Source organism: Roseomonas sp. CAU 1739, from assembly GCF_039839775.1.
Classification (GTDB): domain Bacteria; phylum Pseudomonadota; class Alphaproteobacteria; order Acetobacterales; family Acetobacteraceae; genus Neoroseomonas.
Window position 1 is genome coordinate 1 of the sequence record NZ_JBDOQQ010000012.1, and the last position, 110,151, is coordinate 110,151.

General features: G+C 69.9%; 110 protein-coding genes and 1 pseudogene. 64 read left to right on the forward strand and 47 right to left on the reverse strand.

Annotation, left to right across the window (positions count from 1 at the left end):
• A pseudogene (locus tag AAFN86_RS18560) lies at positions 1-104 on the forward strand (IS5/IS1182 family transposase); the annotation flags it as partial.
• A gap of 382 nt (positions 105-486) precedes the next feature.
• A complete protein-coding gene (locus tag AAFN86_RS18565) occupies positions 487-1,479 on the forward strand; it encodes a tripartite tricarboxylate transporter substrate binding protein (RefSeq protein WP_347544944.1) in 993 nt (330 codons plus the stop codon).
• Positions 1,480-1,783: 304 nt separating this feature from the next.
• On the opposite strand, the gene AAFN86_RS18570 is transcribed toward AAFN86_RS18565, so the two are convergent.
• The 3 genes from AAFN86_RS18570 to AAFN86_RS18580 are packed head-to-tail and all read right to left on the reverse strand — an operon-like array spanning position 1,784 to position 4,393.
• Positions 1,784-2,464 (reverse strand): RraA family protein, encoded by a 681-nt coding sequence (locus tag AAFN86_RS18570; protein ID WP_347544946.1) that lies wholly within the window; start codon positions 2,462-2,464, stop codon positions 1,784-1,786.
• An 11-nt stretch (positions 2,465-2,475) separates the two neighbouring features.
• Positions 2,476-3,432: a tripartite tricarboxylate transporter substrate binding protein gene (locus tag AAFN86_RS18575; RefSeq protein WP_347544947.1), complete on the reverse strand. Its 957-nt coding sequence runs from the start codon at positions 3,430-3,432 to the stop codon at positions 2,476-2,478.
• Between the two features lie 55 nt (positions 3,433-3,487).
• A complete protein-coding gene (locus AAFN86_RS18580; RefSeq protein WP_347544949.1) occupies positions 3,488-4,393 on the reverse strand; it encodes a polysaccharide deacetylase in 906 nt (301 codons plus the stop codon).
• A gap of 101 nt (positions 4,394-4,494) precedes the next feature.
• Here AAFN86_RS18580 and rutA point away from each other — a divergent pair, with 101 nt between their 5' ends.
• Genes rutA through AAFN86_RS18605 form a run of 5 tightly spaced genes read left to right on the forward strand, consistent with a single transcriptional unit; the run spans position 4,495 to position 9,248 of the window.
• Positions 4,495-5,580: a pyrimidine utilization protein A gene (rutA, locus tag AAFN86_RS18585; RefSeq protein WP_347544950.1), complete on the forward strand. Its 1,086-nt coding sequence runs from the start codon at positions 4,495-4,497 to the stop codon at positions 5,578-5,580.
• Between the two features lie 48 nt (positions 5,581-5,628).
• Positions 5,629-7,041 (forward strand): amidase, encoded by a 1,413-nt coding sequence (locus AAFN86_RS18590; protein WP_347544952.1) that lies wholly within the window; start codon positions 5,629-5,631, stop codon positions 7,039-7,041.
• A 1-nt stretch (position 7,042) separates the two neighbouring features.
• Positions 7,043-7,351 (forward strand): alkylphosphonate utilization protein, encoded by a 309-nt coding sequence (locus AAFN86_RS18595; RefSeq protein WP_347544953.1) that lies wholly within the window; start codon positions 7,043-7,045, stop codon positions 7,349-7,351.
• A gap of 16 nt (positions 7,352-7,367) precedes the next feature.
• The gene (locus AAFN86_RS18600; RefSeq protein WP_347544954.1) at positions 7,368-8,237 is read left to right on the forward strand and encodes a fumarylacetoacetate hydrolase family protein; all 870 of its coding nucleotides are present in this window, start codon (positions 7,368-7,370) and stop codon (positions 8,235-8,237) included.
• Positions 8,238-8,276: 39 nt separating this feature from the next.
• Positions 8,277-9,248: a tripartite tricarboxylate transporter substrate binding protein gene (locus AAFN86_RS18605; protein ID WP_347544955.1), complete on the forward strand. Its 972-nt coding sequence runs from the start codon at positions 8,277-8,279 to the stop codon at positions 9,246-9,248.
• Positions 9,249-9,366: 118 nt separating this feature from the next.
• On the opposite strand, the gene AAFN86_RS18610 is transcribed toward AAFN86_RS18605, so the two are convergent.
• The gene (locus tag AAFN86_RS18610) at positions 9,367-10,365 is read right to left on the reverse strand and encodes a tripartite tricarboxylate transporter substrate binding protein (protein ID WP_347544957.1); all 999 of its coding nucleotides are present in this window, start codon (positions 10,363-10,365) and stop codon (positions 9,367-9,369) included.
• 123 nt (positions 10,366-10,488) lie between these two features.
• Here AAFN86_RS18610 and AAFN86_RS18615 point away from each other — a divergent pair, with 123 nt between their 5' ends.
• From AAFN86_RS18615 to AAFN86_RS18630, 4 genes are all read left to right on the forward strand, one after another.
• Positions 10,489-12,060, forward strand: a complete 1,572-nt coding sequence (locus tag AAFN86_RS18615; protein ID WP_347544958.1) for an ABC transporter substrate-binding protein — start codon at positions 10,489-10,491, stop codon at positions 12,058-12,060.
• A gap of 16 nt (positions 12,061-12,076) precedes the next feature.
• The gene (locus AAFN86_RS18620) at positions 12,077-13,450 is read left to right on the forward strand and encodes an amidase (RefSeq protein ID WP_347544959.1); all 1,374 of its coding nucleotides are present in this window, start codon (positions 12,077-12,079) and stop codon (positions 13,448-13,450) included.
• Positions 13,451-13,582: 132 nt separating this feature from the next.
• A complete protein-coding gene (locus AAFN86_RS18625) occupies positions 13,583-14,761 on the forward strand; it encodes a M20 family metallopeptidase (protein WP_347544960.1) in 1,179 nt (392 codons plus the stop codon).
• Between the two features lie 4 nt (positions 14,762-14,765).
• Positions 14,766-15,212 carry a thioesterase family protein gene (locus AAFN86_RS18630; protein ID WP_347544962.1) on the forward strand — a complete coding sequence of 149 codons (447 nt, stop codon included), beginning with the start codon at positions 14,766-14,768 and terminating at the stop codon, positions 15,210-15,212.
• Between the two features lies 1 nt (position 15,213).
• On the opposite strand, the gene AAFN86_RS18635 is transcribed toward AAFN86_RS18630, so the two are convergent.
• Positions 15,214-15,717 carry a YqhA family protein gene (locus AAFN86_RS18635; protein ID WP_347544964.1) on the reverse strand — a complete coding sequence of 168 codons (504 nt, stop codon included), beginning with the start codon at positions 15,715-15,717 and terminating at the stop codon, positions 15,214-15,216.
• A gap of 3 nt (positions 15,718-15,720) precedes the next feature.
• Positions 15,721-16,704, reverse strand: coding sequence for a D-erythronate dehydrogenase (denD, locus tag AAFN86_RS18640; protein ID WP_347544965.1), 984 nt, complete (start codon positions 16,702-16,704; stop codon positions 15,721-15,723).
• 64 nt (positions 16,705-16,768) lie between these two features.
• On the opposite strand from denD, the gene AAFN86_RS18645 reads away from it, so the two are divergent.
• The 7 genes from AAFN86_RS18645 (at position 16,769) to AAFN86_RS18675 (ending at position 24,344) form a co-directional block, all read left to right on the forward strand.
• On the forward strand, positions 16,769-17,953 hold the full coding sequence (locus AAFN86_RS18645; RefSeq protein ID WP_347544966.1) for a diaminopropionate ammonia-lyase: 1,185 nt from the start codon (positions 16,769-16,771) through the stop codon (positions 17,951-17,953).
• Between the two features lie 75 nt (positions 17,954-18,028).
• Complete coding sequence (gene ugpB / locus AAFN86_RS18650; RefSeq protein ID WP_347544967.1) at positions 18,029-19,375, forward strand: sn-glycerol-3-phosphate ABC transporter substrate-binding protein UgpB; 1,347 nt, start codon at positions 18,029-18,031, stop codon at positions 19,373-19,375.
• A 28-nt stretch (positions 19,376-19,403) separates the two neighbouring features.
• The gene (ugpA, locus tag AAFN86_RS18655; protein ID WP_347544968.1) at positions 19,404-20,285 is read left to right on the forward strand and encodes a sn-glycerol-3-phosphate ABC transporter permease UgpA; all 882 of its coding nucleotides are present in this window, start codon (positions 19,404-19,406) and stop codon (positions 20,283-20,285) included.
• Entirely contained in the window at positions 20,285-21,181 is an 897-nt protein-coding gene (gene ugpE / locus AAFN86_RS18660; RefSeq protein ID WP_347544969.1) for a sn-glycerol-3-phosphate ABC transporter permease UgpE, read from the forward strand. Before ugpA ends, ugpE begins: the two co-directional genes overlap by 1 nt.
• A gap of 4 nt (positions 21,182-21,185) precedes the next feature.
• The gene (gene ugpC / locus AAFN86_RS18665; protein ID WP_347544970.1) at positions 21,186-22,253 is read left to right on the forward strand and encodes a sn-glycerol-3-phosphate ABC transporter ATP-binding protein UgpC; all 1,068 of its coding nucleotides are present in this window, start codon (positions 21,186-21,188) and stop codon (positions 22,251-22,253) included.
• A 65-nt stretch (positions 22,254-22,318) separates the two neighbouring features.
• Entirely contained in the window at positions 22,319-23,299 is a 981-nt protein-coding gene (locus AAFN86_RS18670) for a tripartite tricarboxylate transporter substrate binding protein (protein WP_347544972.1), read from the forward strand.
• A gap of 76 nt (positions 23,300-23,375) precedes the next feature.
• Positions 23,376-24,344, forward strand: a complete 969-nt coding sequence (locus tag AAFN86_RS18675; protein ID WP_347544973.1) for a tripartite tricarboxylate transporter substrate binding protein — start codon at positions 23,376-23,378, stop codon at positions 24,342-24,344.
• Positions 24,345-24,386: 42 nt separating this feature from the next.
• Here the strand turns inward: AAFN86_RS18675 and AAFN86_RS18680 are convergent, their stop codons facing one another.
• Positions 24,387-25,130, reverse strand: a complete 744-nt coding sequence (locus AAFN86_RS18680; RefSeq protein ID WP_347544974.1) for an SDR family oxidoreductase — start codon at positions 25,128-25,130, stop codon at positions 24,387-24,389.
• 84 nt (positions 25,131-25,214) lie between these two features.
• Positions 25,215-26,444, reverse strand: a complete 1,230-nt coding sequence (locus AAFN86_RS18685; RefSeq protein WP_347544976.1) for an ABC transporter substrate-binding protein — start codon at positions 26,442-26,444, stop codon at positions 25,215-25,217.
• Positions 26,445-26,574: 130 nt separating this feature from the next.
• Between AAFN86_RS18685 and AAFN86_RS18690 the strand changes: the two genes are divergently transcribed.
• The 5 genes from AAFN86_RS18690 to AAFN86_RS18710 all read left to right on the forward strand — a co-directional run bounded on the left by AAFN86_RS18690 (position 26,575) and on the right by AAFN86_RS18710 (position 30,309).
• Positions 26,575-27,582 (forward strand): NAD(P)H-quinone oxidoreductase, encoded by a 1,008-nt coding sequence (locus tag AAFN86_RS18690; protein WP_347544977.1) that lies wholly within the window; start codon positions 26,575-26,577, stop codon positions 27,580-27,582.
• 16 nt (positions 27,583-27,598) lie between these two features.
• The gene (locus AAFN86_RS18695) at positions 27,599-28,339 is read left to right on the forward strand and encodes an SDR family NAD(P)-dependent oxidoreductase (RefSeq protein WP_347544978.1); all 741 of its coding nucleotides are present in this window, start codon (positions 27,599-27,601) and stop codon (positions 28,337-28,339) included.
• A 4-nt stretch (positions 28,340-28,343) separates the two neighbouring features.
• Positions 28,344-28,529, forward strand: coding sequence for a hypothetical protein (locus tag AAFN86_RS18700; protein WP_347544979.1), 186 nt, complete (start codon positions 28,344-28,346; stop codon positions 28,527-28,529).
• A gap of 161 nt (positions 28,530-28,690) precedes the next feature.
• Positions 28,691-29,548, forward strand: coding sequence for a DMT family transporter (locus AAFN86_RS18705; RefSeq protein ID WP_347544980.1), 858 nt, complete (start codon positions 28,691-28,693; stop codon positions 29,546-29,548).
• Positions 29,545-30,309 (forward strand): alpha/beta fold hydrolase, encoded by a 765-nt coding sequence (locus AAFN86_RS18710; protein ID WP_347544982.1) that lies wholly within the window; start codon positions 29,545-29,547, stop codon positions 30,307-30,309. The genes AAFN86_RS18705 and AAFN86_RS18710 overlap by 4 nt, the downstream gene beginning before the upstream one ends.
• A gap of 85 nt (positions 30,310-30,394) precedes the next feature.
• Here the strand turns inward: AAFN86_RS18710 and AAFN86_RS18715 are convergent, their stop codons facing one another.
• The 5 genes from AAFN86_RS18715 to AAFN86_RS18735 are packed head-to-tail and all read right to left on the reverse strand — an operon-like array spanning position 30,395 to position 36,231.
• Entirely contained in the window at positions 30,395-30,835 is a 441-nt protein-coding gene (locus AAFN86_RS18715; protein ID WP_347544984.1) for a MaoC family dehydratase, read from the reverse strand.
• Positions 30,832-32,367, reverse strand: a complete 1,536-nt coding sequence (locus AAFN86_RS18720) for a CoA-transferase (RefSeq protein WP_347544986.1) — start codon at positions 32,365-32,367, stop codon at positions 30,832-30,834. The genes AAFN86_RS18715 and AAFN86_RS18720 overlap by 4 nt, the downstream gene beginning before the upstream one ends.
• The gene (locus AAFN86_RS18725) at positions 32,364-34,373 is read right to left on the reverse strand and encodes an ABC transporter ATP-binding protein (protein ID WP_347544987.1); all 2,010 of its coding nucleotides are present in this window, start codon (positions 34,371-34,373) and stop codon (positions 32,364-32,366) included. The genes AAFN86_RS18720 and AAFN86_RS18725 overlap by 4 nt, the downstream gene beginning before the upstream one ends.
• The gene (locus tag AAFN86_RS18730) at positions 34,370-35,224 is read right to left on the reverse strand and encodes an ABC transporter permease (protein ID WP_347544989.1); all 855 of its coding nucleotides are present in this window, start codon (positions 35,222-35,224) and stop codon (positions 34,370-34,372) included. Before AAFN86_RS18730 ends, AAFN86_RS18725 begins: the two co-directional genes overlap by 4 nt.
• Complete coding sequence (locus AAFN86_RS18735; protein ID WP_347544990.1) at positions 35,221-36,231, reverse strand: ABC transporter permease; 1,011 nt, start codon at positions 36,229-36,231, stop codon at positions 35,221-35,223. Before AAFN86_RS18735 ends, AAFN86_RS18730 begins: the two co-directional genes overlap by 4 nt.
• 70 nt (positions 36,232-36,301) lie before the next feature.
• Between AAFN86_RS18735 and AAFN86_RS18740 the strand changes: the two genes are divergently transcribed.
• Complete coding sequence (locus tag AAFN86_RS18740; protein ID WP_347544992.1) at positions 36,302-37,075, forward strand: enoyl-CoA hydratase/isomerase family protein; 774 nt, start codon at positions 36,302-36,304, stop codon at positions 37,073-37,075.
• A 100-nt stretch (positions 37,076-37,175) separates the two neighbouring features.
• On the opposite strand, the gene AAFN86_RS18745 is transcribed toward AAFN86_RS18740, so the two are convergent.
• On the reverse strand, positions 37,176-38,786 hold the full coding sequence (locus tag AAFN86_RS18745) for an ABC transporter substrate-binding protein (RefSeq protein ID WP_347544993.1): 1,611 nt from the start codon (positions 38,784-38,786) through the stop codon (positions 37,176-37,178).
• A 106-nt stretch (positions 38,787-38,892) separates the two neighbouring features.
• Between AAFN86_RS18745 and AAFN86_RS18750 the strand changes: the two genes are divergently transcribed.
• The 3 genes from AAFN86_RS18750 to AAFN86_RS18760 are packed head-to-tail and all read left to right on the forward strand — an operon-like array spanning position 38,893 to position 41,158.
• Entirely contained in the window at positions 38,893-39,894 is a 1,002-nt protein-coding gene (locus AAFN86_RS18750) for a Gfo/Idh/MocA family oxidoreductase (RefSeq protein WP_347544995.1), read from the forward strand.
• Entirely contained in the window at positions 39,891-40,688 is a 798-nt protein-coding gene (locus tag AAFN86_RS18755) for a shikimate dehydrogenase (protein ID WP_347544996.1), read from the forward strand. The genes AAFN86_RS18750 and AAFN86_RS18755 overlap by 4 nt, the downstream gene beginning before the upstream one ends.
• Positions 40,689-40,690: 2 nt before the next feature.
• Positions 40,691-41,158, forward strand: a complete 468-nt coding sequence (locus tag AAFN86_RS18760; RefSeq protein ID WP_347545215.1) for a MaoC/PaaZ C-terminal domain-containing protein — start codon at positions 40,691-40,693, stop codon at positions 41,156-41,158.
• Here the strand turns inward: AAFN86_RS18760 and AAFN86_RS18765 are convergent.
• The 11 genes from AAFN86_RS18765 to AAFN86_RS18815 form a co-directional block, all read right to left on the reverse strand.
• Positions 41,133-42,287: an acyl-CoA dehydrogenase family protein gene (locus AAFN86_RS18765; RefSeq protein WP_347544997.1), complete on the reverse strand. Its 1,155-nt coding sequence runs from the start codon at positions 42,285-42,287 to the stop codon at positions 41,133-41,135. The genes AAFN86_RS18760 and AAFN86_RS18765 overlap by 26 nt on opposite strands.
• Before the next feature lie 59 nt (positions 42,288-42,346).
• The gene (locus AAFN86_RS18770) at positions 42,347-43,219 is read right to left on the reverse strand and encodes a metallophosphoesterase (protein WP_347544999.1); all 873 of its coding nucleotides are present in this window, start codon (positions 43,217-43,219) and stop codon (positions 42,347-42,349) included.
• Positions 43,220-43,298: 79 nt separating this feature from the next.
• Positions 43,299-43,949: a DNA-3-methyladenine glycosylase family protein gene (locus tag AAFN86_RS18775; protein ID WP_408906613.1), complete on the reverse strand. Its 651-nt coding sequence runs from the start codon at positions 43,947-43,949 to the stop codon at positions 43,299-43,301.
• Positions 43,946-45,223 carry a TRAP transporter large permease gene (locus AAFN86_RS18780; protein ID WP_347545001.1) on the reverse strand — a complete coding sequence of 426 codons (1,278 nt, stop codon included), beginning with the start codon at positions 45,221-45,223 and terminating at the stop codon, positions 43,946-43,948. Before AAFN86_RS18780 ends, AAFN86_RS18775 begins: the two co-directional genes overlap by 4 nt.
• A gap of 151 nt (positions 45,224-45,374) precedes the next feature.
• On the reverse strand, positions 45,375-45,971 hold the full coding sequence (locus tag AAFN86_RS18785; RefSeq protein WP_347545003.1) for a TRAP transporter small permease subunit: 597 nt from the start codon (positions 45,969-45,971) through the stop codon (positions 45,375-45,377).
• 65 nt (positions 45,972-46,036) lie between these two features.
• The gene (locus AAFN86_RS18790; protein WP_347545005.1) at positions 46,037-47,011 is read right to left on the reverse strand and encodes a DctP family TRAP transporter solute-binding subunit; all 975 of its coding nucleotides are present in this window, start codon (positions 47,009-47,011) and stop codon (positions 46,037-46,039) included.
• Positions 47,012-47,356: 345 nt separating this feature from the next.
• Entirely contained in the window at positions 47,357-48,331 is a 975-nt protein-coding gene (gene dctP / locus AAFN86_RS18795) for a TRAP transporter substrate-binding protein DctP (RefSeq protein ID WP_347545007.1), read from the reverse strand.
• Positions 48,332-48,458: 127 nt separating this feature from the next.
• Entirely contained in the window at positions 48,459-49,097 is a 639-nt protein-coding gene (locus AAFN86_RS18800) for a YjbE family putative metal transport protein (RefSeq protein WP_347545008.1), read from the reverse strand.
• A gap of 117 nt (positions 49,098-49,214) precedes the next feature.
• A complete protein-coding gene (locus tag AAFN86_RS18805) occupies positions 49,215-50,192 on the reverse strand; it encodes a tripartite tricarboxylate transporter substrate-binding protein (RefSeq protein ID WP_347545010.1) in 978 nt (325 codons plus the stop codon).
• A 240-nt stretch (positions 50,193-50,432) separates the two neighbouring features.
• Complete coding sequence (locus AAFN86_RS18810; RefSeq protein ID WP_347545011.1) at positions 50,433-51,836, reverse strand: L-lactate permease; 1,404 nt, start codon at positions 51,834-51,836, stop codon at positions 50,433-50,435.
• Complete coding sequence (locus AAFN86_RS18815) at positions 51,833-52,816, reverse strand: MBL fold metallo-hydrolase (RefSeq protein ID WP_347545013.1); 984 nt, start codon at positions 52,814-52,816, stop codon at positions 51,833-51,835. The genes AAFN86_RS18810 and AAFN86_RS18815 overlap by 4 nt, the downstream gene beginning before the upstream one ends.
• Here AAFN86_RS18815 and AAFN86_RS18820 point away from each other — a divergent pair.
• Entirely contained in the window at positions 52,815-53,237 is a 423-nt protein-coding gene (locus tag AAFN86_RS18820; protein ID WP_347545015.1) for a gamma-glutamylcyclotransferase family protein, read from the forward strand. The two genes, AAFN86_RS18815 and AAFN86_RS18820, sit on opposite strands and share 2 nt — an antisense overlap.
• Before the next feature lie 251 nt (positions 53,238-53,488).
• Here AAFN86_RS18820 and AAFN86_RS18825 read toward each other — a convergent pair whose 3' ends face one another.
• Positions 53,489-54,343: a DMT family transporter gene (locus AAFN86_RS18825; protein WP_347545016.1), complete on the reverse strand. Its 855-nt coding sequence runs from the start codon at positions 54,341-54,343 to the stop codon at positions 53,489-53,491.
• 89 nt (positions 54,344-54,432) lie between these two features.
• On the opposite strand from AAFN86_RS18825, the gene AAFN86_RS18830 reads away from it, so the two are divergent.
• The 4 genes from AAFN86_RS18830 to AAFN86_RS18845 all read left to right on the forward strand — a co-directional run bounded on the left by AAFN86_RS18830 (position 54,433) and on the right by AAFN86_RS18845 (position 59,033).
• Positions 54,433-55,491, forward strand: a complete 1,059-nt coding sequence (locus tag AAFN86_RS18830) for a 2-dehydropantoate 2-reductase N-terminal domain-containing protein (protein ID WP_347545018.1) — start codon at positions 54,433-54,435, stop codon at positions 55,489-55,491.
• On the forward strand, positions 55,488-56,249 hold the full coding sequence (locus AAFN86_RS18835) for an SDR family NAD(P)-dependent oxidoreductase (RefSeq protein WP_347545020.1): 762 nt from the start codon (positions 55,488-55,490) through the stop codon (positions 56,247-56,249). The genes AAFN86_RS18830 and AAFN86_RS18835 overlap by 4 nt, the downstream gene beginning before the upstream one ends.
• A 138-nt stretch (positions 56,250-56,387) precedes the next feature.
• Entirely contained in the window at positions 56,388-57,629 is a 1,242-nt protein-coding gene (locus AAFN86_RS18840; RefSeq protein WP_347545021.1) for an MFS transporter, read from the forward strand.
• A 180-nt stretch (positions 57,630-57,809) separates the two neighbouring features.
• On the forward strand, positions 57,810-59,033 hold the full coding sequence (locus tag AAFN86_RS18845; protein WP_347545023.1) for an NAD(P)-binding domain-containing protein: 1,224 nt from the start codon (positions 57,810-57,812) through the stop codon (positions 59,031-59,033).
• Positions 59,034-59,046: 13 nt separating this feature from the next.
• Here the strand turns inward: AAFN86_RS18845 and AAFN86_RS18850 are convergent, their stop codons facing one another.
• Positions 59,047-60,189 carry a M20/M25/M40 family metallo-hydrolase gene (locus AAFN86_RS18850; protein WP_347545024.1) on the reverse strand — a complete coding sequence of 381 codons (1,143 nt, stop codon included), beginning with the start codon at positions 60,187-60,189 and terminating at the stop codon, positions 59,047-59,049.
• A 120-nt stretch (positions 60,190-60,309) separates the two neighbouring features.
• Here AAFN86_RS18850 and AAFN86_RS18855 point away from each other — a divergent pair, with 120 nt between their 5' ends.
• From AAFN86_RS18855 to AAFN86_RS18865, 3 genes are read left to right on the forward strand one after another with little or no spacing between them, the layout of a single operon-like run.
• Positions 60,310-61,230, forward strand: a complete 921-nt coding sequence (locus AAFN86_RS18855) for a TauD/TfdA family dioxygenase (protein ID WP_347545025.1) — start codon at positions 60,310-60,312, stop codon at positions 61,228-61,230.
• The gene (locus AAFN86_RS18860; RefSeq protein WP_347545027.1) at positions 61,230-61,967 is read left to right on the forward strand and encodes an aspartate/glutamate racemase family protein; all 738 of its coding nucleotides are present in this window, start codon (positions 61,230-61,232) and stop codon (positions 61,965-61,967) included. The genes AAFN86_RS18855 and AAFN86_RS18860 overlap by 1 nt, the downstream gene beginning before the upstream one ends.
• A gap of 12 nt (positions 61,968-61,979) precedes the next feature.
• Positions 61,980-62,828 carry a neutral zinc metallopeptidase gene (locus AAFN86_RS18865; protein ID WP_347545028.1) on the forward strand — a complete coding sequence of 283 codons (849 nt, stop codon included), beginning with the start codon at positions 61,980-61,982 and terminating at the stop codon, positions 62,826-62,828.
• A 72-nt stretch (positions 62,829-62,900) separates the two neighbouring features.
• On the opposite strand, the gene AAFN86_RS18870 is transcribed toward AAFN86_RS18865, so the two are convergent.
• Positions 62,901-63,836: a TAXI family TRAP transporter solute-binding subunit gene (locus tag AAFN86_RS18870; RefSeq protein ID WP_347545029.1), complete on the reverse strand. Its 936-nt coding sequence runs from the start codon at positions 63,834-63,836 to the stop codon at positions 62,901-62,903.
• 132 nt (positions 63,837-63,968) lie between these two features.
• Between AAFN86_RS18870 and AAFN86_RS18875 the strand changes: the two genes are divergently transcribed.
• Positions 63,969-65,033, forward strand: coding sequence for a TauD/TfdA family dioxygenase (locus AAFN86_RS18875; RefSeq protein ID WP_347545031.1), 1,065 nt, complete (start codon positions 63,969-63,971; stop codon positions 65,031-65,033).
• 143 nt (positions 65,034-65,176) lie between these two features.
• Positions 65,177-66,628 carry a M81 family metallopeptidase gene (locus tag AAFN86_RS18880; protein WP_347545033.1) on the forward strand — a complete coding sequence of 484 codons (1,452 nt, stop codon included), beginning with the start codon at positions 65,177-65,179 and terminating at the stop codon, positions 66,626-66,628.
• Between the two features lie 99 nt (positions 66,629-66,727).
• Here the strand turns inward: AAFN86_RS18880 and AAFN86_RS18885 are convergent, their stop codons facing one another.
• On the reverse strand, positions 66,728-67,351 hold the full coding sequence (locus AAFN86_RS18885; protein ID WP_347545035.1) for a TetR/AcrR family transcriptional regulator: 624 nt from the start codon (positions 67,349-67,351) through the stop codon (positions 66,728-66,730).
• A 108-nt stretch (positions 67,352-67,459) separates the two neighbouring features.
• Here AAFN86_RS18885 and AAFN86_RS18890 point away from each other — a divergent pair, with 108 nt between their 5' ends.
• A complete protein-coding gene (locus tag AAFN86_RS18890) occupies positions 67,460-68,293 on the forward strand; it encodes a sterol desaturase family protein (RefSeq protein WP_347545036.1) in 834 nt (277 codons plus the stop codon).
• 1 nt (position 68,294) lies between these two features.
• Here the strand turns inward: AAFN86_RS18890 and AAFN86_RS18895 are convergent, their stop codons facing one another.
• Together AAFN86_RS18895 and AAFN86_RS18900 are read right to left on the reverse strand one after the other, a co-directional pair.
• Entirely contained in the window at positions 68,295-68,933 is a 639-nt protein-coding gene (locus AAFN86_RS18895) for a glutathione S-transferase N-terminal domain-containing protein (RefSeq protein WP_347545037.1), read from the reverse strand.
• A 4-nt stretch (positions 68,934-68,937) separates the two neighbouring features.
• Positions 68,938-69,927: a tripartite tricarboxylate transporter substrate binding protein gene (locus AAFN86_RS18900; protein ID WP_347545039.1), complete on the reverse strand. Its 990-nt coding sequence runs from the start codon at positions 69,925-69,927 to the stop codon at positions 68,938-68,940.
• Here AAFN86_RS18900 and AAFN86_RS18905 point away from each other — a divergent pair, their 5' ends adjacent.
• Both AAFN86_RS18905 and AAFN86_RS18910 read left to right on the forward strand, forming a co-directional pair.
• Positions 69,928-70,290 (forward strand): hypothetical protein, encoded by a 363-nt coding sequence (locus AAFN86_RS18905; RefSeq protein ID WP_347545041.1) that lies wholly within the window; start codon positions 69,928-69,930, stop codon positions 70,288-70,290.
• A gap of 33 nt (positions 70,291-70,323) precedes the next feature.
• Positions 70,324-70,575, forward strand: coding sequence for a hypothetical protein (locus tag AAFN86_RS18910; protein ID WP_347545043.1), 252 nt, complete (start codon positions 70,324-70,326; stop codon positions 70,573-70,575).
• A gap of 359 nt (positions 70,576-70,934) precedes the next feature.
• On the opposite strand, the gene AAFN86_RS18915 is transcribed toward AAFN86_RS18910, so the two are convergent.
• On the reverse strand, positions 70,935-71,921 hold the full coding sequence (locus tag AAFN86_RS18915) for a tripartite tricarboxylate transporter substrate binding protein (RefSeq protein WP_347545045.1): 987 nt from the start codon (positions 71,919-71,921) through the stop codon (positions 70,935-70,937).
• 311 nt (positions 71,922-72,232) lie between these two features.
• Here AAFN86_RS18915 and AAFN86_RS18920 point away from each other — a divergent pair, with 311 nt between their 5' ends.
• The gene (locus AAFN86_RS18920; RefSeq protein WP_347545046.1) at positions 72,233-73,057 is read left to right on the forward strand and encodes a class I SAM-dependent methyltransferase; all 825 of its coding nucleotides are present in this window, start codon (positions 72,233-72,235) and stop codon (positions 73,055-73,057) included.
• A gap of 43 nt (positions 73,058-73,100) precedes the next feature.
• On the opposite strand, the gene AAFN86_RS18925 is transcribed toward AAFN86_RS18920, so the two are convergent.
• On the reverse strand, positions 73,101-74,090 hold the full coding sequence (locus tag AAFN86_RS18925) for a tripartite tricarboxylate transporter substrate binding protein (RefSeq protein ID WP_347545048.1): 990 nt from the start codon (positions 74,088-74,090) through the stop codon (positions 73,101-73,103).
• Positions 74,091-74,261: 171 nt separating this feature from the next.
• Here AAFN86_RS18925 and AAFN86_RS18930 point away from each other — a divergent pair, with 171 nt between their 5' ends.
• The 6 genes from AAFN86_RS18930 to AAFN86_RS18955 all read left to right on the forward strand — a co-directional run bounded on the left by AAFN86_RS18930 (position 74,262) and on the right by AAFN86_RS18955 (position 78,628).
• On the forward strand, positions 74,262-76,031 hold the full coding sequence (locus AAFN86_RS18930; protein WP_347545049.1) for a glucan ABC transporter ATP-binding protein/ permease: 1,770 nt from the start codon (positions 74,262-74,264) through the stop codon (positions 76,029-76,031).
• Entirely contained in the window at positions 76,028-76,288 is a 261-nt protein-coding gene (locus AAFN86_RS18935; RefSeq protein ID WP_347545050.1) for a hypothetical protein, read from the forward strand. The genes AAFN86_RS18930 and AAFN86_RS18935 overlap by 4 nt, the downstream gene beginning before the upstream one ends.
• Positions 76,289-76,458: 170 nt before the next feature.
• Positions 76,459-76,890, forward strand: a complete 432-nt coding sequence (locus AAFN86_RS18940; protein WP_347545051.1) for a CBS domain-containing protein — start codon at positions 76,459-76,461, stop codon at positions 76,888-76,890.
• A 248-nt stretch (positions 76,891-77,138) separates the two neighbouring features.
• Complete coding sequence (locus AAFN86_RS18945; protein WP_347545053.1) at positions 77,139-77,891, forward strand: SDR family oxidoreductase; 753 nt, start codon at positions 77,139-77,141, stop codon at positions 77,889-77,891.
• A 60-nt stretch (positions 77,892-77,951) separates the two neighbouring features.
• Positions 77,952-78,461 (forward strand): DUF1003 domain-containing protein, encoded by a 510-nt coding sequence (locus AAFN86_RS18950; protein WP_347545054.1) that lies wholly within the window; start codon positions 77,952-77,954, stop codon positions 78,459-78,461.
• A complete protein-coding gene (locus tag AAFN86_RS18955) occupies positions 78,458-78,628 on the forward strand; it encodes a hypothetical protein (protein WP_347545056.1) in 171 nt (56 codons plus the stop codon). The genes AAFN86_RS18950 and AAFN86_RS18955 overlap by 4 nt, the downstream gene beginning before the upstream one ends.
• A 9-nt stretch (positions 78,629-78,637) precedes the next feature.
• Here the strand turns inward: AAFN86_RS18955 and AAFN86_RS18960 are convergent, their stop codons facing one another.
• Complete coding sequence (locus AAFN86_RS18960; protein ID WP_347545057.1) at positions 78,638-79,597, reverse strand: trypsin-like peptidase domain-containing protein; 960 nt, start codon at positions 79,595-79,597, stop codon at positions 78,638-78,640.
• 79 nt (positions 79,598-79,676) lie between these two features.
• Between AAFN86_RS18960 and AAFN86_RS18965 the strand changes: the two genes are divergently transcribed.
• The 4 genes from AAFN86_RS18965 (at position 79,677) to AAFN86_RS18980 (ending at position 88,423) form a co-directional block, all read left to right on the forward strand.
• A complete protein-coding gene (locus AAFN86_RS18965) occupies positions 79,677-81,245 on the forward strand; it encodes a Na+/H+ antiporter (RefSeq protein WP_347545059.1) in 1,569 nt (522 codons plus the stop codon).
• A 186-nt stretch (positions 81,246-81,431) separates the two neighbouring features.
• Positions 81,432-85,997 carry a DUF4011 domain-containing protein gene (locus AAFN86_RS18970; RefSeq protein ID WP_347545060.1) on the forward strand — a complete coding sequence of 1,522 codons (4,566 nt, stop codon included), beginning with the start codon at positions 81,432-81,434 and terminating at the stop codon, positions 85,995-85,997.
• A gap of 5 nt (positions 85,998-86,002) precedes the next feature.
• The gene (locus tag AAFN86_RS18975; RefSeq protein WP_347545061.1) at positions 86,003-87,073 is read left to right on the forward strand and encodes a hypothetical protein; all 1,071 of its coding nucleotides are present in this window, start codon (positions 86,003-86,005) and stop codon (positions 87,071-87,073) included.
• A gap of 402 nt (positions 87,074-87,475) precedes the next feature.
• On the forward strand, positions 87,476-88,423 hold the full coding sequence (locus AAFN86_RS18980) for an IS110 family transposase (protein WP_347545217.1): 948 nt from the start codon (positions 87,476-87,478) through the stop codon (positions 88,421-88,423).
• Between the two features lie 228 nt (positions 88,424-88,651).
• Here AAFN86_RS18980 and AAFN86_RS18985 read toward each other — a convergent pair whose 3' ends face one another.
• Both AAFN86_RS18985 and AAFN86_RS18990 read right to left on the reverse strand, forming a co-directional pair.
• A complete protein-coding gene (locus tag AAFN86_RS18985; protein ID WP_347545063.1) occupies positions 88,652-89,185 on the reverse strand; it encodes a lipocalin family protein in 534 nt (177 codons plus the stop codon).
• A 1-nt stretch (position 89,186) separates the two neighbouring features.
• Complete coding sequence (locus AAFN86_RS18990) at positions 89,187-90,080, reverse strand: polysaccharide deacetylase family protein (protein ID WP_347545064.1); 894 nt, start codon at positions 90,078-90,080, stop codon at positions 89,187-89,189.
• A gap of 64 nt (positions 90,081-90,144) precedes the next feature.
• Here AAFN86_RS18990 and cydD point away from each other — a divergent pair, with 64 nt between their 5' ends.
• The 6 genes from cydD to AAFN86_RS19020 all read left to right on the forward strand — a co-directional run bounded on the left by cydD (position 90,145) and on the right by AAFN86_RS19020 (position 97,785).
• Positions 90,145-91,863: a thiol reductant ABC exporter subunit CydD gene (cydD, locus tag AAFN86_RS18995; protein ID WP_347545066.1), complete on the forward strand. Its 1,719-nt coding sequence runs from the start codon at positions 90,145-90,147 to the stop codon at positions 91,861-91,863.
• The gene (gene cydC, locus AAFN86_RS19000) at positions 91,863-93,533 is read left to right on the forward strand and encodes a thiol reductant ABC exporter subunit CydC (protein ID WP_347545218.1); all 1,671 of its coding nucleotides are present in this window, start codon (positions 91,863-91,865) and stop codon (positions 93,531-93,533) included. The genes cydD and cydC overlap by 1 nt, the downstream gene beginning before the upstream one ends.
• Before the next feature lie 390 nt (positions 93,534-93,923).
• Positions 93,924-94,871 carry a radical SAM protein gene (locus AAFN86_RS19005; RefSeq protein ID WP_347545067.1) on the forward strand — a complete coding sequence of 316 codons (948 nt, stop codon included), beginning with the start codon at positions 93,924-93,926 and terminating at the stop codon, positions 94,869-94,871.
• 86 nt (positions 94,872-94,957) lie between these two features.
• The gene (locus tag AAFN86_RS19010; RefSeq protein ID WP_347545068.1) at positions 94,958-95,341 is read left to right on the forward strand and encodes an OmpA family protein; all 384 of its coding nucleotides are present in this window, start codon (positions 94,958-94,960) and stop codon (positions 95,339-95,341) included.
• A complete protein-coding gene (recQ, locus tag AAFN86_RS19015; RefSeq protein WP_347545070.1) occupies positions 95,341-97,140 on the forward strand; it encodes a DNA helicase RecQ in 1,800 nt (599 codons plus the stop codon). The genes AAFN86_RS19010 and recQ overlap by 1 nt, the downstream gene beginning before the upstream one ends.
• Before the next feature lie 78 nt (positions 97,141-97,218).
• Entirely contained in the window at positions 97,219-97,785 is a 567-nt protein-coding gene (locus AAFN86_RS19020) for a hypothetical protein (RefSeq protein WP_347545071.1), read from the forward strand.
• A 72-nt stretch (positions 97,786-97,857) separates the two neighbouring features.
• Here the strand turns inward: AAFN86_RS19020 and grxD are convergent, their stop codons facing one another.
• Genes grxD through AAFN86_RS19040 form a run of 4 tightly spaced genes read right to left on the reverse strand, consistent with a single transcriptional unit; the run spans position 97,858 to position 101,291 of the window.
• The gene (grxD, locus tag AAFN86_RS19025) at positions 97,858-98,196 is read right to left on the reverse strand and encodes a Grx4 family monothiol glutaredoxin (RefSeq protein ID WP_347545073.1); all 339 of its coding nucleotides are present in this window, start codon (positions 98,194-98,196) and stop codon (positions 97,858-97,860) included.
• Between the two features lie 12 nt (positions 98,197-98,208).
• Entirely contained in the window at positions 98,209-98,442 is a 234-nt protein-coding gene (locus tag AAFN86_RS19030) for a BolA family protein (RefSeq protein WP_188967395.1), read from the reverse strand.
• Positions 98,442-100,667: a phosphoribosylformylglycinamidine synthase subunit PurL gene (gene purL, locus AAFN86_RS19035; protein WP_347545075.1), complete on the reverse strand. Its 2,226-nt coding sequence runs from the start codon at positions 100,665-100,667 to the stop codon at positions 98,442-98,444. Before purL ends, AAFN86_RS19030 begins: the two co-directional genes overlap by 1 nt.
• A gap of 57 nt (positions 100,668-100,724) precedes the next feature.
• Positions 100,725-101,291, reverse strand: a complete 567-nt coding sequence (locus tag AAFN86_RS19040) for a transposase (protein WP_347545076.1) — start codon at positions 101,289-101,291, stop codon at positions 100,725-100,727.
• A gap of 433 nt (positions 101,292-101,724) precedes the next feature.
• Here AAFN86_RS19040 and AAFN86_RS19045 point away from each other — a divergent pair, with 433 nt between their 5' ends.
• The gene (locus tag AAFN86_RS19045) at positions 101,725-102,549 is read left to right on the forward strand and encodes a hypothetical protein (RefSeq protein WP_347545078.1); all 825 of its coding nucleotides are present in this window, start codon (positions 101,725-101,727) and stop codon (positions 102,547-102,549) included.
• A gap of 7 nt (positions 102,550-102,556) precedes the next feature.
• Here AAFN86_RS19045 and AAFN86_RS19050 read toward each other — a convergent pair whose 3' ends face one another.
• The gene (locus AAFN86_RS19050) at positions 102,557-103,333 is read right to left on the reverse strand and encodes a class II aldolase/adducin family protein (protein ID WP_347545080.1); all 777 of its coding nucleotides are present in this window, start codon (positions 103,331-103,333) and stop codon (positions 102,557-102,559) included.
• A 330-nt stretch (positions 103,334-103,663) separates the two neighbouring features.
• On the opposite strand from AAFN86_RS19050, the gene AAFN86_RS19055 reads away from it, so the two are divergent.
• From AAFN86_RS19055 to AAFN86_RS19080, 6 genes are all read left to right on the forward strand, one after another.
• Positions 103,664-103,966, forward strand: coding sequence for a metalloregulator ArsR/SmtB family transcription factor (locus AAFN86_RS19055; protein ID WP_347545081.1), 303 nt, complete (start codon positions 103,664-103,666; stop codon positions 103,964-103,966).
• Positions 103,963-104,403 carry an SRPBCC domain-containing protein gene (locus tag AAFN86_RS19060; protein ID WP_347545083.1) on the forward strand — a complete coding sequence of 147 codons (441 nt, stop codon included), beginning with the start codon at positions 103,963-103,965 and terminating at the stop codon, positions 104,401-104,403. The genes AAFN86_RS19055 and AAFN86_RS19060 overlap by 4 nt, the downstream gene beginning before the upstream one ends.
• 14 nt (positions 104,404-104,417) lie before the next feature.
• Complete coding sequence (locus AAFN86_RS19065; RefSeq protein WP_347545085.1) at positions 104,418-105,503, forward strand: exo-alpha-sialidase; 1,086 nt, start codon at positions 104,418-104,420, stop codon at positions 105,501-105,503.
• Positions 105,496-105,768: a MoaD/ThiS family protein gene (locus AAFN86_RS19070; RefSeq protein WP_347545087.1), complete on the forward strand. Its 273-nt coding sequence runs from the start codon at positions 105,496-105,498 to the stop codon at positions 105,766-105,768. The genes AAFN86_RS19065 and AAFN86_RS19070 overlap by 8 nt, the downstream gene beginning before the upstream one ends.
• A 59-nt stretch (positions 105,769-105,827) precedes the next feature.
• Positions 105,828-106,400, forward strand: a complete 573-nt coding sequence (locus AAFN86_RS19075) for a peptidoglycan-binding domain-containing protein (protein WP_347545088.1) — start codon at positions 105,828-105,830, stop codon at positions 106,398-106,400.
• A gap of 103 nt (positions 106,401-106,503) precedes the next feature.
• Positions 106,504-107,055 carry a hypothetical protein gene (locus AAFN86_RS19080; RefSeq protein WP_347545090.1) on the forward strand — a complete coding sequence of 184 codons (552 nt, stop codon included), beginning with the start codon at positions 106,504-106,506 and terminating at the stop codon, positions 107,053-107,055.
• 7 nt (positions 107,056-107,062) lie between these two features.
• Here AAFN86_RS19080 and purQ read toward each other — a convergent pair whose 3' ends face one another.
• From purQ to AAFN86_RS19110, 6 genes are all read right to left on the reverse strand, one after another.
• Entirely contained in the window at positions 107,063-107,758 is a 696-nt protein-coding gene (purQ, locus tag AAFN86_RS19085) for a phosphoribosylformylglycinamidine synthase subunit PurQ (protein WP_347545092.1), read from the reverse strand.
• Positions 107,759-107,772: 14 nt separating this feature from the next.
• Positions 107,773-108,018, reverse strand: coding sequence for a hypothetical protein (locus AAFN86_RS19090; RefSeq protein ID WP_347545094.1), 246 nt, complete (start codon positions 108,016-108,018; stop codon positions 107,773-107,775).
• A gap of 7 nt (positions 108,019-108,025) precedes the next feature.
• Positions 108,026-108,253 carry a hypothetical protein gene (locus tag AAFN86_RS19095; RefSeq protein ID WP_347545096.1) on the reverse strand — a complete coding sequence of 76 codons (228 nt, stop codon included), beginning with the start codon at positions 108,251-108,253 and terminating at the stop codon, positions 108,026-108,028.
• Position 108,254: 1 nt separating this feature from the next.
• Positions 108,255-108,494, reverse strand: a complete 240-nt coding sequence (purS, locus tag AAFN86_RS19100; protein ID WP_347545097.1) for a phosphoribosylformylglycinamidine synthase subunit PurS — start codon at positions 108,492-108,494, stop codon at positions 108,255-108,257.
• Complete coding sequence (purC, locus tag AAFN86_RS19105) at positions 108,491-109,255, reverse strand: phosphoribosylaminoimidazolesuccinocarboxamide synthase (RefSeq protein ID WP_347545098.1); 765 nt, start codon at positions 109,253-109,255, stop codon at positions 108,491-108,493. The genes purS and purC overlap by 4 nt, the downstream gene beginning before the upstream one ends.
• Before the next feature lie 111 nt (positions 109,256-109,366).
• Complete coding sequence (locus AAFN86_RS19110; RefSeq protein WP_347545099.1) at positions 109,367-110,116, reverse strand: NRDE family protein; 750 nt, start codon at positions 110,114-110,116, stop codon at positions 109,367-109,369.
• Positions 110,117-110,151 lie beyond the last annotated feature (35 nt).

Consider the following 110,151-nt stretch of genomic DNA (forward strand, 5'->3'; position numbering starts at 1 on the left):
CCAAGCTCAAGCAGTTCCGCCGCGTCGCCACACGCTACGAAAAGACCGCCCGCAACTTCCTCGCCGTCGTCACCATCGCCGCCACCATCCTTTGGCTCAGGTAACTGTCCACGGAACCTAGCGCGGCGCGCGTTCGGCTGCGCTTACGCACATCGCTCCATTTTCGCGAACACATTCCTCGGTCGCCCGAGACGTTCCATTCCGTCGGGGTCCGTTCTGGCGGGCTCTCGGCAAGCTGGGCCGGCCCCGCGGTCATCGGTGCCGCGCAGGCCGTGTAGCCCGACGCGTGCGGCTGGTGGCACCTCCACGGTTCCCCCTCCGCGCCAGCCTCAACGACGGCGCATTGCCCTGGCGCAAGCCGACCAATGCACGCGGCACGATGCTTGCCATCCCCTGCACCACGACGGATGCCCGGCCGGGAGCGGCGCTGAAATGCCCATTTCACGGTCATCTGTTGCCACAAGCGCCTGAACAGGGAGCAATTTCATGAATCGTCGCGCAATTCTTGGGCTGGCCGTGGGTGGCACTTTCGGTGGGCTCGCCGCTCCACGCTTCGCCGCCGCTCAATCTGGCGCCTGGCCGACCCGCGGCTCGCTCCGGCTGGTCGCCCAGTTCCCCCCGGGCGGCTTGGTGGACACCGTCAGCCGCCTGATGGCGCCGATGCTGTCCCAGTCCCTCGGCCAGACGGTCGTGGTTGAAAACCGCGCCGGCGCGGGCGGCGTCATAGGCACGGACTTCGTCGCCAAGCAGCCGGCCGATGGCTACACGCTGCTGGTCAGCCATGCCTCGGTGCATGTCTTCTCGGCCGCCACCATGCCGACGCTGCCGTTCCACCCGGTGACCGACTTCACGCATATGGGGATGCTGGTCGAGGCCTCGAACGTGCTGCTGGTGAAGGCGGATTCACCCTATCAGACGCTCGACCAGTACATCGCGGCGGCACGCACGCGGCCGGTCCGCTACGGCTCCTCGGGCATCGGCTCGGCACCGCACCTGCTGGGCGCGATGCTGACGGGCGAGACGGGCGCGATCAACCTCGACCACGTGCCGTATCGCGGTTCCGCGCCGGCCATGCAGGACCTGATGGCGAACCAGATCGAGTCGATGATCGACCCGATCACCACCAATGTGCAACTGATGAAGGACGGCGTGCTGCGCGCGCTGGCCGTTTCCACGCCGCAGCGCCTGGCGGCCTTCCCCAATGTGCCGACCTTCGCCGAACTCGGCTTCGCCAAGCTGACCTCGGCGCAATGGCTCGGCCTGTCGGCGCCGAAGGGCCTGCCTGCCCCGATCGCCGAACGGCTGACAACGCTGATCCCGCAACTGGTCGCGCGGCCCGAGCTGATGGCGCGCTTCGAGGAGTTGCAGACACTGCCGCGCAACCCGCCACCGCTGGGCGCGGATTTCACGACGATCATCAATCAGCAGATCGGCGAATGGACCGCGGTGGCGCGGCAGTTCAACATCGTCGTGACGTGATGCTGGTGCGGCGGAGAGGTGCGTTGCCCCTCTCCCCACCAAAGGCCAGTGGGCCTTTGGAAACCGCTATGTGGCGTCGGGTGCCGCGGGTAGCATCAGCGCCGGGATTCAGCTCTGCGCCCCAAGGCAACCGCGATGTTCGGGACCGGCCATCGTGCCCGGCACCAAGTCGAGGTTTCCAAAGGCCTTAAGCCTTTGGTGGGGGTGGTCCGGAGGGGGCAAAGCCCTCTCCGGTTCCGCCTTGTCCTGATGCGCGCGGTGCATCGCGCCTCCATGCCGCGCCGGAAGCCCTCGTACCGCGCGATCAATGTGAGCCTTGCCACATCCGGATCAGCGCCTCGGCATCGAAGCCGGGCGCGCGCGCGCCGTCGATCATCTGCCGCTCCTGGACCAGCAATGCCGCGATCGCATCCGGCAGCGCCGCCACGTATTCCGCCGGCACCACCATCGCCCCGTGCCGGTCGGCATGGATCAGGTCGCCGGGCCGCACCGTCATCCCGAACACGCACACCGTCTCCCCGATCGCGGTGATCTGGGTGAAGCCGTTGCCGAGGCACACACTGCCGGCGAGGATCGGAAAGCCATCCAGCGCGTCGAGGTCACGCACAGCACCATTGGTGATGACGCCGACGCAGCCCAGGCCGCGATGGATCGCCGCATGCACCTCGCCCCAGATCGAACCCTGGCCAGGTGTCTCGCCGGCATCCTCCATCACCACGATGCGCGGGGCGGGTCCGTTGCCCACCATGCGATAATAGGCGAAGCGGATTTCGTCCTTCTCCGCCTGCGTCAGCGGCGATGGCGCATCGGATGCCATCCGCGCGGTGACGGCATACCCGACCATGCGCATCGCCGGATCGGTCGCGACCATCCGCCCGATGGTCAGCCCGTGCACGCTGTGGCCGCGCAGCTTCGTCAGCGCGTTCCATACCGTGGGCGTGTCGTATTGCCGCAGTGTGGCGATGATCGGGTCGGTCTCGGTCATGATGCGCGATCTCAGTTCAGCGTAATGTTCCCTCGCGTCACCGCCAGCCGCCAGCGCGCGGGATCCTCGGCCAGCGTCGCGCCGAAGGCGGCGGGGCCTTCGCCCACCGCCACCATGCCGAGCGGTTCCATCCGGTCGCGCAATTCGGGAATGGTCAGCACCTGGCGCACCGCCTCATCGATCCGCGCTATGGCCAGGGCGGGCGTGCCGCTGCGCGCGACCAGGCCGATCCAGACGCGCACATCCAACCCGTCGATGCCGAGTTCGGCCGTGGTCGGCACGTTGGGCAATTGCGGCAGGCGCGCGCGGCCCACCACGGCGAGCGCGCGCACCTCGCCACGATCCAGCGCCGGCTTGACCGAGGCGAAAGCGGCGAGCGTCATCGCCACGCGCCCCGCGATCAGGTCGGTCATCGCCTGGGCAATGCCGCGATAGGGCACGTGTTCGAAGCGCGCGCCCGTCTGTTGGTTCAGCAGTTCCACCAGCAGATGCGTGACGGAGCCGGTGCCCGGCGAGACATAGGTGATCTCTCCGGGCTTCGCCTTGGCCTCCGCGATCAGCGCCGGCAGGTTGGCCTGGCGCACTGACGGACCGACCACGATCACCTGCGGCACATCGGCGAGATGTGACACTGGCACCAGGTCCTTCATCGGGTCGAAGGACAGGTTCTGCGCGAGGGCGGCCGCGATCGTCACCTGCCCGCCGGAGGCGACGAGGAGGGTGGTCCCGGTGGGTGGCGACTGCGCGACGTATTCCGCGGCGATCAGCCCGGCCGCGCCGGTGCGGTTTTCCACCACCACATCCTGGTGCAGCTGCTCCGACAGGCGCGGCGCCATCGGCCGCGCCAGCACATCCACCGACCCCCCGGGGGCGAAGGGCACGACCAGGCGGATCGGCCCGGTCGTCTGGGCCTGGGCCAGGGCTGGCGTTGCCAGGGCGGCCAGCATCACGCGTCTGCGCAGGGTCACGTCTCGCAGTCCAATATCGTGGCCGGCGCGGAGCAATCCCTGCGCCGGACGTCGTTCAGGCCCGCATGCCCGCCTGCTCGGCGCACCAGCGCGCCACCTCCTCATGCGTGCCGAACCATACGCCGGGCGTGCCCTTCATCAGCGTGACCAGCCGGTCAAGCAGCGCGATGCGGCTGCGATGGCCGATGACATGCGGGTGCATGGTCAGCAGGAACAGCCCGCCCTCGGCGACCGCGCCTTCGAATTCCGCGCGAAAGATCTCCTCCACCGCGGAAGGCGGCGTGTAGGGCCGCAGCGCCGAGAAGCGGTGCATGTTGAAATAGACCGCATCGTCGCGGATCCATTCCGGAGGCAGCTCCACGACGCCGGTCGGCGCGCCCTGGACTTCGAGTTCATAGGGATCGTCATCGGCCATCAGCGAGGAATCATACAGCAGGCCGAGTTCGCGGATGATGTCCATCGTATCGACCGAGAAATCCCACGACGCCGTGCGGATGCCGACCGGACGGCGGCCGCTGATCTTCTCCAGCGTATCGGTGGCGCGGAAGGTCAGGTCGCGTTCGACGCCGGGCGGCAACTGCGTGTTGGCCTCATGGATCCAGGAATGGATGCCGATCTCATGGCCCTCATCGGCGACGGCGCGGACTTCCTCCGGGTGCAGCAGCGCGGAGACGGCGGGGTAGAAGAACGACGCCCGCACGCCATGCCGGTCGAGCAGCGCGCGGATGCGCTTCACCCCCTGCCGCGACCCGTATTGCCCCTGGCTGATGCGCATCGGGCTTTCGTCGGAATCGCGCAGCGGGATCGTCTCATGGTCCGCATCGAAGGACAGCGAGACGGCGCAGCGCGCCCCGCCCGGCCAGGACGCCGGCGCGAGCGAGCGGCCCGCACGGGCCCGCCCGACGATCTGACGCCATTCCGCCTCGCTCCAGTCCCAGGGCTTGGACTTGCCGTCGCTCATTGGTGATCTCCGTGCAACCGAAGGTGGCACGGTACTTGCGGAACGGGTGGGGTCAACCGGCGGCCATCGCCTCGCCGGGCCCACAGGCTGCGGAGCGCATCATGGACATCGGCGTCTTCATCCCGATCAACAACAATGGCTGGATCATCTCGGCCACCTCGCCGCAATACATGCCGAGCTTCGATCTCAACAAGGCGGTGGTGCAGAAGGCCGAGGGCCACGGCTTCGACTTCGCCCTGTCGATGATCAAGCTGCACGGCTTCGGCGGCAAGACCGAGTATTGGGACCACGGCCTCGAAAGCTTCACGCTGATGGCGGGGCTCGCGGCGGTGACCACGAAGATCATGCTGTTCGCCTCCGTCGCGGTGCTGACCGTCCCGCCGGCGATCATTGCCCGCATGACGAGCACGATCGATTCCATCTCCCACGGAAGGTTCGGCGTGAACATCGTCTCGGGCTGGCATTCCAAGGAATACAGCCAGATGGGGCTGTGGCCCGGCGACCAGCACTTCGCCCGGCGCTACGACTACAGCACCGAATACGTCACCATCATGCGCCAGCTGTGGGAGACCGGGCATTCGGACTTCAAGGGCGAATACTTCCAGATGGACGATTGCGTCCTGTCCCCGCGCCCGAAGGATGCGGTGAAGGTGGTCGCCGCAGGACAGTCCGATCGCGGCATGGATTTCGCCGCCCAGCTCTGCGACTACAATTTCTGCCTCGGCGAGGGCGTGAACGAGCCCACCCGCGCGGCTTCGGTCCCGGCCCGGGTGCTGGCGGCGGGGCAGAAGACCGGCCGCGATATCGGCGCCTACATGCTCTACATGATCATCGCCGAGGAAACGGACGAGGCCGCCTGGGCCAAGTGGAAATCCTACATCGACGGCGCGGACAAGGACGCGCTGGCTTACCTCCACGGCAAGGCGGCGGAGGACACCACGGCGGCCGATACCTCGATGGCTGCGGCGGTGCTGCGCTCGCCCACGCCGGTGAACTGGAACATGGGCACGCTGGTCGGCTCCTACGCCAATGTCGCGCGGATGATGGACGAAGTGGCGTCGATGCCCGGCGTCAAGGGCATCATGCTGACCTTCGACGACTTCCTCGAAGGGCTCGACAAATTCGGCGAACGTATCCAGCCGCTGATGGAATGCCGCAGGGACCGGCTGCCCCTGGCGGCGGAATGACCGGCCTCTGACTTGAACGGCGCGGGTCGGGGGGACATGGTGGCCGCCATGTCAGACACCGACCCCGCCCAGATGACCGCCGAGACGCTGCTCGGCCTTTATGCCCGCCGTGCACTCTCGCCGGTCGAGGCGCTGAAGGCCGTGCTGGAGCGCGTCGCCCGCTACAACCCCTGGGTCAACGCCTTCGCGGCCATGAACCCGCGCGCGCTGCAGGCAGCCGGGGAGAGCGAGGCGCGCTGGGCCGCCGGCCGCCCGATCGGCCTGTTGGACGGCGTGCCCGCCACGGTGAAAGACTTGCTGAACCTGGCCGGATTCCCGACCCGGCGCGGCAGCCGCACCACTGATGCGACGCCGGCGACGGAGGATGCGCCATCGGTGATAGGCCTGAAGGAATCGGGCGCGGTCATCCTCGGCAAGACGACGACGACGGAATTCGGCTGGAAGTCGCCCGGCGACTGCCCGCTGCACGGCATCACGCGCAACCCATGGAACCCGCAGCGAACGGTGGGCGGGTCTTCCTCCGGCGCTGGTGCTGCCGGGGCCGCCTGCTTCGGGCCGCTGCATATCGGCACCGATGCCGGTGGTTCCATCCGAATCCCGGCGGCCTTCTGCGGGCTGGTGGGCGTGAAGCCCAGCTTCGGCCGCATTCCGCAATGGCCGCTCGGCGCCTTCGGCCATGTCGCGGTGGCCGGGCCGATGACGCGCACTGTCCGCGATGCGGCGCTGATGTTCTCGGCCATGGCGCGGTTCGACCTGCGCGATCCTTATTGCCTGCCCGATGAACCGCGTGACTGGCGCAACGGCATCGAGGATGGCGTCGCCGGCATGCGCGTCGCCGTGGTGCGGCGGATGGGCTTCGAGCCGCCGCTCGATGCCGATGGCGATGCGGTGCTGACCGGCGCCGCGCAGATGCTCGCCGAACAGGGCGCACTGGTCGAGGAAGCCGATCCGGGCCTGCCCGATACCCGTGCGATCTTCGGACGCGTCTGGGGTGTGGCGCTGTCCCGCGTGCTCGCCACCATCCCGGAGGAGAAGCACGGCCTGCTCGATGCCGGCATGGTCGAGGTCGCGCGGAAGAATGGCGAGATGTCCGCGGTGGACTACCTGGCCGCCGAGGCGATGCGCCTGGAGGCCGCGCACGCCATGGCGCGCTTCCATCTGAAATACGATTTGGTGCTGACCGCCTGCACGCCGACCGCCGCCTTCGCCGCCGATCAACCCACGCTGAAGCCTGCCGAGGCGTTATGGCGCGACTGGGCGCCCTGGACCTTCGCCTTCAACCTCACCCGCCAGCCCGCCATCTCAGTGCCGGTGGCGTTGGACGGGGAGGGCATGCCCCGCGCCGTGCAGGTGGTCGCCGCACTGTATCGCGACGACCTGGCTTTCCGTGGCGCGCGGGCCCTGGAACGTGCCGCGACGCTGCCGCTGGCCGACCCTGCCGCAACCGCACCGGGGCGCTGACATGTCCGGCAGCGACGACGACTACGTCTATGACGAAGCCACGGGTGAGTGGCGGCCGGCCTCGGAAGTGGCCGCGGCGAACGCCGTTGCCAATCAGCGCGTTGTGCGGGATTCGGCGGGAACGCCGCTCGCCGACGGCGATTCGGTCACGGTCATCAAGGATCTGAAGGTCAAGGGCGCCGGCCAGACGCTGAAGCAGGGCACGGTGATCCGCTCCATCCGATTGACGGAGAATGACGAGGAGATCGACTGCCGCTACGAAGCGATCAAGGGACTCGTCCTGCGGACCGAGTTCGTGCGCAAGCGGTAGAGCCGGGGGAGACACCATGCGACTGGTCACGTTCAGGGACGGCAAGGGCACGCGCATCGGCGCGCTGGATGATGCGGGCAAGGTGCTGGACCTTCTCGCGGTCGATGCGGCGCTGCCGCGCGACATGCTGGCACTGATCGCCGGCGATGCGCTGGCGGCGGCGCGCGCGGCAGAAGTCAGGGCGCCGGTGGCCGAGGGTGCCACCATCCTCGCCCCCATCCCGCGCCCGGCGAAGAACATCTTCTGCGTCGGCAAGAACTACCATGAGCACGCGAAGGAGTTCGCGTCCTCCGGCTTCGACGCGACCGCGAAGGAAGTCGTGCCCGAGGCGCCGGTGGTGTTCTCCAAGCCGCCCACCAGCGTGATCGGGCCGCATGACCCGATCCCGTCCTTCCTCGATTCCTCGAACAGCACGGATTACGAGGGCGAGATCGCGGTGGTGATCGGCCGCGGCGGCCGCAGCATCAGCGAGGCCGAAGCCTACGCCCACATCTTCGGCTACACCATCATCAACGACGTCACCGCGCGCACGTTGCAGCACAAGCACCGGCAGTGGATCCTGGGCAAGGGCATCGACGGCTATTGCCCGATGGGCCCGGCGATCGTCACGGCCGATGCCGCCGGCATGCCGCCGCGCCTGTCGATCTCCACCTGGGTGAACGGCGAACTGCGCCAGCGCGCGAGCATCGACGACCTGATCTTCGGCATCCCCACGCTGATCGCCACCATCAGCGCGGCGATCACGCTGGAACCGGGCGACATCATCGCCACCGGCACGCCGGCCGGCGTGGGCATCGGCTTCGCACCGCCGAAATTCCTCAAGCCGGGCGACAAGGTGCGCATCGAGGTGCCGGGCATCGGCGTGCTGGAGAACCCCGTCGCGTGACCTGACCCCGACGACAAGCAACCGGGAGGAAATACAACAATGAAGCGTCGCATCCTTATCGGCTCCGCCGCTGCCGCCGCCTTCGTGCGCGGCGCCACGGCGCAGGAGGCCTTTCCCTCCCACGCCGTCACCATGGTCGTCGCCTTCCCCCCGGGCGGCCAGGCGGATGTGGTGGGCCGGCCGGTCGCCGCGGCGCTGGAGCGCATCTGGCGCGTCGCCGTGCCCATCGTGAACCGCGGCGGAGCGGCCGGCGAGATTGGCAACGCCGCCGTCGCCCGCGCGACGCCGGATGGCTACACGCTGCTCATGGCGCTGTCGTCGATGGCGCTGCTGCCCGAAGCCGCGCGCGTCAACGGCCGCCAGCCTGCCTACACCACCGACCAGCTGACGCCCGTGGCGTTGTTCGCCGCCGACCCGACCCTGCTGGTGGTGCCCGCCGCATCGCCGATCCGCACGCTCGAGGCCTTCATCGCCGATGTGAAGGCACGGCCCGGCCAGGTCGCCTATTCCTCGGCGGGCAACTACTCCGCCCTGCATGTGCCGATGGCGCAACTCGCGCAGGCGGCCGGGCTCGACATGCTGCACGTTCCCTTCCAGGGCGGCGGGCCGGCGCTGACCGCGCTGCTGGCCGGGCAGGTGCAGTGCATGGCCTCCGGTCCCGGTCCGATCGCGCCGCATGTGCGCAGCGGCGCGCTGCGCCCGATCGCCACCTGGGGCCGCACGCGCCTCGCCGGCTTCGAGGATGTCCCGACGCTGATCGAGAAGGGCTTTCCCGACTGCGAATTCTACATCTGGGTTGGCTTGTTCGCGCCCACCGGCACGCCGGCGCCTGTCATCGTGCGCATCGTTGATGCCGCCCGCCAGGTTGCCACCGATGCCGAGTTCCGCCGCGCTATGACGGCGAGCGGCAATACGCTCGACTTCCGCGAAGGCGAGGCCTTCGCCGCCTTCTACGCCGAGGACGCCGCGCGGCTGGTGCGGGTCGTGCGCGCGCTGGGCAAGATCGAGTAGCGGCGCGCCATGCGCGCCATCCGCAGTGCGTGCATCCGCCGCTCGGCGCGCTGTCGCCGCACCGACCTCCCGCGCACCGATTGTCGCCGTGAAACGTCGGGAGGTTCCGATCCGGCCATCAGTCCGGCCGCGCGCCGCTGCTGCGCACCGCCTCGGCCCAGCGGCTACGCTCGCGCGCAAGGAATGCGTCAAGCCCGTCATCGCCGATCGCCACCGGCATGGCGCTGCGCGCCCGCATCAGCGCGCGATAGGATTCCATCGCCGTCACCTCCGCCAGCGCGGATGACAGGCGCTGCGCGACCGGGGTCGGCGTGGCCGCCGGGACGAACAGGCCGAACCAGTTTGGAACATCCAGATTGGGGAAGCCCGCCTCCACCAGCGACGGCACATCCGGCAGTTCCACCGCGCGTTCGCGGGTCGCGATGCCGACGATACGGACCTGCCCGGCCTGATGCAGCGGCAGTGCCGTGGTCAGCGCATCGAACAGCATCGCCACCTGGCCGGAAATCAGGTCGGCCAGCGCCGGCGGGCTGCCGCGATACGGCACATGCACCATGCGCAGTCCGGCATCCTTGGCGAACAGCTCCGCCGTCAGATGCGTGAGCGACCCGCTGCCGGAGGAGGCGAAGGCGACCTCACCGGGCTTTGCGCGTGCGGCGGTGACCAAGGCCGGCAGGGTTGGTTCCGGCAGCGCCCGCGGACTGACCAGCATGACATTGGCCTGCCCGCCGAGCATGCCGAGGCACGCGAAATCGGCATCGGGATCGTAGTTCAGCCGGCCATAGAGCGGCTTCGCGATGCCCATCACCGCGGGCCCCACCGCGAGCATCGTGTAGCCATCGGGCGCGGCCTTCGCGACCGCCTCCGATCCCACATTGCCGCCGGCGCCGGCGCGGTTTTCCACCACCACCGGCTGGCCGAGCTTGCCTGACAGCCCTTCGGCCGCCGCGCGCGCCAGGATGTCGGTGATGCCGCCCGGCGCGAAAGGCACGACCACGCGCAGCGGCCGGTTCGGGAAGCCCGCCTGCTGCGCCAACGCGATGCCCGGCGCGGCGAGCGGCGTGGCCAGAAGGGCACGGCGGGAGGACAGAAGCGGCATCGCGATCTCCAGGCTCATCGGAATGGCGGCGATCCTCGGTGGAATGCCCGCGGCACGAAAGATGCTGCCAGCGGCCACCCTAACGGCTTTTCAGATGGCGAGACACGCGTGAGAGTGACGATGAGGCATTGGAGCCTGGACATGCGAATGCATTGGGCAGTGGGACTGGCGGCGTGGGTCCTGGCGGCAGCGAAGACGGCGATGGCGCAATCGCTGACGGTCGCGCTGGCGGCGACGCCCACGGCGGTGGACCCGCATTTCCACAACCTGGTGCCCAACAACGCCATTGCCGCGCATGTCTTCGACCGGCTGGTGCACCAGGATGAGCGCCAGGCGCTGACGCCCGGCCTCGCGGAATCCTGGCGCGCGGTTTCGGACACTGAATGGGAGTTCCGCCTGCGTGCCGGCGCGACGTTCCATGACGGTTCACCGGTCGAGGCCGAGGACGTCGCCGCCAGCCTGCGCCGCGTCCCCGCCGTGCCCAACAGCCCCGGCCCCTTCACCCAGTTCGTGCGCGGTATCGCGGCGGTCGAGGTGGTGGATGCGCGCACCCTGCGCATCAGCACGCGCGGCCCGCAGCCGCTGCTGCCCACCGACCTGTCCGTCATCGCCATCATCCCGCGGCGATTCGAGACGGCGCCCACGGCCGATTTCCGCTCGGGCGCGGCGATGATCGGCAGCGGCCCCTTCCGCTTCGAAAGCTTCACGCCGGGCGACCGCGTCGTGCTGGCGCGCAACGATGCCTATTGGGGCGGTGCGCCGCATTGGGCGCGCGTGACCTTGCGCATCGTGCCGAATGACAGTGCGCGCGTCGCCGCCCTGCTCGCCGGCGATTTCGATGCGATCGAGGCCGCACCCATTTCGCAGCTCGACGCGCTGCGGCGGCGGACGGACATGCGGCTGTGGCGCGCCACCTCCAATCGCGTGATGTTCATCAGCTTCGACACCTTCCGCGACGTGACGCCGCATGCCAGCGCGCGCAACGGCCAGCCGCTGGCCGGCAACCCGCTGCGCGATGTCCGCGTCCGCCGCGCCATCTCGATGGCGATCAACCGCCAGGCGATCGTGGAACGGCTGATGGGCAACGAGGCCATTGCCGCCGGCGGTCTGCTCGCCGAAGGCTTCTTCGGCGCCAGCCCACGCCTGCCGCCGCCCGCCTTCGACCCCGACGGCGCGCGCCGCCTGCTGCGCGAGGCCGGCTATCCGGAAGGCTTCCGCCTGACCATCCACGGCCCGAACGACCGCTTCCCGAATGACGAGCAGATCCTGCAGGCCGTGGCACAGATGCTGACCCGCATCGGCATCGAAGTCCGCGCGGAGGCATTGCCCTTCAACCTGATCCTTTCGCAGGGCGGGCCGCCGAACCACGCCTTCTCCGCCATGCTGCTCGGCTGGGGCAGCAATACGGGCGAGGCCTCCTCGCCGCTGCGCGCACTGCTTGCCACCGTCGATCGCGACCGCGGCCTCGGCGTCGGCAATCGTGGCCGCTATTCCAACCCCGCACTCGATGCGATCATCATCCGCGCGCTCGGCACCGTCGATGACGGCGCGCGGCGCGCGCTGCTCGAGGAAGCGCAGGAACGCGCCATGACCGACCAGGCCCTGGTGCCGATTCTCTACCAGGTGAATATCTGGGCGACGCGCGGCAGCGTCGCCTACGTCCCGCGCGCGGATGAGTTCACGCTCGCGCGCTTTTTCACACCGGCGAACTGACGCGGAGAATACAGACATGAGCGAAGACATCTGGCGGCTTCCCGCCACCGCGCTGGCCGCGCGCTTCCGCGACGGCAGCCTGACGCCGAGTGCCGCGCTACGCGCCGTGCTGGACCGCATAGCCGCGGTGAATCCCAAGCTGAACGCCTTCGCGACGCTGGATGAGGCGGGTGCGACGGCAGCGGCCGCCGCCGCCGATGCGCGCTTCGCCGCGGGCAAGCCGCTCGGCCCGCTGGATGGCGTGCCGGTGTCGATCAAGGACAACATCACCGTCGCCGGGCTGCGCTGCGCCTGGGGCAGCGAATTGTATCTCGACTACGTGCCCGAGGCCGACGAGACGCCGGTCGCCCGCCTGCGCGCAGGCGGCGCGGTCATCCTCGGTAAGACCAACGTGTCGGAGTTCACGCTCGGCCGCGGCAACGTCGACACCAAGGCCTTCGGCACAACGCGCAACCCATGGAACCCGGCGCTGACGCCGGGTGCCTCGACAGGTGGCGGCGCGGCGTCGGTGGCATCGGGCTTCGGGCCGATCACGCTCGGCACCGATGGCGGCGGGTCGATCCGCCGCCCGGCCTGCCATTGCGGGTTGGTCGGGCTCAAGCCCTCCACCGGACGTGTCGCGCGGCGCAACGGCCTGCCGGTCATCCTCGACGATGCCGAGGTGATCGGGCCGATCGCGCGCACGGTGGACGACCTCGCCATCACATTGTCGCTCATCCAGGGGCCGCTCGACGAGGATCGCCTGTCCATCGGCGTGCCCGGCCCGCATGAGGAACCGCCGCCGCCCAAGGGGTTGCGCATCCTCTACGTCCCGCGCATCGCGCAGTGGGAGGTCGAGGCCCCGGTCGCCGCATCCTGCGCCGAAGCCGCGCGCAAGCTGGCGGCGCTGGGCCACAGCGTCACCGAAGGCGTGCTGCCGGTCGATATCTCGCTGTTCGAGAAGCACTGGCCCTCGATCGGCGCCGCGGGCCTTTCCTGGGCCATCCGCGAGCGTGACTGGCGCGGCAAGGTCGGCGCCATCTACGAGGAGATGATGGAACGCGCCGAGACCATCTCCGGCGCCGACTACGTCGATGCGCTGAACGCGTTCCGCGAGGTGCAGGCGCAGTTCGCCGTCGCCTTCCGCGACTGGGACGTGATCGTGATGCCCTCGGCCGGCGCGCTGCCCTGGGATGCGACGCAGTTCGGCAAGCCCTACCACCGTGCCTTTACCGGCATCGTCAATGCCGGCGGGCTGCCGGGGCTGAACGTGCCGTGCGATCCCTCGCCGGATGGGCTGCCGATCGGCGTGCAGCTCGTCGGGCCGTTCGGGGCGGATTGGCTGCTGATCGCGCTCGCGCGGCAGTATGAGGCGGCGTATCCATGGGCGCAGCGCTGGCCGGCGCTGTAGGCACACTGGAGGGGCGCCGCCCCTCCAGGCCACCCCGCCAGGGGGCAACGGCCCCCTGGACCGCGGGCCTTTGGCGCCCCCTTTGCGAAGCGTGCTTCCGGGTGCAAACCTCCGCACGACAAGGAGACACCCATGAGCACCGAAGCGCAGATCACCGCCTGGCTGGCGTCCCAGAAGGACGCGATGCTCGCCGAACTCGCCGAGATGGTGAACACCGATGGCGGGTCCTACGACAAGGCCGGCGTCGATCGCACCGGCGCGCAGGTGAGGCGCTTCCTGGAATCGCATGGCATCGCCACCGAGGTCGTGCCGCGTGCGAAGCATGGCGATTGCGTCCGCGGCATCGTCGATGGCGGGCATGCGCTCGGCACCGGCAACCAGCGCGCCAACATCGTGCTGATGGGTCATCGCGACACGGTTTTCCCGAAGGGTGAGCCGGAACGCCGGCCCTTCACCATCAGGGACGGCCGCGCCTATGGCCCCGGCGTGGCCGACATGAAGGCGGGCATCGTGATGAACATGTTCGTCCTCGCGGCCTACGCGAAGTTCGGCGGCGCGCCGGGCCCGCTGGTCGGCCTGTTCACCGGTGACGAGGAGATCGGCAGCCCCGAAGGCCGCCCCGTCATCGAAGCCGAAGCGAAGAATGCGCGCGTGGTGTTCAACAGCGAACCGGGCCGCGTGTCGGGCAACGTGGTGAAGGCGCGCAAGGGCGGCGTGTTCTCCGTCGTGGACATCGAAGGCAAGGCCGCGCATTCCGGCGGCAATTTCGAAGCCGGCATCAGTGCGATCGGCGAGGCCGCCAACAAGATCGTCGCCATCCACGCGCTGACCGATCTCAAGCGCGGCATCACGCTGAATGTCGGGCTGATCCAGGGCGGGCAGTCGGTCAACACCACCGCGCCGGCCTGCCAGTTCCAGATCGACCTGCGCTATGTCGAACCGGTCGATCGCGATGAGATCATGGGCAGGATCCACGACATCGTCGCGCGCGCCTTCGTCCCCGGCACGAAATCCACGCTGACCATCAAGGGCGAATTCCTGCCGTTGAACCCGACGCCAGCCTCGGATCGCGTGTTCAAGGTCTATCAGGCGGCGGCGGCGGAAAGCGGGCTGAAGGTGGAAGGCGAATTCACTGGGGGCTGCGCCGATTCCGGCTTCACCGCGGCGATGGGCGCACCGACCTTGTGCGCCGTTGGCCCGGTCGGCGGCCTGGCGCACAGCCCGGAGGAATACCTCGAGGTCGAGAGCTTCGTCCCGCGCGCCCAGGCGATGGCACGCGCCATCGCGCGGCTGGAGCAGGCGGGGCTCTGAGACAATGGATGCGACGCTGCGCGACCGCTTCGCGGTTGAGGGCCAATGGGCGATCTGGCGGGAACACACCATCCGCTGGGCGGAATGCGACATCTACGCGCATGTGAATCACGCTGCGTATCTGACGCTGTTCGAGGATATGCGCATCGACTGGTGGCTCGGCGCCGGCGGCACTTTCTCTCCTGACAGCCCCGGCCCGGTGGTCGGCACGCTGGAGGTGAAGTACCACCGCCCCGGTCATTTCCAGGACAAGGTGCTGCTGAGCGTGCGAACGGCGTCCTTCCGCCGCACCTCCTTCATCCATCAATACGGGATGTGGCGTGATGGCCTGCTGTGTTCGGCGCGCGCGCTGTGCGTCGTGGTGGACAACGCGACCGGGAAGAAGGCCGAGATCCCCGAGCCGATGCGCCGGCTGATGGCCGAGCGCGACGGCGCGGTGGCGGAGGTGTGACTCAGCCCTTGGTCGTGCGCGCCGCGAACCAGTCCGCGATCGCCATCAGCAGGTAGCCGAGCAGGAAGACGGTGTTCATGACCACCAGCCAATACAGCTGGGTCTCGCTGACCGTCTCCTCCAGCTTCATCAGGGCCTTCAGCATCGTCACCGCCGAGATCGCGGCCATCGAGGCGAACAGTTTCTTCTTCAGCCCGCCGAAATCCACCGTGGTCAGCCAGGCCGGCCAATCCCGCGCCCCACCCGGGTCGATGCGCGAGACGATGTTCTCGTAGCCTGAGAAGATGACAATGACGACCAGCCCGGCCATCAGCGTCAGGTCCACCATCGACAGCACCTTCACGATGGCTTGGTGTTCCGAGAACGCCATCGCATTGCTGACGGCCGACCACAATTCCCGCAGGAAGGCCGCCAGCAGCGTGAACAGCGCGACGATCAACCCAAGATAGAAGGGCACCAGCGCCCAGCGGCTGACGACGATGATGCGTTCGATCAGCCGTTCCATGGGTCACATCCCCCGGTCCGCCCTGGTCGCGGCGAGGTCGTCCTCGATGAAGGCCTGCACCAGCTCCTCCATCGATTCCTGCTCGACGAAGCCGAAGCGTCGCGCCCGCGTCGCCGCGAAGGCGGCCGGCCAGCCGACGACGATGTCGTGGACCTCCTTGTCATAGACGAAGCCGACCTTGTCGCGCGCCGCATGGCCGGCCACCGCCTCCAGCGCCGCAAGCATCTTGGCGACCGTGGCGCTGCGCCCCGGCGGGTTGATGCCACGATCGGTGCCGAGCGGCGCCGTGTCCATCGTCGCGGCGTGGAGGAACCATTCCATCGCGCTGCGTGGGGAACAGATCCACACCGCGAATTCCGGCGGCACCGGGCAATCCGTCGCCAGACCCAGCAGCGGTTCGCGCACCACGGCGGAAACGAAGGACGACGCCGCCTTGTTCGGCCGTCCGGGTCGCACCATCACCGTCGGCAGGCGGATGCTGACGGCGTCGAGGAAGCCCTTGCGCGTCGCATCCTGCAGCAGAAGCTCGCCGATCGCCTTCTGCGCGCCATAGGAATTGGTCGGCACCTGCCGCCCGTCATCCGGCACCACCGCATCCTGCCCGCCGCCGAAGGAGGCGACGGAGGAGGTGAAGATCACCCGCGGCCTTGTTGCCAGCGCCCGGCAGGCGGCCAGCACCGCCAGCGTGCCATGCAGGTTCACCTTCATGCCGAGGTCGAAATCCGCCTCCGCCGCCGCGCTGACCACGGCGGCGAGGTGGAACACCACCTCGGTCCCAGCAGGGATGGCCGCGGCCACCGCGGCCGGGTCGGCGACATCGCCACCCAGGCAGCGCAGCGGGAAGGGGGCGACGATCGGGGCCGGGGCCGCCAGGTCGAACAGCGTCAGTTCGGTGATGGGTCGCCCGCCCAGGGCCCCGTCCTTCGCCAGCCGTGTCGCCAGCTTGCGCCCCAGGAACCCGCCGCCGCCGAGGATGGTGATCTTCATGCCGTCCCTCCGATCTACCTGCCGGTTTGGCGCGGGCCGCCGCCGGGCGCAATATGCGCCCGCCATGATCCCGACCTTTCCATTCCGCTTCCTGATCAATCGCCGCCACGGCACGCCTGGCGTCGTCGTGCTGCCCGACAGCGGCTTCCGCCGCGCCAGGGAGGAGATCGCCTCCTGGCCCGGCTATGCCCAGACCCCGCTGGTGGATCTGCCCGACGCCGCCGCCGCTGCGCGCGTCGGCAGCGTCCACTACAAGGATGAGGGCGGGCGCTTCGGCCTCGGCTCCTTCAAGGCGCTGGGCGGTGCCTATGCGGTGATGCGGCTGCTGCAGGCGGAATTGGCCAAGCGCGGCACCGCCAATGCGGCGACCGCGGCCGAGCTGATGGCAGGGGCCTACAAGGACGCGACGAAGGCGATCACCGTCTGCTGCGCGACCGACGGCAATCACGGCCGTTCCGTCGCCTGGGGGGCCAGGCTGTTCGGCGCGGCCTGCGTCATCTTCGTGCATGAACATGTCAGCCAGGGGCGGCGCGACGCCATCGCGCAATACGGCGCGGAGATCCGCGTCGTCCCCGGCAACTACGACGATGCGGTGCGCGAGGCGCAGAAGCAGGCCGATGCGAATGGCTGGTTCGTCGTCTCCGACACCTCCTATCCCGGCTATACCGAGGTGCCGCGCGACGTGATGCAGGGCTATCGGGTCATGGCCGACGAAGCCGCCGACCAGATCGGCGCGGCACCCACCCATGTCTTCATCCAGGGTGGCGTCGGCGGCGTTGCTGCCGCGGTCGCGACGCAGATGCGCGCCCGATTCGGCAATGCGACGCGGGTCGTCATCGCCGAACCGGACAAGGCCGCCTGCCTGCTCGCCAGCGTCGAAGCCGGCGCGCCGACGACCATCACCGGTGATCTCGACACGCTGATGGCCGGGCTCGCCTGTGGGGAACCTTCGCTGCTCGCCTGGCAGGAACTGGAGCGCAGCGCCTTCGCGGTCATGGCGGTGCCGGATGACAGCGCCGTTGCCTGCATGAAGGCGCTGGCCGCCCGCCGCCCGCCGGTGGTAGCCGGGGAAAGTGCCGTCGCCGGCCTCGCTGCCCTTCTGCTCGCGGCGCGCGAGCCCTTCGCTCGTGCAGCATTGGGCCTGGACGACACGAGCCGTATCCTGCTGTTCGGCACCGAGGGCGCGACCGACCCCGAGGTCTATGCCCGTCTCGTCGGCCCGCCGACGGAAGCCGCTTCATCGATCTGACATATCACTGTAGTCTCTCTGCAACGAAGCGCGGCTACCCAGCCGACGCAGATCGAAACGGGAGACCACGTCGCCATGCAGCGCCGCACCTTGCTGACCGGGGCCGCGTCCCTGGCCCTCGCCGCCCCGGCCCTGGCACAGGCGCCGGTCGAGATCCAGTTCTGGCATGGCCTCGCCCAGCCGCTCGGTGGCCTGCTGGAACAGCGCGCCACCGACTTCAACGCCAGCCAGACGCGCTTCAAGATCGTGCCTAGCTTCCGCGGTTCCTACCCGGAGACGATGGTTGCCGCCATCGCCGCCTTCCGCGCCAACAACGCCCCGCACATCGTGCAGATGTTCGAGGTCGGCACCGGCACCATGATGGCGGCTGGCCGCGCGGTGAAGCCGGTGCATGAATTGCTGGCTGAGACCGGCGTGCAGATCGACTTCGACGACTACCTGCCCGGCGTGCGTGGCTATTACAGCCTGTCGGACGGGCGGATGATGTCGATGCCGTTCAACAGCTCGACCACCATCGTCTGGTACAACAAGGATGCCTTCCGCCGCGCCGGCGTCGATCCCGACAAGTTCCCCGAGACATGGGAAGGTGTCGCCGAGATCCTGCCCAAGCTGAAGGCCGGCGGCGGCACGCAGGTGCCGATGAGCACCGCCTGGCTGACCTGGGCGCAGATCGAGAATTTCTCGGCCATCCACGACATCCCGCTCGCCACCCTGGCGAACGGCTTCGGTGGGCTGGGGACTGAGCTGCGCATCAACAACCCGCTGGTGCAACGCCACATGCAGGCGCTGGTGGATTGGCAGAAGGACGGCACCTTCCGCTACGGCGGCCGCAACAATGCCGGCGAGCCCGCCTTCCCGAATGGCGAGGCGGCGATCATGTACACCTCCTCCGGCTTCCGGGCGCGGGTGCAGCGGGAAGCGCGCTTCGCCTGGGGCGTGGCCATGCTGCCCTACTACCAGGGCACGCCGCGCGCGCCGATCAATTCCATCATCGGCGGCGCCAGCCTGTGGGTGATGAACAAGGGTCCAGCCGCCGGCGGCGGACGCTCGCGCGACGAATTCCAAGGTGTCGCGGAATTCTTCAAGTATCTCAGCACGCCTGAGGTGGATGCGCAGTGGCACATGGACACCGGCTATGTTCCGGTACGCCGCGCGTCCTACGCCATCGCGCGGGAGAAGGGTTTCTACCGCGACAATCCCGGCGCCGATGTGCCGATCGAACAGCTGCTGCGCGGCGGCGGCACGCTGACCGACAACAGCCGCGGCATCCGGCTCGGCGGCTTCGTCGAGATCCGCACCATCATGGAAGAAGAGATGGAGCGCGCCTTCCAGGGTCAGCAGACGGCCCAGCAGGCGCTCGCGACCATGACCACGCGCGGCAATACGGTGCTGCGCAACTTCGAGCGCGCGAACCGCGGCTGATGCACCGCCTGGCGCTGCGGAGGCTGGCTTGAGAAAGAAGGTCATCTTCCGCGGCGCCCTGCTGCCCTATCTGCTGCTGCTGCCGCAGATGGCGGTGACGCTGGTGTTCTTCTTCTGGCCGGCCGGCATGGCGGTCTGGCAATCGACGCAGCGCGAGGACGCCTTCGGGTTGCGCAGCGAATTCGTCGCCTTCGAGAACTTCATCGACCTGTTCAAGGACGCGCTCTACCTCAACGCCGCCTGGAACACCGTTGTCTTCTCGACCTCGGTGGCGGCGCTGGCGCTGGGGGCGGCGCTGTTCCTCGCCGTGCAGGCGGACAAGCAGATCCGCGGCGCGGGGGTCTACAAGACGCTGCTGATCTGGCCCTACGCCGTGGCACCCGCGCTTGCCGCGGTGCTGTGGCTGTTCATCTTCCATCCCTCGATCGGGCTGGTGGGGCGCGGCTTCGGCGCCATCGGCATCAACTGGGACTACCGGGTGAATGGCGGGCAGGCCATGGCGATGGTCATCCTCGCCGCCGCCTGGAAGCAGGTCTCCTACAACTTCATCTTCTTCCTCGCCGGGCTGCAATCCATCCCGACCTCGGTGCTGGAAGCCGCGGCGATCGACGGGGCGCGGCCGATGCGCCGCTTCTGGACGGTGATCTTCCCGCTGCTGTCACCCACCGCCTTCTTCCTGCTGGTGGTGAACCTGGTCTACGCCTTCTTCGACACCTTCGGCGTCATCCACGCACTGACCCGCGGCGGGCCGGGCAATGCGACCGAAACGCTGATCTACAAGGTCTATGTCGATGGCGTGCAGAACCTGAACTTCGGCTCCTCGGCGGCGCAATCGGTGATCCTGATGGTCATCGTCATCGCGCTGACCGCCATCCAGTTCCGCTTCATCGAACGCCGGGTGCATTACTGATGTCGGGCGCCACCATCGACGTCGAGGCGCTGGCCGCCGCATCCCGCCGCCGCCGTGCGCGCGAGCGCGTGTTCACGCATGTCGCCCTGATCCTCGGCATCATCGTCTTCGCCCTGCCGATCTGGATCACCGTGATCGGGTCGACCCATGACGTGGACACGATCGGCCGCGGCGACGTGCCGCTGCTCCCGGGCGCGGAGGCGGTGCACAACTACACCACCGCCTGGTCGCAGGGTGGCGGTGGGCGCAACACTTTCGTCGTGCCGGCCAGCGCGATGCTGCTCAACAGCCTGATGATGGCGCTGCTGATCGCGGTAGGGAAGATCGCGATCTCCCTGCTCTCCGCCTTTGCCGTGGTGTTCTTCGCCTTCCCCGGGCGGATGATCTTCTTCTGGATGATCTTCATCACCCTGATGCTGCCGGTCGAGGTGCGCATCATCCCGACCTTCCAGGTGATGACCGACCTCGCCTTGATCGACACCATGACCGGGCTGACGCTGCCGCTGATCGCGTCCGCCACCGCGACGCTGCTGTTCCGCCAATTCTTCCTGACCATCCCCGACGAGTATGTCGAAGCGGCGAAGATGGACGGCGCCGGCGCGCTGCGCTTCTTCAAGGACGTGGTGCTGCCGCTGTCGGTGACGAATGTCGCGGCGTTGTTCGTCATCTTGTTCATCTATGGCTGGAACCAATACCTCTGGCCGCTGCTGATGGTGTCGAACCGCGACCTGGAGACGATCATCGTCGGCCTGACCAAGATGATCGGCATCGGCGACACGCAGAATGAGTGGAACCTGATCATGGCCACCGCCGTCTTCGCTCTGCTGCCGCCGGTGGCCGTGGTGGTGCTGATGCAGCGCTGGTTCATCCGTGGCCTGACCGAGACGGAGAAGTAGCCGCGTGGCGAGCCTCGACATCCAGGGCGTGACCAAATCCTTCGGCGTGACGAAGGTCCTGCACGGCATCGACCTCGCCATCCGCGATGGCGAGATGGTGGTGATCGTCGGTGCCTCGGGCTGCGGCAAATCGACGCTGCTGCGCATCGTGGCGGGGCTGGAGACACCGACCTCGGGCGCCGTGCTGATCGACACGGTCAACATCACGCCGCTGGAACCGGCCGATCGCGACATCGCCATGGTGTTCCAGACCTACGCGCTCTATCCGCACATGACGGTCTTCGACAACATGGCCTATGGCCTGAAGATCCGCGGCCTGCCCAAGGCCGAGATCCGCGCCCGCGTCGAGGAAGCCGCCGGACTGCTGTCGATCGGCCAGTTGCTCGACCGCAAGCCGCGCCAGTTGTCGGGCGGCCAGCGCCAGCGTGTGGCGATGGGCCGTGCCATCGTGCGCCACCCCAAGCTGTTCCTGTTCGACGAACCGCTGTCGAACCTCGACGCCAAGCTACGCGTGCAGATGCGCGCCGAGATCCGCCGGCTGCAAAAGCGGCTTTCCGTCACCTCCCTGTTCGTCACCCATGACCAGGTGGAGGCGATGACGCTCGGCGACCGGCTGGTGGTGATGCATGAAGGCCGCGCCGCGCAGATCGGCACGCCGATGGAAGTCTGGTCGAAGCCCGCCGATACCTATGTCGCGTCCTTCATCGGCAGCCCGGCGATGAACTTGCTGCCCGCCACGCTGACCGAAGGCGGCCATGCCGCACGCCTTGCCGGGGGCGCCGTCTGGCGCTTCACAGATGGCGCGCGTCCCGGCGGGGAGGGCCAGGCCATCACCATCGGCATCCGCCCCGAGCATCTGCTGCCCGACGGCCCCGGCGGCCTGCCCGTCACCGTGGACCTGGCGGAACCGCTCGGTTCCGAGACCGTGCTGCATGGGCGTCTCGCCGACGGCACCGAATTGACCGCGCGCATCCCCGGCGGCGTGCCGGCGGAAGGGCTGCATCTGGCCCCGGACCTCGCCGCGCTGCATGTCTTCGACGCGGCCACCGGGCGGCGCCTCGATCCCGCCTGAAAGCATTGACGGGCGCGGCGCTGCGCTTCCAGATACCGGCAACGAAACCGGGAGGAACCATCGCCATGAATCGCCGCCATATCCTCGGCGCCGCCGCCGCCGGCGCATTTGCCCCCTTCGCCGCGCGATCCCAGCAGGCGCCTGCCTGGCCCACCGCGCCCGGCCGCATCGTCGTTCCCTTCGCCGCCGGCGGCCCCACCGACATCCCGGCCCGGCTGCTGGCCGATGAAATGTCGAAGTTCCTGCCCAACCGCCTGGTGGTCGAGAACCGCACCGGTTCGGGCGTGCTGATCGGCACCGATGCGGTGGCCAAGGCGCCGAAGGATGGCCAGACCATTCTCTACACCACGGTGGGCCACGCCTATCTGCCCGGCCTGTTCGAGCACCTGCCCTTCGACCCCATCGCGGACTTCACGCCCTGCGCCTATGTCGGGCAGATCCCGATGATCCTGATGGTGAACAAGGATTTCCCGGCGCGCACGCTGCCCGAATTGATCACGCTGCTGCGCGAGAACCCCGGCAAATACGACTATGCCTCCTCGGGCAATGGCGGTGCGGTGCATCTGGGCACTGAATTGTTCCTGCACATGGCGGGAGGGCTGCGGGTGAACCACATCGCCTTCCGCGGGTCGTCGGCCGCGACGCCGGAGGTGCTGTCCGGCCGCATCCCGATGATCTTCGACGTCGCCTCCGGCGCCATGCCCTATATCCAGCGCGGCGAGTTGCGCGCCCTGGCGATCAGCACCCGCACCCGCATGCCCTACCTGCCGGACCTGCCCACCTTCATCGAGGGCGGCGTGCCCGAATTCGAATGCTACACTTGGCACATGGCGATGGTGCCAGCCGGCACGCCGATGCCGGTGGTGCGCGCGATCAACGCCGCGTTCAACCGCGCGCTTGCCCTGCCGACGGTGCAGGAACGCCTGGGCCAGATGCTGATGAATGTCACCACCGACAGCACGCCGGAAAGCGCCGCGCGCTTCCTCGCTGCCGAGACGGCGAAATGGACGCCGGTGATCCGTGGCGCGGGCATCCGCCCGAGTTGATCGGCGGTCCCCGCGCGGGCGATTGACGCATGCCGGAGCCTGGTTCATGCGTCCGCCCTATCGGGAGATAGCCACCATGAACCGTCGTGATCTGCTGGGCCTTGGCGCTGCTGCGGCCCTCGCCCCTGTCGCCGCCCGGGCCCAGGCCTGGCCGACCCAGCCTGTCCGCCTGATCGTCCCGTTCGCGGCCGGCGGGCCGACCGATATCCCGGCGCGTCTTTTCGCCGATGAGATGTCGAAGATGCTGCCGCAGCGCGTGATCGTGGAGAACCGCACCGGGGCGGGCGTGATCGTCGGTTCCGACGCCGTGGCGAAGGCGCCCAAGGACGGGCAGACGCTGCTCTACACCACCGTCGCCCATTCGGTGCTGCGTCCGCTGTTCCCGCGACTGCCCTTCGATCCGGTGGCGGATTTCGCCCCCGTGTCGCTGATCGGCGTGATCCCGATGGTGATCACGGTGAACAAGGATTTCCCCGTCCGCACCCTGCGCGAACTGATCGACAAGCTGCGCGCCGAACCGGGCAAGTGGGACTATGCCAGCAGCGGCAACGGCGGCGCGCTGCACCTGGCGACCGAACTGCTGCTGCGCGGCAACGATGTCCGGGCAAACCATGTGCCCTATCGCGGCACGGCCGCGGCGATGCCCGATGTGCTGAACGGGTCGGTGCCGATCATCGTCGACGTCGCCACCACCGCGCTGCCCTTCGTGCAGCGTGGCGAAACGCGCGCCCTGGCGGTGATGGACGAACAGCGCCTGCCGCAGTTGCCGGACGTGCCGACCACGGCCGAGGCCGGCTTCCCGGGCCTGCTCGCCTATACCTGGCACATGGTGATGGCGCCGACCGGCACGCCGGCGCCGATCGTCGATGCGGCGGCGGCGGCCTTCGGCCGGGTCGCGAAGGAGCCGGATGTGCAGCGCCGCCTGGCCGACCTCGCCATGCGCGTCGTGACCGACAATTCACCGGCCTACGCCCAGCGCTGGCTCGAGGCCGAGCGCACCAAATGGGAAACCATCATCCGCGAGGCCGGCATCCGCGCCGACTGATCGGCCCGTGCCGCCCGTCGCACGGCATGGGCGGCGCCCCGGTCATGGCCCACCATTGGCGTTCCAGCCGGCATCCACCGCCAGCACCGCCCCGGTGATCGCACTCGCCGCCGGGGAGGCGAGGAAACAGGCCAGTGCCGCCACTTCCTCCGGCCGCACCAGCCGGCGCAGCGGCGCGCGGGTGGTCAGCCGGTCGCGATCGAGCCGACCCTGTGCGATGAGGTCGGTGACCATCGTCGTTTCGGTATAGCCCGGTGCCAGTGCATTGACGCGCACGCCCCGCGGCCCCCATTCGCAGGCCAGCGCGCGGGCGAGATTCGCCACCGCCGCCTTGGTCGCGCAATAGCCTGCCCGATCCGCCCCGCCGACCGTCCCGTACAGCGACGAGGTGAACAGGATCAGCCCCGATCCGTCGCGCAGCATGCGCCGCGCGGCGGCCTGCGCGGTCAGGAAGGCGCCGGTCAGGTTCACATCCAAGATGCGCCGCCACGCCTCGACGGGCAGGTCGATGGTCGGCGTGTTCATCGCGAAGCCCGCATTGGCCACCGCGACATCGACACCGCCCCATGCGGCGTCCATCGCGGCATAGGCGGCTTCCACCGCGGCGTCGTCGGCGACGTTGCCGGCGGCGCACAACCAGTCCGGGGGTGCATCGGGCACGGGGTCGCGGTCCAGGATGCACAGGCGCGCGCCCTGCGCGGCGAAGGCATCGGCGATGGCGCGCCCGATGCCGCGTGCCCCGCCGGTCACCAGCACCCGCGCGCCACCCGGCGGCAGGGGCGACAATCCCGCCGTCATCGGGACAGTACCGTCTGCGCTGCGTTGATTGGTTTCATTGTCGGCTGCCTCCCCATATCCAAGCCCCGGTTGCTATCCGCTGGGGTCGCCCATCTGGCCGCGCAGCTGCGCCACTGCCGCTTCCTGCGGAACCACGGTGACCTGGCGCCCGTCCTGCCATTGCAGCAGGAAGGGCTTGGCGCGGGTGTTCTGCCCCCGCTCGTCGAAGCGCACGCCCCAGCCCGTGGCCGTCGTGCCCTCGGCGATGTCGGTGGCCAGCACCGCGGCGCGGATGCGGTCCTTGTCGGTGCCGCCGGCGCGCTGCACGGCATCGAGAAACACCCTGGCGCCGAAGTAGTTGGCCAGCGAATGGCCCGAGCGGGGCTCGGACCCGTATTGCCGCTTGTACAGGTCGACGAAGGCGGACACGCCCGGCGCGAAGCGTTCGTTCACCGCGAACTGGGTGAAGTCCACATTCATCACGCCGTTGAAGGCGGGCCCCACCGCGCGTGCGGTATCGACCAGCGAGTATCCGGCCCCCGACCCGATCACCATGCGCGGCTTCCAGTTCGCCTCCTGCATGCCGCGGAACAGCAGCACGATGTCGTTCTGGTACCCGGTGTGCAGCACGATGTCGGCATTCACGCCGCGCAGCCGCTGGACGGCCGAAGCCAGCTCGGCCGAGCGCGCCGTATAGGCCAGCTTCTCGACCATGTTCAGCCCGCGCGCGCGCAGTTGCTGTTCCTGGAATCCCGAGACGGTCTGCCCATACAGGGCGTCCTCATACAGCACGGCGATGCGCAGCGTCGTCGGATCGACGCCGTAGATCGGCGCCAAAGCATCCGGTACCGCCGCGACGGTCACCGCGCCGAAATCCGACGATCGCGGGCAGGTGCGGAAGACGTAGCGGAAGCCGCGATCGGTGATCGGGTCGCTGATCGCGCCCATCTCGAAATAGGGCACGCCCTGCAATTCGCTCACCTGAGTCGCGGCGAAACTGAGCGGCGAGGCATAGGTGCCGAACACCGCGGCGACACGTTCGGCGGTCATCAGCCGGCGCACCTCGGTGATCGCCTGGGCCTGGTCCACCGCATCGCCCTTGGCGAGCCGAACCTGTCGGCCCAGCACGCCGCCGGCCGCGTTGCGTTCCTCGACGGCAACCTCGAGCCCGCGGAAGCTCTCGTCACCCAGCAGGGCGAGCGCGCCGGAAAACGGGAACAGCGCGCCGAACTTCAGATCCTGCGCCTGCGCCATGGCGAGGCCCGGCGCCGCGACCGCGGCGGCAAGGCCCGCCAAAAGCGGGCGGCGACGGATCTGCGGCATGCGTTCCTCCGGTATCGCGACCTGCCCGCGATGTTCCGCGCCAGCCCGGCCCGTGGCAAGCCCACCGCCGCCTTGACGCCGAAGGGCTGCGGGGAGAATGGTCGCGCCACACGCCAAGGGGGATACGCGCATGGCCAGCCTGCCGCAGGAGATGACGATCATCGACCATGGCGCCGGCGGTGGGCCGGAGGTGCTGGTGCCCGCGCGCGCGCCGGTGCCGGTGCCGAAGCCCGACGAGGTGCTGATCCGCGTCATGGTGACCGGCGTGAACCGCCCCGATGTGCAGCAGCGCAGCGGCAACTATCCGCCGCCGCCGGGGGCGAGCCCCATAATGGGGCTGGAATGCGCCGGGGAGGTCGTCGCCACGGGTGCGGATGTCACCCGCTACAAGCCCGGCGACCGCGTCTGCGCGCTGACCAATGGCGGCGCCTATGCCGAATACTGCGCGGCGCCCGAGGCGCAGACGCTGCCCTGGCCCGCCGGCTACGACGCGACCCGCGCCGCGGCCCTGCCCGAGACCTATTTCACCGTCTGGGCCAACATGTTCGGCCATGGGCAGTTGCAGGCCGACGAGACGGTGCTGGTCCATGGCGGCACCTCCGGCATCGGCGTCACGGCCATCCAGCTGGCCAAGGCCTTCGGCGCGCGCGTTTTCGCCACCGCCGGCAGCGACGACAAATGCGCCGCCTGCCTGCGCTTCGGCGCGGATGCCGCGATCAACTACCGCACCCAGGATTTCGCCGAGGAAGTCCGGCGCCTGACCGACAAGGCCGGCGTCGATGTCATCCTCGACATGGTCGGCGCGGCGTATTTCCAGCGCAACCTGCGCTCCCTGGCGTGGGATGGGCGGTTGGTCCTGATCGCCTTCCTCGGTGGCTTCGAGGTCGACCAGGCCGACCTTCGTCCGATCATGCTCAAGCGCCTGACCGTAACCGGCAGCACCATGCGGCCGCGCACCACGATGCAGAAGGGCAAGCTCGCCGCCGGGTTGGAAGCCAAGGTCTGGCCGATGTTGTCCAAGGGTGCGGTCGGGCCGGAGATCTACCGTGTCTTCCCGCTGGCCGAGGCCGCCGCTGCGCATCGGCTGATGGAAAGCAGCGAGCATATCGGCAAGATCATGCTGAAGGTCGCCGACTGACAGGGAGTTGCCCGCCATGTTCGACCTGACCGGAAAGGTGGCGCTGATCACCGGTGCGACGGGCGGCATCCCCCGCGCCACCGCCACGCTGTTCCGCAGCCTCGGCGCGCATCTGGTGCTCACCGACCTCGACCCCGCCGCGATCGAAGCCTTCGTGGCCAGCCTGCCGGCGGGTGAGCCACGAATCCTTACCGCCCGCGTTGACGTGACCCGGCCCGACCAGGTGGACGAGGCCCTCGCCATGGCCGGCCGCGAATTCGGCGGCATCGACATCCTGGTCACCGGCGCCGGCCTCTATGTCGAGCAGGAGGTCGCCACCATGACCGATGCCGATTGGCGGCAGACCCTCGCGGTCAATCTCGACGGCGTCTTCCACGCCTGCCGCGCGGCCATGCCGCTGCTCCGCAAGGGTGGGTCGATCGTCAACATCGCTTCGATGGCCGGGCATCGCGGATCGGTCCGTCATGCGCATTACGCGGCCTGCAAGGCGGCGGTGCTCGCCTTCACCCGGTCCCTGGTGCATGAGCTCAGCCCGCGCGGCATCCGTGCCAACTGCGTCTCCCCGGGCATCATCGCGACGCCGATGACCGAGGCGATCATGGCACAGAACGGCACCGCGCTGATCGCCGCGACGCCGATGCGCCGATTCGGCACGCCGGAGGAAGTCGCCTCCGTGATCGCCTTCCTGGCCTCCGACGCCGCCGCCTTCGTCACCGGCGAGACGATCCACATCAATGGCGGCCTCTACATGGATTGAGGCGATGTTCCTCGCCTTGCTGGCCGCCGCGGTCCTGCTGGCGCTGCTGGTCGGTCGCCTGCCGCGCGGCGCGGGGCGGGCGCTGGCTGCCGGCGGGGCGGTGCTCGCACTGGTCTGTGCGGCGCTGGTCCGGCTGCGGGCCAGCCATCTGCCGGGCCATGGCCCGCGCCGCTGGCACAACCCGCGCTGAAGCGACCGGCCTTCCAGCCGCAATCCGGCCATGACGGATGCACGCCGCGGCTGAATTGATCGCCGCCCGGCTTTCCAAAAAGTCGTGCATGCGCTCAGATCGGAGTGAAGATACGTCCTTCGTGCGTTTCTTCGAACAAACCGGGACATTCCACCATACCGATGCGCTCGGCCCTGCACCTGTTGATCATTGCAATCCTCCTGTTCGGGGGGGCCTGGCCCGTGACCAAGGCAGCGCTGACCCATGCGACGCCGATGTGGTTCGCGGTCGGCCGTGCCGGGCTCGCCGCCGTCGTCTCCGCCCTTCTGCTTGCCGCGCTGCGCCGGCTGCACTGGCCGCGCCGGGCCGACTGGCCTTCGGTCCTCGCGCTGGGGTTCCTGCAACTCGGCGCCTTCTTCGTGCTTGCTCACGCCGCGGTTGCCATGGTGCAGGCGGGGCGCACCGCGATCATCTCGGCGGTGGTGACCTACTGGCTCATACCGCTGTCGGTCATCGTATTGGGCGAGAAGGTGCCGGCGCATCGCTGGACGGCGGCGGGGCTGGGCCTTGCCGGCGTCGCCGTGCTGGCCGGCCCATGGGCGGTGGACTGGACCGACCAGACGCAGTTGTTCGGCCACCTGATGCTGGTGCTGGCGGCGCTGTTCTGGACCCTGGCCATCGTCACCACGCGGCGCTTCCCGCCGGAAAGCTCGGTCTTCGAATTGCTGCCCTGGTGCTTCGCGCTGGCGACCCTGTTCATCCTGCCCTTCGCGCTTGTTCTCGAGCCGAATGGCGGCATCTTCGGTCCGTCCTGGCCCTTCATGCTGTATATCGGGCTGATCGTGGCACCCATCGGCACCTGGTGCGTCATCGAGGTCGGGCGGCGCCTGCCGGGCGCGGTCGCCTCGGTCGCCTTCCTCCTCGTCCCGGCCTTCGGCGTGCTGGTCAGCAACCTGTGGCTGGGCGAGCCGCTGGGTTGGGACATGCTGCTGGGCGGCGGGCTGATCGTCGCCTCGGTCGTGCTGGCCTCGCGCGAATGATGCTGGCCTGCACCGAGGCCGGGGAGGGGCCGGCGCTGGTGCTGCTGCATGGGCTGTTCGGCGCCGGGCAGAACTGGGGCGGCATCCGCCGCGCGCTGGCGCCGCGATACCGCGTTCTGACGCCCGACCTGCGCAACCATGGCGCATCACCCCGCGCGGCGGCGATGGACTACGCGGCCATGGCGGCCGACATCGCCGAGACGATGGACGCGGCCGGCGTGGCACGCGCCGCGGTACTCGGCCATTCCATGGGCGGCAAGGTGGCGATGGCCCTCGCGCTCGCGCATCCCGACCGGGTCGAGCGGCTGGTCGTCGCCGACATCGCGCCGGTGCGCTACCGGCCGGCGCTGCGCGGGTATATGGACGCCATGCAGGCGCTGCCGCTGCACCCTGGCCTGACGCGGCGCGACGCCGACGCGCATCTCGCCGCCACCATCCCCGAACCCGGCATCCGCGCCTTCCTCCTGCAGAGCCTGCGATTCGAAGCGGAACCGCCGGCCTGGCGGTTGGGCCTGGCCGAACTCGCCGCGGCGATGCCGGTGATCGAGGATTTCGTGCCGCCGCCGGGCGCCACCTATGGCGGCCAGGTGCTGGTGATGGCGGGGGAGAGGTCGGGCTATGTCCGGCCCGAACATCATGCCGCCTTCCAGGCGCTGTTCCCGGCCGTGACCTTCGCCACCATCCCGAAGGCGGGGCATTGGCTGCACTCGGAGAACCCGCCGGGCTTCCTGGCGGCGCTGGAGCCGTTCCTGGCCGCATAGGGCGACACCACCGAGCGGGGGGGGGTAACCGCCGGGGCGGGCGGCGGCACCCGCCCGGCTGGTGCCGCCCGGTGGGAACCTTGTTCTACGCCGGCGGCACCCAGGCGAGGATATGCGTGCCCACCAGGCAGGTCTGCCCATCCTGGTTCACCACCTCCAGCCGTGCACGGGTCCGGGCGCGGCTGTCGTCCACCTCCTCGATGACATAGCGCGCGGTCAGCGTCTCCCCGGCGAAGACCGGGCGGGTGAAGCGGATGCGGTCATAGCCGGCGGAGACCGGCGTGCCGGTTGCTCCGCGCGCGACGGATCGGCGCGACATCATGCTGGCGGTGGTCGACAGCAGGCCCATGACATGCGCGCCATGGGCAATGCAGCGACCGAAGGCGGTGCGCGCGGCGAAGTCGGGGTCGGTGTGCACCGGGTCGACGTCGCCGCTGATGCGGGCGAAGGCGGCGATGTCCTCGGCTTCGATGGTGCGGGTATATTCGGCGGATTCGCCCACCGCGAGGAAGGTCGGCGCCTTCACGGCAGGCGGTCTGCGTTGGCGCGCGCGGGGCGCGCCGGCAGCCGCGCCGCGAGGCCCATCGGCCCATCGGCGAAGATCGCGGCATCCATGACGCGCAACGCCGGCGAGACGACCGGGCGGAACGCCATCGTGCCGATCACGTCGCGTTCCATATCGAGGCCTGGCGCGATCTCGATCAGTTCCGGCCCGGTTTCGCCGAGGCGGAAGACCGCGCGTTCGGTGACATACAGCACCTCCTGCCCGCGTTCCCGCGCATAGGGGCCGGAGAAGGAGATCTGCTCGACCTGCCGCACGGCCTTCTTCGAATCGCCGGCCGTCAGCGTGCCGCCGAACACCACGCGCCCGGCACCCTGGCTGATGTTGATGAAGCCGCCGGGGCCCACGATCCGCCCGCCGAAGCGCGAAACGTTGACGTTGCCCGCCGCGTCGAACTCGGCGAAGGACAGGAAGGCGAGGTCGAGCCCGCCGCCATCGTAGAAATCGAACTGGTAGGGCTGGTCGATCTGCGCGTCGGGGCTGCTCGCCGCGCCGGCCTCGTTGCCGCTCGCTGGCGCGCCGCCGATGTTGCCCTGTTCGTTGGTCAGGCAGATGCGGTCGAGCATCGCCTCCTCCGCCGCGACATTGGCGATGCCGGTCGAGATGCCCGAGCCGAGATTGCAGATGGCGCCTTCGAACAATTCCAGCGCGCCGCGCCGCGCGACGATGCGGCGCGGGCCGGCGGGCAGGCGCGGCACCTCATCCAACGCGACGCGGTGATGGCCGGAATAGGCGGCGCTGTCATAGGTCTCGTAGGTCTGCCACTGGTCCGGCACGATGACGAAGGCGTCGACCAGGATGCCCGGCACCTTCACCATCTTCGGGTGCAGCGTGCCGCGCGGCACGAGTTGCTTGGCCTGCGCGATGACGACGCCACCCTGCCGCCGCACCGCCTGCGCGATGGACAGCATCTCGAGCGTCACCGCCTCATGCTCCATCGACAGGTTGCCGGCCTCGTCGATCGCCGAGCCGCGGATGAAGGCGACGTCCAGCGTGTAGGGCTTGTAGAACAGGTATTCCTCGCCGCGCAGCGTAACGACCTCGATCAGGTCCTCCGTTGCGCACTGGCTCTGCCGACCGCCACCGATGCGCGGATCGACGAAGGTGCGCAGGCCAACCTTGGTGAGCAGCCCCGCACGCCCCGCCGCCATCTCCCGCATCAGCTGCGACATCGCGCCCTGCGGCATGGTATAAGCCTCGATCTTCTCATCCAGCGCCAGGCGCGCGATGCCGGGGCTGTTGACGAAGGTGCCGGACACGACGCGCTTCAGCAGCCCATCCTGCGCCAGATGCCCCGCACCGCGCGTCTTGCCGTCGCCCAGGCCGACCGGATGCAGCGCGGTGATGCCGCGTGGCGCGCCGGTTTCGCGGAAGCGCTTGCCGACCGCCTCCAGCAACGCATCCGGCACCGCATGCCCGCCGCCCGAGCCGCCGATCAGCAGCGTGTCGCCGTCGCGCAACACGGCGGCGGCCTGCTCGGCGGTGATCTGTCTCATGCGGTCCCCAGCAGCGGCTTGAGTGAGCCTGGGGCGTGGCACAGCACACGATGCCCCGGCGCGATCTCGGTGAGTGGCGGCGGTTCGGCGCAGATCGGCTGCGCCACGGGGCAGCGTGCGCGGAAGGCGCAACCCTTCGGCAGGCGCAGCGTGGAAGGGGGTTCGCCGCCCAGCACGATGCGCTGCCGCCCCGGTTCCGGGACCGCCGAGAGCAGCGACACCGTGTAGGGGTGCGCCGGATGCGAGAACAATTCGGCGGCCGGCGCTTCCTCGACGATGCGGCCGAGATACATCACCGCCACGCGGTCGCAGAAGGCGCGCACCACCGCGAGGTCATGCGCGATGAACAGGTAGGACAGACCCATCCGTTCCCGCAGGTCGAGCATCAGGTTCAGCACCTGCGCCTGCACGTTCACGTCGAGTGCCGAGACCGGTTCATCCGCGACGATCAAGGCAGGTTCCAGCGCCAGCGCGCGGGCGATCGAAATGCGCTGCCGCTGTCCGCCGGAGAATTCATGCGGGAAGCGCGCCGCCCAGGCCGGGTTCAACCCGACCGTGTCGAGCAGCGCGCCGATGCGCTCACGCGCCTCGGCCGCGTCCTTCGCACGCCCGTGCACCAGCAACGGCTCGGCGAGGATGTCGCCGATCCGCATGCGCGGGTTGAGGGACGCATAGGGGTCCTGGAACACCATCTGCAATCGCGGGCGCAGCCGTCGCAGTTCCTCGCCGCTGAGGGTGGCGATGTCCTGACCGTCGAAGCGGATATGCCCGGCATCCGGCGTGTGCAGCCGCGTTACCAGCCGCGCCAGCGTGGACTTGCCGCAGCCGCTTTCGCCCACGATGCCAAGCCGTTCGCCCGGCATGATGTGCAGCGAGACACCGTTGACGGCATGCACCACCTCGCGCTCGCCGAAGAAGGACTTCTTCGGCAAGGGGAAATGCTTGACCAAGCCTTCCGCGACCAGCAGCGGTTCGGCGGTGGATGCGACCGGCGGCTTGGCGTGGGCGGGAATGTTCGGCGGCGGCAGGCTGCGCCCATCAGCCGTCACCCAGCAGCGCGCCAGGCGACCGGGTGCGACTTCGACCAGCGGCGGTCTTTCGCTGCCGCAGCGGGATATGCGCCAGGGGCAACGCGGCGCGAAGCGGCAGCCCTGCGGCATGGCGAGGGGGTCGGGCGGCATGCCCTCGATGCCCGGCAGGCGATCCGCCACGGGTGCATCGAGCCGCGGCACCGCATTGGCCAGCGCCCAGGCATAGGGGTGGCGCGGATCGGACAGTACCGCGGCCGTCGGTCCTTCCTCCACCACCTCGCCCGCATACATCACCACGATGCGCCTGCAGATCGTGCCGATCACGCCGAGGTCGTGGCTGATCAGCACGATCGCCGTGCCGAACTTCTCGTTGAGACCTGCCAGCAGATCGAGGATCTGCGCCTGGATGGTGACATCCAGCGCCGTCGTCGGTTCATCCGCGATCAGCAGCGTCGGGTCGTTCGCCATGCCCATGGCGATCATCACCCGCTGGCGCATGCCGCCCGAGAATTGATGCGGAAAGGATCCCGCGGCGCGCTCCGGCGAGGCAACGCCCATCCTGCGCAGCAATTCGATCCCGTGCCGCCGCGCCGCGCGCCTGTCCATGCGGCCATGCGCGACGACGTGTTCCGTCACCTGTCGCAGGATGCGCAGCACCGGGTTAAGCCCGGTCAGCGAATCCTGGAATACCATCGCGGCATTGGCGCCGCGCCAGGCCGTCAACTCGCGCTTCGACATGGTCAGCACGTCGCGGCCTTCGAACAGCACCTGGCCGTCCTCGATGCGCGCCGGAGGATCGAGCAGCCGCATCAGCGACTGCGCCGTGACCGACTTGCCCGACCCGCTTTCGCCGACGATGCCGAGCGTCTCACCCTTCGCCACGCTGAAGGACACGCCATCCACCGCGCGCACCGGCCCGGCATCGGTGTGGAACACGGTCACCAAGTCACGGACGTCGAGCACCGGCGCGCTCACCGGCTTTGCGCCTTCGGATCGAGCCAATCGCGCAACCCGTCACCGAGGAAGTTAAAGCCGACCACGACGGACAGGATGGCGATGCCCGGAAATGTCGCGACCCACCATTGTTCGACCAATTCGCGTCCCTCCGCGATCATCGAGCCCCATTCGGGCGTCGGCGGCACCACGCCGAGGCCGAGGAAGGACAGCCCCGCGAAGGTCAGGATGGCGATGCCGAGGTCGAGCGTGCAGAGCACCGCGATCGGTCCGAAGGTGTTCGGCAGGATGTGGCGGAACAGGATGCGCTTCTGCGGCAGGCCGACCACCGTCGCGGCTTCCACATATTCCTGGCTGCGCTGCACGATGGCGAGGCTGCGCGCCAGCCGTGCGAATTTCGGCCACCACACCACCAGCATCGCGATGATGGTGTTGGTCGTGCCGATGCCGAGTGCAGCCGCCAGGGCCAGCGCAAGAATGATCGGCGGGAAGCACAGCACCAGGTCGGTGAAGCGCATCAGCGCTTCCTCACCCCAGCCGCGCAGCCAGGCGGCGAGGATGCCGACGGCCGTTCCGAACGCCGCCCCGATCAACACGACCGAGAAGCCGGCGAGCAGCGAGACGCGCGACCCGAACAGCAGGCGCGAGAACACGTCGCGGCCAAGGATGTCGGTGCCGAGCCAATGTTCCGCCGACGGTGCGGCCAACCGGTTGGCGATATCCTGCGCGTCGGGCGGATAGGGCACGATCCAAGGTGCGAGGATCGCCACCAGGATCCAGGCCAGCACGATCGCCCCGCCCGCCCAGGCGAGCCCGTAGCGCCGGATGCGGCGGCGCATCCGCGAGGCCGGCATGGCGGCCGTCGCACTCATCGCCGCACCCGCGGGTCGAGCATCGCATAGGACAGGTCGACCAGCAGGTTCACCAGCAGGTAGGTCGCCGAGACGACCAGCGTGATGCCCATGATCGCCGGGAAATCCAAGGCCGCCGCCGAGCGGAAGGTGTATCGGCCAAGCCCGGGCCAGGAGAAGATCGTCTCCGTCATCACCGCCCCGGTCAGCAGGTTCGCATAGGCCAGCCCGCCCAGCGTCACCACCGGCACCAGCGCATTGCGCAGTGCGTGCTGCAGCACCACCGCGCGTTCCACCAGCCCCTTGGCGCGCGCCACGCGTACATAGTCCTGGTGCAGGCATTCCAGCATCGCCGCGCGCGTGGTGCGCGTGATCAGCCCGAGCGTGGCCGCCGCCAGCACGATCGAAGGCAGCACCAGATGGGCAAGTGCGTCATGGAAGGTCTCCCAATCCCCGGCCATGGCGCTGTCCCACAGGAAGAATCCCGTGCCGCCTTCTGGCGCGAAGGCGATCGGGTCCAGCCGTCCCGGCCCTGGCGCCCAGCCGAGCCAGCCGTAGAAGATCGCGAGGAAGATGAAGGCGAGCCAGAAGGTCGGGGCCGAGACGCCCAGCAGCGACACCGCCCGCGCCACCGCATCCACCATGCTGTCCCGCCAGACAGCCGCCGCGACGCCAAGCGGGATGCCGATGACAAGGGCCATGATGAAGGAGACGGTGGCGAGTTCGATCGTCGCCGGCGCGTATTGCGCGATGTCCTCCAGCACCGGCCGCCGCGTCGCGATGGAGGTGCCGAGATCGCCGTGCAGCAAGCCGTTCAGGAATATCCAGTAGCGGTCCCACAACGGCAGATCGAGGCCCCACTTCGCCCGCCATTGGGCGACGACCGCTGGGTCGGAGGCGAGGATGTCGCCAAGCTGCGCGAGCACCGGATCGCCGGGGACGTAGTTGGAGATGAGGAAGATGACGAGGCTCGCCAGCAGCGCCATCACCACGGCCGAGACCAGTCGTATGGCGATGTAACGCAGCAAGCGGCGGTTTCCTTCCTTTATGGGACATGCTGCACTCGGGCCGTCACGACAATCAAGATGGCAACGGAGGATGACGATGGACGGAGCGGTGACGGTGACGATGCGTGGCCCCGTCGCGGAACTGCTGCTGGACCGCCCGGCCAAGCACAATGCCGTAACGCCAGCCATGGCTGCCGCGATCGCCGAGGCGGCCCGCGCCATCGATGCCGATGACGCCGCACGGGTCGTGTTGCTGCGCGGCGCGGGGGAACGGGCCTTTTGCGCGGGCAGCGACCTCAATTCGCTCGCCGCGTATCCCAGCACCTGGCATTTCCGCAACCGGGTGGAATACGCGACCGCCATCCGCAACATCCGCAAGCCGGTGATCGCGGCGTTGCAGGGCTGGACGCTGGGCGGCGGGGCGGAAATGGCGCTGGGCGCCGATATCCGCGTCGCGGCGGACGGCACGCGCTTCGGCTTCCCCGAGGTCACGCGGGGCTGGGTCGGCGGCGGTGGTGCGTCGCAGATGCTGCCGCGCATGATCGGTGCGGCGCGCGCCATGCGCATGCTGATGACCGGCGACCCGATCGAGGCCGCCGAGGCGCAGTCGCTCGGCCTGTTCGACCAGGTGGTGCCGCAGGCCGAATTGTTGGCGGCAGCGCAGGCGCTGGCCGAGAAGATCGCCGGATTCAGCCCTGTCGCCGTGCAGTCGGTGAAGGCTGCCGTGCGCATGGCCATGGAGGCGCCGCTGACTGCGGGCCTGCTCTATGAGAACGAGATGAACGTCCTGTGCTTCTCGGCGGGCGATCACCTGGAAGGGATCCGTGCCTTCGCCGAGAAGCGAGGCGCGGCCTTCACGCGGTAGGGCAGGCCCCGATCAGGTGGGAACACCTGATCGGGTGAAGATGCCCGGAAAAACAAAGGGCTGGAGTCGCTGCCGTGAGCCAGGGCGAACGGAAGCGACACTAGGCCGGGCGGACCTTTCCGGTCTCCAGCTGCCAGCCCGCCGCCGTCAGCGGGAAGGCGCCGATCGTGTTGCGTACCGCGATCTGGTAGGTCGGCTGGAACAGGATGAAGTGGTGGGCGACGTCCACCACGCCGCGCTGCCATTCCACCCACAGACCGGCTGCCTTCTCGAGGTCCTGTTCCTCCGATGCGCGCTTGACCAGGTCCGTCATCGCCTGCGGCACCGTCCAGTGCACGCGCCGCGCGACGCGTTCCACCACCGCCGAGGCCCACAGATCGTTCGACACCGCCGGCGGATTCCAGAAGGTCAGCACGCCGCCGGCCAGCCGCCCCTGGGTATAGACGGTGCGCAGGTTGACCTGATCCATCGGGTTCAGCCGCACGCGGATGCCGACGCGCGCGAGGTCCGCCTGCAGCTTCTGACCCAGCACCTGATACGAGATGCCGGCGACCGCGGCATTGCCGTAGGCGATCTCCATCTCGAACCCGTCCGGCACGCCGGCGGCCTGCAGCATCTGCCGCGCGCGGTCGAGATTGGTGTTGAAGCCGACCTCGCGCGCGATGCGCTCGGTGCTGCCATTCACGCCGATCGGCAGGAAATGCGCCGGCCGCACGGCCGCGCCGCCGAGCAGGCTGCCCAGGATGCCGTCATAGTCGATCGCATAGCCGATCGCGTGGCGCGCTTCCTTCTTCGCCAGCACGGGGTTCGCCGCCGGGCTCTCGGTCACCGCCATGTAGACGAAGTCGAGGCTCGGCATGCGGTCGATGCGCACCGTGGTATCGCCGCGCAGTGTCGCGATCTGCTCGGGAATCAGGTTGAACGCGGCGGCCACGTCGCCGCGCCGCACCGCGAGCAGCTGGGCAGCACTGTCCGACAGATGCCGGATCACCACGCGCTCGAACGGCGAAGCACCGCCCCAATAGTGCGGGTTGCGCACCAGCTGGATCTGGCTGTTGCGTTCCCACCGCACCAGGCGGAACGGGCCGGTGCCGGCGGAGTTGTTGTTCAGCCAGTCGGTCGCCTTGTCGGATTGCTGCGCGTCGGCGGCGTCGGTGCCGCCCTGTGCCATCACCGCAGCCTTCTCCAGGATGCCGTTCCCCGGTGCGGCGAGGATCGGCAGCACCGGCGCATTCGGTGCATTCATGATGAAGTCGACGGTCTTGGGATCGACGACTTCCACCCGATCGACCGATTTCAGATACTGCTGAGTCTGTTCCTTCATGTTCAGCAGCCGCATGAAGGTCCAGCGAACATCCTCGGCCGTCAGCGGATTGCCGGAGGCGAACTTCACGCCATCGCGCAGCGTGAAGCGCCAGCCGCGGCCATCGGGCGTGCGCTGCCACGATGTCGCGAGCGCCGGCTTCACATTCACCAGGTCATCGGGCGTGAGCGTCACCAGCGCGTCATAGGTGGCGGCCAGCGTCATCGGCGGCGTGTACTGCGCCTGTCGCACCGGATCGAGCGTGATGGTGTCGCTGATGTCGATGCCGAGCACGAGCGTGGTGTTGCGCGCCTGCGCCAGCACCTTCTCAGGCAGCATCGGCAGCATGGCGGCAGACAGGCCCAGCATGCGCGCAAGCGTGCGCCGGTCGATCACGGTAGCTGTCATGGTATGAAATCCTCCTGCGGACCCTTGTGTCAGGTCATCGTGGGGGGCAGCCTAGCCTCCGCCAGCAACGGCGTGGAAGCCGGAATCGGTGGGGAGAGAACGCGCCATGACAATCGGCGTCGGCATCATCGGCCTCGGCATGGCCGTGACGCCGCATATGCTCGCATTGCGCGAGCTTGAGGCCATGGGGCGCACGCGCATCGTCGGCGGATTCGCGCCATCCGCCGCGCGGCGCGAAGCCTTCGTGTCACGCTGGGCTGCCGCTGCATTCGATAGTCTTGATGCATTGCTGGCGGCACCGGGCCTCGAACTGGTGCTTATCCTTGCCCCGCCTGGCGAACACCTGCCGATCGCCGAACGCGCCGCCGCAGCCGGCAAGCACATGATCGTCGAAAAGCCGCTCGAACGTACCGTCGCGCGCGCGGAAGCATTGGCGGAACTGGCCGAGCGTGCCGGCGTGCGCGCATCGGTCTGCTTCCAGCACCGCTTCCGTCCCGGCGCGCTGGAATTCGCGCGGCGGCTGCGCGCCGGCGACCTCGGCACGCCGCTCAGCGCCTCGGCCAGCATCCGGTGGTGGCGCGATGCCAACTACTTCGCGCAGCCCGGCCGCGGCACCATGGCGCGCGACGGCGGCGGCGTCCTTCTGACCCAGGCGATCCACACCATGGACCTGCTGCTGCACCTGATGGGCCCTGTGCGCGACGTCGCCGGCTTCGCGCGCAACGCCGGCCTGCGCGCGACCGACACCGAGGATATCGCCGCCGCAGCCATCCGTTTCGAGAACGGCGCGCTGGGCGTGATCGACGCCACCTCCGTCGCCCGTCCCGGCTTTCCCGAGCGCATCGAGATCGCCGGCACGAGGGCCAGCGCGCTGCTGATCGGCAATCGCCTGGAATGGTATGCCGGCGATGGCGCACCCGAGGTGATCGACCCCGGCAGCGGCACCGGCGGCGGTGCCGATCCCATGGCCTTCGACCACGGTCCGCATCGCGCACTGATTACCGAGATGCTCGACGCGATCACCGAAGGTCGCGCGCCATCGAACGATGCCCGCAGCGCGCTGCATGTCCAGCGCCTGATCGAATCCTGGCTGGAGGGCCGCCCATGACCGTCACCGGTGCCACGCGCCTCTACGCCATCATCGGCGATCCGGTCGCGCCGTTGCGTTCCCCGGCCTTCTTCAACGCGGCCTTCGCGCGGCTGGGTCTCGACGCTGCCTTCGTCGCTTTCCAGATCCCCGCCGGCGCGCTGGAACGCGCCTGGCCGGGGCTGCTGGCGATGCAGAATCTCGACGGCATCGTCATCACCATGCCGCACAAGGAAGCCGCTCTGGCGCTGTTGGCGGATCTTGGCCCGACCGCGCGGCTGACGCATTCGGTCAACACCATCCGCCGCCGGCCCGACGGTGCCTTCGAGGGCGACATGTTCGATGGCGAGGGCTTTCGCGATGGCCTGGAACGCGCCGGCCATCCGCCGCGCGGCCGGCGCATCCTGCAGGTCGGCTGCGGTGCGGCTGGCACCGCCATCGCCTGCGCCCTGGCACGGGCCGGCGCGGGGGAACTTACCCTGCATGACAGCATGCCGGCCCGGCTGGATGCGTTGAAGGCGCTGCTCGCCACGCATTTCCCGGCCACGCGCGTGGTTGCCGGCCCGCCCGACCCGCGCGGCTTCGACATCGTGGTGAATGCGACGCCGCTCGGCCTGCGGCACGGCGATCCGATGTCGATCGATGCCGGGCTGCTGGTGGCTTCGCAGGTCGTTGCCGACGTGATTCCGAACCCGGAGGTCACGCCGCTGGTCGCCGCGGCCCGCGCCATTGGCTGCGCGACGACGACCGGGCGCAACATGCACGAAGGCCAGGCGCGCCTTGCCGCCGCCTATCTCGGCATCAAGGGCTGGTGACCATGCTGGATGACGATCGCCTGCTGTATGACGACATCGCCGACGATCTTGCCTGGGAAACGCCGGGCATCACCGTGACGGAAAGTCATATCTTCGCCTTCGCCGGTCTCTCCGGCGATTTCTACGAAATCCATGTCGATGACGACTACGCCCGCGCTCTCGGCTATCCGGGTCGCGTTGCCCATGGGCTGCTTGGCCTCGCGCTGGCGGATGGGTTGAAGAACCGCTCGCGGGTGCGGCTGGCCGCGATCGTCTCGCTCGGCTGGCGCTGGCGCTTCGCCGGCCCGATCATGGTGAATGACCGGGTACAGGCGCGCATCAAGGTCATTGGCAAGCGCACGACACGCCACGCCGACCGCGGCATCGTTACGCTGGACCTGACTCTGTTCAACCAGAAGGGCGAGGTGATCCAGGCCGGCGAGAACGACCTGATGGTGCACCGCGCTATCCCAGCAGCGTCCGCGCCATGATCATGCGCTGGATCTGGTTGGTGCCCTCATAGATCTGCGTGATCTTGGCGTCGCGATACAGCCTTTCGACGCGCACGCCGCGGATGTAGCCCGACCCGCCGTGGATCTGCACCGCATCCGCCGTGCGCGCCACCGCGGCATCGGCGGCAAAGCACTTCGCCATGCTGGCCGCGAGCGTCGCCCGCCCCCCACCATCCAGCAGCCGTGCCGCCTCCATGATCATCAGCCGCGCCGCCTGGATGTCCTTTCCCATGTCGGCGATCATCCACTGCACCGCCTGGAACTCGGCGATCGGCTTCGCGAACTGCACGCGCTGCTTCGCGTAGGCGATGCTCTCCTCCAGTGCGGCCATCAGGATGCCGAGTGCGAGCGCCGCGATGCCCACACGCCCCTTGTCGAGCACCGACATCATCATGTGGAAGCCGCGCCCCTCCGTGCCGAGCAGCGCATCTCCCGGCAGCCGCACATCGTCGAAGGCGAGCCCGCCGACCGGCGAGGCGCGCTGCCCCATCTTGTGTTCGCGGCGCCCGCGCGACACGCCGGCGGCATCCAGATCCACCAGGAACACCGACATGCCGCGATGCCCGGCCGCCGGATCGGTGCGCGCCAGCACGGCGGCGAAATCGGCGACCGGCGCATTGTGGATCCAAAGCTTGGCACCGTTCAGCACCCAGCCCGCGCCGTCGCGCCGCGCCTCGGTCTTCAACGAACCGAGGTCCGAGCCCGCGCCTGCTTCCGTCAGCGCATAGGCGCAGCGCCGGTCGGCCTTCAGCAGCGGCGCCAGGTAGCGCGCCTGCTGCGCCGCGCTGCCATGCTGCGTCAGCAGCGTCCCGAGCAATTCCACCAGCCCCACCTGGTCGGCGACCGAGGCATAGCCGCGCGACAATTCCTCCATCACCAGCGCATAGGCGAGCGCATCCGCCCCCGCGCCGCCGAGGGCCTCTGGGACCGTGATGCCGAACAGCCCGGCCTCGGCCAGGCTGCGATACAGATCGGCGGGATAGCGCTCGCTGTCGTCAAGCTCCGCGGCGACGGGTGCGACCTCTGCCGACGCGAAGCGACGCGCCGTGTCGCGCATCGCGGCATGAATTTCGGACAGGCCCTGCGCGTCGAGCAACTCGATGGTCATGTGGCCTCGCAGACATTTCCTCGTTGCCGCGAAGTCTGCACCCGGCGCGCCGCCCGCGCCTAGCCGGTGATCGCCACCAGCGTGATCTCCGGCGGCACGCCGAAGCGCACCGGGAAGGTGCTGATGCCGAGTCCGCCCGACACGACCAGGTCGCGGCCCTGTTCGCGCACATGCCCCCAGGCGTATCGATTGCCGTAGCGCGACGAGGTGCGCGGGGACCAACCCAGAAGCCGCACCTGCCCGCCATGCGTATGACCGCTGAAGGTCACGGCGGCGCGGCCGGGCAATGTCGCGAAGATGTCGGGTTCATGGGCCATCAGCAGCAGCGGCGCATCGCCGGTCACCTGGCCCAGCAGCTTCGGCACATCCTGCGCGCCCCGATGGGTTCCGAAAGCCCACTGCGAATCAAGCCCGCCGACCAGCACCGGCCCCGCGCGCACCACCTGGTTGCGCAGCACCGGAATGCCGACAGCCTCCAGCGCGCGGGCCAGGGCGGTGACGGCGCCGGGCCCGCGCCGCATGGCCTCGCGATCCTCCCACCAGTCGTGGTTGCCGTTCACCGCGAAGACGCCGAGTGGCGCGCGCAGCGCCGCCAGTCGCCGCGCCACATCCGCATGCGGGATGACCCGGGTGACCATTCGGCAGGACGGCCCGAAATCGCCGGGCATCAGCACCAGGTCGGGGGCCAACGCATTGGCCCGCGCGACGATGTGCTCGATCCGCGCTTCATCCATGAACGGTGCACCGGCGTGGAGGTCGGACAGCACCGCGACCTTCAGCGTCAGCCCCGTCGCCCAGCCGGTTGGCCGCACGGCGTGGTGCTGCACGGCCAGCCGGAGAAAGGGCTCGACGCCGAAGCCATAGGCCGCAAGCCCGCCCCCGGCGGCCACCATGCCGCCCAGCCCCGTGATGATGCCGCGCCGTCCGATCATGCCGACATATTGCAGCTGCGAAGATGGCGGTCTCGCGGCGAGCATGGCTGCACGCCTACCGCGGCGACCGTGCGCCGGATCAGATCGCCTTGGGCTGGCGGAACCGCCCTTCCTTGTGCAAATCGGCCGCGCGCCAGAAATACCAGGCTGCGGTGGTGCGATAGGGTGCCCAGGCTTCCCCGATGGTGGCGAAGGCGCGCGGCTTTGGCTGTTCCTCCAGGCCGGCTGCCACGCGATAGCCTTCGCGCACGCCGAAATCGTCCACCGGCAGGATATCGGCGCGGCCGAGCGTGAAGATCAGCAGCATCTCCACCGTCCAGCGCCCAACCCCGCGCAGCGGCACCAGCCGCTCGATCAGGTCGTCATCCGACAGTCGCCGCGCGACCGTGCGCGTCGGCACTACGCCCGCGGCCGCCTTCTCGGCGATGTCGCGGATGGCCAGCACCTTGTTGCCCGAAAGCCCGCAGGCGCGCATCTGCTCGGGCGTCAGCGCCAGCACGGCCTCGGGCGGGGGAAATCCCGGCCCGGCGGTGCAGCAGCCCAGGAAGCGGCCGAGGATCGCCTCCGCCGCCCGACCATGCACCTGCTGATGCGCGATGGCGCGCACCAGCGCCTCATAGGGCTGGCGCTTGGCGACGGTCAGCGTGCAGGGCCCGACCTGGCGGATCACCGCCTTCATCATCGGGTCACGCCGGAGGTGCTTCAGCGCCTCCGGCGTGCCGATGCTCACCGGAACACCAGGTGCGGCAGCACCAGCGTGATGGCCGGCACATAGGTGATCACCATCAGGCAGGCGAAGACCACGGCGATGAAGACGGCGAGCGGCTTCATCATCGTGTCGATGCTGCACCCGGCCACCTGCGCGGCGGCGAACAGGTTCACGCCGAAGGGCGGCGTGATCATCCCCAGTGCCAGGTTCACCACCATGATGGTGCCGAAATGCACGCCGTCCACGCCCACGCGCTGGGCCGCCTCCTGCAGGATCGGCGCCAGCACAATGATCGACGCCGAGGTTTCGATGAACATGCCGACGACGAACAGGAACAGGTTTACCACCAGCAGGTAGGCCGCCGGGCTGTCGAAGGATGTGGCAAGCCAGGCGGCGGCCGCATCCGGCACGTTCTGCCGGTTCAGCAGCCAGGAGAACAGCGCCGCGCAGGCGATGATGAACATGATCACCGCGCTGCTGATCACCGATTTGCGGAAGATCGGGAACAGGTCGCGCAGCCCGATCTCCCGATGCAGGAACATGCCCACGATCAGCGCATAGACCACCGCGATGACCGAAGCCTCCGTGGGCGTGGTGATGCCGCCATAGATGCCGCCCAGGACCACCACCGGCATGACCAGTGCGAAGCCGGCCTGCTTCGTCGCGGTCAGGAAGGGCAGGCGGCCGACGCCGTCCTCCTTGCCCCAGCCCTTGATGCGGCACCAGATCAGCACGGTCACGATCAGCGCGCCGCCGATCAGGAAGCCCGGCCCGAAGCCCGCGATGAACAGCTCGGGGATCGAGGTCTGCGTCGTCACGCCATACAGGATCATCGGGATCGACGGCGGGATAATGACGCCGAGTTCGGCGGCTGTCGCCTGCAGCGCCGCGGCGAAGGCGACCGGATAGCCCGCGCGCACCAGGGCCGGGATCATGATGGCGCCGATGGCGAAGGTGGTCGCGACCGACGACCCGCTGATCGCCGCGAAGATCATGCAGGTGACCACGCAAGTCGCCGGCAGCCCGCCCTGCACGCCACCCACGATGGACCGCGCGAATTCCACCAGCCGGCGCGAGATGCCGCCGACATCCATGATGTTGCCGGCCAGGATGAAGAACGGGATGGCCGCCAGCGGAAACTTGTCGAGGGCGACGAACAGCTGCTGCGCCGCGACGATCAGCGGAAAGGAGGTGAAGCCGGCGATGCCGACCACCGCCGCGATGCCGATGGCGAGGGCGACCGGGATGCTGATGGCGAACAGCACCAGCATCGCCGTGAGCATGGTACCGCTCATGGTTCATTGCTCTCAGACGGCGGGCGCCGGCCGTCCGGCCGGCTTGCCTTCGCGCCGCGCACTGGTGCTCTGGCGGCGGTGGGCGGGGTGGGCGCGGTCGCGCCGTGCGCTCCGGGCGCGCTGTCCGCGCGCCTTGTGGGGGTGGGTCGGATCATACGGCCAGGTCCAATTCTTCGGAGCGGCGGTCGAGGAAATGCGCGACGACGCCAACCATGGCGAAGACCGCCCCGATGGGAATGGCCGCATAGCCCCAGGACATCGAGACCTCGAGCCCCGCCATTTCCTGGAACTGCACCCGTTCGGCCATCATCCAGCCGAACCAGAACATGATGCCGAGCATCGTCAGCGCGCAGGCAAGCGCTGCCGCTTCCAGCCCGCGGCGGAGCGCACCGGAGGAATACCGATGCGCCACGTCGATCGACACCAGCGCCCCGGCGCGCAGCGCCACGGCCACGCCCAGGAACGCCATCCAGATCAGCGCCGTGCGCACCAGCGCCTCGGACCAGACGGAAGGGGTCTCGGTGGCGAAGCGCGCCACCACCTGCCAAAGCCCCGCCAGCACCGCGACCGTCAGCGCAAGGCTTGCCCCGATGGCCGCGATCGCCGTGGTGAAACGGTCGGCCAGCAATATCGCGCGGCGGACGCCATCGCGCGCGGCACCCCCCGACCCGGCCCACAGCGCCAGCGCGACAACGGCAAGCGTCGCCGCCACCGTCACCTGCAGCGGCAGCACGTTCATCGCATTCATCGACACCCCCCACACAGCGATCGGGGCGCGGGCCTGGCCGCGCCCCGTTCAGTCACACGCCCCAATCAGTTCGGCTGCCAGTCGCGGATGCGGCGAAGCGTCGCGGCATCCAGCGTCCGCTCCCATTCCGCGAAGGCGGGCGCGAGCGCGGCCTGGAAGGCGGCGGTGTCCACCTCGGTGATCACCGTCATGCCCCGGCGGCGCAACTCGGCCACGCCGGCCTCGTCATCGGCGGTGACGCGGGCGCGGTTGGCGCGCTGCGCTTCCACCGCCGCCTGCTGGAACAGCGCGCGGTCGGCGGCGTTCAGCCGGCCCACCGTCTGCGGGTTGCAGATCATCACCTGCGGCGAATAGACGTGCCGCGTCATGGTCATGTAGCGCTGCACCTGGTTCAGGTTGTTCGCCACGATCACCGAGATCGGGTTCTCCTGCCCGTCCACCGTGCCCTGCTGCAGGGCGGGGACCAGCTCACTGAACGCCATCGGCGTCGGCAGCGCGCCAAGCGTGGTGAAGGCGCGCATATGCACCTGGTTCTCCATGGTGCGGATCTTGAGGCCGCGCATGTCGGCCGGCGTGTTCACCTCGCGGCGCGAATTGGTCAGGTTGCGGAAGCCGTTCTCGATCCAGATCACGCCGACCAGGCCGCGCGCGGGGAAGCGGGCAAGCACCTGCTGGCCGATGTCGCCGTCGAGCACGCCGCGCGCATGCGTCGCGTCGCGGAACAGGAACGGGACGTCGAAGACGCGCACCTCCGGCACGAAGTTCCCGACCGGGCCGGTGGAGGTGAAGGTGCAGTCGATGGTGCCGATCTGCACGCTCTCGACCATCTCGCGCTCATTGTCGTTGCGCTGGACGACGACGCTGTAGCGGCCATTGGTCAGGCGCTCGAAGGCGTCCTTGAAGGTGGAGGCGCCGACGCCGGTGTGGCTGTTGGCGGGCAGGGCGTGCTGCACGGTGATCTGCGTCTGCGCCAGGGCGGGGGCTGAGGCAAGCGGGGCGGCGAGCGCCGCGGCCAGGGCCAGCCGTCGGGTCAGGGTCATGCGTGCGCTTCCTCCATGTTTGATTGTCGTTGCGGGCACTTAGCCGGGCTGCGGTGCCGCTGGCAATGGCAGCCTCGGCGACATCGCTGATGCTGTCTCGTTATTGGGCGTCTGCCGCAATCGTGGAGTGGCAATTGTTGAGCCAGCGCTGCGGAGGCCGGGCGGGCTCTGGCTGCGGCATGGCGTCGCGTGCCGTGCGCAGGGGCGTCCTTCGACAGATGCCCCCGGCAGGGGAAGGCCGCCTTCCAAAGGCCCTTTGGCCCTTGGTGGAGAAGGTGCGAAGGGGGGCGAGGCCCCCTCCGTCCCGGCTACGCCCTCCGCCGTGTGAGGAGCCTCAACCCGCCCTCAGTTCGGCCGCCAGTCGCGGATGCGGCGCAGCGTGGCCGCGTCCAGCTCGCGCTCATACTGCGCGAAGGCCGCCGCGAGTGCGGTCTGGAAGGCGGCGGTGTCGACCTGGGTCACCACCTGCATGCCGCGGCGGCGCAGTTCCTCGATGCCCGAGGCCTCATCGGCGGTCACGCGGTCACGATTGGCCTGCTGCGCGGCGCGGGCGGCCGCCATGAAGGCGGTACGGTCGGCCGCCGATAGCCGCTGCATCATCGCCGGGTTGCAGATCAGCAGCGCCGGTGAATAGACATGTCCGGTCAGCGTCAGATAGCGCTGCACCTGGTTCAGGTTGTTCGCCACGATCACCGGAATGGGGTTCTCCTGCCCATCCACCGTGCCCTGCTGCAGGGCGGGGACCAGTTCGGAGAACGCCATCGGCGTCGGCATCGCGCCCAGCGTGGTGAAGGCGCGCATATGCACCTGGTTCTCCATGGTGCGCACCTTCAGCCCGCGCACATCGGCCGGGGTGTTCACCTCGCGGCGCGAATTGGTCAGGTGGCGGAAGCCGTTCTCCATCCAGATCACGCCGACCAGGCCGCGGGCGTTGAACTGCTGCAACAGCCCCTGGCCGATCTCGGAATCGAGCACGCCGCGGGCATGGGCGTAGTCGCGGAACAGGAAGGGCACATCGACCACGCGCACGGCGGGCACGAAGTTCCCGACCGGGCCGGTCGACCCGATATAGCACTCGACCGTGCCGATCTGGACGCTCTCGACAATCTCGCGTTCGTTGTCGTTGCGCTGGATGTTCACCGTGTAGCGGCCGCCGGTGGCGCGCTCGAAGCTTTCCTTCAGCGCGGCGGCGCCGACGCCGTAGTGGCTGGCGGTGGGCAGCGGATGCTGGATGGTGATGGTGGTCTGCGCGAGCGCGGGGCTCGCCGTCACGGCCGCGGCGGCCAGCGCGGCGAAGGCCGCGCGACGGATCAGGGTCATATCCCGGGTCTCTCCCATGCGGGCGGCGTCCGATGCCGCCCGAATGGGGACGCTCCTTAGAGCAGATCCCGCCCGGGTGAAATCACCAGGGCGGATGAATCGGCACCTTCAGCCGGTGGCCGATGCGTCAATGCGCCACCTCGTGCGGCGCCGGGATCGGCAGGCCCAGATGCAGCGCCGCATTGGCGTTGATGGTGCCTTCCCACATCAGTTCGAGACCGATCCAGGCGATCAGCGCCACGCCGATATAGGCGATGAACTTGAACCGATCGAGCAGCCGCGCCAGGAAGCCGCCCAGGACGCCCATCATGATGATGGACACGGTCAGGCCGACCACCAGCATGATAATGTCGTTGCGCGCGACCGCGGCCACCGCCAGCACGTTGTCCAGGCTCATCGACACGTCGGCGACGACGATCTGCCACAGCGCCTGGGCGAGCGTCTTCTCCTTCACCTCGGTCTCGCCGCTGCCGTCCTCATCGCCGTGATGAAGCATTTCCTGAAGGAAGGTCCAGGCGATGTAGAGCAGCGCCGCACCACCCAGGAAGGCGATCCACCACAGGCCGAGCAGATAGGTCGCGAAGATCGAGAAGATGATGCGCAGCACGGCCGCGGCGATGATGCCGAACATCACCGCCTTGTTGCGCATCGCCAGCGGCAGCCCGGCCGCCGCCATGCCGATCACCACCGCGTTGTCGCCCGACAGCACGATGTTCAACCACAGAATCTCAAAAAAGCGCGGCGCCGCCGCGATCAGGCTATCCATGCGTCACTCCCGGCGCCGCCCCTCATTGGGCAGGCTGAATTGCCGCGCGACGCTAGCCAGCGCGCGTCGCACGGCAAGTTTCAACCATGTAATCCCGGGTTTATCTTTTCGACAGGCTCAATCCGCCCGGATCGCCGCCTCGCGCGCAATGCGCACCCAGCGCTCCGCATCCTCGTTCAGCCATGGCTGCAACTGGTCGCGCGGGATCACCAGAGGCTCGGTGAAATTGGCCTTCAGCCGTTCCAGCATCACGGCATCCATCGACGCCCCGAAGGCGTCCTGCAGCCGCGCGAGGACCGGCTGCGGCACCCGCGGCTGCGTCATCACCCCGGTCCAGACGCTGAGGTGATAGCCGGGCACCCCGGCCTCCTCGAGCGTCGGGATATCCGGCAGCGACTCGATCCGCCGGTTCATCGTGATGGCCAGGCCCTTCAGCGTGCCGCCCTTGATATGCGGCCCCGAGGTCGCCGATGCATCGAACAGCAGGTCGAGATCCCCAGCGATCATCGCCGCCACCGCGGGGGATGACCCGCGATAGGGCACATGCACCACGTCCAGCCCCGCCATCCGCGTCAGCATCACCTGGGACAGGTGCGACGACGATCCATTGCCGACCGACCCGAACAGGATCTTGCCGGGTTCGGCCTTCATGCGCGCGATCGCTTCCTGCGCATTGGCCGGGTTCCACCGGCGCGGATTGCACACCAGGACATTCGGCATGTCCGCCATCATGCCGACGCCGACGAGGTCACGGCGCGGATCGAAGGACGGGTCCGGATACAGCACCGGATTGACGCCCTGGGTCGCCATGGTCGCAAGGAACAGGGTGTAGCCGTCCGGCTCAGCCTGTGCGGCCACCTTCGCGCCGATATTGCCGCCCGCACCCGCGCGATTCTCCACCACCACGGGCTGCCCGAGGTGCCGGCCCATCGCCTCGGCCGCCAGGCGGCCCATGATGTCGGTCACCCCGCCTGGCGGGTAGGGCACGATCATGCGCAGCGGCTTGTTCGGAAAGGCGGGCTGGGCGCGCAGCGCGGGCGCAGCGAACACGCTGGCGCCAACGGCGAGCGCCGCGCGGCGGGTGATGCGGGACATGGCGTTCCTCGTGCTTCGATCTTGCGTCTGCAGGGAGCCTGTCCGGCAGCGGCGCCGCGCGCAACCCTCGCATCGGCGCCGGATCATCGTTGCCACCCGTTCTTCGGATCGCGGTCTTGCCGTGATCCGGGAGCGCACGGCGCGACCGCGCCCAACACCGGCCGCCTGCGCTGTGCCAGTGCAAGGCGCGAAGGCAAGCGTCCCGGATGGGCCGCGCCCACCGTCCGGAGGCGAACGACCTCAGCGCAACAAACCCACCGTTGCCCAACCCAGCACGATCACCGCGACCATGGATGGCAGCAGCAATCGCCAGATCTGCGCCGGCCGGGTGCCATCGGCGAGCAGTCCGCAGACCAGCGCCGTGCCGGCAAAGGACATGCCCGCCCCGGCCGCACCGGCGAAATTATGCACCGCGGGTGCGAGCAGCGGCGGCAGCCCCGCCGCCAGGCCCAGCGCCTGCTGCACCGGCATCATCGCCGCGTTCGACCCGACATTGCTGCCGGTCACCACGCCCGCCGCCAGCCCCAGCACCGGGACCGCGAAGGGCGCGAGGCCACCCAGCGCGCCGGCCGCCGCGCTCGCCAGCGCCCCGGTCGCCCCGCTGCCGGCCATCCAGCGCGCGAACAGCACATACAGCAGCATCGCCGCCGCCGGCCGCATTGCCCGCTTCAAGGCGTCACGCGCGCGTCGGCCGGCATTGCGCCGCGACGCCAGTATCCCGCCCGCGACCACCAGCAGCACCACCGCGACATGGGTCACCGGGAAGGCCGGCAGACCCTCATAGGGATGGAAGGCTGGCGGATGCGGCACCGCCCGCGCCCCGAGCAGTGCCACCGTGAGCAGCGCATAGGGCCACAGCGCCCGCACCGCGCGCTGCCAGGCCAGCGCGTCGCGTGGTGGGTCGGCCAGCCACAGCGCGACCAGCAGCGGCACGCCGGCCCCCAGGATGCCCAGCACCTCGAAGGGCAGCACCCAATGCCCGGCGACCAGGATGGCGGCCATGGTGGCGAGCAGCGCCATCTGGATGCCGCGTTCCCGCGCCGTGACCACGAGCCCCGCCGCCGCCGTAAGCCGCCAGCACACCGGCCCCAGCAGCAGCACCCACACCGCGTTGGGCAGGGCGGTCAGCGTCGCGATCGCCTGCGCCGGCAGGCCCAGCAGTGCGGCGCCCAGCGCCGTTCCCGGCCCGAGCCCGCCCCACGGGATCAGGCACAGCGACAGCAGCGCGAGTGCCGCGGCCGGCGGCCCGCGCAGCCCCATGCCGCGCAGCGCAGCCAGCGCGAACACCGCGCCGACCGCGAAGCCCGTCACGCTCTCCATGAAGACGCCCATCAGCAGCGTCGCGGTGAAGATGGCGCGCGGCGTCGCGGCCTGCGTCGCCGTCGCATCGCCGCGCCCCTCCACCGCCGCATGGAACAGCAGCCCGCCCAGCACCACGCCGATCGGCTGCACCGCGAGGAACACCCCGCGCGCCGCTTCCTCCGCCAGGAATGGCGCGAAGCCGCTACCGGCCGGCAATGACACGAAGGCCGCCGGCAGCGCCGCGGCCAGCGCCACCAGTACCGCCACCAGCGGCCCCGCCCGTCCACTCACCAGCAGCCCGAGCAGCAGCAGCAGCGGCGCCGCCTGCAGAAGAAGGATCACTCGTCGAGCACGAAGGTCTTGCCGACGGCACCGGGCACGACCACGCCATCCCCATGCGCGCGTTCCAGCGCGGCGAGCGCACGCCAGCCGGTGCAATGCGACGGGAACATCCAGCGCATCCCGAAGCCACCGAGATCGGCCACCGTCTGCGGGATGATACGTTCGTTGGTGCCGGACAGGTGGAAGCCGCCCATCGCCGCCAGGATCGGTATGTCGGGCATCAGCCGCCGCGCCTCATGCAGCACATTGACGATGCCGCAATGGGAGCAGGCGGAGAATACCACCAGTCCCTTGCCACGCAGATGGATGGCGATGAAGCGTTCGTCCGACAGCCATTCATCGGGCTGCCAGGCCGCGCTCTCGGATGCGCGCGCCACCTGGCCGGGCAAGCCAACCTCGTAGTCGGTCACGCGCGGGATCTCGCCGCTCACCAGCACATGGCCGGCGATCACCGCAGGCTCGCGTGAGACCTGCGGCACCGCGCCCATCGCTTGCCATTCGGCGGGACTCGGCACGCGATCCATCGGCAGCACGCCGCCATCCGGCTGCCGGCTGCCGCGTTCTCGGAACATGCCGGGATGCAGGTGCAACGGCACGGCCTGGCCACCATTGGCGCGGCGAACCATGTCGATCGCCTTGGGCAGGCCGCCGGCATGGTCCCAATGGCCATGCGACAGCACCATCGCCTCGATCGCGCCGAAATCGACGCCCAGCCGCACGCCATTGCGTTCCACCGCGTAGTCCACCGGCCCGCCATCGAACAGGATGGTCCGGCGTTCGCCATCGGCCTCCACCGCGATGACCAGAGAAAGCCCGTGATTGGCGCAGCACAGCGATCCACCCGCGACCCGCTTCATGCCCTTCTGCGCAAGCCGCACCCATTCCCGCGTCACGAAGGGCGGCGTGCTGGACAGGCTGTCCGTGACGTTGTCCACCAGTATCGTTATCTCGATCCGATCGACCGGCCGAGGTGCCTGCATGCCCGCTTTCCTTCCCGAACCCTACGCAGCCTATGGCAGCAACCTGTGGCACGACCAGATGCGCCGCCGCTGCCCCGATGCCGTGGTCGCCGGCAGCCTCACCCTGCCGGGCTGGCGGCTTGTGCTGCGCAAATACGCGCTGATCACCCGCGATGCCGTCAGCGCATGCCCGGTCGGGCTGTGGCGCATGACGGAACGGGACCTGGTCGCGATGGACGCCTATGAAGGCCCCCGCACCTATGCGCGCATCCGCATCCCGCTGCCTGACGGCACCATGGCCTGGACCTATGAGGAGATCCGCATCCGACGAGGTCCGCCGGCGCACGAGTATGTTCAGCGCTTGCGGCGAGGCTATGCGGATTTCGCCTTCGATACCGCGCCGCTGGATGCGGCGATCAGCGAGTCGGGGTATGCAGGTTAAGACCGACGGCGCTTCGTATTGCCCCGTCCGATCGCGGCCAGGCCACGATCCGGGAGCGCATGGCGCGACCGCGCACGAACCACCCGCGGCCCAGCCCGCGCGCCGGTGCATGGCGCCTGAGGCACGACGAGGACACCGTCGGCCCATGCAGTGCGGCGTCGGTGCGAGGTCGAGGGGCGCCGCCCCACGAGCACCCCGGCAGGAAACTCAGTTTCCTGCACCTTCGTGCGATTTCTGCGAAATCGACTTGGCTAGCGGCGGCGGGCTTCGGCGAGGGTTACGATCAGGGCGCCGGTCAGGATGACCGCGGCACCGGCCCAGGTCCAGCCGTCCGGCACCTCGGCGAAGAACAGCCAGCCGAAGCCGGTCACGAAGATCAGCCGCAGGTACTGGAACGGCGCGATGGCCGAAGCCTCGCCATGCCGGTACGCGCTGGTGACCATCCAGATGATGCCAGGCGCGAAGCAGGCGACGCCCAGCAGGATCAACCCGTCCACCAGGCCAAGCGGCACCCACGCCATCACCGCGAAGGGCGCCGACCCGATTGTGGTGATCATCCCGACCCATGCCATGATGGTGGTGTTGCGGTCCTGCTGCGCCAGCACGCGCGATGTCAGCGTGATGCCGCACCAGGTGACCGCGGCTGCCAACGCCAGCCCGACGCCAAGCGTGGAGACCGTCGTCCCCGGCCGCAGCATCACCGCAACGCCGATGAACCCCGCGATGGTCCCCGCCCAGCGCCAGAGATCCACCCGTTCGCCCAGCACCGGGCCCGCCAGCAGCGTGGTGAACATCACGTTGGTGAAGGACAGCACCGTCGCGGTGGCGAGGTCGAGCGGTCCGAAGGAGGCGAAGTAGAAGCCCCAAGTCAGCAGGGAGGACGCCCCGCGCAGCAGGTGCAACGCCGGCCGCCGGGTGCGGAACACCGCCAGCCCCGACGCCGCGATCAGCGGTGCGACCCACAGCAACTGCCCGAAGGCGCGGAAGAAGACCTGCACCTCCACCGGGATGCCGCGCGCGGTCATCAGGCGGATGGCCAGCGCCTCGGCGGCGAAGATCACCGCCGCCACCGCCATCAGCGCGCCGCCGCGCAGGTTTCCCGACAATCCCCGATGCATTGACGGCCGCGGTCTCCAGCGTAGCGTGACGCAGAGTGCGGCGGCCACGTCATGCCGTCCAGGCGGGAAGGATGCTCATGGCGATGGAGGCGGCAGCGGCGCGGGATGCGGTGGATCGCGGCCCCATTCTGGTCTGGGGCGCGGGGGCGATCGGCGGCACGATCGGCGCGGCGCTGGTGCGCGCGCGCCACGCGGTCGTCTTCGTCGATGTCGAGGCCGACCACGTCGCCGCCATCGCCGACCCCGCACGCGGCCTTTCCATCGAAGGCCCGGTCGATCCGCACCGCATAGTCGCGCCCGCCTATACGCCGGACACGGTGCAGGGGACCTTCCGCCGCATCTTTTTGTGCGTGAAGGCGCACCACACCGAAGCCGCGACCCGCGCGCTGCTGCCGCATCTGGCACCCGACGGCTATGTGCTGTCGCTGCAGAACGGCCTGAACGAGACCATCATCGCGCCCATCGTCGGTAACGAACGGACCATCGGCTGCTTCGTGAACTTCTCTGCCGACTGGCATGGGCCGGGGCAGATCATGTATGGCGGCCGCGGTGCGTTGGTTCTCGGCGAGTTGGATGGCGCGACCACGCCGCGGCTGACCGCGCTGCATGCACTGTTGTCGGAAACCTTCGAGCCCAACGCGATCACCACCCCGAACATCTGGGGCTATCTGTGGGGCAAGCTCGGCTATGGCGCGATGCTGTTCGCCCAGGCGCTGGGGGAAAAGGGCATCGCCGATTGCCTCGCCCGGCCGGAGTTGTTGCCGCTGTGGCGTGCGCTCGGCGCCGAGGCGATCGCCGTCGCCCGCGCCGAGGGCATCACCCCGCTGGGCTTCAACGGCTTCGATCCGGCGGCCTTCTCGCCCGGTGCGACGGAAGCGCAGGCGGCCGCCTCCGTCGCCGCCATGGTCGAATTCAACCGCCCCAACGCCAAGACGCATTCCGGCGTGTGGCGCGACCTGTGGGTGCGGCAGCGCCGCACCGAGATCGACGTGCAGATCGCCCCCATCGCCACCATCGGTGCGAAGCACGGCATCGCCTGCCCGGCGGTGCGCCGGCTGGTGGCGATGATGCATGAATGCGAGGCCGGCACGCGTCCGATGTCGGATGCCAACCTGACGGAGATGCTGTCGCCATGAAGGAATACGACTTCACCGGTGTCACGGTGGCCGTCACCGGCGCGGGCCACGGCTTCGGCCGGTCCATCGCGCAATCCTTCGCGGCCCTCGGCGCGCAGGTCTTCGCCACCGACCTTTCGGCGAGCGAACTCGAACAGACCGCCGAGCATCCCGGCGCGATCCACACCAGCGCCTTCGACCTGACCGCGCCCGGTGCCGCGAAGCGCTGGATCGCGCAGATCGAGCAGACGACCGGCGGCCCCATCGGCGTGCTGGTCTGCAATGCCGGCGGCGTGCGCGGCCAGGTGAACCGGCCGGTCGAGGAGGTGCCCGACAGCGACTGGCACGACATCTTCGCCATCAACCTGCACGCCGCCTTCGCTCTGTCTCAGGCCGTCGCCCCAGGGATGAAGCGCGCCGGGCATGGCCGCATCGTCACCATCAGCAGCGGCGCGGGGCTGCAGCCCTCGCGCACCGGTATCCAGGCTTATGCGAGCGCCAAGCACGGGCTGGTCGGGCTGACGCGGCAGCTCGGGCATGAACTCGGCCAATACGGCATCAACGTGAACAGCGTCGCACCCGGCTTCGTGCTGTCCAACGCGGCGACGGAAAAGCAATGGGCCGCCTATGGCCCGGAGGGGCAGGCCCGCGTGCTCGCCTCCATCGCAGTGCGCCGGCTGGGCGAGGCGCAGGACATCGCCAATGCCGTGCTGTTCCTGGCATCGCCCATGGCGAACTACGTGAACGGGCAGGTGCTGAGCGTCGACGGCGGCAAGTAGCGTCGCGATGCTTCGGCGCGCGCCGCAGCACGGACCGGCGCGCTTGGGCCATGGTCGGCGCTCCGCCATCGAGGTGCCCGCCATGCCCACCATCATCGCCTTGCCTGCCGACGCCGTCCCCGCCACGAGGCAGGGCGCATGAGCGCCACCACCGCCGCGCCCTTCCTCGGCTGGCGCGTCGTCTGGGCCGCCTTCACCGTCGCCACCTTTGGCTGGGGCGTCGGCTTCTACGGCCCGCCGGTCTTCCTCTTCGCGGTGCATGAGGCGCGCGGCTGGTCGATCCCGCTCGTCTCCGCCGCCGTCACCTGCCACTTCCTGCTCGGCGCCCTGGTCGTTGCCAACCTGCCCACCATCCATCGGCGCTTCGGCGTGCCCGGCGTCACGCGGCTGGGCGGCGCGTTGTCTGCACTGGGCGTGCTCGGCTGGGCGCTGGCGGCAGCGCCCTGGCAATTGTTCGCGGCCACCGCGGTCAGCGGTGCCGGCTGGGCGATGACGGGTGCTGCGGCGATCAACGCCATCGTCTCCCCCTGGTTCATCCGCCGCAGGCCGGCCGCACTCAGCACCGCCTACAACGGCGCGAGCGTCGGCGGCATCGTGCTCTCGCCGCTCTGGGTCGCGCTGATCGCGGGCTGCGGCTTTCCCGCGGCGGCGGCGCTGGTCGGGATCACCATGGCGGCTGCGCTGTGGTGGTTGTCGGGTCGCTACCTGGCGCATGGCCCGGCTGCCCTCGGCCAAGTGCCGGATGGCGGCGATGCGCCCATCGCCGTGACGCAGCGCGACGCCCGCACGGCGGCACCGATGCCCGTGCGCGGGCTGTGGCGCGAACGGCGATTCGCCACGCTGGCCTTCGGCAGCGCGCTCGGGCTGTTCGCTCAGATCGGGCTGATCGCGCATCTGCTGTCGCTGCTGGTCGCACCGCTCGGCGCGCAGCGTGCGGGGCTGGTGGCGGGACTGATGACGGTCTGCGCCATCATCGGGCGCACCGTCATGGGCTGGGTGCTGCGGCCGGGCATGGACCGCCGGCGCGCGGCGGCCGCCAACTACGCGCTGCAACTGGTCGGATCGCTGGTGCTGCTGTCGGCGGGCGGGACGGATGTGGCGCTGCTGCTGGCCGGCATCGCGCTGTTCGGGCTCGGTCTTGGGAATGCGACGTCGCTGCCGCCGCTGATCGCGCAGGCGGATTTCGCGCCGGGCGACACGGCGCGGGCGGTGGCATTGATCACCGCCATCGGCCAGGCCGCCTATGCCTTCGCGCCGGCGGCCTTCGGGCTGCTGCGGGCGGTCGATCCGGCCTGGCTGTTCCTGGCGGCCGCGGGCTTCCAGGGCCTCGCGGCGCTGGTGGTGATGGCCGGCGCGCCGCGGCGCAAGCGCAGGACGTAGCGCGGCACGCTGCCGCGGGCGGCGCGGCCTGGGCCGCCGCCATCATCCCGGCGGTCAGCACATGGCGACCGCTGGGCATTGTTCATGCGACGACAGGTGAATGGGCATTCATCGAGGCTGGGCGCCGAACGCCGCCGAATGTTGCTGACGCGCAGCGATCGGCGCACGTAGCCTGTGTCCATGGTCGAATTCATCGAAACCATCATCGTCGGCTCGGGCCAGGCGGGTTTGGCCATGAGCCACCACCTGGCGCAACGTGGGCGCGAGCATGTCATCCTCGAACGTGCGCGCATCGCCGAGCGGTGGCGCAGCGAGCGGTGGGATTCGCTCTATTTCCAGTTCCCGAACCGGATGATGCGCCTGCCGGGACATGACTACGACGGCGGCGATCCGGACGGCTTCACCCATCGCGACGGCGTCGTCCGCTTCATCGCCGACTATGCGGCCCGCAACGCGGCGCCGGTGCGCTGCGGCGTCAATGTTTCCGCCTTGCGCCGCACCGATGCCGGCCGGCTTCGCGTCGAGGCTGGCCCCCTGTCGATGGAAGCCAACAACGTGGTCGTCGCCACCGGCCCGTGGCAGGCGCCGCGCATCCCGCCCGCCGCCGTGCAGTTGCCGCCGCATATCCATCAGGTGACAGCCAATCGCTACACCTCGCCGTCCGAGCTGCCGCCTGGCGGTGTGCTCGTCCTCGGCTCGGGCGCTTCCCGCTACCAGATCGTCGAGGACCTGATCGCGCAGGGACGCCAGGTCCATTATGCGCTGCGTGGGCACAGGCGCGTGCCGCGGCGCTACCGTGGTCGCGATTTCGGGCTCTGGAACGAGGCCATGGGCGTCACCGACCGGATCGCGAGCAGCATCCCGCCGGGCACGCGCTCGCCCCTCGTCACCGGCCACAAGGGGGGCCACACCGCGGATATGCGCGGCCTCGCGCGGCGCGGTGCGACGCTGCTCGGCAGCCTGCGCGGCATCGTGGAGGGGCGGGTCATGCTGAATGCCGACCTGAACGCGAGCCTCGATGCCGGCGACGCGGCCTTCCGCGATACATTGCAGTCGATCGACGCCTTCATCGCGCAGCAGGGCATCGAGGCACCACCGGATGACGGCGCGGACGCCGACGCCCGCGCCGTGCGCGCACCTGCGCCGGAGATCGAAAGCCTGGACCTCGGCGCCACGGGCATCGGCAGCGTCATATGGGCGCTTGGCTATGACTACGACCTCGGCTGGATCGATTGCCCGGTGCTCGACAGTCTCGGCGCGCCGGTGCAGCAGCGCGGCGTCACGCGCGAAGCCGGCCTGTTCTTCCTCGGCCTGCATCGCATGCACAAGATGAAGTCAGGCTTCCTCTGGGGCGTCGGCGAGGACGCCGCGTTCCTCGCCGACCACATCGCCGGGCGCGCCTGACGCCCGGGCCTCGTCAGGCCAGCGTCGTCATCAGCCCTGCCAGCAACTTCGCCCGCGGCACCAGGCTGTCGATCAGCACATGTTCTTCCAGCGTATGCGCCAGCGCGCCCTGCACGCCGAGCCCGTCGAGCGTCGTCAGCCCCATCGCCCCGGTGAAGTTGCCGTCCGACCCGCCGCCCGCGCTCTGCGGATTGATGTCGAAGCCGATGGCGTTCGCGATCTTCCGCGCCTGGTCGAACAGCGCCATGCCCTTCGCATCCGCCTCCCACACCGGGCGCGTCACGCCGCGCGTCACCTCCAGCGACACGTCATTCGCATTGGACCGCAGGGCAAGCATCTTCTGCACGCCCGCATCCAGATCCTCCTGCCGCTTGGCCATCGACAGCGATTCCGCCTCGCAGGTGGTGGACACGCAGTTCACCCATTGCCCGCCATGGATGACGCCGACCGAGAAGGTGCAATCCTCCGTCGTCATGTCCTCGATGGCGACGATCTGCCGCGCCATCTCGCGGATCGCGCTGCGCCCTTCGGCCAGCCGCGCCCCGGCATGCGATGGCCGCCCCGTGGTCTTGATGTTGAAGCGCGCGATCGCATAGCGCCCCGTCACCACGCCGCCATCCGGGCGCGCCGGTTCGGGCACCAGCACGAAGCGGTTGCGCGACGCCTCGGCCTCGATGATGTCGCGCGTCGACGGGCTGCCGATCTCCTCATCGCTTGTGAGCAGGAAGGTCACCGGCAGATGCGTCGCCATCCCCGCGGCGAGGATCTGGCGCATCGCTTCCACCGCCAGCACCGTGCCGCCCTTCATGTCCTGGATGCCCGGGCCGTAGCATTTGTTGCCCTCGCGGCGGATCGGCAGTTTCTCCAGCGTGCCGATGGGATGCACGGTATCGAGATGCGCCATTACCAGGATGCCTGGCGCGGCATCGCCGGCCGGATGCGGGAAGCGCGCGCGCACGCAGTCGCCGAGTCCCATCCGCCCCGGGATACGGTCGATTCGCGCGCCCAGCAGGGCGAGGTCGCGCGCCGCGATGTCCATCATCCGGTTCACCGCCGCCGCGTCGAAGGTCGGGCTTTCGCAGGCGGACCAGCGCATCAGCCGCGCGAGGATCTCCTCGCCATCGAAGGGCAGGGCGGTGGCGGGGAAGTCGGTCATGGAACGTTTCTCCGTGGTCGTCGGCGCGGAGCGTCCCGCGCATGGCGAGATCGGGCAAGACCGGGTGGATGGTGAGGTCGGCTTGTGACCTGGAGCACGGCGCATGCTACCACTGCGTGCATGAACGCCCCCCCGCGCCCCCGCCCGAGGCCTGTGCCGCAGACCGGCCCTGCCGTCTGGGCCGCCGCCGACCTCACCGCCGCGGACTGGATGGTGCCCGTCGGCACCGAGGAAGCGGCCGAACTCGAAGCCGCCCTGACCGCCGCCCAGGCCGCCGCGCCGGTGCCGCCCCTGACACGCCTCGCGCCGATCCTCGCCGATGTCACCACCCGGCTCGATACCGGCCGCGGCTTCTGCCTGCTGCGCGGCCTGCCCTTCGACCGCCACGGCGCGGCGGCGGCGGAAGCGGCCCTGCTGGCGCTGGGCATCCATCTCGGCAAGCCGCTCAATGGCCTGCAGCCGGCGGTTCATCGCCTGGTCGGCCAACCCCCGGTCCAGGCCGGAACGCGCTCCGGCCCGCCGCGCTTCCATACCGAGGCCTGCGACGCCATCGCGCTGCTGTGCATGGCCAATGGACCGGAAGCGCCGGCGCATGTGCTGGTCTCCGCCGGCGCCGTGCACAACGAACTGATGCGCCGCGACCGTGGCGCGCTGGCCGAACTCTACGAGCCGGCCCCGCTGATCGAGGAAGGCGAACCGGTCCCCCGCGCAGTCTTCACGGTGACCGGCGGCGCCTTCGCCGCGCGCTATACCCGCCATGCCGTCGAACAGGCCGCCAGCGCGCCGCAGCCCGGCGCGGCACCGCTGCCCTCCGGCCTGCGCCCGGCCTTCGACCTGCTGGACGCGGTCTGCGCCGAACCGGCGCTGATGCTCAAGCTCGAACCGCGGCCTGGCGACCTGCTGCTGTTCAACCCGCACCTGGTGTGGAAGCTGCGCACCCTGACCGAGGCCGCGCCCGACGCCGCCGAGACGACGCAGGAATTCCGCCGCCTGCGCATCACCATGACCCACTCGCGCCGCACCGTGGCGGAACCCGGCTGATGCGCCTGCTGGTCGCCAATGCCAACACGACGGCTGCGATCACCGAGGCCTGCGCGGCGGCCGCACGCACCGCCGCCGCGCCGGGCACCGAGATCGTCCCGGCCACGCCGCGCTTCGGCCCCGCCGTCATCTCGACCCGGGCCGAGAATGTCATCGCCGGGCATGCGGTGCTCGACCTGCTCGCCGAACATGCCGGTTCGGTCGATGCCGTGCTGCTCGCGGTCAGCCACGACACTGCGCTCGATGCCGCGCGGCAATTGATGCCATGCCCGGTGGTCGGCATGACCGAGGCCGCCTGCCTGACAGCCTGCATGCTGGGCGGGCGTTTCGGCATGATCACCTTCGGCGGCGTCGAGATGTATCGCGAACTGGTGGCGCGCTACGGGTTCGACCAGCGTCTTGCCGACATCATCGGCGTGAACGCGACGCCGCCCGAGGCGGTGGCCGACCCCGACAGCGTCGGCCGCAAGGTGCTGGTTGCCGCGCAGGCGCTGGCGGCGGAAGGGGCCAATTCCGTCGTGCTCGCCGGCGCCGCGCTGGCCGGCTTCGACAACCGCCTGCAGGACGCCGCACCGGTGGCGCTGCTGGACGGCATGGCTTGCGGCGTTCGCATGGCGGAGCTGCTGGTGGCCCTGCGCCTGCCGAAATCCCGCGCCGGCACCTATGCGCCACCGGTGGGGCGACAGGCCCTTGGCATCTCTGGCGCCCTTGGCGCGTTGTTGCGGGGTGACAGGTAGCGGAGCGGAACCATGCGTCTCGACGGGCCAGAGAGCGATAATGTCGAGGACCGGCGGGGCCAGCGCGTCTCGGGCCGCGGCGTGGCGGTCGGCGGGGGCCTTGGCACCGTCGTCATCATCGTCATCGCCCTGCTGCTCGGCGTCGATCCGGGCGAATTGCTGCAAGGCCAGGTCGCCGCACCCCAGTCGCAGGTGACGCAGCGCCAGGCGGCCGGCCCGCAGGACGATGCCGGGCGCCGCTTCATCGCCCAGGTGCTGGGCGAGACCGAGGAGGTCTGGCGCGCCGAATTCGCCCGCCGCGGTGGGCGCTACGAAGACCCCACCCTGGTGCTGTTCAGCGGTGCCACGCAGTCCGGCTGTGGCTTCGCCCAGGCCCAGATGGGTCCGTTCTATTGCCCCAACGACCGGCGCGTTTACATCGACCTCGACTTCATGGCCGACCTCCAGCGCCGCCTCGGCGCGAATGGCGACTTCGCCGCCGCCTACATCGTGGCGCATGAGGTGGGCCACCATGTCCAGAACCTGATCGGGGTGCTCGGCCGCGTCGACCAGGCGAGGCGCGGGCAGGGCGAGGCGGCGTCGAACGCCCTGCAGGTGCGCGTGGAACTCCAGGCCGATTGCCTGGCCGGCGTCTGGGCGCGACGTGCGCAGGAAACGCGCAACATCCTCGAACGCGGCGACATCGAGGAAGGGCTGAACGCCGCCGCCGCGGTGGGCGACGACCGCCTCCAGCGCGCCGCCGGCCGCTACGTCTCGCCCGAGAGCTTCACCCACGGCACCTCGGCGCAGCGCGCGGGTTGGTTCCGCCGTGGGCTGGACAGCGGGCGGATCGAGGCCTGCGACACCTTCTCGGGCGGCTGAGCCGCGTCGTCCACGCAGCCGGGCTGACCGGAGACGCTGCGGCCGCTCCGCCCGAACGCGGCGCTGGCCTGATCAGCCCGCGCGGACCGTGATGCCGCGCTCGGCGTAGTACCGCGCCGCGCCCGGGTGGAAGGGCAGCACGCTGTTCGCCGGCGCGTTTTCCGCCCGCGTGCCGGCGGCGCTGGCGTGGATCTCGGCGCGCGGATCGGTCGCGGACAGCGCGGCGCGCGTGACCCGATACGCCGCATCGTCGGACAGCCCCGCATTGCCCACCACGAAGTTCCAGGCCGCGAAGGACAGGATCGGCGCCACCTGCCCGCGATAGGTCGCCGGCGGCAGGGTGGTGTTGGCCAGGTAGGGCAGCCGCGCCCGCACCGCGGCGACGATCGGCGCCTCCAGCCCGAACACCACCACATCGGCCTGCTGCTGCGCCGCGACCAGTGACGGGATCGGCACGATGGCACCCTGCCACAGCGCGTCCATCTCGCCGGCCAGCAGCATGCGCGTCATCTCCGCCGGGTCGCCGGAGACGATCCTCGCCTCCATCCCCGCCGCGCCGAGGGCGGCGCGCAGGAAGGTTTCGGCCGGCCCGCGCGCCGGCCCGGCGCCGACACGCTTGCCCGCCAGCCCGGCGAAGCCCGCGATGCCGCTCGCACGCAGCACGCCGACCTGGAAGGATGTCTCGTACATCGGGAACAGCGCGCGCACGCGCCCATGCACCCGGCCGCCGGCGGCCGGCGTGCCCGCCACCGCATCCGCCGCGGAACCGAGGAACGCCGTGCCCAGCGCGCCCGCGTCATCCTCGACCTTGGCGAGGTTCTCAAGCGATCCGGCGCTGCGCTCTACGGTTACCGCGACGCCCTGCTTCGCCAGGAATGCCGCCAGCCCTTCGCCATAGGGCAGGAAGGCGCTGCCCGCCCCGGCGGTGTACAGCCGCAGCGGTGCCTGCGCGGCGGCGGGCAGGCCAGCGAGGGCAAGTGGCGCGGCCAGGATGGGGCGTCGGCGCATGGGGTCGTCTCCTGATCTGGCGACCATACTGGCACGCGGTGGCGCCGCGCGCAGCGGCATCGGCGGAAGGCTGTCCTCCGGCGCCGCTCGGGCCTAGGCTTCCCGGCGGCGAGGAAACCAAGGAAGAAGTCCATGGCCATCAGCGATGCCCTCCGTCCCGTCAGCGGCCCCGCGCTCTGGTACGGCCCGGAACTGGCCCGCCGCACCGACTGGCTGCGGCACCTCACGGCGGAGGAGGTCGATGCGCTGGACGCTGCCTCCGCCCGCCTCGCCGCGAGCGATATCGACATCGCGGCGATCGCACCCGGCGATCTTGCCGCCCCCGGTCTCGTCCCCCTGGTCGCCGAGATCCGCGATGCCGTGCTGCATGGCCGCGGTTTCATCCTGCTGCGCGGTGTCCCCGTCGGCCGGTGGTCGCGCCGCCAGAGCGCCTGCGCCTATGTCGCCCTCGGCGCTGAACTCGGCGAGCCGGTCTCGCAGAACGCGATGGGCCACATCCTCGGCCATGTGAAGGATATCGGCGGCGACTATGCGAAGCCCACGCATCGCGGATACCAGACAGCCGCGCGGCTGCCCTATCACTGCGACGCCTCGGATGTGGTGGGCCTGCTCTGCCTGCAGCCCTCGAAGGAGGGCGGCAAGTCGAGCCTGGTCAGTTCCTGGGCGCTGTACAATGAGATGCTGGCGCGCCACCCCGACCTGCTGGCGGAACTGGTGCAGCCGGCCTATCGCGACCGCCGCGGCGAAGTGCCGGACGGGGCCGACCCCTGGTATGCGGTGCCGATCTTCAACCCGATGCCCGATGGCGGGCTCGTCGCTTCCTATGTCCGCAGTGCCATGCGCAAGGCGCAGCGCTTCCCCGAGGTGCCGCGCACCACGGCGGCGCTCGAAGCCGCCTGCGACGCCCTGGATGCGCTGGCCGAAGACCCGTCGATCCATCTCGACATGGATTTCCAGCCCGGCGACATCCAGTTCGTCAGCAACCACTGGATCATGCATTCGCGCACGGCCTTCGAGGATTTCCCCGAGGTCGAGCAGCGCCGCCACCTCTATCGCCTGTGGCTCGCCTGCCCGGACGGGCCGGCCTTGCCCGAGGTCTACACGCGCGCCTGGCAGGGCGCGACGCGGGCGGGCCGCCCGGCCGGCATTCGGGTGCCGGGCGCGGCGCTCTCCGCGCCGCTCGACGCCAGCTGGTAACGGGCGCACGGCACCAAGGGCCTTGGGCCGGTCGCGCGACGCGCCTGGAGCAGGATCCGCCTCCTGCTCCGTGCCTTTGCTTGATCGTGTGATTCACGCCTCCGGTGATTCCACTTGCGGCAATCACGCTCTAGCATCCCGCCATGCCGCACATCGCCGTTGCCCGCCTATGGTTCGAAGGGAATTCCTTCACCCCCGTGCCCACGCCGCGCAGCGCCTTCGAAAGCCGCGAATGGGGCAGCGGCGCGCATCACCTCGCGCGCTACGCCGGGACGGCGACGGAACTCGGCGCGCTGCAGGCGTTCCTCGCGGCGCGGCCCGATTGGCAGGCCACCATCCTGACCTGCATCGCGGCCCAGCCCGGCGGACCCATGGCCGACGAAGCGATGCGCGCCTGGCGCGACGAGGTGGAGGCCGCGCTCCGGGCGCAGCGCTTCGATGGCATCTACCTGTCCCTGCACGGCGCCTGCGTCACCGAATCCGACCCCGAGGCGGATGCCACCACCATCGCCCGCATCCGCGCCATCGTCGGGCGCGACGTGCCGATCACCGCATCCTTCGACTTCCACGCGAACATGGCGCCCGAGATCACCGGATGGCTCGACGGCGCCTCGGCCTACCGCACCTATCCGCATGTCGACATGGATGCCGCGGCGACGCGCGCGCTGCGGCAACTGGAACGCCGCCTGTCCGGTGCGCCGCGCGCGTTCGGCCACATCGCCAAGCGCCCGATGGTGCTGCACAGCTTCCACATGCGCCATGAGGCCGGACCCATGGCCGAAGTCTGGGCCGAGGCATTGGCGGCGGAGCAGGCCCCGATCCTCGATGCCAGCATCTTCGGCGGCTTCGCCTGGGGCGACAGCCCGCATGCCGGTCCATCGGGCATGGTCTGGGCGGAGGATGCCGGCGCGGCACGCGACCTCGCCGAACGCCTCGCCGACTCCATCGCCGCCCGCCGCGCGCGCTTCGCCGTCACGCTGCCCGGTCCGGCCACCGCGTTGGCGCAGGCGCTGGCCGCGCCGCCGGGCCTCGTCGCACTGCTCGACCCGGCGGACAACCCGCTGTCGGGTGGCATCGCCGACACGCCCGAGATGCTGCGCACGCTGGTCGCCGCGCAACTCGACGTGCCGGCGGTCTTCGCGTTCCTGCACGACCCCGCCTCGGTCGCCGCGGCGCAGGAGGCCGGCATCGGCGCGATGCTGACGCGCCACCTGGGGGCCACGGTCACCGAACAGTTCGGCCGGCCCGTCATCACCGAGGTCGTCGTCGAACGCCTGACCGATGGGCGCTTCATCAATGAAGGCCCGATGGAACGCGGCGCGCCGGTCGATCTCGGGCCGAGTTGCGTGCTGCGCGTCGGCAACCTGCGCATCATCTGCACGACGCTGAAGGAATCAGCGGTGGATCCGGGCTTCTTCGCGCTGCATGGCATCGACCTTCAGGCGACGCGGCTGCTCGCCAACAAGGGCAAGAACCATTTCCGCGCGGCGTTCAAGGATCGCTGCGTCGCCATCGTCGAATGCGATGCGCCGGGGCCGGCGGCACTCGATCTCGCCGCGCTGCCGTGGCGGCATGTGCCGCGGGCCTGGATCTGACGGCGGCGCAACCGGACGGACGGCGTCCCCTGCACGCGGTCGCCGGGCCACGGTCTGGCGTGGACAGCGCCCCTCCGCTCCTCCGGCCGGCTCGCCGCGTCATCCTCCCGCCCGCAGCATCCCCATCACCAGCCGCACCAGCGCGTCCTCAAAGGCGGGCGTGCCGAGCAGGGGGCTGCGTTCGATCGCCGCCGCCCGCACGGCGCCGGTGATCGCGCGCAGCAGCACGAAGCGCCCGGCCTGTCCCAGTGGCACGAAATGTCCCGCGCAGCGCGTCTCGAGCGCGGCCAGCAGCGGCTCCGCCACGCCGGCCGACGCGCGCGGGTCGTCGGGCATGCGTCGCATCACGCCGAGGATGATCGCGCGGCGCACCCCGTGTCGCCCGCGGAAGGCGCCGAGCAGCGCCGCGACTGCCTCTCGCACCGTGGGTTCGGGATCGGCGGGGTCGAGCCGTGCGAAGACTGCCTCCAGCTTCGCCAGGACATGCGCCTGCTCGCGCATCGCCATGGCGCCGAGGATGGCCTCGCGGTTCGGGAAGTACTGGTAGAGCGTGCCGATCGAAAACCCGGCATGGGCGGCGACGCGGTTGGTGGTCAGCGCCGCCTCGCCTTCCTTCTGCAGAATCTGAGCACTCGCTTCGAGGATGGTGTCCACCGTCGCCTGGGCGCGCGCCTGCGTCGGTGATTTGCGCAGCGCCATCAACGGCTTGGACTGTTTCGCCATGTAGCCCCCCGGCAGCCCGGAAGCGAGTGGATTGAAACCGAGCATCCCTCAGATATTGGAGCGGTGGCGACGCCGTGCAATCCGCGCGGCCGCCGATGGAGATGTCGCATGACGCAGCACATCCTGCTGATGGCCCTGCCGGCGCTGGTGGCGATCGGCCTGCTCGAGGCTCTGTTCTGGCGCCGCCTGCGCGGGTCGGCCTATCCGTGGGGGGAGGGCTTCGCCTCGATCGGCGTGGCCATCGGCCAGGCGGTGAAGCGGATCCTGGCGGGCGGCATCGTGCTCGCGCTGTTCATGGCGGTATGGCAGGTCCGCCCCTGGACGGTGCCGCTCGATACGGCGTGGGGGCTGGCCCTGCTGCTGCTGGCGGTGGAATTCGTCTATTACTGGCATCACCGGCTGCATCATCGCGTGCGCTGGTTCTGGGCGACGCATGCGGTGCATCACTCGCCGAACCATCTGACCTTCCTGACCGCGGTGCGGCTCGGCTGGACGTCCGAGATCAGCGGCGGCTTCCTGCCCTTCCTGGTGCTGCCGCTGCTGGGCTTCCATCCGATCGGCGTGTTCGGTGCGCTGGCGCTGAACCTGCTGTACCAGTTCTGGATCCATACCGAGACGGTGCCACGCCTTGGCTGGCTGGAATACGTGCTCAACACGCCGTCCAACCACCGCGTCCACCATGCGAGCAATGAGCGCTACCTCGACCGCAATTTCGGCGGCGTGCTGGTGGTGTTCGACCGGCTGTTCGGCACCTATGCGGCGGAGGCGGCGGAAGAACCCTGCCGCTACGGCCTGACGACGCCGCTGGTCAGCACCAATCCGGTGACCATCGCCTTCCACGAATGGCGGGCCATGCTGCGCGATGCCCGTCGCGCGCAGGGGTGGCGGGCGAAGGCGCGCATGCTGTTCGGCCCGCCCGGTGCGCCGCTGGAGACACGCTGAGTCAGGCCAGCACCGCGCCTTCCGGCTGCGCCATGCCACGCTGTACGGCAGGGCGAGCGCCGACCTCGGCGAACCAGCGCGCGAGGTTCGGCGTGTCCTCGATGCGCCGCTCCGCCCAACCGGCACGCGCCACCCACGGATAGGCCGCGACATCGGCGATCGAGTAGGCATCGCCGCCCAGGAAGGCCGCCTGCGCCAGCCGCCCATCGAGCAGCCGATAGACGCGATCCACCAGCGCCAGGCTGTAGGCCCGCGCCGCGTCCGGCTTCACCGGCGCCAGTTCCGTCCAGTGATGCGCCTGGCCCGTGTAGGGACCCAGGGATGTCAGCGCCACCATCAGCCAGGCCATCGCCTCGGCGCGTTCCCGGGGTTCGTGCGGCAGCAGCACGCCCTGCGTCTCCGCCAGGTGCAGCAGGATCGCCCCGCTCTCGAACAGCACCAGCGGCACCGTGCCGTCCTGCGCATCCTCCACCAGGATCGGCACCTTGCCATAGGGGTTCAGCGCCAGGATCTCAGGCGCGAACTGTTCCCGCCGGCGGATGTTCACCCCCTGCACGGCGTAGTCGAGGCCGCATTCCTCGAGCATCACGGTGACGCGGTTCGAATTGGGCGTGGCCCAGCCGTAGAAGGTGCGTTTCATGCGGTCATTCCAGCGTCGCCCCGGAAGCCCGCACCACCTCGGCCCATTTTGCGATCTCGGCCGTGATGAAGGCCTCGAAGGTGGCGGGCGAGGTGCCGCCATCGGCCGTCAGGTTCGGCAGCTCGGCACCGAGCTCGGCGAGCTTCGAGCGCGTCATCGGTTCCTTGCTGATGGCGTCGATCTCCGCCCCCAGCCGGTCGATCGCCGCGCGCGGCGTCCGCGCCGGGGCCTGCATGCCGAACCAGGCGGTCGCCTCGAAGCCCGGCACCACCGTCTCGGCCAGCGTCGGCACGTCCGGCAGCACGGAGGAGCGCACATGGCCGGTGACCGCCAGCGCGCGAAGCCGCCCGTCGCGGATGTGCCCGATGCAGGATGGGATGTTGTCCACCGAGGCTTCGAGCCGCCCGGCCACCGCCTCGATCAGCATCGGCCCGGCGCCGCGGAAGGGGACGTGCGTCATGCGCGTGCCGGTGCGCAGCATGAACATCTCCATCGCCATGTGCGGCGACCCGCCACTGCCCGCGCTGCCGTAGTTGAATGCGCCGGGCTGCGCCCTTGCCGCCGCGACCAGTTCCTGGATCGTGCGGATGGGCTGGGAGGGATGCACCATGATGACGTTGGGCACGCGCAGGTAGAGCCCGACCGCCGCAAGATCCTCCGGCCTGTAGGGCATGCGCGCGCCGAACAGCGCATAGTTGATCGCGGCGGGGGAGACGGCCGTGCTCAGCACCGTGTAGCCATCGGGCGTGGCGCGCGCGACCGCCTCGCTGCCGATGTTCCCCGTGGCGCCGCCGCGGTTTTCCACCGGAACCGGCTGGCCGAGCCGCGCCTGCAGCCTTTCGGCATAGATGCGTGCCGCGATGTCCGTCGTGCCGCCGGGCGGGAAGTTCACGATCATGCGCACGGGCCGCGACGGATAGGCTGCCTCCTGTGCCAGGGCGGGCAGGGGCAGGGCGGCGAGGCCGCCCATCAGGGTGCGGCGGGCGAGAAGCATGTGGGCGTCCTCCTGTTGCGGGGCGTTGGTCGCCTCTGCGCGACGCCGCTGCCGAATCCCGGCTGCCATACGTCTGGCCTCGATTTATGCCGTGGCAGGCGCGATCTGTCGCGTGCGGTGACGACGCTCGCGGCCTCGCTCGGCCGGCCGGCATGGGCGCAAGACGAGGGGACGAATCTTAAAAAAGTCAAAAAAATATCAAAAAACAATCCAGTTCAAATTACGGTACTGGTTTATTTTTTGGTTGTTTCGTTTTCGCGCCCTCGATACGCTCGTTACACGCAAGACGCGAAATGGCTCGGCCAGCTTTCCTGCTACGCCCACCAATCCGCGGCCTGCACTTCAGCGTGGCATCGCGCCTGAAACATCCCGGGCGCGGGGAAGCAGGGGGCACCGATGGTTGCGCTTGCCTGGAGAGAAACCGCACCGGTTGACACAACCGAGCCGATGGACCGCCTGCGGCGTACCGAAGCCGCCACGCGCGAAGCGGCACCCCCGATGGTCGCGGGCACGCTTCCGGCCGACATCATCACACTCGAAGGCGTGAGGGACGATGCTCCGGCCACGGGCTTCGTGGTGGCGGTCCTGCTCTCACTGCCCCTATGGGGCATCCTGGTCGGCGTGGCGGTGTATATCGTCGCGGCCTGATGCGAGCAGATCTTGGCTGAGCCGGATCCGTCCGAAGCGCGAGTGTGCTGGCTCAAGCAAGACTTCGGATCGGCCTGCGTCAGCGGACCGGAACACGGACCATCTCGGAACGACAGGTAGACCTGCCGCGCGGGAGACGCAGCGCCGGCGCCTGGGGGCACTGACCCGCAGCGCGATGGGTGCGCACCGCCATCCCGGCGCGGCCAGCACAGCGCGACGATCGGCCGCGACGCAACGCCTGGGCATCAGCGCGTCCGCTGGTCGCCAGGCGACCGCGGCGGCGACCTCCCTCCCTGCATTGGCATGGCGGCGGTCACACCCGGCTTCGTCGCGGCCAGGGTGCCGCCGAGGCCGGCAACCTACTCCACCCGGATATTAGCGCGGTTCACCACATCGGCCCATTTGGCGACCTCGGCACGCAGGAAGGCGGCGAAGGTCTCGGGGCTGGTGCCGCCATCGGGGGTCAGCGCCGGCGGGTCGGCGCCCAGCGCCGCCATGCGCTGGCGGAAGGCCGGGTCGAGCGCGATGGCATTGAGTTCCGCCCCCAGGCGCTGGACGATCGGCGCGGGTGTCGCGGCCGGGGCCAGCACGCCGAACCAGGCGGTCGCCTCGAAGCCGGGCAACCCCTGCTCCGCCACCGTCGGCACATCGGGCAGCGACGCATTGCGTTGCGCGCCCGTCGTCGCGATCGCGCGGATCTTCCCGTCGCGGATGAAGGTCAGCGCGGAAGGGATGTTGTCCATCCCCACCTCGATCCGCTCGGCCACCATCTCGGTCAGCATCGGCGCCGATCCGCGATAGGGCACATGGGTCAGCTCGATGTTGGTGGCGAGGCGCAACTGCTCGACCACCACATGCGGCGATGTGGCGATGCCCGCGGTGCCGTAGTTGATCGCACCCGGCCGGGCGCGTGCCTCCCGCACCAAATCGGCGACCGAACGGATCGTGGTGTTGTTCGCCGCCATCAGCACATTGGGCACGCGCGTCATCAGCCCGACGGCGGCGAGATCCTCGGGCTTGTAGGGCATGCGGTCGCGGAACACGGCGAAGTTGATCGCCCCGGTGCCGATCGTGGTCAGCAGCAGCGTGTGGCCATCGGCTTCCCCACGCGCGACGTATTCCGCCCCGACATTGCCCGAAGCGCCCGGCCGGTTGTCCACCACCACCTGGTGGTTGAGCCGCCGGCCCAGCATCTCGGCGGTCATGCGCCCGACCAGGTCGGTGGTGCCGGCGGGGGTGAAGGGAATGACGATGCGGATGGGGCGCGACGGGAAGGCTTGCGCGAAGGCCGGGCGCGCCAGCGTCAGCAGGGGCGTCGCGAGCAGCGCGCGGCGGTCGAGCGTCATGGCGTTTCCTTCCGTCCCGGGCCGGGACCTGCGGCCCCGTTTGCGCGCAGCCTAGGCGGCGAGTGCCGGTCGGTCCATGCCTGCCCGCCGTCGCGCAGAGTGACGATGCGTGTGCAAATCCCAGGCAAGGGCATGCGACGCCAAGGTTTTCGCTGTGCCGGCGGCGCCCGCGCTTCCTAAGCTCCGCTGCTGCGAGACCCGGGCGCGCCGAGCCCGGTCCGCCAGCGATGCGGCTGTGTGTAGCGGGCAGGGTTCCCGTGCCCGTCGCGTGGATGCCAAGTCGCGATCTCGGGCGTTGGAGGCGTAGGTTGATGAGCACCACACCTGGTCTCGGCCTCAAGGATGTCGAGCGCGAGGGGTGGCACCGCAAGGCCGGGCACTACGATCGCTTCGTCGGGACGCTGACGCGTCCGACAGTGCAGAGCCTTCTGGATGCCGTATCCGCCGGGTCCGGCACGCGACTTCTCGATGTCTGCTGCGGGCCGGGCTACGTGGCGGAGGCGGCCGCCGCGCGCGGCGCCGATGTGGCCGGCCTGGACATTGCCACGGCCATGGTCGCGCTGGCGCAGGCCCGGGCGCCGCGGGCGCGGTTCCGCCTGGGGGATGCGGAGGCGCTCGACCTGCCGGATGGCAGCGTCGATGCCGTGGTCTGTGGCTTCGGTCTGCTGCACCTGCCCGACCCCGCGCGCGCCATGGCGGAGGCGCATCGCGTCCTGCGCCCCGGCGGCCGCTACGCCTTTACTGTCTGGGACGGCCCGGCGGGCGGGGATTTCATGAACCTGATGATGAAAGCGCTGATGGCGCATGGGGATATGAGCCTGCCTATCCCGGCGGCGCCGCCCTTCTACCTGCTGGCCGACCGCGCCGCGGCCACGGCGATGCTGCGCACCGCGGGCTTCCACGGCGTGGCGCATGAAACGCTGCCGATCGCCTTCCGCGGTGACGACGCCGAGGATGCCTGGGCGTGGTTCGAGAAGGGCGCCGTGCGCGGCTGGATGATCTTCGAGCGGCAGGCGCCCGAGGTGCAGGCGCGCATCCGCACGGAGGTGCTGGCGGGTGCCGCGCGGCATGCCGGGCCGGACGGCGTGACCATCCCGAGCCCGGCGGTGCTCTACGCGGCGACGCGACCGGGCTGAGTCGCGGAACGGCGCGGCGCCACGCGGCCCCGCGCCTGCGACCTCAGTCCACCGTGATGTTGCCGCGCCGGACCACCTCGCCCCATTTGACGATCTCGGCGCGGATGAAGGTGTCGAAGGTGGCTGGGGTGGACAGCCCGTCCGGCGTCAGGTCCGGCTTCATGCCGCCGAGATCGGCCATCCGCTGCCACACCGCCGGATCGGCCAGCGATGCATTCACCGCCTGTGCCACGCGATCGACCACCGGCCGCGGCGTGCGCGCAGGGGCACAGATGCCGAACCAGGCCGTCGCCTCCACCGCGGGAAAGCCGGCCTCGGCCGTGGTCGGCACATCGGGCAGCGCGGGGGATCGCGAGGCCGTGGTCATCGCCAGCGGGCGCAGCCGCCCGTCGCGCAGATGGCCGATGACGGATGGCAGGTTGTCCACGCCAACCTCCACACGCCCGGCAATGATCTCCTGCAGCATCGGCCCCGCACCGCGGAACGGCACATGGGTCAGGTCAATCCCCGCCGCCTGCTTCAGCAGTTCACCTGTCATGTGCAATGACGTGCCGACGCCCGACGACCCGTAGTTCAGCTTGCCCGGTTCCCGCTTCGCGAGGTCGACCAGTTCGCCCAGCGTGCGGACCGGCAGGTCGTTGTTGACGAAGATCGCGTTGGGCACCTTCACCACCAGCGCGACGCCGGCGAGGTCCTCCGGCCTGTGCGGCATGCGCGCGCCATACAGGCCGAAATTGATGGCACCCGAGGACACCGTCTGCATCAGCAGCGTGTAGCCATCCGGTTCCGCCTTCGCCACGACATCGGCACCGACATTGCCGCCGGAACCGCCGGGCCGGTTCTCCACCACCACCGGCTGCCCCAGCCGCGTCGTCAGCGGTTCGAGCATCACCCGCGCGGCAAGGTCGGTGGTGCCGCCCGGCGGGAAGCCGACCACGAGCCGGATGGGCTTGGTCGGCCAGGCCTGGGCGAAGGCGGGGCGAGCGAGCGGTGCGAGGGCAATCCCGCCCAGCAGGGCGCGGCGGTCGATCATTCCTTGAACTCCTCCCGGCACCCGCATGTGTGGGGCACCTTGTTCTGATGCGGGAAACTGGCCCGCCACGACACTCAGATCAACCTTTCCGGCCACGGCCAGATACCGCCGGGGACGAAAAGGCATTACCCTCGCCCGATCGGGTCGAAGCGCTGAGGGGGGCGCGACCGCATGGGGTTCCTGAAACTATACGGTCGCGTGTTGTGGCTGCTCGGCACCGATCGCCCGATGGCGTGGGGCCTGGGCGTCGCGGCGCTGGCGCTGGCGGGTCTGCAATTCCTCGAACCCGTGCTGTTCGGCCGGGTGGTGGACCTGCTCGCGCGGTCGGAACGGATGGCGCCCGGAATGCTGTGGCAGGAAGCGACGCAACTGCTGGTGATCTGGGGCATCGTCGGTCTGGCCGGCATCGGCGCCAGTGTCGCCGTGGGTCTGTTCGCCGACCGCATGGCGCATCGCAATCGCCTGCGTGTCATGCATGACTACTTCCAGCATGTGCTCGCCCTGCCGCTGTCCTTCCACGGCGACACCCAGTCGGGCCGGCTGATGAAGGTGATGCTGGTCGGCACCGACAACCTGTTCGGCCTGTGGCTCGGCTTCTTCCGGGAACACATCATCACCTTCGTCTCGCTGATCGTGCTGCTGCCGCTGACCATGGTGATGAACTGGCGGCTTGGCCTGCTGCTGGTGATCCTGGTGGCGGTCTTCGCCGTCGTCGCCAGCCTGGTTATCCGCCGCACCCAGGATGCGCAGGCGCGGGTTGAGGAATTCCACTCGCGTCTCGCCGGCAATGCGCAGGATGCGCTGTCCAACGTCGTCGTCGTGCAGTCGTTCACGCGCCTCAATTCCGAGGCGCGGATGTTCGGCGACATCATCCGCCAGGTCCTCGACCACCAGTTCCCGGTGCTGAACTGGTGGGCGATCGTGGCCGTGCTGACGCGCGCGGCCTCGACCGTCTGCATCATCGCCATCTTCGTCTATGGTACCGTCCTGCATGTGCGCGGCCTGGCGACGGTGGGCGAGATCGTCTCCTTCATGGGCTTCGCCACGCTGCTGATCGGGCGGATGGAAGGGGCGGTCGGCTTCGTCTCCCACATGGTGCTCGTCGCCCCGCGCATCGTCGAACTGTTCGGCGTGCTCGACGCGCAATCCACCGTGGCGGAAGCCGCCAACGCCACCGATCTGGGTCGTGCCGCGGGCCATGTCGCCTTCGAGGGCGTCGGCTTCGCCTATCCCGGCGGCCCGATGATCCTGCGCGAAGTGGATTTCAGCGCCGCCCCCGGCAAGACCATCGCCCTGGTCGGCCAGACCGGCGCCGGCAAATCCACCGCCATGGCGCTGCTGCAACGGTTGTGGGACCCGACCGAGGGTCGCATCACCCTCGACGGCCACGACCTGCGGCAGATCAGCCTGGAATCGCTGCGCCGGAACATCGGCGTGGTGTTCCAGGAATCCATGCTGTTCAGCCGCACCATCCGGGAGAACCTCCTCGTCGGCCGCCCCGATGCGACGCAGGAGGAGATCGAGGCCGCCTGCCGCCAGGCCGAAGCGCATGACTTCATCACCCGCCAGCCGCAGGGCTATGACACCATCGTCGGCGAGCGCGGGTCGAATCTGTCAGGCGGCCAGCGCCAGCGCCTCGCCATCGCCCGCGCGCTGATCAAGAACCCGCCCGTGCTGATCCTCGACGAGGCGACCTCCGCGCTCGACGCCGCGACCGAAGCGCGCGTGCAAAAGGCGCTGTCAGCCCTCATGGCCGGCCGTACCACCTTCATCATCGCCCATCGCCTGTCCACGGTGCGCGAGGCCGATGAGATCCTGGTCTTCGACGGCGGCCGCATCGCCGAACGCGGGCCTTTCGCCGAACTCGTCTCGATGGATGGCCGCTTCGCCGAGCTGGTGCGCACGCAACTCGCCGGCGGGGCCACGGTGCCGGTGCATTGATTTCGCGACGGATCGATCCGTCCTGGATCGTCCTGGCCAGCCTTGAGAACGCGCAGGCCGATCGCTGCGTCGATGTCTTTTGCCGCCCCGACGGCACCTTCGGATTCGAGGAATTCCGCCGCGATGTCGAGGATCGCGGCACCTGGACGCCGGTGCGGTATTTCTCGGCGCAGACCTATGCGACGCAGGATGCGGCGCGGGCCGCCGCGCGACGTGCGGTGCGCTGGCTGGCGGAAGCGGACACCGCCTCTCACTGATCCGCGACTCGCCGCACTTCCTGCTTGCGCCGCGCGGTGCGCCGCTGGCACGCTCGCCTTCTGGTTGCGCGGACAGGGATCGCCGGACCCCTCGCCTCGCTGCTACCCCCGGCGCATCCCATGACCGCGTCCCGCGGGCCCCCCGGCCTGCGGCGTAGGAGGGAACGGGCATGAACATCAGGGACATCCTGCATCACAAGGGTGAGGACGTCTTCTCCGTCGGCCCCGGCGAGGACGCGACCTCGGTCGCGCGCGCACTGGCGCAACACCGCATCGGCGCCGCGCTGGTGCGCGACCAAAGCGGCCATGTTCTCGGCATCATCAGCGAACGCGACATCGTCCGCGCCGTCGCCCGCGAAGGGGCGCTGGCCCTGGCCCGCACCGCACGGGACCTGATGACCGCGGACCTCGTCACCGCGACGCCCGCGACCAGCATCGCCGAAGGGCTCGCGGTGATGACCGACCGCCGCTGCCGGCACCTGCCGGTGATGGAAGGCGGCCGGCTCGCCGGGATGGTTTCGATCGGGGATCTGGTGAAGGCGCGCATCGCGGAAGCGGAGCTGGAAGCGGAGAATCTGCGGGCCTTTGTGACGGCGGCGTAGGTGACTTGGAGAGGGGCGCCGCCCCTCTCCAAACCTCACCCCGCCAGGGGGCTGCGGCCCCCTGGACCGCGGGGGCTTGGTGCTGCCCTCGGTGCCCAGCGCCAAATCGAGGTTTCCAAAGGCCTTAAGCCTTTGGTGGGGGGAGGTCCGGAGGGGGGCAAAGCCCCTCTCCGCGCACCTGCCCCATCGCGCCGCCGCCCGCCCCATGCGACCGTCCTGCCGAACCACTCGCAGGAGTCCCGGCCGTCATGGATCTTCACCTCACCGGCAAGGTCGCCCTCGTCACCGGCGCCTCGGTCGGCCTCGGCCGGGCCATCGCCACCATGCTGGCCGCAGAGGGCTGCCGCCTCGCCATCCTCGCCCGCCGCCGCCCGCTGCTTGAAGCCCTGGCACGCGACCTGCCGGCTTCCGCCACGCCGCTGGTCATCGAACAGGACATCTGCACGCCCGACGCCGCCGCGCGCATCCGCGATGCGGTGCTGAGCCATTTCGGCCGCTGCGACATCCTGGTGAACAACGCCGGCGGGTCGCGCCCGCAGACCGACCTCGGCACCGACGCGGTGTGGGAGGAAGCGATGGAGCTGAACTTCCAGGCCGGCCGCCGCATCACCCATGCGCTGATCCCGACCATGCAGGCCAACAAATGGGGCCGCATCGTCAGCCTGACCGGTACGGATGAACCCTTCTCGATCAACCCGGCCAATGCGCCGAACGGGGCGGTGCATATCTGGTCGAAGGCGCTGTCGCGCACCCTCGGCCGCGACGGCATCACCGTGAACTGCGTGCCACCCGGGCGCCTGCGGTCGGAACAGATCGACACCCGCGTCATGCCCACCGAGGAAGCCCGCCGCGCCTGGGCCGAGAAGGAGGTCCCGGTCGGCTACATCGGCGAACCCGACGACCTCGCCGTGCTGGTCGCCTTCCTGTGTTCGCCGCGGGCGCGCTACATCACCGGCCAGGTGATCCACGTCGATGGCGGTACGCTGCGGTCCAGTCACTGACAGGCAGCGCCGGCGCCACCCCGTGGCAGCACGCACCCCGGCCCGCCGAGGACATCACGCATGACGCGCAGCAACCAGTCGCAACCGGCCAGTCAGCGGCCCAGCCACATCCGCCGCACCATTGCGCTCGCCCGCCGCCGGCGCAAAAGCGGGCCGCCGCCGCCGCTCGCGCTGGGGGAACGGCTGGCCGATGCGGTCGCCGCCGCCGTCGGGTCCTGGCGCTTCATCGTCATCCAGTCCGGGTTGCTCGCGCTTTGGATCGCGGGCAACGCGCTGATCGGCAGCCGCGCCTGGGACCCGTTCCCCTTCATCCTGCTGAACCTGCTGCTGTCCTTCCAGGCGGCCTATACGGCGCCGATCATCATGATGAGCCAGAATCGCCTGTCGGATGTGGACCGCGAACGCGCGCTGGCCGATTACCAGGTGAACATCCGCTCCGAGGCGGAGATCGCCCTGCTGCACGAGAAGATCGACCTGATGCGCCAAACCGAGCTGATGGAACTGATCGGCCTGCTCAAATCGGCGCTGGCGCGCATCGAGCATCTGGAAGGGGAGGCGAAGCCGGCATGATCAACCTGGTGGTGCGCATCGTGCTGGCGGCGGGTGGCAGTCTCGCGGCGCTGTTCGTGGCGCAGGACAGCCCGAATTTCGGCGTGGTCCAGGGAATGCTCTCGACCGTCGTCCTGGTCTGCGTGGTCGGCATCATCGTGCTGTGGCGCTGGAAGAAGGAGGAATAGGCGCGCCGCTCACGCGCCTTCCCGTTCCGCCGGCACCACCTGGGCGCGGCGCACCTCCGCACCACGCAGCGCGATGATCTCCGCCGGGATGCCGACGCGCTCGCTGTCCAGGGCACGTAGCAGTGCATCCGCCCCGGTGGTCGCCACGCCGTCGATGGCCAGGATCACATCGCCTTCCGCCAGCCCCGCCACGGCGGCCGGCCCGCCTGGCACCACGCGCATGATCCGCGCGCCGAAAGCCTGCGCCTCGCGCCCGGCGGTGCGGGCAAGCCGCCCGGGCACCGCCACCCGTTCCACCGCGATGCCCAGCACGGCGCGCCGCACCCGCCCGAAGCGCAGCACCTGCGACAGCACGAGCCGCGCCGTATCGGCCGCCACGGCAAAGCACAGCCCCTGCGCGCCCATGATCACCGCGGTGGCGATGCCGATCACCCGCCCGGCGGAATCGGCCAGCGCGCCGCCGGAATTGCCGGGGTTCAGCGCGGCATCGGTCTGGATCAGATCCTCGATCGGCCAGCCGCCGCGCGATGGCAGGGCGCGCCCGGTCGCACTCACGATGCCGGCGGTGACGGTATTGGCGAAGCCAAGCGGATTGCCGATCGCGATCGCCAGCTGGCCCACGCGCAACGCGGCGCTGTCACCCAGCTCGGCCGCCGGCAGCGGCCCCTGCGCCTCGGCACGCAGCACGGCGATGTCGGTGGCGCGGTCCTGCCCCAGCAGCCGGGCGGCAAAGCGCCGCCCATCCGGCGCCGTCGCCTCCAGCGCCTCGGCACCGGCGACGACATGGGCGTTGGTCAGCACCAGCCCGTCGGGCGAGATCACCACCCCCGACCCGGTGCCGCCCCCCTTCGCGTGGCGCGCCGCGACATGCACCACCGCCGGCCCGACGCGGGCCACGGCGGCGGTCACCGCGCGGGAATAGGCATCGAGCAGCAGGTCGTCGGAGGCGGGGAGGGGGGCATCGAGCATGCTTCCCAAAATGGGAAGCCCCGGCGCGAATCCCAAGTGCCGCTTCCCAGGCCGTTCCGGGCTTGGCAGTTTCGCCGCAATGGCAATCCTACACGTCCTGCTGGCGCTCATGGCGGCCTGCGTCGTCTTCGCAATGGTCGCGCGCCGCGCGCAGTTGCCCTATCCGGTCGTTCTGGTGCTGGGCGGCATGGCGCTGGCCTTCATCCCCGGCATGCCTGACGTCGAACTAGACCCGCAATTCGCCCTGGCCTTCTTCCTGCCGCCGTTGCTGCAGGTCAGCGCCATCCGCACCGATTGGGCGGCGTTCAAGACCAGCATCCGGCCGATCCTGCTGCTGGCGGTCGGTGCCGTGCTGTTCACCACCTTCTGCATCGCGGCGGCCGTGAAGCTGCTGATCCCGGGCTTTCCCTGGGCGGCGGCGATCGCGCTCGGCGCCATCGTGGCACCCCCCGATGCGGTGGCGGCCGGGGCCGTGCTGAAGAAGCTCCGCCTGCCGCGCCGCATCGTCACGGTGCTGGAAGGCGAAAGCCTGATCAACGACGCCACCGCGCTGGTGCTCTACCGCTTCGCGGTGGTGGCGACGCTGGCCGGGACCTTCTCGTGGTCCGAGGCGGGGGTAACCTTCCTCGCCGTATCGCTCGGCGGCGTGCTGGTCGGCTGGGTCGTCGGGCGGATCGTCATCCTGGTGGCGGCGCGGCTGCAGGATACGCTGCTGGAGACCGCCTCCTCCTTCATCGCCTGCTACGCCGCCTTCGCGGGGGCAGAGGCCCTGCACCTTTCGGGCGTCATCGCGGTGGTGACGACGGGGCTGGTGCTGGGGCGGGCGCAGCACAGATTCTCCGCCCGCACACGCAGCGAATCCCGCGCGGTGTGGACCTTCATCGAATTCGTGCTGAACAGCCTGGTGTTCATCCTGATCGGGCTGCAATTGAACGGCATCCTGGACCGGCTGCACGACTATCCCGGCTGGCACCTGGCATTGCTGGCGGTCACGCTGTCGCTGGTGCTGATCGTCTCCCGCTTCGTCTGGCTGTTTCCGGCAAGCTGGCTGCCGCGGCAGATCCCCTCGGTGCGGCGGCATGACCCGATGCCGCCCTGGGGGCATATCACCGTGCTGTCCTGGGCGGGGATGCGCGGCGTGGTGTCGCTGGCCGCGGCCCTCGCATTGCCGGTCACCTTCCCCGAGCGCGACCTGCTGGTCTTCCTGTCGTTCTGCGCCATCCTCGCGACGCTGGTGGTGCAGGGGACGTCGCTGGAATGGGTGATCCGCAAGCTGGGCGTGGAGGAACCGCGCCGCGCCAGCATGTCGGTGGAGGAAGCGGCCGCGCGCACCCTGGTCGCCCACGCCTCCCTGCGCGAGATGGAAAGCCGCGCCGAGGATGTGCTTGCCGGTGCCATCGCGCAGGACCTGCTGCAGGAATATCGCGACCGGGTGCGGCTGCTCGACGGCATCAATCAGGGGGCCATCGCCGCCGAGCGTGCGTCGCGGCTGGAACACCGGCTGTACGCGCTGCGCGCGGGGCGGGCGCGGCTGCTGCGCCACCGGGATGAGGATGGGCTGGAGGAGGAGCTGATGTCGCGGCTGGTCGAGGAGTTGGACCTCGAGGAATTGCGGCTGCGGCGGCTGCTTGGGGCGGCGGATGCGTAGGACTGCCCGCGCCGTCCTGTTCAGCGGGGCGCTGGTCGCCATCGCTGCCGCCGGCATCCTGGCCGTCCTGCGGGCCTCTCGTGAGGTCGCGATCGTCGTGTTGCCGGCGTTCCTCTGGTATCCCCTTGGCCGATTGACCCTTGCTGCCACGCCCCAATTGCGCCCGCGGAGAGTCCAGGACACGCCATGACCGATCTTCGCCAGGCCCTCGAGGACGCCCGCCGGGCGCTGCTTGACCTGTCCACGCGCAACCGGCTGCTGTCGCTGCCCAAGCCTGGGCGGTCGCGCGGCGTGGTGATCCTGGATGACGAGGATGCGGATTTCGTGGTCGGTGCGCTGGCCGCCGGCCGCGCCTTTGGCTTCGAGGCGGCCGGCGAGCAGGCGCCCGTGGCACCCGGCACCGAGGCCCCTGCCGCCTCGGCCGCCGAGGCACCGCCCGAGGGCAAGCCGCGCCGCACCCGCAAGCGGACCAGCAAGGCCGCCGCCAAGGCCGAGGGCGTCGCCCGCGCCGACGACACCGTCAGCCGCGAGGACTGGCAGCGCGACGAATTGCTGCGCGTCCGCCTGCCGCCGCCCGACCTCGCCCGCCGCCTGCGCGACCTCATGACCGATGCCCGCACGGCGCGGGAGGAGACCGGCGTCCCGACGCTCTACCTCGCCCTCGGCACGCTGTCCTGGCGCGACCCGGCGACACCCGAGACCGAGCGCCGCGCCCCGCTCGCCCTGCTGCCGGTCACGCTGGAACGCGAGGGCGTTTCCCAGACCTTCCGCCTGCGCGCCGGCGCCACCGAGGTCGCCGAGAACCTCTCCCTGCGCGAGATGCTGAAGGTCAACTTCAACACCGCGCTGCCCGACTTCGACGATGCCGCCTACAACCCTACCGCCTGGGCCGAGGCAGTCGCGAATGCGGTGAAGGATCGCGCGGACTGGTCGGTCGATGCCGATGCGCTCGCGCTCGGCCTGTTCTCCTTCGCCAAGTTCCTGATGTGGCGCGATCTCGGTCCGGAGGAAAATCCCGGCCTCGCCGACCATCCGCTGGTGCAGGCCCTGGTCGGCGGCGCGCCGCTGACCACCCAGCCCACCTTCCCCGACGACGCCGATGTGGATGAGGCCATCCCTGTCGAACGCCTCGACCATGTCGTGGATATGGACGGGTCGCAGGCGCTGGCTGCGGAATCCGTCCGTCGCGGCGGGCATGTGGTGATCCAGGGGCCGCCCGGCACCGGCAAGTCGCAGACCATCGCGACCATCCTGGCGCAGGCAGTGCTCGATGGGCGCAGTGTCCTGTTCGTCGCGGAAAAGCTCGCCGCGCTGGAAGTCGTGAAGCGCCGGCTGGAAAACATCGGCCTCGGCGCCGCCTGCCTCGAACTGCATTCCGAAAAGCAGTCCAAGCGCGCCGTGCTGGATGAACTGCGCGCGACGCTCGCCTTGCCGCCGCCGCCGAAGCCCAACCGCCAGGCGGTGATCGACCGGCTGGCGACGCTGCGCGGCCGGCTGAACCGCCATGCGGCGGCCATGCGCGCGCCTGCCGGAGCGTCCGGCATCCCGCTGCACCAGGTGATCGGCGCGTTGGTCGGTCTGCGCCGGCGCGGATTGGCCGTCCCCGACTTCACCCTCGACGCCAGCGCCTGGGATGCTGCGACGATCGCCGCGAAGCGCGACGCGGTGCGCGACCTCGCCGCCCGCGCGACGGAGGCGGATGGCGCCAACAATCCCTGGCGCGGCGTGACGGCGGATCTCGGCCCGGCCGATGCTGACCGGCTGATGATGCGCCTGCCGGGCTGGATCCGCGCCTTCGCCGCGGCGGGCGCGCAGGCTGGCGGCAACAGCGGCCCGGCTGCGGTGGCGGCGCGCCTGCGCTCCGCCGCCGCGCTGCGCGAAGCGCCCGACCACGACAAGGCGGCGATGGCCAGCGCGGCGTGGCGTGCCGATCCAGCGCCGCTGGTCTCGTTGACCGAAGCCGTTGCCAAACTCGCCATCGCGAAGCGCGATGCGCGGCTGAAGCCCGGCGCGCTGGATGTCACAGGGCTGGAGGAAGCGCGATCCACGCGCGCCTCCTCCGGTGGCTTCTTCGGCTTCCTCAATTCCGCGCGGTCCGCGGCACAGGCGGTCGCGGCACGCGTGGCCCGCGAGGGCACCGACCCGCTCGCGGCCCTGGACGCCGCCATGGTCGGACAGGCGGCGCGGGACCGCGTGCGCAGCGGCAATGCCCTCGGCCAGGCCGCCTTCGGGCGGCTGTGGCGCGGCGAGGACACTGACCCTTCCGCCATGTCCGCGCTGATCCTCTGGCGCCAGAAGCATGGTGCGGAGGCCGCGGCCGCGCTCGCCGCCGAAGCCCCGGCCGGCGATGCCGCGATCCTGGAGGCCGCTGCCACCGCCTGGACCGAATTGAAGGACGCAACGGGTCTCGATCCGCTCGCCGCCTTCGGCATGTCCGACCCGCCCTTCGCCGCACTCGCCGACCGCCTCGGCGCCTGGGCCGGCGCGCCGGAGGCGCTGCCGCTGTGGCAGGGCTGGCGCCGCGCGCTCGCCGAAGCCCGCGGCATCGAACCCATCGTCGAGCGCCTGCAATCCGGTCGCCTCGCGCCCGATGCTGCCGAGGACGCCTTCGCCTACGCCCTGCATGAAGGCCTGCTGCGCGCCGCGAGCGCGCTGCACCCCGACCTCGCCGCCTTCGACGCCGCCGCCTATGACCGCCTCGTCACCGAGTTCCGCGAGGCCGACCGCGCCCGCGTGGCGCTGACCCGCGCCGAGGCCGCGCGCGCCCATGCCGACCGCGTCAAGCAGGTGCGCGACGGCATGCCCGGCATGACGGTGATCCGTGGCGAGATGGAGAAGAAGCGCGGCCATCTGCCGGTGCGCGAATTGCTCCTGCGGGCCTCGCAGGCGGTGCAGGCTGCCAAGCCGATCTTCATGATGTCCCCGCTGTCGGTGGCGCAGTTCCTCGCACCGCCGCATGGGCTGCGCCCGGGCCTGACCTTCGACCTGATGGTGATGGACGAGGCATCGCAGGTCGAACCGGTCGATGCGCTCGGGGCGATCGCGCGCTGCCGCCAGGTGGTGGTGGTGGGCGACGACAGGCAGATGCCGCCCACGCGCTTCTTCCAGCGCATGACGGGGGAGGAGGATGACACCGCCCCCGAGGATGCGCCCGAAGCCGTCGCCGCGCGCGACGTGGAATCCATCCTCGGCCTGTGCAATGCGCGCGGCGTGCCGGCGGCGATGCTGCGCTGGCATTACCGGTCCCGGCATGAGAGCCTGATCGCCACTTCCAACGCCGAATTCTACGACAACCGCCTGCTGGTGCTGCCCTCGCCACGCCCACGCTCGGCACTGCTCGGCCTGTCGCTGGTGCGCGTCGAAGGCGCCTGGGAAACCGGCGAGGGCACCAACCGCGCCGAAGCCGCCGCCGTCGCCGAAGCGGTGATGCGCCACGCAAAGGAAACGCCAGGCGACACGCTCGGCGTCGCCGCGTTTTCCATCAAGCAGCGTGACGCCATCATGGATGCGATCGAAGTCGCGCGCCGCGCCGATCCTTCCGCCGACGCCTTCTTCGCCGACCACGCCGACGAGCCGTTCTTCGTCAAGAACCTCGAGAACGTGCAGGGCGATGAGCGCGACGCCATCATGATCTCGGTCGGCTATGGTCGCGACAAGGATGGGCGGCTGGCGATGCGCTTCGGCCCGCTCTCGGCCGAGGGCGGCGAGCGGCGGCTCAACGTGCTGATCACGCGCGCCAAGAAGCGCTGCGTCGTCTTCTCCGGCATCACCGGCGACGACATCGACACCGCCCGCGCCTCCGGCCGCGGCGTCGCCGCGCTCAAGACCTTCCTGACCTTTGCCGGTGCGCCTGCCACGGCACCACGGGGCGGCGGGACCGGCAGCGGCAGCGCGATCGCCGACGCCATCTCCGAAGCCGTGCGCGAGGCCGGCAAGGACCCGGTGCCGCATGTCGGCCTCGCCGGCCTGTTCCTCGATGTCGCGGCGAAGGGCGATGAAGGCTACGTGCTCGGCATCGAGGCCGATGCCGGCGACTGGTCCGCGCTGCGTTGCGCGCGCGACCGCGAACGCGGCCGCCCCGGCGCGCTTGAGATGATGGGCTGGAAGCTCGCCCGCGCCTGGTCGCTCGCCTGGTATGCGCGCCCCGACGCCGAGGCGGCGAAACTCATCACGGCGCTCGGCGCCACGCCCGCCGCCGCGCCAGTGGCGCCCACGCCGGCCGTGCCGCCGCCCGATCCCGGCCTCGCCGAGCCTTACCGCGAAGCGGCACCGGAACTGGCGCAGGGTCCGCTCGACGCGCTGCCCGCCGCGACGCTGGCCGCCGCGATCGGCGAGATCGCCGCGGTCGAAGGCCCGATCACCGCCGACTGCCTCGCCGAGCGCCTGCGCCTGCTCGCCGGCCGCGATTCCCTCACGGCGAAGGAGAAGGAGGCGATCCGCCAGTCCACCACCATGGCCAGGACCCAGCACGGGGTCACCGAGGCCGCCGGCCTGCTGGCCACCGCCACGACCAAGGTCGTCCCGCGCGACCGCCGCGCCGCCGCACCCCATCTGCGCCGTGCCGCGGCGGTCCCGCCCGCCGAGATCGCCGCCGCCGCCGAACGCCTGCTCGCCCGTCGCGGCGCGCTTACCGAGGCGGAACTCGGCACCGCCATCCATGCCCTGCTCGGCCTCGACGCCGGCGCGCAGGTCGCCGTCGCCGCGCGGCTCGCCGCCCTGGTCGGGGCCGGCGCCATCCGGCTGCCCGGTTGACGACGATGGCGACGGCCGAGGCGATGATCGGCCGCCTGCTCGCCGCTACGCTCTGTGCGATCGACGCGCTCGACGAGGTGGCGCGGCACGTAGCACCCGATACGCTGGAAGCGCTGGCCGATGGCCTCGATGCCACGCCGCTGGACGCCGTCATCGCCGAAGCCGACGCCGTCGCCTGGCCCGAACGGCTGGCCCCCCTGCGCGACTGCCTGATGGACGCCGCCACCGAAGCCCGCGCCGCCATCGCCGGGCTTGCGGCCGCGCCCGGCCAGGACAACCCGATGCTCGCCGCCGGCCGCGCCCTGCGCCGGCGTGCGCGGGCCGATGCCGCGCTCTACCCCCTCGCAGCCTTCCTGCCGCCGGTCAGCCGGCATTTCCTTGAACCCGCCTTTCGGGACGATGCGGCGCTGCTCGCGCGTCTCGCCGCCGTGCCGCCGGGGCGGGAGGGGACCGGCGTGATGCATCTCGGCGGCCCGCCGGGCACGCGCGGCGGCTTCGCGCTGTATGTCCCGGAAACCTACGATGCGGCCCGCCCGCCGCCGCTGGTCGTCGCCCTGCATGGCGGCAGCGGCAACGGGGCGGACTTCCTCTGGACCTGGCTGCGCGAGGCGCGGGCGCGCGGGCTGCTGCTGGTCGCGCCCACCGCACCCGGCCGCACTTGGTCGCTCGATGACCCCGGCGCGGATGGGGAAGTGATCGACCGCATCCTCGCCGATGTCGAAGCCCGCTGGCCCATCGACCCCACCCGCCGGCTGCTGACGGGAATGAGCGATGGCGGCACCTTCGCCTACGGCCTCGGCCTCCAGGACGGCCAGCGCTTCAGCCACCTTGCGCCGGTCGCGGCGGCGTTCCACCCGGTGCTGATGATGCTCGCCCATCCGGCGCGGCTGCGGGGCCTGCCGATCCGCATCCTCCATGGTGCGCGCGACTGGATGTTCCCCGCCGCCACGGCGCGCGAGGCGGCGCGGGTGCTGGCCGGCGCCGGGGCACTGGTGAGTCATGAGGAGCTGCCCGATCTCGCCCATGCCTGGCCGCGGGAGCGGACGGGCGCGATCGCGGACTGGTTCGCCGGCTGACACGGAGATGGTCTGATACCAACGGCACGCGTCATTGACCTGTGCCGAGGCCGCGAAGGCGGCCCGCCGGTAGTCCGGCGAAAGCCAAGCAAACCGGAGGTTTGCGCGTCACGCCATGGGCGTGCCTTCGGCACGACGCGTCTGAGGGCAGGCCGAAGCCGATGCCAACGGTCGAGGAATTCGGCCGCTGGTATAGGGCCTTGTATCTTCCCTTGTATCTTCCCTGTAGCGCCGAGTTGTGAAACGGCGAGGCTGGTGATGGATGGGAGCCCGCGCAGGCCTTGGGTGATCGAGCCCGCTCCAAAGCAAGGGACCCCGTCCATCGTCCCATCCGGGAACCCGAACGGTCGTCAGGGCCGCCGCAAAGCGCTGGTGAGCCCGCATTTGCAAGGACGGGTGATGATGGATCAGCCAGCCTGTGGCCCGGTCTTCGCCGGGATCGACGTCGCCAAGGACCGCCTCGATGTGCATCTGCGCCCGTCGGGACAGACCTTCGCCATGCCGCGCAATGGTGCGGGGATCGACCAATTGCTTGATCGCCTGCGCGACACTCCGCCCACCCTGGTGGTGATGGAAGCCACCGGCGGGTTCGAACTCACCGTCGCTGCGGCGATCGCCGGCGCCGGTCTGCCGCTGGCGGTGGTCAACCCTCGCCAGATCCGCGACTTCGCCCGCGCCACCGGGCGCCTGGCCAAGACCGACCGCCTCGATGCCGAGGTGATCGCCCTGTTCGCCGAACGCATCCGCCCCGAGCCCCGCCCGGTGCCCGATGAGGACGCCCAGGCGCTGGCCGAACTGGTCGCTCGCCGCCGCCAGATCATCGAGATGATCGGCATGGAGCAGAACCGCCGCCGCCAGGCCCGCGCCCGCCATGTCGCGCGCACCATCGAGGCAACGCTGCGCGTGCTTCAGGCGCAACTCGACCAGATCGACGACGACATCGACGGCGCCATCCGCGACACCCCCGCCTGGCGCGCCGCCGATGACCTGCTGCAATCGGTTCCCGGCATCGGCCCGGTCGCCTCGCGCACGCTGATCGCCGAGATGTCCGAACTCGGCCGGATCGACCGCCGCGCTGCCGCCGCGCTGGTCGGCGTCGCACCCTTCAACCGCGACAGCGGCCAGATGCGTGGCCATCGCGCCATCGCCGGCGGCCGCACCAGCGTGCGCAACACGCTGTTCATGGCAACCCTGTCCGCCGTGCGCTGGAACCCCGTCCTCAAGGCCCACTACCACCAGCTGATCCAGCGCGGACGGCCCAAGAAGGTCGCCCTCATCGCTTGCCTGCGCCGCTTGCTCTCCATCCTCAACGCTATCATCCGGGCACAAAAGCCATGGCACATCGCTTGACACGTAAGACGGTCGCTTTGGAAACCTCACCTTGGCGTTCGGCACCGAGGGTCTGTGATGTGGTGAAGGCCTGCCTGGCATCACGGCTGCCGCGATGCCAGGTGCCGGCCCCTACGGTCGTGTGCGACCGCCGCGTCAGGCGCCAGGCATCCGTGGTCCAGGGGCCCGCTGGCCCCTGGCGGGGTGGCTTGGAGGGGCGGCGCCCCTCCAACCCGCACCCGTGCAGCGCTACCCGCCCGGCTGCACCGTCCGCTGCAACCGCCCGGTATCGAACCCTTCCCGCACCGCGATCCCCACCGCGGCGTCGTAATCCGCCTGCGCCATCTGCGGCGTGCGCGACAGGACCCACAGGTAGTCGCGCCCCGGCGCGCCCACCACGGCCCAGCGATACTCCGGATCGAGGCCGATCACCCAGTAGTCGCCGTAGAACGGCCAGAAGAACGACACGCGCAGACGGTCGTTGCCCGGCGATGCGCTGTAGGCGACGCCTTCCGCCACGCGTTCCTGCCCGCCGGACAGCGCATTGCGGCAGCGGTTCACCACCGTGATCCTGCCATCTTGGCGCGCGGCGTAGGTCGCGGTCACGGCCTCGCAACGCAGGGAGCTGCTGTCCTGGAACCAGGTCGGGAACCGCGCCACCTCGAACCAGTTGCCGACATAGCGTTGCAGATCGACCGAGCCGACGGTGCGCGGGGTAGTCGGGCCGGGCTCGGTGACGCAGGCGCCGAGCAGCAAGGGAAGGGCCAGCAGCAGTCTTCGCAATTCAGCCTCCTGGGACCAGGCCGGCGGGCAGCGACCGCACATGGTCGTAGACCGCGCCCGCGGTGGTGACCCACACAACGTCGCGCCGCGCCGAAAGATGCAGCAGCGCGCGCCGCAACTGCCGCAGGCGATAGGGCTGGCCGACCAGATAGGGATGCAGGGCGATGCCCATCACCTGCGGCTTGCCGTCGGCCACCTGGTGCAGCCGCTCCTCGAAATCGTCGATGATCATGTCGGCGAACTGGGCCGCGCCATCCTTGCGGGCGGCGATGGCCGGGATGTCATTGACCTCCTGCGGATACGGGATTGCGAGCAGTCGCCCGGCGCGGGTGCGCTTCCACACCGGCGCGTCATCGGCGCACCAGTTGAGCGAATAGCCATAGCCGGCCTCGACCAGTAGATCCGGCGTGACGCGCGACTCGGCGATCCAGGGGGACAGCCAGCCGCGCGGGGCCGCACCTTCATGGGTCGCGATCGCCGCCGTGCTGTCGGCGATCAGGGCGTGTTCCTCGGCCTCGGGCAGCGTCGATTGGCGCTCGGAATTGGTGCGGCCATGGCCGGCGATCTCGTCGCCGCGGGCGCGATGGGCTGCGACCAGCCCCGGCGCGTAGTCATACATCGCGCTGTTCAGCAGCACCGTGGCCGGGAAGCGCGTCTCCTCCAGCAGTTCGATCAGCCGCCAGGCGCCGACCCGGTTGCCATAGTCCCGCCAGGCGAAGTTCAGCACGTCCGGATGCGGGCCGCCGGGTGCCAGCTCCGCCCCCAACCCCTCGCCAAAGGCGAAATGCTCGAGGTTGACGCCCAGATAAACCGCCAGCCGCGCCCCACCCGGCCAGGCATAGGACGGCCGGTCCGGCCAAGCGTGATAGTCGTAGCGGTCATGGGTGGGCAGCATGCTTGACCCCGTTCGTGCCCACCCGTGATGGGGCTGGCCGTGGGGTTCGGCAAGGCTGGCGCCGGTGCCGATTTCGGCCCGACCCGTTCTCGGCTATCGTGACGTCATGGCGTCTCCTTCGACGGGCGCGGAAGCCGGTGCCGCGTCACTCCTGAAGCGGGAGGCGCGGCTCGAGCGTGCCCGCCTCCTTTCACCTGTCCTGCTTGGCCTGGGCATCGCCGCCTGCGGCATCGCGCAGGCTTTCCTGCTGGCGCGCCTGCTGGCGACGCTGCTGGGCCGCGCCGAGGCCGGCTGGCCGGAACTCGCCGCCGCGGCGGCGCTGGCGTTGCTGATGGCCGCCCTCGGCATCGCCCAGGAACGCGCCCAACTCGCTGCCGGGGAGGATGCCAAGGCGCGGCTGCGCGCCGCCGCCTTCGCCCACCTGCTCGCCGCCGGTCCCGCCGATGACCGCGCGGTGGGCGAGAAAAGCGCCCTCGTCGTCGAACGCATCGAGGCGCTGGAAGGCTATTTCGCCCGCTGGCTGCCCGCCGCGATGCTGGCGGTGCTCGCGCCCCTGATGGTCGCGGTGGTGGCGGCGGTGGCGGACCCGCTCAGCGGGCTGATCCTGCTGTCCACCGGCCTGATGGTGCCGGTGGCGCAGGCGCTGACCGGCATCGGCGCGGCGCAGGCGAGCCGCCGGCAATTCGCCGCCCTGCAACGCCTGTCCGGCCGCTTTCTCGACCGCATGCGCGGCCTGCCGGTGCTGGTGCTGTTCAACCAGCAGCAGGCGGAGGCGCAACGCCTGGGCACGGCCGCTGAGGAACTGCGCCGGCGCACCATGCGCGTGCTCCGCGTCGCCTTCATCTCGGCCGGCGCGATGGAACTGATCATCGCGGCGGCCCTGGCCTCGCTCGCCTATCATCACGGCGCGCTGGTGCGCGGGGCGCATCCCGCGCCGATCGCCGCGCTGTTCACCCTGCTGCTGGTGCCGGCCTTCTTCGCCCCGCTGCGCGCCTTCTCGGCCGCCTATCACGAACAGCTCTCGGCGCGCGGCGCGGCGGCCGACCTCGCCCCGCTGCTCGATGCACCGGAACCCGAGGGCCTGCTGCTCGAGGAAGTGCCGCCCAAGGTCACCGTCACCTTCCAGGATGTCGGGCTGTCCTATGCGGCCGACCGACCGCCGGCGCTCGATGGCCTGTCCTTCCGCGTGATGCCCGGCGAGACGCTGCTGCTGACCGGCGCGTCCGGGGCCGGCAAGACCACGGTGCTGCGCATCCTGATGGGCTTCCGCCGCGCCGATCGTGGCCGCGTGGCCATCAACGGCCGCGACGCGACGCTGCTCAAGCCGGCGGAACTGCGCCGCCTGTCCTCCTATGTCGGCCAGCGCGCCTTCATCTTCCGTGGGTCGATCCGCGACAACATCCGCTTCGCCCGGCCCGATGCCGATGACGCGGCTGTCGTGGCCGCCGCCCGCGCCGCCCAGGTCATGGCCTTCGCCGACGAGCTCCCGCAGGGTCTCGACACGCCGGTCGGCGAGGGCGGCTTCGGCCTCTCGGGCGGCCAGGCCCAGCGTGTTGCCGTGGCGCGCGCCTTCCTGCGGGACACGCCCCTTGTGCTGCTCGACGAACCCACCGCGCATCTGGACCCGGGCACCGAGGCCGTGGTGCTCGATGCGGTGCGCCGCCTGTGCATCGGCCGCACGGCGATCGTCGCGACCCATGCGCGCGCCGCGCGCAACGCCTTTGGCCAGGTGCTGGAACTGCAGGCCGGCCGCGCCGCCGGCGCACGGATGGCGGGCGAGTGATGCGGCGCGACGTGATCCGCGTCCTTGGCCTGTGGCGCGGCCATGCCGGGTGGCTGGTGGCGGGCGTGGCCATGGCGGTGGTCTCGGCGCTGGCGGGCGTGGCCCTGCTGGTGCTGGCCGCGCGGGTGATCTCGGGCGCGGTCGCGCAGGGCGGCGCCGCTGCCGTGGTGGCCAGCGGGTCGATCATCGCGGCGCTGGTCTGGCTTCGCCCGGTGATGCTGCTGCGCCCCGTGGCGCGCTACCTCGAACGGCTGGTCACGCATGAGGCGACCTTCCGTGCGCTGGCGATGATGCGCGTGTGGTTCTTCACGCGCCTTGCGCAGCGCCTGCCGGCCGGGCTCGGGCTGCGGCGGGCGGGCGACCTGCTCGGCCGCCTGGTCGCGGATGTCGAGGCGCTGGACGGGCTGTATCTGCGCGTCATCGTGCCGGGGGCGGCCGCGCTGGCCGTGGTGGTCACCCTCGCGCTGGTGGTGGGTGTGGCCGAACCCGGCCTGGCGGCCATCCTGGCCTTGCCGCTCGCCGCCGCGCTGGCATTGCCGGTGCTGCTGGCCCCGGCCGCGGCGCGCGCCGGCACCCAGGTCGCCGAGGCCCAGGGCGCCTTGCGCAGCGCCGTGGTCGAACCCTTGACGGGCCTCGAGGACACGCTCGCCGCCAACGGCGAGGCGCTGGCGGCACGCCGCGTCGCTGCCGAGGGCGATGCGCTGGCCCGGGCGCAGGCCGCCCTGGCGCGCCGCGCGGCCTGGGGTGGGGCGATGGGCTCGCTGCTGACCCAGGTGGCTCTGCTCGGTTCCGTCGCGTGGGCGCTGGCTGCGCGCGAGCAGGCGATGGCCGTCGGCATGATGGCGGTCTTCCTCGCCATCGCCGCGGCCGAGGCGCTGGGGCTGATGCCGCGTGCTGGCGCCGCGCTGGCCGCCGCCGCCGCCGCCGCGCATCGCCTGTTCGAAGCCGCCGACACCGCCGAACCGGTGCCCGACCCGGCCGCGCCCGCCGCGCTGCCGGCGGGCCATGCGCTGAAGCTGACCGGCGTCACCTTCGCCTGGTCGCCCGACCGCGCGGCGGTGTTCGACGGGCTCGACCTCGACGTGCCGGAAGGCGCGCGCATCGCCCTGCTCGGCCCGTCCGGCACCGGCAAGTCCACCCTGGCGGCGCTGCTGCTGAAATTCGCCGCACCCCAGGCGGGCCGCATCACGCTGGGCGGGGTGGACGTCGCGACGCTCACGGCAGCCGACCTGCGCCGCCGCGTCGCCTGGCTGACCCAGGATGCCCGGCTGTTCGACGACAGCATCGCCGCCAACCTGCGGCTCGCCGCGCCCGAGGCCACCGACGCGGAACTGTGGCGCGCGCTGGACCGCGCGCAGATCGGCGAACTGGTGCGATCCCTGCCGGAAGGGCTGGATACGCCCTGCGGCGAGGCGGGCGCGCGCTTCTCGGGCGGGCAGGGCCGGCGGCTTGCGCTGGCGCGCACGCTGCTTTCGCCGGCGCCTGTGCTGATCCTGGACGAGCCCGCGGCGGGTCTTGATGCCGATACCGAGCGCGCCTTCCTCGAAACGCTGGACGAGGCGACGGCGGGGCGGACGGTGATCCTGATCCTGCACCGCCTGACCGGCGTGGAACGGCCGAGCCGGATCCTGCGCCTGGTCGGCGGCCGGGCGATCCCGGCCACCGGGTAAGGGCCGGCCGGCTTTGATCCTGGGCTGCGGAACCGAGAGGGGCGTCGCCCCTCCCGGACCCACCCCACCAAAGGCCGGTGGGCCTTTGGAAACCGATACTTGGTGTCGGGCGGGGGTGTCGTTCGCCCTGGGAAACGTCCATGCCTCGAGGCGCCGGGCCCGGTGCGAACTCCCAAGCGAGGGACCCCCCCCCTCATTGCCCGATGCGAAAAGCCCGCATTCCAAAGGCCCGTTGGCCTTTGGTGGGGTGGTTTGGAGGGGCAAAGCCCCTCCAATGCTTCCGTCCTGCCGTCGCGCAGGCGTGGCGGCCCTCGCCGGGCGTAACCATATCCCGTCGCCCGGCGAAGCCAATTCTGATCGACCCCCGAAAGGAAGCGTATGACGGCGCCCGTGACGCTGCGGCCCAGGCCGCTCGACCCCGCCAAGTTCCGCGACCCGGCGGTGACCGCGAAGGGTGAGACGCGGGCGAGCGTCGCCCTCGCCGGCCTGCGGACCCTGTGGGTCAACACCGGCACGCTGTGCAACATCACCTGCCGCAATTGCTACATCGAGAGCAGCCCGACCAATGACGCGCTGGCCTACATCGCGGCGGCCGAGGTGTCGGGCTATCTCGATGAGGCGGCGGCGATCGGCGCGCCGCTCGCCGAGGTGGGCTTCACCGGCGGCGAGCCGTTCCTCAATCGCGACCTGCCGGCCATGCTGCGGGATGTGATGCGCCGCGGCCTGCCGGCTTTGGTGCTGACCAACGCCATGAAGCCGATGATGAACCATGCCGCCGCGCTGCTGGCCCTGCGGGCGGAATTCGGCGACCGGCTGACGCTGCGTGTCTCGCTCGACCACCATGATGCCGCGCTGCACGACCTCGAACGCGGGGACGGGGCTTTCGCGAAGACGATGGAGGGCCTGGACTGGCTCGGCCGGCATGGGTTCCGCATCCATGTCGCCGGGCGGCTCGGCTTTGGCGGTGGCGAGGAGGCCGTGATGCGCGCCGGCTATGCCGCGCTGTTCGCCGCCCATGGCATTGCGGTGGATGCGGCCGACCCGGTCGCACTGATGCTGTTCCCCGAGATGGATGCCACGGCGGACGTGCCGGAGATCACCACCGCCTGCTGGGGCATCCTCCGCAAATCGCCCGACAGCCTGATGTGCGCCTCGGCGCGGATGGTGGTGAAGCGGCGTGGCGCGGCGCACCCGGTGGTGCTCGCATGTACCCTGCTGCCGTACGATCCGCAGTTCGAACTGGGGGCGACGCTGGCCGAGGCATCCGGGCCGGTGTCCTTGAACCATCCCCATTGTGCGACCTTCTGCGTCCTCGGCGGCGCCTCCTGCTCGCGCTGATTGCGCGAATCACCGCGCTCGGCAGTTGACGGGCTGCGGGGCTTCGCGCGACCAAGGGGACATTCGAACCCCGGAGTCGTTCCAAGATGCGCCGCCGCACCTTCATCGCAGCCGCCCCCGTTCTGCTGGCCGCAGCCTGCACGAGCGCCCCGCCGGCTCCGCCCCCGATCGCCGTCTTCTTCACCGCGGACAGCGCGACGCTCGAACAGCCGGCGCAGGACCTGGTGGTTGCCGCCGCGCGGACCGCCAATGCGGCGACCGGCCCGGTCTATGTGGTCGGCTATGCCGGCCCGGCCGGCGGCGTCGCCTACAATGTCGCGCTGTCCCAGGCGCGCGCCCAGCATGTCGCCGACCTGCTGATCCGCAACGGCGTGGCGCGTGACCGCGTCAGCATCGTCCCGCGCGGCCCGGTGCCCTTCGAAGCCATCGCGACCGAAAGCCGCCGCGTCGAGATCCGTATCGGCGCCTGATGCTGGCCCTGGAGGATCCGCAGGAGGTCCTCCGCCGCATCTTCGGCCATGAGGGCTTCCGCGGGCGGCAGGAGGAGATCGTCCGCCATGCCGCCGAGGGCGGCTCGGGCGTTGTGCTCATGCCGACCGGCGGCGGGAAAAGCCTGTGCTTCCAGGTGCCGGCGCTGTGCCGGCCGGGCGTCGGCATCGTCGTCTCCCCGCTGATCGCGTTGATGGAGGACCAGGTCGCCGCCCTGCGACAGCAGGGTGTCGCCGCGGCCGCGCTGCATTCCGACCTGCCGCCGGATGAGGCGCGCACGGTGCTGCGCGACCTCGATGCCGGGAGGCTCAAGCTGCTCTACATCTCGCCCGAGCGGCTGACGCTCGACAGCACGCAGCAGCGGCTGGACGAGATGCGGATCGCGCTGTTCGCGGTGGATGAGGCGCATTGCGTCAGCCAATGGGGCCATCACTTCCGCCCCGAATATCGTGGGCTTGGGGTGCTGGGGCAGCGTTTCCCCGGCGTGCCGCGCCTGGCACTGACAGCGACGGCAGACCCGCGCACGGTCGAGGACATCCGCCGCCAGTTGGACCTGTCCGAGGCGCCGGTGTTCCGTGCGTCCTTCGACCGCCCCAACATCTTCATCGTCGCCGAGCCGCGCGAGAGCGAGCGGTCCCAGCTGCGCGGCCTGATTCGCGACATGCGCGGCTGCGGCATCGTCTATTGCGGCAGCCGCGCGAAGACCGAGAGCACGGCGGAATGGCTGCGGGCGGACGGGCATGATGCGCTCGCCTTCCACGCCGGGATGGACCCGCTGGCCAAGCGCGACGCGCATCGTCGCTTCGCGCGCGGCGACGACGTGATCATGGCGGCGACGATCGCGTTCGGGATGGGCATCGACCGGCCGGATGTGCGCTGGGTCGCCCATCTCGACCTGCCGCGCAGCCCCGAGAGCTGGTACCAGGAGATCGGCCGTGCCGGGCGTGATGGGCTGCCGGCGCGGGCGCTGCTGATGTTCGGCGCCGGCGACATGGCGATCGCCCGGCACCGCATCGCAGAAAGCCCGGCATCCGAGGACCAGAAGCGCGTCGAGCGGTCGCGGCTGGATGCGATGATCGCGATTGCCGAGGCTGCCACCTGCCGCCGTGCCCTGCTGCTGCGCTGCTTCGGCGAGGAACCCGCCACGCCTGAGTGCGGTGCCTGCGATGTGTGCCGCACGCCGCCACGGATGTTCGATGGCACGGTGACGGCGCAGAAGATGCTCTCGGCGGTGGTGCGCACCGGGCAGCGCTTCGGCGTCGGGCATGTGGTGGACGTGCTGCGCGGGCGGCTGACCGACAAGGTCGCGCAGTTCGCGCACGACAAGCTGCCGACCTTCGGCATCGGCAAGGATGTGTCCGACAGCGCCTGGCGGGGCGTGGCACGGCAGTTGGTGGCGCGCGGCGTGCTGGATGTGGCGGTGGAGAACCACGGCGAACTGGTCGCCACCGAGGCCGCCCGGCCGGTGCTGCGCGGCGAGGAACCGGTGATGCTGCGCCAGGACACTGCGGCGCCGGCCAGCCCGAAACGTGTCGGGAGCGCGGCGGCGCAGGTCGCCTCCGGCGATCCGCTGTTCGATGCGCTGCGGCTGTGGCGGCGCGGCGTGGCGCAGACGCAGGGCGTGCCGGCCTATGTGGTGGCCGATGACCGCACGCTGGGGGGCATCGCAGCCGCGCGGCCGGGCAGCGTCGATGCGCTGCTGGAGGTGCCGGGGATGGGGCGGTCGCGCGTGGAGCGGTATGGCGAGGACATCCTGCGCATCGTGCGGGACGTCGGCTGAGGCAGCGCATTGCCCTTGGTCATGGCCGGTGAACGCTACGGATCCTATGATGCCGGGCCTACCGACGGAGACACCGCCATGCGCCGTTCGTTGTTGCTCGCCGCGGTCCTGACGACGGCGCTTGCCGCCGCACCGGCCCGCGCCGATGACGTGTCCGATGCCATCGCCGAGGCGCAGCGCACCTACCAGGCCGGCCAGGTGCAGGCCGCGCAGACGGCGCTGCAGGAGGCGTTGCAACTGATCGCCCAGCGCGCCGCGGCGCGACTCGCGGCCGCGCTGCCCGAGGCGCTACCTGGCTGGACGGCGGAGGAGGCAACGTCGAACGCTGGCGGGGCGGGGATGTTCGGTGGGGCGACAGCCACCCGCAGCTTCCGCAACGCGCAGGGTCAGACGGTCGAGATCCAGGTGATGAGCGACAATCCGCTGATCGCCCAGCTCGGCCCCATCCTGGCCAACCCGATGCTGGCGGGGGCGATGGGGCGGCTGGTGCGGATCGGCGAGCAGCGCGCCATCCAGGGCAATGACGGCAATGTCCAGATGCTGGTGGACAACCGCATCCTGGTGCAGGTGAACGGCGATGCGCCGGCGGAAGCGAAGCTCGCCTATGCCAGGGCGATCAATGTCGCGCGGCTGATCGGGCGCTGACGCCGAGTCTTCGGCGGGCCGCAGGGTGAGGAGCCGGGACCGCGCCGTGGGGCAGGGTCCCGGCCGGACCGCTCAGGCCTCGGCCTTCAGCGGCACGCCCTTCTCAGTCATCAGCGTGGTCAGTTCGCCGGACTGGAACATCTCCATCACGATGTCGCAGCCGCCGACGAATTCCCCGCCGACGTAAAGCTGCGGGATGGTCGGCCAGTTGGTGAAGGACTTGATGCCCTCACGGATCTCCATGTCCTCCAGCACGTTCACGCCGGCGAAGGGCACGCCCATGTGGGACAGGATCTGAACCACGCGGGCGGAGAAGCCGCACTGCGGGAACACCGGCGTGCCCTTCATGAAGAGCACCACGGGGTTCTCCGTGATGGTGGCCTGGATGCGGTCGAAGGTCGGGTTGGACATCGGGTCGGGGTCCTATTCCGGGGCGGAGGTCTGGAGGGCGAGGGCATGCAGCACGCCGCCCATGCGGCCCTGCAATGCAGCGTAGACGATCTGGTGCTGCTTCACGCGGGAAATGCCGCGGAAGGATTCCGAGGTGACCTTGGCGGCGTAGTGGTCGCCATCGCCAGCCAGGTCCTCGATGGTGACTTCGGCATCGGGCAGGGCCGCCTTGATCAGCGCCTCGATCTCCGCCGGTTGCATCGCCATCAGGCCGCTCTCCCTTCCATCAGTGCAGGCAAGGTTGCCTCGTTCGCATCGCGCAGCCTAGCCACCGATATGGTCCGGCCGCCAGGCAGCGCCAAGTCCCCGCCGCCCGAACGACCCAGGCGCATGGCCGGGACGCCGGCGGCATCCGCGGCGGCGAGCAGCGCGGCGGCATCGGCCACGGCGACGACATAGCGGCCCTGGTCCTCACCGAACCACCAGGCGTGCTCGGGGATGGTGGCGGGGGTGGCGGCGAGGGTCGCGCCGGTGCCGGTCTCCATCGCCATCTCGGCCAGCGTCACCAGCAGGCCGCCATCGGCGCAGTCGTGGCAGGCGAGGATGGCGCCGGCGAGGATCCGGGCGCGGAGGAAATCCCCGGTGCGGCGTTCGGCGGCGAGGTCCACCGGGGGCGGGGCGCCTTCCTCGCGGCCGGCGATCTCCCGCAGCCAGAGGGACTGGCCGAGCCAGCCGGCCGTGGTGCCGAGCAGCACCAGGTCGGCATTGGCGGGCATGCCGAGGCCGATGGCATCCGCCGCGTCGTCGATCACGCCGACGCCGCCGATCGCGGGGGTGGGCAGGATCGCCCGGCCTTCCGTCTCGTTGTAGAGGGAGACGTTGCCGCTCACGACCGGGAAGTCGAGTGCCAAGCAGGCCGCGGCCATGCCGCGCACCGCGCTGGCGAACTGGCCCATGATGCGGGGCTTCTCGGGGTTGCCGAAGTTCATGTTGTCGGTGATGGCCAGCGGCAGGGCGCCGGTGGCGGTGATGTTGCGCCAAGCCTCCGCGACCGCCTGGCGGCCTCCCTCCTCGGGGTCCGCGAGGACGTAGCGGGGGGTGCAGTCGGTGGTCATGGCGAGGGCGCGGGCGTGGTCCTCGATCCGCACGATGGCGGCATCCGCCGCGCCGGGGCGCTGGACGGTCTGGCCGTTCACCAGGCTGTCGTACTGGTCCCAGATCCAGCGGCGGGAGCAAAGGTCCGGGCTGGCGACCAGGGTCAGCAGGGCCTGTTCGATGGTGGTGGGGTTCGCGATGGTCGCGGGGTCCAGCACCGGCTGCTTCGGGGTGTCCTCGGTGGGGCGGCGGTAGAGGGGGGCTTCGGATTCCAGCGGGGCGAGGGGGATGTCGGCTTCCACCTGGCCCTTGTGGCGGATGACGATGCGGCCGGTGTCGGTGAGGTGGCCGATCACCGCGAAGTCCAGTTCCCACTTGGTGAAGATGGCCTCCGCCAGGGCTTCCTGCCCGGGCTTGAGGACCATGAGCATGCGCTCCTGGCTCTCGGAGAGCATCATCTCGTAGGCGGTCATGCCGGTTTCGCGCTGGGGGACGTTGTCGAGGGTGAGGTCCACACCCATCCCGCCCTTGCCGGCCATCTCCACACCGCTGCTGGTCAGGCCCGCCGCACCCATGTCCTGGATGGCGACGATGGCGTCGGTGGCCATCAGCTCCATGCAGGCCTCGATCAGGAGCTTTTCCGCGAAGGGGTCGCCGATCTGGACGGTGGGGCGCTTTTCCTCCGAGTCCGCGGAGAATTCCGCGGAGGACATGGTGGCGCCATGGATGCCGTCGCGGCCGGTCTTGCTGCCGACATAGACCACGGGGTTGCCGATGCCGGTGGCGGCGGCGGTGAAGATGCGGTCGGCCTTGGCGATGCCGACCGTCATGGCGTTGACCAGGGGGTTGCCGTTGTAGGCGGGGTGGAAGTTGACCTCCCCGCCCACGGTCGGGACGCCGACGCAGTTGCCGTAGCCGCCGATGCCGCGGACCACGCCGTCGATCACCTGCTTCATCCTCGGCGCGTCCGGGGCGCCGAAGCGCAGGGCGTTGAGGTTGGCGATGGGCCGCGCGCCCATGGTGAAGACATCCCGCAGGATGCCGCCGACCCCGGTGGCCGCCCCGTTGTAGGGTTCGATCCAGGAGGGGTGGTTGTGGGATTCCATCTTGAAGACGGCGGCCAGGCCATCCCCGATGGCGATGACGCCGGCATTTTCCCCCGGGCCCTGGATGACCCAGGGGGCCTTGGTGGGGAGTTCCTTCAGCCAGACGCGGCTGGATTTGTAGGAGCAGTGTTCCGACCACATCACGGAGAACACGCCGAGCTCGGTGAGCGAGGGGGTGCGGCCGAGGATGGCGAGGCAGCGGTCGTACTCGTCCGGCTTCAGGCCGTATTCGGCGGCGAGCTGGGCGGCACGGGCGGGGTCGAGCGAGATGGGCGCGTCGGCGGGGGTCATGGGCGCGTTGTGGGTAGCGCGCGTGCCTCTGTCCAGTGGGGGTTTGCGCGGGGCTGGTCATGACCAGCCGAGGCGGAGCTTGCGGGGGATATGTTTGATGCCGCCGGCCAGGCGGTGGAGGTGCTTCAGGGCCTTGAGGTAGCCGAGATAGGCGGTGATCTGCTTGCGGGTGCGCGGGGCGGCCGGCAGGCGCATGGCCTTCAGCTTTTCGGACAAATCGGGGTTGGGGAGCTTGTTGGGCGGGCCGTTGAGGGCGGTGAGGAAGCCGAGGCGGCGGATGAGGACGATGAAGCGGAGGCCGCGGAGGCGGATGGCGCGGCGGCAGGCGCGGAAGATGAGGGGGGCGATCTCATTCAGAGGGTGGTTGGGAGAGTTGTCCTTGATGGCTTCGAGGAGACGTTCCCAGAGGCCGGCATGGGTGAGGCGGCGGAAGTAGCGGGAGACGGTGTCGGGCTTGCCGTGTTCCGGGGGGAGGGCTCGCCAGGGATCGGTGGTGCAGGCGAGGTGGAATATGGCATTCATGCGGGCGCGGAGGTCGGAGATGTGACGGCCGGCGGGGGAACGGGGGAGGATGAAGGGGAGGAGGGCATGGAATTGGAGGGGGGTGAGGGGGTGGGGGTGCATAGGGGCAGTGGAGCAGAACGAAACAAAAAAAGCAATAATTTCCTATTATGCGAGCGTTGGCGCGCGGGTTTGTCGATCAGCGGTCGGTTGCAGTCCTGCCCGCTTGGCGGATGGAAATGGAAACGACAACAACCACTTTGGTGCCAGAGTCTGGACCGCGCAGTCTCTTGCGCCATTTCGGCCGCTCCTACGCGACCCAGCCGGGCGCATCCGTAGTCGTCGTGCGGCGATGGCGATTGACGGTCGATGTGGAGCAGGAGCGCCTCGCTGCGTCGGCAGATACTGTTAGGTTAGTCATTAAACAGACGGACCGCGATTTCGCTGATGCTTGCGGCGTCCTGGCCGAAAACGTGTTGTAGAAGCCGCCAATTTTATAATACCGTCGCTGGTGGAACTGGGCGGCCATCCCGGAGATGCAGCGTAAGGAGTTCGCGTGCGAACAACGATCCGTCTCGGAATTTACGCCGTAGTCTTGGGACTGTTTTGCTTGAGTTATTCTGCGTTTTTTTATCCGAGTGCTAATATTCTAGAGGAAAGAAACCTAAGCAATCAGTCTACTATCAGAAAAATAACTGAACTTGAACTGCAGATGTCAGAGAATCAAAAAGAAATTCGCCGTGTGCGACAAATAATAGCAGAGAATGAACCTTTGGGGCCGATGGCCACGGTGGTAGCTCAGCACAGAAATTTTCTAAGGGACCTTGAAGAGCAGAGTTTAGTCATTCAGCGGCAAATAAATGAAGCAAAAGACCAAAAATGGTCTATCGAATTATTTACATATCACTCGGGTTTTATAGTTAGATTTTTGATACCTTTTTCCTTAGCTCTTATCGCGCTTGGTGTTAGTGGAATCACGGGGTGTTTGTCTGCAGATTGGTGGAACGAGAAATGCGAGCGTTGTGCTGCTATCGCAGCACCAATTTCGGTTATTGCGGCGTTTCTCGCTCCGAAATGGATTACAAGGATACTGGGGATACCGGAGCAGGAAGCCATAAGAGCAGAGATTGGTCAGTTTCTTATTATTGTGTCTGTAGCGGCACTAGCGGGGTTGATGGCGATGGCCGTCATGGCTGCCGCTGTTGCGGCGAGAGCAATTGGCCGGATTGTAAATACGCGCTGCATGGGTCCGGGCACGGCACACGAGCGACAGCCTGACGGATCGAAGGTGCAGGAAACTGAGTTTCCTGCCGGGGGCAGGGGCAGAGCCCCTGCGAAGCCTTCCGGCAAGACAGTGCCCCCGCCGAGCGCCGTCCGATAGCGCCGCCCTACTCTGCGTAGTCCGACTGGGTCCGGTCCAGCATCCGCTTCATGGCCGCGAAGTAGTAGTCGGACCCGCTCATCGCCATGGTCGGGTCTTTCCAGGTGGCGGCTTCGGCGCGCATCTTCGTCAGCACTTCGGGGGCGACGAAGCGGCGGCGCTGGCCGGTCCACATGCCGAAGAGCTGCGTGCGGCAGGAGCGTTCGAGGAAGTAGAGGCGGCGGTACGCCTGCGCCACGGTGTCGCCGATCACGACGACGCCGTGGTTGGCCATCATCAGCACGACCTTGTCGCCCATGAGGGCGGCCATGCGTTCGCCTTCGGCGTGTTCGTGGGCGAAGCCGTTGTAGTCGTAGTCGTAGGCGATGCGGCCTTCGAATTGCAGGGCGCCCTGGCCGGTCATTTCGACCGTCATGTCCTCGAGCTGCGAGAGCGCCGTGGCATAGGGCATGTGGGTGTGGAGCACGCAGGCGGCGCCGGTGGCTTCGTGGATGGGGGCGTGGATGCAGATGGCGCTGCGGTCGGCGGGGCCGCGGCCTTCGACGACCGTGCCGTCGAAGGCGACCTCGATGAGGTTGCTGGCGGTGACCTCGTTCCAGTGGAGGCCGAATTCGTTGAGGTAGAAGCGGCGCGGGCGGCCGGGGACGAGCAGGGTGAAGTGGTTGTCGATGGCCTCGTGATAGTCGTCGAGGACAGCGAGGCGGTGGGCGGCGGCGAGGTCGATGCGGGCCTGGCGGCGCTGGGCTTCCAGCAGGTCGGGCGCGGTGGGGGTCAGGCTGTCCATGGGGCGGGTCCTTTCCGTGGTCTGGCGGCGGCCGGGCTGGCGCGTTGGGGCGTGTGGGGTGTCACCGGGCGCATGGTGGCATCGAATGGGCCGGCGGGTGAAATCGCGCGGGTCGGGCGGTGATGGTGCGTGTCCTCGCATTGCCTGGATGGGCGGTGCCGTATGCCCCGGCGCGACAGGCTGACCGATCGAAGGTGCAGGAAACTGAGTTTCCTGCCGGGGTGCAGGGGCGGCGCCCCTGCGTGTCCACATTCCGTTTGACGGCGGCCCGCTTGCACGACAACACTTAACTCAATGGTTCAGTTTCAACCCTCGCCGGACCTTGACCGCGTGTTTGGCGCGCTGACCGATTCGACGCGGCGGGGGATGCTCGCGCGGCTGGCGGAACAGGGGAGCCTTTCGGTCAGCGAGTTGGCCCGGCCGCTGCCGATGTCGTTGCCGGCGGTGATGAAGCACCTCGATGTGCTGGAACAGGCGGGGCTGGTGGCGCGGCAGAAGACCGGGCGGGTGGTGTCGTGCCGGCTGGTCGCGGCGCCGATGGAGGATGCGATGGGGTGGCTGCAGCGTTATGCGCGGTTCTGGGAGGAAAGCCTCGACCGGCTGGCGGCGGCGCTGGAGCGCGAGGCGCCGTGAGCGAGACGGTGCCGAGCCTGACGCTGGTGCGGCGGCTGCGGGCGGCGCCGGAGCAGGTGTTCGCGGCGTGGGTGCGGGCGGAGGTGCTCGCGACCTGGTTCGGGCCGCATCATACGCGGGTCGAGGCGGCGGAGGTCGATGCACGGGTGGGTGGGCGTTTTCGCGTCGTGCTGCGGGAGGAGAACGGCGACCGGCATGAGGTTGGCGGGACCTATGCCGAGGTGGTGCCGGGGGAGGGGCTGGTCTTCACCTGGGCGTGGGCGAATGCGCCGGAGCGGCAGTCGCGGGTGAGCGTGCGGCTGCGGGCGGTGGAGGGCGGGACGGAGCTGACGCTGGTGCATGACCGGTTTGCCGATGCGGATACGGCGGGGCGGCATCGGCGGGGGTGGACGGAATCTCTGGAGCGGCTGGAGGCGCGGTTCGGCGCGGCGATCTGACGGGAGGACGAAGCATGGCGACGCGGGTGATGCTGCTGGTCGGCACGAAGAAGGGGGCCTTCATCCTGGATGGGGATGGGGCGAGGGATGGGTGGTCGTTGCGCGGGCCGTTCTGCGAGACCTGGCCGATCAACCAGGTGATCGGCGACCCGACGACCGGGGTGATCTGGGCGGCGGGCGGCAATGAATGGTTCGGGCCGGCGGTGTGGCGGTCGGATGATGGCGGCGCGACGTGGACGCATTCGAGTGCGGGGCTGGCCTATGCGGCCGGGCAGACGCCGATCAAGTCGGTGTGGGGGTTGGCGTTGGGGCCTACGGGGATCCTGTGGGCGGGGGTGGAGCCGGCCGGGTTGTTCCGCAGCGATGATGGCGGCGCGACCTGGTCGCATGTCGAAGGGCTGACCGAGCATCCGAGCCGGGCGGAGTGGCAGCCGGGCGGGGCGGGGCTGATCCTGCATGGGATCGTGCCGCATCCGGTCGATGCGGACCGGGTGTGGGTGGCGATCTCGACCGGCGGGGTGTTCGCGACGGAGGATGGCGGGGCGACGTGGGTGCCGCGGAATCGGGGCACGCGGGCGGATTATGCGCCGGAGGACCAGCGGTATCCGGAGCATGGGCAGTGCGTGCATGCGCTGGCGATGGCGTCGGGGAAACCGGATCGGCTGTACCAGCAGAATCACTGCGGGATGTATCGCAGCGATGATGGCGGGCGGCAGTGGGTGAGCATCGAGGCGGGGTTGCCCTCGACGTTTGGCTTTCCGGCGGTGGCGCATCCGCGGGACCCGGACACGCTGTTCCTGTTGCCGCTGAATGGGGACCAGGCGGGGCGGTTCATGCCGGATGCGGCGGCGGCGGTGTGGCGGACGCGCGATGCGGGGGCGAGTTGGCAGGCGTTGCGGGATGGGTTGCCGCAGGCGAATGCGTATTTTGGCGTGTTGCGGCGGGCGATGGCGGCGGATCGGCTTGATCCCGTGGGCGTGTATTTCGGCACCAGCGGGGGCGCGTTGTTCGCGAGCGCGGATGAGGGCGAGCATTGGTCCTGTGTCGCCGAGCATCTGCCGACGATCCTGTCGGTTGAGGCGCTGGTCCGCGATGGCTGATGCGGTGACGGTGCTGCTGCCGGATGCGCTGGTGCGGCTGTTTCCGGGCACGCCGCGGCAGGTGGCGGTGGGCGCCGGCACGGTCGCGGAGGCGATCGCCGCGTTGGATCGTCGCTGGCCCGGGATGGGCGACCGGCTGTGCGATTCGACGCCGGCGATCCGGCGGCATCTGAAGATCTTCGTCGATGGGGAACGAGCGCAGTTGCAGACCGCGCTGCCGCCGGGGTGCGAGATGCTGGTGATGACGGCGGTGAGCGGGGGCTGAGCGGCAACCATTGGCGTGGTGGGACGTTGTTCGGGGCGACGACGTAAGGAGGAGTTCCGATGCGCCCGATGCCCCGCTTCCTGGGTTTGGCCCTGATCACCGCGACCATTGCCGCCGGTCCTGCCTGGGCGCAGGCGCCGGCACCGCTGGCCTTCGTGCAGCCGCTGCCGACGACGTCAGCGATGGCGGTGCAGGAACGGCTGCGCGAGGCGGGCGCCTATGCGGGCGTCGCCGATGGGGTATGGGGGCCGGAGAGCCAGATGGCGCTCGATCGGTTCCAGCAGGCGCGTGGGCTCGCGGTGACCGGGTCGATCAACCTGGCGACGGCGCAGGCGCTGGGCGTGAGCCTGCCGCGGCTGTTGCCGCCGCCGGTGGAAGCGGTCGCGGTGGCGCCGGTTGTCGCGGCGCCGGTGGTGCAGCTCAGCCCTCGGGCGGTGCGCAATGTGCAGCTGCGGCTGCGGGCGCTGGGCTTCTACCAGTCGGCGGCGGATGGCGTGTGGGGGGCGGGGACGCAGACGGCGTTGGAACGCTTCCAGCGCGGTCGCGGGCTGGAGGCCAATGGCCAGATCAACCCGACGACGGTGCAGGCGCTGGGGCTGAACCCGAGCAACCTGGAGATGGCGGTGCGGTAGGCCGGGCCTCGGCGGGGTCCGCGTGGCGATGTCGCCGGACCCTGCCGGCTGCGGGTGATAGGGTGCGAACCCGGCGAGGATGGTCCTCACGCGGGTTCGATGCATGACCTTCGATTTCGGTGATGAGCGGCCAGGTGGGCCGGCGAAGGTGGCGATCGGCATCGCGACGGCGCTGCTGGGCGTGGCGACGGTCGGGCTTGCGTCGTCCGGCGGGGCGGATCGCTTCCTGCCGCTGATCGTGGTGGTGCCGCTGTATGGGCTGTTCGTGCTGTGGGTGCTGCTGCGGCGGCGGGTGACGATGGACCAGGGTGGCATTGTGATCACCCGGACGCTGTTGGGCCGGCGGTGGACGCACCGGATCGGATTCCGCGCTGTGACGGGCGTCGAGTGCCGCGGGGTGTGGATGCGCCCCAGGGGCGGGTCGCCGGATGAGGGCACGCCTGAAGGCGATGCGCGTTTCATCAAGTTCGACCTGTCACTGCGGCGTGGCTGGCGCCGCTTGCATCTCGACTTCCTGGGCGATGCGGTGGAAGCGGAGGCGACGGCACGCGGCCTGGCACAGTGCATCGGCGTGCCGGCGGAGCGGCGGCACTATGTGCTGCGGGAGGACGGCGTGCCGCTGTGGCGGCGCCGAGCGCGGGATAGGCTGGCCTGAACCGCCTTCAGCTGGCGACGAGGTTTTCCGCCAGGCTCTCGAACATCGGCAGGCCGTCGATGCCGCCCATCAGCGGGTCCACCAGATCCTCGGGGTGCGGCATCAGGCCGCAGATCCGCAGGCTGGGGGACAGGATCCCGGCGATGCTGCGCGCGCTGCCATTGCGGTTTGCGGCGTCAGTAACCGTGCCGGCTTCGTCGGTGTAGCGAAAAGCGACGAGGCCTTCGCCTTCCAGCCGGTCGAGCGTCGCGTCGTCGGCGAAGTAGTTGCCGTCGCCATGGGCCATAGGGCTGCGGAACACCGCGCCCTTCTGCCAGCGGGAGGTGAAGGCGGTGCCGGCGCGTTCGACGCGCATGTGGCAGTCCATCGACAGGAAGCGGAGCGAGGCGTTGCGCAGCAGGCCGCCCGGTAGCAGCCCGGTCTCGATGAGGATCTGGAAGCCGTTGCACACGCCGAGGATATGGCCGCCGCGTGCCGCGTAGTCCCGCACGTCGCGCATGATCGGCGATTGCGCGGCCATGGCACCGCAGCGCAGGTAGTCGCCATAGGAAAAGCCGCCGGGCAGCACCACCAGGTCGACGTCCTTCGGCAACTCGTCGCGATGGAACAGCATCAGCGGGTCGCGGCCGGTGACGCGCTTCAGCGCGGTGCGCATGTCGCGTTCGCGGTTGGTGCCGGGGAAGGTGATGATGGCTGATCTCATAAGACGCTCCTTGGCTATCCGAGGATCGCGACGCAAGTACTCAATGTGAGCAGCATCACCAGGAAATACCCCGCGACGACCGCGGTGCGACCGCCAAGGGAAAGCAGGTAGTCGCGAAACTGCCGCATTTTCGGCAATCGCTGGAATCTGACCTCATCTCGTATCACCAAGTATGTACCGATGGCTGCGAACGCCACTATCGCGGGCCAGCCAAGCCAGCCGAGCAGCATGAATGGCCAGAAGAACGACAGATAGAGCAAGCGCCCCCTACCCCTGAATCAGCCGCAACCAGTGGATGCCGCCCAGCACGATCATTGTGGCAGCGGCTGCGATTGCCGCGGCGGTGACCCAGCGGTCGATGGTGCGCTTGCCGCGCGCGACCATGCCGAGGCGCGGCGCGCGCTGGCCCGCGGGCATGCGGTCCTCGCGCCAGCGCAGCCCCATCGCGATGAGGACGGTCAGCACCCCCATCGCGAGGAGGCTGGCTTTGACCACCTCAGGCGATCTCCACCCGGAAGGATTCGATGACCGTGTTGGCGAGCAGCTTGCGCGCCATGTCCTCGGCGGTCGCTTTCGCCCGGGCGGCGTCGGTCTCCGCCAGTTCCAGCTCGATCACCTTGCCGGCGCGCACATCCTGCACGCCGGCGAAGCCGAGGCCTTCGAGGGCATGGCCGATCGCCTTGCCCTGCGGGTCCAGCACGCCGGCCTTCGGCATCACATAGACACGGGCCTTCACTGCATGCTCTCCGGGCCGGTCATGTCGCGCGGGCCGGCCTCGGGCAGGATGCCGAGGCGCCGGGCGACTTCCTGGTAGCCCTCCTCGACCTTGCCGAGGTCGCGGCGGAAGCGGTCCTTGTCCATCTTCTCGCCGGTCTTGGTGTCCCACAGGCGGCAATTGTCCGGCGAGATCTCGTCGGCGAGGACGATGCGCATCTCCTCGTTTTCCCACAGCCGGCCGAATTCCAGCTTGAAGTCGACCAGGGTGATGCCGACGCCGAGGAACAGCCCGCAGAGGAAGTCGTTCACCCGCAGGGTGAGCGCGACCATGTCGTCGAGATCCTGGGTCGAGGCCCAGCCGAAGCAGGTGATGTGCTCCTCGGCCACCATCGGGTCGTTGAGCTGGTCGTTCTTGTAGTAGTACTCGATGATCGAGCGCGGCAGCCGCTGCCCCTCGGTGATGCCGAGGCGGGTGGCGAGCGAACCGGCGGCGACGTTGCGCACGACCACTTCCAGCGGGATGATCTCGACTTCGCGGATCAGTTGCTCGCGCATGTTCAGCCGGCGGATGAAGTGCGTCGGCACGCCCATCTCGGTCAGCCGCGTCATCAGGTATTCGCTGATGCGATTGTTGAGCACGCCCTTGCCCGTGATGGTGCCCTTCTTGGCGCCGTTGCCGGCGGTGGCATCGTCCTTGAAGTACTGGACCAGGGTGCCGGGCTCCGGTCCTTCGAACAGGATCTTGGCCTTGCCCTCATAAAGTTGTCGGCGTCGCGCCATCGGGGGGAATCCTTGCAGTCGCCATACCGAGGGGCGGCTGGCGATAGAGGGGCGCGGTATAGCAGCGCCTTCCCGGAAGGGCCATTGCCCATGGGCCCTGTCTGGCCCGCGTCAAGCGGGTGGGGGCAATGCCAGGGGCGCGAAGGGGGCGGTGCCGGGCGGGGATGGGCAGAACAGCCAGTGGCGCGCCCCATCGGCGCCGAGCGCGACCAGGCTCGAGCAAACCGTGCCGAAGCCGTTGGTGGGTGGGACGTTCAGCGTCTCGGCCAGGCCGATCGCCGGGTCGTAGCCGCCATCGGCCAGCAACGCCTCCCAGGCCGACCAGTCCGGCTGGTCCGGGTCGGGCGGCGGCGTGGCGCGGAAGCGGGGCAGGTGGCGGCGGGTGCGCGGGCTGGTCGGGTCGTTGGGGTCATGGGCGGTGACCATCGAGAGGCCCTCGGGCAGCGCAATCGCCTCCGGCCGTCCCTCGCCGAGGCCGCGCAGGAAGACTGCGCGATGCGAATCGGCGACCACCATGTTGAAGGGCCGCCAGTCCCCGGCCGGCAGGGCGGCGATGGCCGCGGCGGCGACCTCGGCGGTGGCGGCGGCGGCGGCGAGGATCGGCAGTTCACCACGAGACCTTTTCCCTGCTGCTGGCCCCAGGCTGCCCGGCCGGTTCAGCACCGCGGCCACAACTCCGTCGGCGCCCAGCGCCATCCAGGTGCCGCCCGCGCTGCGGTCGCGTCCGCCGATGATGTCGGGATGATCCGGCCACCACGCGGCCGGCGGGTCCCAGGCACGATCCAGCCTTTCGTCGCGGTTGGCGGCGATCAGCAGGGGCCAGCGATGCGCCGGCCGGTGCAGGACGATGACGGTGCACATGTCGGCAGGCTGCGTCGGCGCAGGCCTGCCGGCAA

What these genes read in the sequence shown, in the direction of transcription:
- purL (WP_347545075.1), bottom strand. Translation starts at nt 100,667, where the DNA reads ATGACCCCCGCCGACGCGCCCATCTCGCTCGACCCCGCCCGTGCCGCC.
- denD (WP_347544965.1), bottom strand. Translation starts at nt 16,704, where the DNA reads ATGAAGATCACCATCCTCGGCGGCGGCGGGTTCCTGGGGCGCAAGCTG.
- AAFN86_RS18635 (WP_347544964.1), bottom strand. Translation starts at nt 15,717, where the DNA reads ATGGAACGGCTGATCGAACGCATCATCGTCGTCAGCCGCTGGGCGCTG.
- AAFN86_RS18965 (WP_347545059.1), top strand. Translation starts at nt 79,677, where the DNA reads ATGGCAATCCTACACGTCCTGCTGGCGCTCATGGCGGCCTGCGTCGTC.
- AAFN86_RS18570 (WP_347544946.1), bottom strand. Translation starts at nt 2,464, where the DNA reads ATGACCGAGACCGACCCGATCATCGCCACACTGCGGCAATACGACACG.
- AAFN86_RS18620 (WP_347544959.1), top strand. Translation starts at nt 12,077, where the DNA reads ATGAGCGAAGACATCTGGCGGCTTCCCGCCACCGCGCTGGCCGCGCGC.
- AAFN86_RS18890 (WP_347545036.1), top strand. Translation starts at nt 67,460, where the DNA reads ATGACGCAGCACATCCTGCTGATGGCCCTGCCGGCGCTGGTGGCGATC.
- AAFN86_RS18670 (WP_347544972.1), top strand. Translation starts at nt 22,319, where the DNA reads ATGAATCGCCGCCATATCCTCGGCGCCGCCGCCGCCGGCGCATTTGCC.
- AAFN86_RS18685 (WP_347544976.1), bottom strand. Translation starts at nt 26,444, where the DNA reads ATGCCGCAGATCCGTCGCCGCCCGCTTTTGGCGGGCCTTGCCGCCGCG.
- AAFN86_RS18610 (WP_347544957.1), bottom strand. Translation starts at nt 10,365, where the DNA reads ATGAGCCTGGAGATCGCGATGCCGCTTCTGTCCTCCCGCCGTGCCCTT.
- AAFN86_RS19080 (WP_347545090.1), top strand. Translation starts at nt 106,504, where the DNA reads ATGACCTTCGATTTCGGTGATGAGCGGCCAGGTGGGCCGGCGAAGGTG.
- AAFN86_RS19050 (WP_347545080.1), bottom strand. Translation starts at nt 103,333, where the DNA reads ATGGACAGCCTGACCCCCACCGCGCCCGACCTGCTGGAAGCCCAGCGC.
- AAFN86_RS18600 (WP_347544954.1), top strand. Translation starts at nt 7,368, where the DNA reads ATGCGACTGGTCACGTTCAGGGACGGCAAGGGCACGCGCATCGGCGCG.
- AAFN86_RS18800 (WP_347545008.1), bottom strand. Translation starts at nt 49,097, where the DNA reads ATGGATAGCCTGATCGCGGCGGCGCCGCGCTTTTTTGAGATTCTGTGG.
- AAFN86_RS18855 (WP_347545025.1), top strand. Translation starts at nt 60,310, where the DNA reads ATGAACGCCCCCCCGCGCCCCCGCCCGAGGCCTGTGCCGCAGACCGGC.
- AAFN86_RS18975 (WP_347545061.1), top strand. Translation starts at nt 86,003, where the DNA reads ATGGCGACGGCCGAGGCGATGATCGGCCGCCTGCTCGCCGCTACGCTC.
- AAFN86_RS19065 (WP_347545085.1), top strand. Translation starts at nt 104,418, where the DNA reads ATGGCGACGCGGGTGATGCTGCTGGTCGGCACGAAGAAGGGGGCCTTC.
- AAFN86_RS18845 (WP_347545023.1), top strand. Translation starts at nt 57,810, where the DNA reads ATGGTCGAATTCATCGAAACCATCATCGTCGGCTCGGGCCAGGCGGGT.
- ugpE (WP_347544969.1), top strand. Translation starts at nt 20,285, where the DNA reads ATGTCGGGCGCCACCATCGACGTCGAGGCGCTGGCCGCCGCATCCCGC.
- AAFN86_RS18860 (WP_347545027.1), top strand. Translation starts at nt 61,230, where the DNA reads ATGCGCCTGCTGGTCGCCAATGCCAACACGACGGCTGCGATCACCGAG.
- AAFN86_RS18895 (WP_347545037.1), bottom strand. Translation starts at nt 68,933, where the DNA reads ATGAAACGCACCTTCTACGGCTGGGCCACGCCCAATTCGAACCGCGTC.
- AAFN86_RS18790 (WP_347545005.1), bottom strand. Translation starts at nt 47,011, where the DNA reads ATGACCCTGACCCGACGGCTGGCCCTGGCCGCGGCGCTCGCCGCCCCG.
- AAFN86_RS18695 (WP_347544978.1), top strand. Translation starts at nt 27,599, where the DNA reads ATGTTCGACCTGACCGGAAAGGTGGCGCTGATCACCGGTGCGACGGGC.
- AAFN86_RS18690 (WP_347544977.1), top strand. Translation starts at nt 26,575, where the DNA reads ATGGCCAGCCTGCCGCAGGAGATGACGATCATCGACCATGGCGCCGGC.
- AAFN86_RS18990 (WP_347545064.1), bottom strand. Translation starts at nt 90,080, where the DNA reads ATGCTGCCCACCCATGACCGCTACGACTATCACGCTTGGCCGGACCGG.
- recQ (WP_347545070.1), top strand. Translation starts at nt 95,341, where the DNA reads ATGCTGGCCCTGGAGGATCCGCAGGAGGTCCTCCGCCGCATCTTCGGC.
- AAFN86_RS18880 (WP_347545033.1), top strand. Translation starts at nt 65,177, where the DNA reads ATGCCGCACATCGCCGTTGCCCGCCTATGGTTCGAAGGGAATTCCTTC.
- AAFN86_RS18980 (WP_347545217.1), top strand. Translation starts at nt 87,476, where the DNA reads ATGGATCAGCCAGCCTGTGGCCCGGTCTTCGCCGGGATCGACGTCGCC.
- AAFN86_RS18645 (WP_347544966.1), top strand. Translation starts at nt 16,769, where the DNA reads ATGATCCCGACCTTTCCATTCCGCTTCCTGATCAATCGCCGCCACGGC.
- ugpB (WP_347544967.1), top strand. Translation starts at nt 18,029, where the DNA reads ATGCAGCGCCGCACCTTGCTGACCGGGGCCGCGTCCCTGGCCCTCGCC.
- AAFN86_RS18745 (WP_347544993.1), bottom strand. Translation starts at nt 38,786, where the DNA reads ATGACAGCTACCGTGATCGACCGGCGCACGCTTGCGCGCATGCTGGGC.
- rutA (WP_347544950.1), top strand. Translation starts at nt 4,495, where the DNA reads ATGGACATCGGCGTCTTCATCCCGATCAACAACAATGGCTGGATCATC.
- AAFN86_RS18930 (WP_347545049.1), top strand. Translation starts at nt 74,262, where the DNA reads ATGGGGTTCCTGAAACTATACGGTCGCGTGTTGTGGCTGCTCGGCACC.
- AAFN86_RS18615 (WP_347544958.1), top strand. Translation starts at nt 10,489, where the DNA reads ATGCGAATGCATTGGGCAGTGGGACTGGCGGCGTGGGTCCTGGCGGCA.
- AAFN86_RS18885 (WP_347545035.1), bottom strand. Translation starts at nt 67,351, where the DNA reads ATGGCGAAACAGTCCAAGCCGTTGATGGCGCTGCGCAAATCACCGACG.
- AAFN86_RS18870 (WP_347545029.1), bottom strand. Translation starts at nt 63,836, where the DNA reads ATGCGCCGACGCCCCATCCTGGCCGCGCCACTTGCCCTCGCTGGCCTG.
- AAFN86_RS18750 (WP_347544995.1), top strand. Translation starts at nt 38,893, where the DNA reads ATGACAATCGGCGTCGGCATCATCGGCCTCGGCATGGCCGTGACGCCG.
- AAFN86_RS18785 (WP_347545003.1), bottom strand. Translation starts at nt 45,971, where the DNA reads ATGAATGCGATGAACGTGCTGCCGCTGCAGGTGACGGTGGCGGCGACG.
- AAFN86_RS18830 (WP_347545018.1), top strand. Translation starts at nt 54,433, where the DNA reads ATGGCGATGGAGGCGGCAGCGGCGCGGGATGCGGTGGATCGCGGCCCC.
- AAFN86_RS18840 (WP_347545021.1), top strand. Translation starts at nt 56,388, where the DNA reads ATGAGCGCCACCACCGCCGCGCCCTTCCTCGGCTGGCGCGTCGTCTGG.
- AAFN86_RS18955 (WP_347545056.1), top strand. Translation starts at nt 78,458, where the DNA reads ATGATCAACCTGGTGGTGCGCATCGTGCTGGCGGCGGGTGGCAGTCTC.
- AAFN86_RS18740 (WP_347544992.1), top strand. Translation starts at nt 36,302, where the DNA reads ATGACGATGGACGGAGCGGTGACGGTGACGATGCGTGGCCCCGTCGCG.
- AAFN86_RS18865 (WP_347545028.1), top strand. Translation starts at nt 61,980, where the DNA reads ATGCGTCTCGACGGGCCAGAGAGCGATAATGTCGAGGACCGGCGGGGC.
- AAFN86_RS19075 (WP_347545088.1), top strand. Translation starts at nt 105,828, where the DNA reads ATGCGCCCGATGCCCCGCTTCCTGGGTTTGGCCCTGATCACCGCGACC.
- AAFN86_RS18920 (WP_347545046.1), top strand. Translation starts at nt 72,233, where the DNA reads ATGAGCACCACACCTGGTCTCGGCCTCAAGGATGTCGAGCGCGAGGGG.
- AAFN86_RS18925 (WP_347545048.1), bottom strand. Translation starts at nt 74,090, where the DNA reads ATGATCGACCGCCGCGCCCTGCTGGGCGGGATTGCCCTCGCACCGCTC.
- AAFN86_RS18900 (WP_347545039.1), bottom strand. Translation starts at nt 69,927, where the DNA reads ATGCTTCTCGCCCGCCGCACCCTGATGGGCGGCCTCGCCGCCCTGCCC.
- AAFN86_RS18580 (WP_347544949.1), bottom strand. Translation starts at nt 4,393, where the DNA reads ATGAGCGACGGCAAGTCCAAGCCCTGGGACTGGAGCGAGGCGGAATGG.
- AAFN86_RS18960 (WP_347545057.1), bottom strand. Translation starts at nt 79,597, where the DNA reads ATGCTCGATGCCCCCCTCCCCGCCTCCGACGACCTGCTGCTCGATGCC.
- AAFN86_RS18755 (WP_347544996.1), top strand. Translation starts at nt 39,891, where the DNA reads ATGACCGTCACCGGTGCCACGCGCCTCTACGCCATCATCGGCGATCCG.
- AAFN86_RS18595 (WP_347544953.1), top strand. Translation starts at nt 7,043, where the DNA reads ATGTCCGGCAGCGACGACGACTACGTCTATGACGAAGCCACGGGTGAG.
- AAFN86_RS19020 (WP_347545071.1), top strand. Translation starts at nt 97,219, where the DNA reads ATGCGCCGTTCGTTGTTGCTCGCCGCGGTCCTGACGACGGCGCTTGCC.
- AAFN86_RS18710 (WP_347544982.1), top strand. Translation starts at nt 29,545, where the DNA reads ATGATGCTGGCCTGCACCGAGGCCGGGGAGGGGCCGGCGCTGGTGCTG.
- AAFN86_RS18705 (WP_347544980.1), top strand. Translation starts at nt 28,691, where the DNA reads ATGCGCTCGGCCCTGCACCTGTTGATCATTGCAATCCTCCTGTTCGGG.
- AAFN86_RS18970 (WP_347545060.1), top strand. Translation starts at nt 81,432, where the DNA reads ATGACCGATCTTCGCCAGGCCCTCGAGGACGCCCGCCGGGCGCTGCTT.
- AAFN86_RS18630 (WP_347544962.1), top strand. Translation starts at nt 14,766, where the DNA reads ATGGATGCGACGCTGCGCGACCGCTTCGCGGTTGAGGGCCAATGGGCG.
- AAFN86_RS18815 (WP_347545013.1), bottom strand. Translation starts at nt 52,816, where the DNA reads ATGCAGGCACCTCGGCCGGTCGATCGGATCGAGATAACGATACTGGTG.
- dctP (WP_347545007.1), bottom strand. Translation starts at nt 48,331, where the DNA reads ATGACCCTGATCCGTCGCGCGGCCTTCGCCGCGCTGGCCGCCGCGGCC.
- AAFN86_RS18820 (WP_347545015.1), top strand. Translation starts at nt 52,815, where the DNA reads ATGCCCGCTTTCCTTCCCGAACCCTACGCAGCCTATGGCAGCAACCTG.
- cydC (WP_347545218.1), top strand. Translation starts at nt 91,863, where the DNA reads ATGCGGCGCGACGTGATCCGCGTCCTTGGCCTGTGGCGCGGCCATGCC.
- AAFN86_RS19070 (WP_347545087.1), top strand. Translation starts at nt 105,496, where the DNA reads ATGGCTGATGCGGTGACGGTGCTGCTGCCGGATGCGCTGGTGCGGCTG.
- AAFN86_RS18770 (WP_347544999.1), bottom strand. Translation starts at nt 43,219, where the DNA reads ATGATCGGACGGCGCGGCATCATCACGGGGCTGGGCGGCATGGTGGCC.
- AAFN86_RS19040 (WP_347545076.1), bottom strand. Translation starts at nt 101,291, where the DNA reads ATGCACCCCCACCCCCTCACCCCCCTCCAATTCCATGCCCTCCTCCCC.
- AAFN86_RS18910 (WP_347545043.1), top strand. Translation starts at nt 70,324, where the DNA reads ATGGTTGCGCTTGCCTGGAGAGAAACCGCACCGGTTGACACAACCGAG.
- AAFN86_RS18940 (WP_347545051.1), top strand. Translation starts at nt 76,459, where the DNA reads ATGAACATCAGGGACATCCTGCATCACAAGGGTGAGGACGTCTTCTCC.
- AAFN86_RS18760 (WP_347545215.1), top strand. Translation starts at nt 40,691, where the DNA reads ATGCTGGATGACGATCGCCTGCTGTATGACGACATCGCCGACGATCTT.
- AAFN86_RS18780 (WP_347545001.1), bottom strand. Translation starts at nt 45,223, where the DNA reads ATGAGCGGTACCATGCTCACGGCGATGCTGGTGCTGTTCGCCATCAGC.
- AAFN86_RS18915 (WP_347545045.1), bottom strand. Translation starts at nt 71,921, where the DNA reads ATGACGCTCGACCGCCGCGCGCTGCTCGCGACGCCCCTGCTGACGCTG.
- purC (WP_347545098.1), bottom strand. Translation starts at nt 109,255, where the DNA reads ATGGCGCGACGCCGACAACTTTATGAGGGCAAGGCCAAGATCCTGTTC.
- AAFN86_RS18945 (WP_347545053.1), top strand. Translation starts at nt 77,139, where the DNA reads ATGGATCTTCACCTCACCGGCAAGGTCGCCCTCGTCACCGGCGCCTCG.
- AAFN86_RS18605 (WP_347544955.1), top strand. Translation starts at nt 8,277, where the DNA reads ATGAAGCGTCGCATCCTTATCGGCTCCGCCGCTGCCGCCGCCTTCGTG.
- AAFN86_RS18730 (WP_347544989.1), bottom strand. Translation starts at nt 35,224, where the DNA reads ATGAGTGCGACGGCCGCCATGCCGGCCTCGCGGATGCGCCGCCGCATC.
- AAFN86_RS19030 (WP_188967395.1), bottom strand. Translation starts at nt 98,442, where the DNA reads ATGGCGATGCAACCGGCGGAGATCGAGGCGCTGATCAAGGCGGCCCTG.
- AAFN86_RS18720 (WP_347544986.1), bottom strand. Translation starts at nt 32,367, where the DNA reads ATGAGACAGATCACCGCCGAGCAGGCCGCCGCCGTGTTGCGCGACGGC.
- AAFN86_RS18625 (WP_347544960.1), top strand. Translation starts at nt 13,583, where the DNA reads ATGAGCACCGAAGCGCAGATCACCGCCTGGCTGGCGTCCCAGAAGGAC.
- grxD (WP_347545073.1), bottom strand. Translation starts at nt 98,196, where the DNA reads ATGTCCAACCCGACCTTCGACCGCATCCAGGCCACCATCACGGAGAAC.
- AAFN86_RS19010 (WP_347545068.1), top strand. Translation starts at nt 94,958, where the DNA reads ATGCGCCGCCGCACCTTCATCGCAGCCGCCCCCGTTCTGCTGGCCGCA.
- AAFN86_RS19110 (WP_347545099.1), bottom strand. Translation starts at nt 110,116, where the DNA reads ATGTGCACCGTCATCGTCCTGCACCGGCCGGCGCATCGCTGGCCCCTG.
- AAFN86_RS18675 (WP_347544973.1), top strand. Translation starts at nt 23,376, where the DNA reads ATGAACCGTCGTGATCTGCTGGGCCTTGGCGCTGCTGCGGCCCTCGCC.
- AAFN86_RS18565 (WP_347544944.1), top strand. Translation starts at nt 487, where the DNA reads ATGAATCGTCGCGCAATTCTTGGGCTGGCCGTGGGTGGCACTTTCGGT.
- AAFN86_RS18835 (WP_347545020.1), top strand. Translation starts at nt 55,488, where the DNA reads ATGAAGGAATACGACTTCACCGGTGTCACGGTGGCCGTCACCGGCGCG.
- AAFN86_RS18805 (WP_347545010.1), bottom strand. Translation starts at nt 50,192, where the DNA reads ATGTCCCGCATCACCCGCCGCGCGGCGCTCGCCGTTGGCGCCAGCGTG.
- AAFN86_RS18850 (WP_347545024.1), bottom strand. Translation starts at nt 60,189, where the DNA reads ATGACCGACTTCCCCGCCACCGCCCTGCCCTTCGATGGCGAGGAGATC.
- AAFN86_RS18590 (WP_347544952.1), top strand. Translation starts at nt 5,629, where the DNA reads ATGTCAGACACCGACCCCGCCCAGATGACCGCCGAGACGCTGCTCGGC.
- AAFN86_RS18765 (WP_347544997.1), bottom strand. Translation starts at nt 42,287, where the DNA reads ATGACCATCGAGTTGCTCGACGCGCAGGGCCTGTCCGAAATTCATGCC.
- AAFN86_RS18700 (WP_347544979.1), top strand. Translation starts at nt 28,344, where the DNA reads ATGTTCCTCGCCTTGCTGGCCGCCGCGGTCCTGCTGGCGCTGCTGGTC.
- purQ (WP_347545092.1), bottom strand. Translation starts at nt 107,758, where the DNA reads ATGAGATCAGCCATCATCACCTTCCCCGGCACCAACCGCGAACGCGAC.
- AAFN86_RS18950 (WP_347545054.1), top strand. Translation starts at nt 77,952, where the DNA reads ATGACGCGCAGCAACCAGTCGCAACCGGCCAGTCAGCGGCCCAGCCAC.
- AAFN86_RS18875 (WP_347545031.1), top strand. Translation starts at nt 63,969, where the DNA reads ATGGCCATCAGCGATGCCCTCCGTCCCGTCAGCGGCCCCGCGCTCTGG.